A 115,343-nucleotide genomic window follows, 5' to 3' on the forward strand; every position below is an offset into this window, starting at 1 on the left:
ATAACGAGGGAGTTCATCATGAGTTTACTGAGAAAAGCATCCTGGAGTCCGTATGTGGCCGGTGCCTTGGTCGGAATTCTAGCCGTGCTGTCGGTCGTGGTCACAACGGTTGTCCTGGATAAGGGCAAATACCTTGGTGCATCCACGACATTTGTTCGCGCCTCTGGTCTGATCGAACAGGTCGTTGCCCCGCAGCATGTGGCGGAAAATGCCTATTTCCAAAGTAAAAAGGTCAAGGTCGATTGGCAAATGCTGTTTGTGATCGGCATCTTTGCAGGGGCCTTAGTTTCTTCACGCCTTGGCGGCAGCGCCAAACATGAAACCGTGCCGCCGATCTGGCGTGACCGGTTTGGCGACAGTGCCCTCAAGCGGGGCGTTGGTTCCTTTATCGGCGGTGCGATCCTGCTGTTCGGAGCGCGCATGGCCGGGGGCTGCCCCAGTGGTCACGGCATGTCCGGCAACATGCAGTTATCGGTCAGCAGCCTGCTTGCTCTGGTCTTTTTCATGGTCGGCGGCATTCTCACCGCGCGCCTGATTTACGGAAAAGGAGGCCAATGATGGAACTGATTATCGGATTGCTCACCGGATTTTTCTTCGGGTTCTTATTACAAAAAGGTCAGGTATTACGCTTTGAGCGCCAGGTCGGATTCATGTTGCTCAGGGATATGACCATCATCAAATTCATGGCCACGGCTGTTGTCGTCGGTATGGTCGGCATCTACGCCTGTCATGCGGCCGGACTGATCAGCCTGAGCCTGAAAGCAACCAATGTCGGTGCCATTATCATTGGTGGACTGATCTTTGGTGTGGGCTGGGCCATTGCCGGGTTCTGCCCCGGCACCTCGGTCGGTGCTCTGGCAGAGGGACGCTTTCACGCGCTGTGGGCTATTTTAGGCATGTTGGTCGGTGCAGCCGCTTACGCGGAGATCTACCCGAGCCTGCAAAGCAACATCCTCAGTTGGGGCAACTACGGTAAGATCACCCTTCCCCAAGTGCTCGGGGTATCCCCGTGGCTGGTTATCGCGGCGTGGATCATCGCGGTTGTGGCGTTCTTTACCTGGGCGGAAAAAAAGGGACTTTAAACGTCAACGGTCAACGCAAATCCTTGAAAAAGGGAACATGTCATCCGACATGTTCCCTCTGGCTGTTGACAAACAGGCTCCCCGAGCCCAAGGACGGGCGAGCCAAAAACAAGGAGAGGCTTAACTTCTTGTTTTTGTAAGTGAAGCAAAACCGCGTTTTTGCGAAACGGCCATGACAAAGTCCCTGGATGGACTTTGTCATCAAACTGAGGGAACATGTCATCGACATGTTCCCTTTTTTACGTCCAAAGCTTGACAGCGCCGTCACACCGCGCACACTGAAAAGAAACCCTTTTTTGGATCTGCGTATGCATGAGATTCGTACGGATAGCGACAGAAATTATTTGTATATTACCCTCAGTGGTGTGATTGACGCCGAGGATGCCCAAGCCATCAATAAAGAAGTGTTGGCAGCGCTTGAGCACTTGGAAGACGGCTTTCACGTGATTAACGATATGAGCCAGGCGGATTGTGGTTATATCAGTTGTCTTCCCCTGTTCCAGGAAGTGATGACGGCCCTTTCCACCCATCACGTCGGTCGGGTGATTCGCATCGTCAGTGACAGTGTTTTTCAGTGTCAGGTCAATGCAGCCAGCCAGCAGTTTGCCCGCTACACCATTGAAGAAGCGACATCCGTCAAAGAGGCGGAGGCTCTATTGGCAGCGACTGTTGCCTCAGATCCGACCTGACAGCGAAACAACATCATTTTTCTTCAAAACAGCAACCACGGCCTGCCAGGCGGTGTCGGACAACGCCGACTGCGGAATCATAATAAAGCTGTCCGGCCCATAATAGAGCAACAGCCCCGCTTTCACCTGACGATAGCGGGTGAAGTTGTGCCACGGTTGCACCATGCCCTGATCACCGCAACGTAATGTGACCTCTTCATCGTCAATGATCACTGTGACCATTTTTCCGAAAAACGGATGCCGCCGTGCCTGACCGATCCGCCGCAGGGCAAGAAGGTTGGTAGCGGACAGACCGATAAAACCGGTCACCAACAACAACATGGCACTGATACGGTTGGGATAAAATCCCGCGACACCGGCACACCCGGCCATGAGACACACCACACTGAGCACGGCGCGCCAGCGCACGCCGGGTTGGCTGGCATAGTGGGCACGGGCGAATTCCAGCCACACACTTTGATCAAACGAATAGTGACACTGAATCGGCAGGACCTGTTTCACGAAAAACTCCTTGCTACTCCAACCAACTCCCCGTCACCACATGATTTTTTTCATCCGACGGCTTAATTGGTCTTGTCGCCATGGGCGGTTGATGGCATAGTTCCCCGGTGTTGCCGGATGGCCACCTTAACATATCCTCCCCTCTGTGACACTTTGAGATGAAAGGCGTGATTATGGTTCCCGAATCTGTACAACGTGCCTGGCAGGCACTGGATGAAAAAAAGAAGCTCAAAATCAGCCGTGGTCTGGCCAAGCGCCAACCGCAAATTTTTGCCCACTGGGTCGAAGCAGCCGGACTGAGAAGCTTTCGTCAAGAGTCTTTGCTCAACCGCAAAGCAGGTACCGCATCACGCTTTGACGGCGCTCTGTTTAAAGCGGCCCAGGGTGCCCTTGCCGCGGACGTGCTGGTTGCCTACTTCACCGAACTGGATCCTGAAGTTAACGAAGAGTATTTGGCTATGCTTAAAGGGGCTGGCAACGAAGAAGAGGCCACCCGCATCGGCATTTATGTGCAACTGGCTACCGAATATAAAGAGTGGCCCCTTCTCGATCTGTACCTGGCCACGGCACTGTGGATGGGTGAAATCGATGAGAGCGAGCTCGACACCATTAAAAACCAGGCGACCGAAGCCTGATCTCTTTCTCCCGGCGGGGCACTTGTTTCGCCGGGAGTTCCTTGTTGCCGATCAATGACTGCTGACAACTGGCTGGTCTACATCATCCGCTGCCGCGACAACTCCCTGTACACCGGCATCACCACCGATCTAGAACGGCGCTTTGCCCAACACGCCAGCGGTCGCGGTGCACGCTATTTTCGCGGCCACGAACCGATTGAGGTCGTCTACCACGAATCCGGCCACAATCGTTCATCGGCCAGTCGCCGCGAAGCGGCTATCAAGAAATTGAAAACAGAAGACAAATGGCGCTTAGTTAGAAAAAAAACAACGTAGCCACCCTTCAATCAGTTTCTCCAGCTCCACATGTTTTGTCCTGAGCTCACCACAACACGCACAGAGAGAAACGCCTCCAACAAAGCCATTAGCAGGATGTTGAAAAAGTCCCGTCCGGGGATTTTTCAACGACGCAAGCCGAAAATGCGATTTTCGCCTTGCTCACAAAATCAAGGACTTGAAAACCTGTCCTTGATTTTGATCGCCCGTCCATGGGCTCCACAGTCTGTTTTTAAACAGCCTGTTAGGATCATTGAAGATTGCCTTGAGTTGATTCTTTGAGTTTTAAGCCTCAGATTGGCGGCTTGTGCGATTTTGCCCCTTAAAAATCAAAAAAAGAAGGCCACCTGTTTACACAGATGGCCTTCAGCTGTCGACGTACGTGGCGTCGGTTGTCAGGAGGTTTCAACAAGGGGGGCGAAAGGCTCCTACCGATACGCCGACAGATGGCGTGGCGGTTCGTCAACCGCCGATATTGGACATGGCAAAAGCGGTGTGATCGCACTGATCCACGCTGACGTTATGCATATCCGGTTTGAGTGTCACCACGGTGCGTAATGCTCCCTGCAGGGCCAGCTGATCTTCACTGTCGAGGATCGGCTTGAGATCGACCCCTTTTTCCGAAAACAGGCAACTGCGGGCTTTGCCGGTTGAGGTGACGCGAATACGGTTGCAACTTTTACAGAAATGACCGGTGATCGGCGTGATCACGCCGATGGTCCCCTTGGCTCCGGGGATACGGTATTCGCACGCTGGACCAGCCAGTTCATGGCGATCCACCGCATCAAGACGGTAGCGCTCGCCTAATCGCTCAAGGACTTCGTGTCCGGACAGCGACAACTTCTGCCAGCCCGGCTCTTTGAGGGCGGGCATGTATTCGATAAAGCGTACCGCCAGCGGCTTGTCACGGGTCAGCTCGGCAAAGCGCTCGATTTCATGATCATTGACACCGCGCATCACCACCATATTGAGCTTGACCGGCAGACCGACACGTTCAGCAGCCGCCAGACCAGCAAGAACTTTCACCAGGTTGGCACCACGGGTAACTTCGGCAAAGGTGTTGGCATTGAGGGAATCAAGACTGACATTGAGATGTTTAACACCGGCCTGCTTGAGGTCATAGGCCATCTCATCGAGCATCAGACCATTGGTGGTCAAAACCAGCTGCTTGAGGCCGTCAATACGCGACAGACGCTCCAGAAACGGTACAATGCCCTTACGTACAAGGGGTTCTCCACCGGTGACGCGGATCTTTTCGATGCCGGTTGTCACAGCCGCCTGAGAGATACGATAGAGCTCTTCATAGCTGAGCACATCGTCATGGGTGACTTTTTCCACACCGTGAGCCGGCATGCAATAGCGACAACGCATATTGCAGCGGTCAGTGACAGACAATCTGAGGTAGTTGATTTTTCGCCCGTAGCGATCGATCAGTTTCATAGCCCCCCTCCTTGTTCGGGTCAGGCGTTGTCCACTTCCGGTCCAAACTTTTTGAACACTTCAGCCACCCGGCTGATCGGAAGCTCTCCACGCATAGCGTGTTCCTGCACCGCAGCCACGTCAGGTGCAACATACACGCAATAAAACTTGTTCTCGGTGACATAGCTCTCTACCCAGGTCACCTGGTGATCCATGGCATCGACGATTTCGCACGCGCGATGGGCGATGCCTTCGAGTTGTTCGGCTGACAGCCAGCCGGCACCTTCGAGATCTCGTTCAACAACAAATGTTGGCATATCATCCTCCACATTATCTTGTTTGAAAGAGAGCCACCCGGAGGCCAGCATCGATGCGGTTGTACCCTTATCTTCGCTAAGGGCTATCACCGTTAACCAACAGATTGTCAAAGCCCTACCGGGACTTTTTCAACAACCTGCTAAAGGGGTGTTTCGATACACTCCATATCCAGAAGGTCGATGGTAAACAGGCGATGGCGCAGGGGTTCCCCATGGTTCAATAAAATCTTGATCACCTCGGCCACTTGCACAGAGGCAATCAGGCTCGGGGTAAATGAGGGATTTCCTAACGATCCCTCAATCCCTTTCGGCCTCTGCTTCTGGCCGTAGAGGGTGTCTAAACTCTTGTCACCGGGCATCTGTGAGGTCACGTGGCCATACCAACCAGCGATGGCCCCATGAACCAGAGGCAGCTCCAGTGATTCGCAGACCTCGGACAGTTCGAGACGGGTATCAATGTTGTCGAGCCCGTCCACCACGACCTGAGCTCCGGCCAACAGGCCACAGCCGTTGGTGCGGGACAAAGCTTTGACAACCGGGGTGACGGTCACGGCCGGATTAATCTCCGCGACACGGTGTGCCGCCACAGCGACTTTGTCATGACCGAGATTTGCCGGTGTCGACAGAATCTGGCGATTGAGATTGTGCTCTTCAAAAAAGTCAGGATCAATCACGGTCAGGTGACCGACGCCAATGCGGGCCAGCTCTTCGATGATGTAGCCACCCAGGCCGCCGCAACCAACCACTGCGATATGGCTGCTGAACAACGCCAGCTGGTCGCGGCAATTGAGCATATTGCGATTACGCTGATAGCGCGCCGGAAGAATGCCGCGCTCTAACGCGACGGCTTCGATGTAGGCTACGCTGACACTGTATTGTCGGGCAATGGTCAGCTGATCACTCCAACTGAGCATACCGTCGCACACGCAGCATTCTACACTGGCGCGAACTTCGGACATGCTAACCGCCTCCAACCAGGGGGAAGATGGACACGGTATCACCGTCTTTGAGTTCCTGATCAAGATCGGCATGACGGCTGTTGACCATCAGCACGCCCAGTTCCTCCTCGGTGATGTAGAGTTCCTGCAACACCAGGCGGCATGGCGTGTTATTGGGATAGTTGCGTTGGGCTTCTTTGAAACGCCCGACGCGAAAGTTGGCAAACAGCTTGACTGTGATATTCATCATTCCTGCACCCGTAAAACCGTTTTCCAGAGAAAAAACCCGGGTGCGACCGGACAACAGGGGTTGGTCGCACCCGGCAAGGAGAGTCCACGACTCTAAAGTTGTTTAAAAGTTCCAGAATTCGTCGATCTCTTCGTCGCTGAAGTCCCAGATCGCGTTGTGCGGCGGAACCGGATCGGTCTTGAAGAACTCAGGCAGACGATCGTCCTTGTTGGTCATGCCGGCATCAAGATTGAACTGATGCTCCAGCTTGAGGACTTTCTTACCCAGCTCGGTGACGTCATCACCGGTCAGCTCACACCCGAAGCGGGCGTTGATCATGTCGATCAATGCCGGCAGACACTCGGGAATATCCAGCGCCGGGAAGGCAACAAAGATACACATACCGGTGGAATCGATGGCTGCGGTAGCAATCTGCAGATTGCGCGACAGCTCAACCTGACCGTCTTTGCTCAGCGGATCAACAAAACCGCCGACATTGAGAATGTTGGTCGCGATAGTGTAACCGGAAGTGTGGTCTGCGCCCATGGTGCTGGTGGCATAGGTGATGCCGATACCCTTAACACTGCGCGGATCGTAAGCCGGAATACCCTGGTTCTTGACAACAGGAACACGGGTCACGCCGTAGGTACGACCGACATTGCCGGCACCACCACCGAGGATACGACCCAGAGGGGTGCCTTTGCCGATCTCTTCGCGCAGCATGCGCAGAATCCCTTTGCCGTCACCGAACGGCAGGATGCCTGCTTCCATGGCCACACCGAACATAACGACGGTTTCGATGGAATCAACACCGATATCATCCATGATGTTGTCGGCTTCAGCGATCTCGTCGAGGTTTTCAACACAGCAGTTGGCTCCCATGCCCCAGATGGTCTCGTACTCGAAACCGGAGGTGACATAGTTGCCGTCTTTGTCGTTGTATACCTGGGAGCACTGGATGATGCAGCCCTTATGGCAACCGTGCTTGGGGCTACCGCCACGCTCAACGATGGTGTCGTGCATGGTCTCACCACTGATGTTGTCGTGGGCGTCAAACTGGCCATAGGTGAAGTTACGGGTCGGCAGGCCACCGGCTTCGTTGAGGATATTGACCAGAACGTTGGTGCCGTAGGTGGGCAGACCTTCGCCGCTGACCGGGTGGTCGAGCATCGCCTTAGCAAACACGCGGGCGGCTTTTTTGAAGGTGTCGGGGTCCGCGATGGGCACCGCACCGGCACCTTCGGAATCCACGGTCATGAACTTGATTTTTTTCGAACCCATAACAGCACCCATACCGCCACGGCCGTGGCTGCGGATTTTGCCGTCGGGATCTTTAACTGAAATGTTGGCAGACGCCATCTTCAATTCGCCGGGCAGGCCGATGGTCATGACACCGATTTTCTTGTCATATTTTTCCACCATGGCATCGATGACAGCAAAGTTGCCGCTACCGAGCAGCTCGGACTCTTCGGCGATGGTCACGCCGTCTTTGGTGATGTGCAGGCTGTAGAACTTGTCCTCTTTGGGCATGCCCTCAATGATCATCGCCTTGATGCCCATGCGGGCGAATTGCTGGGCGGTGGTGCCGCCGGCATTACTCTCTTTGATGCCGCCGGTCAGCGGACTTTTAGCGCCGCAGGACATACGACCGGATTGGGCCGCAGCGGTACCACTAAGCAGGCCAGGGGCAAAAACGAGTTTGTTTTTTTCTCCCAGAGGATGGCATTCAGGATCAACCTCGGTAGCTACGATGGTTGAGGTCAGGGCACGACCACCGAGACCAGCCCATTCAGCCGGGACGTCTTCAACGGTGGTGGTCAGGTCGGTCATGTTAACGCGGAAAATCTTATCCATGTGTGTCAGGCTCCTTTGCAGTGTCTTAACGTTAAGCGCATGGTAAGAATCTCCTTTCCAAGACTGGGAGGCCACACCGTTTCCAATGCAACCCTGAGGCCTGTCCCCTTAAAGGCAACCTCCGTAGGGGGGGCAGGCTCGGAGATCTTGATAGTACTTAATTGAGAAAATAGGGAGAGGCCGAAGCCTCTCCCATGCTGGTCGTTTCCGACGATAGTCCGTCAGATCAGCCCGTGAGGGCCGGGTGTTACATTGCTGCCTTGTAGATGTCGATCACTTGCTCCAACTTCGCTTTGAGGGGGTTGGTCAGCATGCAGGCATCTTTCTGAGCGTTCTCTGCCATGATCTTCAGATCTTCTTCTTTAACACCCAGCTCGGTCAGACCGGCAGGGATACCAACGTCTGCGGACAGACGACGGATGGCTGCGATGGCAACTTCAGCGGCTTCAACGTCAGACAGGCCGTCGATGTTCTCGCCCATGGCAACAGCGATGTCAGCGAAACGCTTCACGTTGGCAATGGAGTTGAATTCGCAAACAACCGGCAGCAGGACAGCGTTGCAGACACCGTGAGGCAGGTTGTAGAAGCCACCCAGTTGGTGAGCCATGGCGTGAACGTAACCGAGGCTGGCGTTGTTGAATGCCATACCGGCCAGGTACTCAGCGTAAGCCATCTTGTCGCGGGCTTCCATGTTCTCGCCGTTGGCAACAGCTTGACGCAGGTACTCAGCGACCAGCTCGATCGCTTTGATCGCGCAAGCGTCAGTGATCGGAGTAGCGATGGTGGAAACATAAGCCTCAACAGCGTGAGTCAGTGCATCCATACCGGTCGCAGCAGTCAGAGGAGCCGGCTTGCCAACCATCAGAACAGGATCATTGATCGCGATGTTCGGCGTGCAGCGCCAGTCAACAATGGCCATTTTAACGTGGGTGTCCGTGTTGGTGATGATGCAGAAACGGGTCATTTCAGACGCGGTACCTGCAGTGGTGTTGATGGCCAGGAACGGAGGCATGGATTTGGTGGACTGGTTCACACCTTCGAAATCACGAATCTGGCCGCCGTTACCAACAACCAGGCCTACACCTTTACCGCAGTCGTGGGAGCTACCACCACCCAGGGTGATGATGCCGTCACACTTGTTGTCTTCGTAGACTTTAACGCCATCGGCAACGTTCTTATCTGTCGGGTTAGGCTCAGCGCCGTCAAAGATAACAGCTTCCAGACCGGCAGCTTCAACATAACCTTTGATGGTGTCGGCAACGCCCATGGCAGCCAGGCCAGCGTCGGTAACGATGAGCAGCTTGGTAGCGCCCAGTGCTTTTGCTTGATCGCCGGCTTCCTTGGCACAACCTACCCCCATCAAAGATACTGTCGGGATGAAGAAACCGTAAGTTTGATCTGCTAATGCCATTAGTTCTCTCCTTTGTTGCTGTTGTGAATGAGACATAACGTCCGCATGACAGTCTCTCAAATCCGCCCGGCTCCTCCATCGATAGTGATGTGAAATAGATCCGGTAGAATCCCTGCACCAGAACACCTGATTCAGGTACGGACAACGCTACCTCCCCTTAGAGCAACTTGGATGCCACTTTTAAATATTTTTCTAAAAACCTCCGTAATTCAATAGAGTTACATAGTGGAACACCACGTTGTTGTCTACAGAATCGGCAAGTTACGACTTGTCGTCAACGCGACGATTTGATCCAGTTTGGAACACAATGCAACAGCTCGTCACACACGGATCACCAGAATGGAACACCCCACAAATCCTTTTTCATGTGACAAACCCGGAATATCCGGCCTGCCCCGACCGCACCAACCGTTCCCAATTGGCACAGAGCCAGCTCAAGTTCGTGACAATGCGTGCCACTTTGTTACACTTTTATTGCGTTCGTCCTGACACTGAAAAAAGAGGTCCACGGCTCTGGTACAGATTGGAACAGTTGACCTCGACTTGCACAACAACCTGTAAAACAAGGAGGTTACATCGACAATCCCCCGTAAAAACAGCTCAAGTTCCACCCGCATAGCCTTTTTTAATGGCTCACCCTCCAAGATTGTGCACGAGACTTGCACGTATACAGGCTGCCATAAAAAAGAGCTGTCGGTTGCCCAAAGCACCGACACGAAAATAGTTACAACTCCGAGTCTGTTCACCTACCGGCACATCCCAAGGTGGCAGGCCTATGGGTTCTTCGGGAAACTGGCGAGCCTCCCACTCTTGGAAAGGAGCTGACGGACATTAATCATCAAGGTGACTGGTGCCGTTTTTTGTCTTTCCCGGCGATGGAGGGTCATTTTATTTCAACCCCTTTGTTTGAAGGAAAAATTGTTATGAAACAACTGCGAATGGTACTCTTTTCATTGATGATCGTCCTGCTGCTGGCTGGGGCCGCCTTGGCTCAGGAGCACCTGAAGCTGGCCACGACCACATCGACGGAAAACTCCGGTCTGCTCAGTGCTCTGCTGCCGACCTTTGAAGCGCAGAACAACTGCAAGGTCGACGTGATTGCCGTGGGTACCGGCAAGGCAATCAAGCTGGGTATGGCTGGCGATGTGGATGTCATCCTGGTCCACGCCCGTGCCAAGGAAGATGCATTTGTCGACGGCGGCTACGGCGTTGATCGTCAGGATGTGATGTACAATGATTTTGTCGTCGTCGGTCCGCCAGCAGACCCGGCAGGCATTAAAGGCACCAGTGACGTGGCTGCGGCTCTGGCGAAAATTGCCCACAGCAAAGCGACCTTCGTCTCACGTGGTGATGAGTCTGGCACCCACTTTAAAGAGTTGGCACTGTGGAAAGCTGCGGATTTAAAACCAGCCGGCGACTGGTATCTCGAAGCGGGGCGCGGCATGGGGGAAGTTCTCACCATGGCCGATGAGCGCCAGGGCTATGCTCTGACCGACCGCGGCACCTACATTGCCTATCAGGGCAAAATCGACCTGCAGGTTGTTGTTGAAGGCGACAAGCGGTTGTTTAACCCGTATGGCGTCATTCCGGTGAATCCAGCCAAGCATCCGCATGCAAAGTATGAACTGGCCACGGCGTTTGCCAATTTTCTCACCGGTGAAACCGGGCAGAAGATGATTGACGGCTACCGGAAAAACAACCAACAACTGTTTTTCACCTACGAGAAATAAGGATCGCCGGTGAGCTTTATTGTTGAATCATTGCGCACAGCGTTTGCGCTGATTCTGTCTTTCGACGGGGAGGTGTTCAATACAGTGAACACCTCCCTGACGATCTCGAGTGTAGCCATTGTCATCGCCACACTGATCAGTGTGCCCATCGGCATCGTCATTGCCCTCAACCAGTTCACCGGCAAAACCATTTGCCTGACACTGCTGAACACGTTGATGGCTTTGCCGACGGTGGTAGTCGGCTTGGTGGTGTACGGTTTCCTCAGCCGTCAGGGGCCTCTGGGTCAGTTCGGTTTGCTGTTTACTCCAGGCGCCATGATTATCGGTCAGACGATTCTGGCCACGCCCATCGTCACCAATTACACCCTGGCGGCGGTGGTCGGATCGGATCCACGCATTTTGCCGACAGCCCAAACATTGGGAGCCGGCCCTCTGACCAGTGTACTGGTTCTGGTTAAAGAGATCCGTTTCGGCATTATGGCCGCCCTGATTGCCGGTTTTGGCCGCATCATTGCCGAAGTGGGCGTGGCCATGATGCTCGGCGGCAACATTCGCGGCTATACCCGCACCATGACCACGGCGATTGCTCTGGAAACCAGCAAAGGGGAATTCGCTTTTGGTCTGGCCCTGGGCATCATTTTGTTGTCCGTGGCCCTGGCGATTAATATTTTTCTCAATCTTCTGCAACAGAGGTCCCGATGAGTGAACTGTACCGTCTTGAACAGATCCGCTACCGCTATGCCAATGAGCAGCGCTGCGCCCTGGACATCGCGTCTTTGTCATTCGCAACCGGACACCTCTACGCACTGCATGGCGCCAACGGCTCCGGCAAGAGTACCTTGCTCAATTGCCTGGCGCTGCTTATTAACCCGCAAAGCGGGTCACTCTATTTCAGGCAACGCCGTGTCCAGAGGGGCTGGTTCTCCCTGCCACGGTTACGCCGTCAGATCACGTTGGTCCACCAGACGCCTTATCTGTTTGACGGCACGGTCAACGACAATCTGCGCGTGGCCCTGCGGCTCGGTGGCATCTGCTCCAATCAGGCACAGCAGGCAGTTGATGACGCACTGGACAGTGTCGGCCTGGCAGATTTTCACAACCGCAGCGCACGTGAACTCTCGGGCGGAGAACAAAAAAGGGTCGCCATTGCCCGCGCTCTGGCCTTACGTCCCAAAGTTCTGCTCCTTGATGAGCCAACAGCCAATATGGACAAATACAGTGTCGAGCGACTCGAACAACTGATCTCCACCCTGCCCGATCAGGGCATCACCGTGATTATCGCCAGTCATGACCAGGCTCAGGCCCAGCGTCTCGGCAGTCAGGTGATCGAACTTCAGGGGGGGCAGGTGGTTACGTCGGACGACATGATGATAAAGGAAAAATCCTATGCTTAGTTTCCAACAGGCCCGCCAAACCATTCTCGACCATGTCACACCTCTCGGTGTTGAACGGGTCGGCCTTCTTGATGCCAGTGAGCGTATTGTTGCCGAAGATATCATTGCACCGTGGAGTCTGCCGGTGTGGGACAACTCGGCCATGGATGGCTTTGCCGTCCGCCATGACGATTGTTCAAATGACGGCACTCTGACCATCAGCGGCTACATTCCCGCCGGTGGTTATAGCAATGACCCGGTACAACCCGGTACAGCCGTGCGCATCATGACCGGCGCGCCGATTCCACCGGGTGCCGACACCGTCGTGCCGTTCGAGGAGACCAGTGAAAAGGGTGATCAATTGACCATTCGCGGTTCCGTCACCGTCGGAGACCATATCCGCGTTAAAGGCGAGGATATCACCGACGGCGAGAACATTCTTACTGCCGGTTCTCTGCTACGCCCTGCGGAGATCGGGCTGCTGGCAACATTTAATAAAGTGATCGTCCCGGTGTACCGGAGACCCCGTGTCGCCATTTTGGCGACCGGAGATGAGCTGATCGAACCGGGCACACCACCCAACAACCATCAGATTGTCAATTGCAACAGTTTTGCCGTGGCCGCAGCCCTCAAAGAGATTGGCGCTGAACCGATCCTGCTCGGCATCGCCCGCGACAACCGCGAAAGCCACCTGCAGAAGATCAAGGAAGGGCTTAAAGCGGACGCGTTGATCACTTCTGCCGGTGTTTCCGCCGGTGATCGTGACCTGGTGCGTGACATCCTTGAAGAACTTGACGTCAAATCAGTATTTTGGAAGATCGACATTAAACCGGGACGCCCGACGGCCTTTGCCATGTATGGCGACAAGCCGGTGTTCTCCCTGCCCGGCAACCCAGTGTCGACCATGATCACGTTTGAGGAGTTCGTCAAACCGGCGTTGTTGAAGATGATGGGCCACCGCCGCGTCTTTCATCCTACGGTGCGGGCGATCCTCAAAGATGATGTGAAAAAGAAATCGGGACGCACCCAGTTTATGCGGGTGTTTGTCACCATGCAGAACGGCCAGTATCTTGCCAGCACTTCGGGCGATCAGAATACCGGCATTCTCAAGACCATGATTCGCGCCAACGGCCTGGCGATCCTTCCGGCAGCGCCCGACCACATCGGCTCCGGAGCCCAGGTTGACGTGCAATTGATCGGCGGAGACTATGTTTAGGATTGGAGTGTACAATGAATATCAGTAAGTTTGTCATGCCGGAGGTGATCTTCGGCCGCGGCAGTCTCAGCCAGATCGGCGACAGCGCCCTGCGTATCGGCGCCTCGAAAGTGTTTGTCGTCAGTGATGAAGATGTGATCAATGCCGGCTGGGTCGATAAAGCCAAGCATTACCTCCATGCCAGCGGCCTTGAAACGGTCACCTACGCAGCGCTGACCACCAATCCCAAGGACTACGAAGTGGATGAAGGCCTGCTGCGCTACCTCGAATCCGGTTGCGACGCCATTGTCGTGGTCGGCGGCGGCAGCCCGACAGACGTTGCCAAGGCGATTGCCATCCTGGCCACCAACGGCGGTGTGCTGCGCGACTACGAAGGGATCAACAAAGTCACCCGGCCGTTGCCACCAATGGTGATCGCTCCCAGTACCGCTGGGGCTGGTTCCGAAGTCACCCAGTTTGCCATCATCGTCGATTCCAAACGGCAGCTGAAAATGTCGATCATCTCCAAATCACTGGTGCCGGATATCGCCATCGTCGACCCGGAGTTACTGCGCACCAAGGATTCCGCTCTGGCCGCCGCCACCGGCATCGATGCCTTTACCCACGGTATTGAAACCTATGTGTCGCTGGCGGCAACACCGATGACCGAGATCCATTCACTCAAATGCATTGAACTGGCATCACAGTATCTGCGCAAGGCGGTCAACGACCGCAGTGACATGGATGCCAACACCAATATGTCGATGGCCAGTCTCACCGGGGGCCTGGCACTGTCCAACGCCATTCTCGGTGCCACCCATGCCATGACCCATCAGGTGGACGGCCTGCTTGATAAACATCATGGTGAGTCCAATGCGGCAATCCTGCCCCATGTTATGGAATTCAACCTGCCCGCCTGTCCGGAGAAATTCCGCGACATCGCTATTGCCATGGGAGAGCAGGTACGCGGCATGACCGTAGAAGAAGCCGCCCGACAATCCATTGTCGCCGTCAACAATCTGCTGTCCGATATCGGACTTCATCAGGGCTTGGGCGAAATCGGTTTGCCGCTCGATGCCATTGACCGCCTGAGTCACAACGCGTTGAACGATGCCTGTCTGGTCACCAACCCGCGGCCGGCCAGTTACGAGCAGATCGCGGAAATTTTCCACAAAGCCATGTAGCAACAACACGGCTGAGGAGGAACGATGGGCAACAAGGAACATCTGTTACAGCAACTGACCGGCGTGGATTCTTCCAAGCTCAACTACTATGTTGAGCTGAAGAAGAAAAACGAGGAGATTCTCAAGCAGAACACACTGCTGGAGATTCTCCATCAGTTGACCCGTGACATCAATATCCATATGACGATTGAGGATATTCTTGATCGGACGTTTCTCAAGCTGCCTCAGGCGATCCCCTGCGACTTCCTCAGCGTCGCCACCCTGTCCATGGAACGCCTCAGCCTTAAGGCTGCCGTACCCAGTGACTTCTGCACCATGGACGAACTGCCCAAAGACTCTTACAGCTGGCAGGTAATCCGCAGCAAAAAAGCCACCAGCTTTGATCCGGCCACCAGTTATCTGGCCCAAATGCACCGCAAAGATATCTACCCGATTGAGCTGAAATCTCTGGCGATCGCGCCGATGTTTGTGCGTTCCGAGGTGATCGGCGTGCTGCTGGTGGCCAGTTTCAACCATGATGCGTATCAGGAGGCGGAGCTGTCCGCCATTCAACATCTGGCCGACCATTTGTCGATCAGTATCCAGAATTCCCGCCTGTACACCCAGGTTTCACGGGCAAAACAGGAGTGGGAGCAGACCTTCCGCGCCGTGACCGACCCCATTGTGCTGGTCGACCTCGATTACAATGTGATCCTGCATAACGGCCACTTGCCGGAACAGATGCGCAAAACCTGGGAACAGTCGAACAGCAACAAATGTTATGCCTGTCTGCATGGCCTTCTCGAACCCTGTCCGGACTGCCCGATGGAGGAGATGCAGAAAACGCTGCAGCCACAGCATATCCGAATTCATGACGAATCGGGCCTGACTCTGGACCGTTCCCACTATCCCGTCCTCACCGACAAAGGACAGATGGTGGCCATGACCATCATCCTCAAGGACGTGACGGAAAAGGTCAAAATGGAAGCCCAGTTGGTACAGTCGGCCAAGCTGGCCGCCATTGGCGAGATGGCTGCCGGTGTCGCCCATGAGCTGAACAGCCCGATGACCGTCATTATCGGCACCGCACAACTGCTGGCACGTGAACTGGCGGAACAAAACGTCTCTGAAGAGATTGACGATATCATCAACTGCGGGCTGCGCTGTAAGCGCATTATCCAGAACCTGCTGACATTCTCACGCCAGGATCAGATTGCCGTCAGCTCCACAGATCTCAACAGTGAGGTGGAACGGGTTCTGAGCCTGATTCAATACCAGATCAACCGCAACCAGATCCGGATCATTGCCGATCTCGATCCGAAGCTGCCGACCATGACCGCCAACGGTCCGCAGATTCAACAGGTGCTGACCAACCTGCTGGTCAATGCCCGTGATGCTCTTGACAGCCTTAACGATGAAGAAAAAGTGATCCATGTTCGCACCCATGTGCGGGAAAAAGACGGCAAGCGCTGGGCGATTATCAGTGTCGAGGATAACGGCTGCGGCATTGAAGAGAAGGATCTGCAAAAGATCTTTACACCGTTTTTCACCAGCAAGGATGCCACCAAAGGCACCGGGCTGGGTTTGTCGGTGAGCCTGGGCATTGCCCAGGGACATAACGGCACCATCGAAGTGAAGAGCACACCGGGACAAGGCAGCACCTTTTCACTGGTCTTGCCGGAAACCGAAGAATAATTTAAGCCGTTCACGCGCCCCCAACGACGGCGACAAACAGCCTGCGAGGAATCGTTTGCAAACCGGGAGAGCACCTTTGGCCACAATCAATATACTGATTATCGATGACGAAACGGATGTCTGTAATTTTTTCCGTCGCCTGCTCAAGTACAAAGGCTATGAGGTCACCACCGCGACCAATGAGCCGCAGGCGATCCAGGCGCTGGAGGACAACAATTTCCAGGTCGCACTGGTCGATCTCAAACTGCCGGACACCGACGGTTTGACTTTGCTATCTCTGATCAAGAGCCGTCAGCCGGAGTGTGAAGTGATCATCATGACCGGTTACAGCACCATCAAAACAGCGGTCAGTGCCATGCAGCAGGGCGCTTATGAGTACGTGGAAAAACCCTTTGAAGAGATCAGCGAAATTGAAGAGTTGATTGACCGCGCCGTGGCCTACGGCACCAGCCGGCAGCAGGGCAACCAGTCCGAAGAGGAATGGGCGGAGGTCGCCGATTCAGTGGGGTTCAAGGTGGGCAACTCCCTGTCCATGCGCCGTACCGTATCGCTGGCCTATAAGATTGCCAAGAAAAACATCAACGTGTTGATCCAGGGCAAGACCGGTACCGGCAAGGAGGTGATGGCGCGCTTTATTCACGCGGCATCCAACCGGGCGGATCAGTCGTTTATTGCCGTCAACTGTGGCGCCTTGCCGGAAAACCTGCTCGACAGTGAGCTGTTCGGCCATGAAAAAGGCGCGTTTACCGGCGGTCATCGCACCCGGCGAGGGATTTTTGAGCTGGCCAACCACGGCACCCTGCTCCTCGATGAGATCGGTGATGCCAGCCCGTTGATTCAGGTCAAACTGCTGCGGGTCCTGGAAACCGGCGAGTTCATGCGGGTCGGCGGCGAAACACCGATCAAGACCAATGTGCGGGTTATCGCCGCAACCAATGTCGATCTGGAAAAAGCCATTGATGAAAAAACCTTCCGCGAGGATCTCTACTATCGGCTCAATGTGGTTAAGGTGGAGATCCCATCGTTGGAAGAGCGTCGTGAAGATATCAGCCAGTTGGCCGAATTCTTTGCCAAACAGCTCAACCCCAACCTGTCGCTCGCTCCAGCGACCCTCGAACGACTCAACGGTTATAGCTGGCCGGGCAATATCCGCGAGCTGGCCAACTGTATGCGTCGCGCCATTGTACTGTGTAACGACGATGTGATCCAGCCTAACCACCTCGGCGAGCGGCTCGGCAGTCGCAACGAAGAGAGCAGCCTGTCCGCCGCCCCTGACGATGTCGCTCAACTGCCTGAAAATCCACCACAATCGCTGGAAAACTTCTGGGAAAAATACGGCAATGAAGAGGTCCTTGAAGCGATGAGTCCCGGGGAGCTGCATCAGATGTGGCACTCGCTACGCGGCCTGGAAAAAACCCTCACCTCCATCATGGCGCGTAAAAATATGCTGCCGCCGAGTCATCAGGGGCTCAAGGACAGTGAAAAGGAAACCATTCAGGAAGCACTGGAACAGCACCGCTGGAACATTACTGAAACCGCCAAGAGCCTCGGCATTGCCCGCAACACGTTGCACCGGAAAATTAAAAAATATAATCTACGTTTTAAGGAGTCCTGATCCGTCATCGGAGATTCACCTCCCGACGCGGATCGTTAAATCGAAACGACCATGACACCTGTAATCCCGACAATTGCCGAGCCGTTGCCGTCACCGGCACTGCGCCCGTTGCCCAGCAAGCTGTTTGTTGAAACCACCACCTTTTGTAATTTGTCCTGCCCGATGTGCGTCAAACACGCCGAAGGCAGTACCATTGAGGAGGGTCACCTCACCCAGGCGACTTTCGACGCCCTGAAACCGGCTTTTTCCCATTTAGAGGCCCTGTTTCTCAACGGCATCGGCGAACCGCTTCTCCATCCACAACTGGCCTCGTTTATCGCTCAGGCCCGTGCGGAGATGGCCACAGACGCCTGGATCGGTTTTCAATCCAACGGCCTGCTGTTCACCCCGGAAAATGCCCAGCAGATTCTCGATGCCGGTGCTAACCGCATCTGCTTGTCTATTGACTCGCTCAGTCCGGCCCTGTTCAAAAAGATCCGTCAGGGCGGTCAGGTCGGAGCAGTCCAACGCGCCTTCGCTACGCTCAATGAGGCACGCCGTCACACCACCACAGCGAATGTCAAACTCGGCATGGAGTTGGTGGTGGTTCAGGAAAACGTCCAAGAACTGCCGGAGCTGATCCGCTGGGCCGCCAAACAGGGGGTGGACTTCGCCCTGGTCACCCAGATGTTGCCCTATGATGCCCGCTACTGCGACAACGTTGCTTATGACATCAACACCGATGCTGCCATCGCCATTTTTGAGCGCGGCTGTCAGACTGCCCGCCAACAGGGCATTGACTTGGTGGCCTGGCTGCACAATACCTGGACCCGACAGAAACCCGGCGATGACTTTGTCCGCCAACTGATTCAGCAGATGAAAAGCCAGGCTCGCGACCAGGGGGTGTTTTTCAACCTCACCACCCTCACCACCCGCTCCCGAGAGCAGCAACATCAGGTGTCCGAACACTTTGAGCGCGCCCGGCAGACCGCCCAGGCCTGTGGTATTGAGCTGAGCCTACCGTCTTTGACGGCCACCCAGCAACGTCACTGTGCCTTTGTTGAGGATGGCGGTGCCTTCATCAGTTGGGACGGCAATCTGCACCCCTGCTACAACCTGTGGCACAATTACCGCTGCTTTCTCAACGGCTGGGAAAACCGCATTGCCACCCGTCAATTCGGCAATGTGACGCAACAGGGGCTCGAAGCGCTGTGGAATCGTCCCGACTTTGTCCAGTTCCGCCGCAACGTGCTCGATTACGACTATCCATTTTGCAGTTGTTGCACGGTCGCCCCGTGCGACTACATTGACAATGAGGCGTTCGAAGAGGACTGTTATCTGCGCAGCGAGCCTTGTGGCACCTGCCTGTGGGCGATGGGCCTGCTGCAATGCCTCCAGTAATGCGCCTTTTGTAACAACATCTCAACAACGTCCTTTGAAGGACATTGTCATCACACGATAACAGCAAGACTCAAGGAGATTCCTGATGGCTGACCAACTGATTTGCCCGCATTGCGGCAAACCTGTCAAAGAATACCGCAACCCGTTTCCCACCGTGGATATCATCATCCGTCAGGGTGACAGCATTGTCCTGATTGAGCGCAAAAATGAACCCCTCGGTTGGGCACTGCCCGGCGGCTTCGTCGACTACGGTGAAAGTTTTGAACACGCCGCAGCGCGTGAAGCCAAAGAGGAAACAAGCCTGACGGTGACAAACCTGGCGCAGTTCCGTGCCTATTCTGATCCGGATCGTGATCCACGCCAGCACAACATCTCTGTGGTGTTCACGGCTGAAGGCGAAGGAGTTTTGTGTGGTGGTGATGATGCGGCGAGCGCCAAATTGTTCCCCCTTGACAATCTGCCGGATCCACTGTGTTTTGATCACGCCACCATCATTGCCGATTATCTTAAGGCACGCGGCGAAGCCTGAATAGACAGCCTGTCAACGCCCTTCTGACGCGGTTTTCGGGACAAAAGTCTGGACGAAAACCATGAAGGACGATTATAATTGCCCCTCTGTATACAATTTGATCGGACACATTTCAGGAGGGATAACATGACACAGGCAGTTTGCGAATGCGGCACCATACGACAGAAGATCCTGGAGACACTGCGCTTTATCAAGCAGGTGCTCCTCGACCCGGCAACACAGTTTCGTCATATGCCCCGTCAGGGCGGTTTTATCGAACCCTTGATCGCCATTGCGGCGCTGGGCCTGTTGGCCGGTGTTGTACGCGTTCTCGTAACGTTTTATTACATGGTCAACGGTGCCGAAGTGGGCTTGTTCACAGCCTTGTCATCGATCATCACCACGCCGATCACCGTGGTGGCGTTTTGCTATATCGGTGCGTTTCTGCTCAGCGTCATCATGAAACTGCTCGGTGCCGACCCGTCCTTGGAGATCGCCTTTCGCGTCACCAGCTATCTGGCCATCGTCAGTCCAGCAGCGGTGATCCTGACCGCGATCCCCTACGTCGGCAATATCGCAGTTCTGGCGATTCTCGCCTATCTGCTGGTCATTGCCGCCATTGAGGTCTACCAGCTCAACAGCAACACCGCCTGGATGGTGTTCGGCACCGGGGCTGCCGCACTGGCACTGCTTTCCGCAGTTTCCGACTACCGCCAGCAACCGCAGCCGGAATCAGTTCAACCGGCCGCCGTTGACGTACACCACCGATAATCGCTTAAAACAGTCAGAAGAAGCCACGACGGCAGACTTTTCTTCCGACCGTTTTTCTGATACATGTATAGGCAGTGCAACGGTATAACCGTTTGCATTTATTAGCCTTACATGGCTCAACTTCTTTTATTGCTGCCTGGCAGCACAGCAAGGATGATCATGATTACCGTCCCCCTGAATCAGAATGCCTACCACACGGCGGATCACAGTGACGGCTGGCTGTCAGCACAATTGCCCACCGCCAGTTTTTATGCCCGGGCTTTTCCAATTGTTTTCAAGGCTGCGTGGATGGCTCGCCAGGATATCTACACCGACGGGGACTGGTCAACCAGCAGTCTGAACATCCTGCGCGCTCTGGAAAAATCCGGCGCCCGTTTGCATATTGAGGGGATGGAGCACGTTTGCGCCAGCCACGAGCCGTGTGTGTTCATCGGTAACCACATGAGTACGCTGGAAACCTTTATTCTACCTTCCCTGATCGCCCCGTATCGCCGGGTCACCTTTGTCGTCAAACAAAGCTTGGTCGACTACCCGGTCTTCAAGCATGTCATGCGTTCGCGCCAGCCGGTGGTGGTCAACCGCACGAACCCGCGTGAAGACCTCAAAGCGGTGCTCGAGCAGGGCTGCGAAAAGCTGGCACAAGGCACCAGCATTGTCGTGTTTCCCCAGACCACCCGCACCACGGAGTTTGATCCCGACCAGTTTAACTCCATCGGTATCAAGCTGGCCAAAAAGGCCAAGGTGCCCATCATCCCGCTGGCGCTGCGCACCGATGCATGGGAGAACGGAAAAAAACTTAAAGACTTTGGTGTGATCGATCCCCACCGGCCAATCCATTTCGAATTTGGTGCTCCCATGGACGCTCAGGGCAATGCCAAAGAGATTCATCAGGCCATGGTTCAGTTTATTCAGGATCGTCTCAAGCAGTGGTTCTAACAGGCTGTTAAAAAACAGACTGAGAACCCATGGACGGGCGACCAAAATCAAGGACAGGTTTTCTAGTCCTTGATTTTGTAAGCAAGAAACCAGCTTCATAAAACACAAAAAAAGGGTCGCATCTGTTGATGCGACCCTTTTTATCTTCCAACTCCAGCTGACAGCTTAGCCGCAGCTACCACCGCAGCTACCACCGCAGCCATCACCTTTTTTGGAGGTAATGCTGAAACCGTCCTGGACAAAATGGATCACCTGGTCTTCGCTGAAGCGGGCAACCTGGGGATCAAGAAGGACATCGATCTCATTGATATTCAGTTGCTTATCCTCGTCTGTTGACTCGTCCAGAGTCAATCCCAAAGAGGGACCACCTCAGCCAAAACCTGCCAGTGTCACACGCAGTGACTTACCGGGGTTTTGCTCAAGAATTGTCTTGAGCTCGTTACGAGCCTCATCAGTAATGGTTAACATGAAGTTGATCCTTTCCTGCATTTGTTGGATGCTGAACAGCATCCTGAAAAACGGCCTTACCCGTTGAGTAACGCCTCATACATCTCTTCGTTGAAACCGATCAGGTAAGCGTCGCCGACTTTAAAAGTGGGCGCACGAAGATTGCCTGACGGCCCCATAGCGGCCTTGAGAATCAGGACACGATTATCATCATTGACATCGAATTCTTTGCGTGACTTGCCTTTGGCGGCAAACACCCGTTGCGCACCGCGTAACAGTGCCCAGGCCGCCTGTTCATCCATTTTCTCTTTGCGGGCATCCACCTGCGTGCCCAGTTCAACCTGATTGTGCTCAAAAAACTTTTGAGCTTTCGTGCACGAGGTTCAACCCTTGCGAAAATAGATCCATTCAACGCGCTTCATCGATCCTCCGAACTGTGTAATCAAAAATTTCGATTGATCATACAAAGAGTCATATATAAAACCTATGGATAAAAATGTCAACGCTGGAAAGGTTTTGGCTGAGCTTGAAGAAACGTTACGCCACGGAAAATGGCGATTGGCGGGGGGAGCTAACGGACAGAGCAGCCTGTGGCGACCAAAACCAAAAACAGGTTTTCTAGTGCTTGATTCTGTAAGCAAGGCGGAAATCGCATTTTCAGCCTGCGCCACTGAAAAGTCCCAGAATGGGACTTTTTCAATATCCTGTTAAACCTCCCGGCCCCCACAGCGATGGGGAGCCGGGAGAAGTGGTTATTGGCGCACGCGCGTCACGCCACCGGGACCGCGAATGATCCGTACCCGGTCACCAACCGCGTAATAGTCATCAGCTTCCTGAACCACGGCAATCACTTCGCCGCTATCCAGCTCAACGGTCAGTTCCACACCGTTTTGACGGGTGGTGCCCTCCTCGACGGCCGAGCCGACCAGAGCGCCGCCAATGGCGCCAACTGCGGTGGCCAGAGCACGGCCATGACCACCACCAACGGTATTTCCGGCAATGCCGCCAACCACACCACCGGCAACGGTGCCCAGCCCGGTCTGGGTGCCTTCAATGGTCACGGTGTTAACCACTAACACGGTACCGTAATACACCGAAAGCTGTTGTTGGGCCTGGGAACGGCTATAAACATTGCCGGACTGACGTGGGGCACAGCCTGCCATTATCAGGACCAGAGCCATTAAAATTATGCTGAAAAATCTCATGATGTCCTCCTTGCTGTTTGGTCGGGTATAACCGATCAGACTTCGAGAACGGCTCCAACGGAGCCATAGAAAAACTGGCTTGGAAACAGGTTCCGCAATTGCGCGGCACGCGCCTGTCCGGTGCAATGGGAAACGCCGATTTTCTCAATATTGAACCCCTGCAGCGCCGCAACGGTCAACTCAAATTGCTCGCTGCTGACTGGGCCAAGGTGGGTTCCGCCAACCACGGCATAAAAATGTTCGCGCTGCATCACCTCGGCAATATAATTGAGGGTATTGATGATACCGGAATGGGCACAGCCGAGGATCACCACGAGCCCCTTGGGAGTATCGACAACAACGGCCATATCATCGGCAAACGGATCTGCGATATAGCCACCCTGGCCATCAGGCTGAACAAGGTTGCCGTCACCAACTTCAAAATCGCTGGTTCGGGGAATGGCACCGGTGACAAACACCTGCTCAGCGATCTGCTGAAACTGTGGTGTTTCATGGAATTGCGCCCCCAGGGTCTCGAGCAATTCACGGCGTTGGGGAATGCCGATGAATCGCAAGCTATGCGGCGTTCTGGAAAAGCGCGGTTCAAAAATATCCGGGTGGGCATAAACGGGAACCTCACCACGGACCCGCAGCACCGCCTCAAGACCTCCGGCATGATCATAGTGACCATGACTAAGCACGACACCATCGAACTGACTCAGATCTTTTTCAAGAACCCGGGCATTTTGAATAATGCCGAAGCCCTGCCCGGTATCGATGAGAAAACTACCGTCATCGGTCTCAAGCCAACAGGCAAAGCCATGTTCACCAATGGCGGGAATCGCCCGCCCCACCGTATTTTCACATAAAATTGTCAGTTTCATTGCCCCCTCCTTGCACTCATCACAGATTTTCATGCGGCGCGGCCTGCCACCGGCGCACCATCTCTTCATAGTATAATGACTGTCGTCAAAGGTACCAGTGACTTTATGGCGATGGGAGGGAAAAATGAAAGGCGCGCCACAAGGACGCGCCTTTAACCGGAGGCCGGCAAGTATGGGAGAAGGAGGGCCTCCGGTTTTTCTGTGCCGCTCTCAGCCGCATCTGCAATGGTTAAATGATGGGAAATCAGGCGATACCGATCATCACCTGACTGGGTGGAATGGTGGCACACAGGATGGCTCCCGGCTGCCATTGCTGACAGGGTACGGCATCCTGCGGCACCACAGCACTTAATTGCACCTGGTTGCCAAGATCAAGTTCGATCTCGATCAGGTCACCCTGCTGGCGCGACGATAATACCGTTCCGCACAGCGGATTGACAACCTGATCACAATCTGCGGCAACAAAGGTGAGACAGGGCGCCTTGACCATGGCAAACACCCGACTCTGTTCTGCCAGAGCAAGACCCTGAACACTATCCGTAGTGATTTGTGACAACAGTGGTTGGCCACAATCGAGCATCATCTCCACCGTGGTCAACAACCCTTCATTGTGCAAAGACACCACCCGTCCCTGCAGGGTATTGCGGGCACTGGTGCGCATGGCCAGGCGTTGCAACAAACTGTAGAGATGGGAATAATCTTCAAAATTTTCCGTGAGCAGCGTTAAGACGCGGGCATGTTCTTTTTCAATGGTGCGATACAGTTGCACCGCACGACTGCCAGCTTCGGTGAGACGGGTTCCCCCACCATCACGCCCTCCGGTGGAGGCTTCGGTCAGCGGCTGTTCCGCCAGGCTGTTCATCGCAGCCAGAGCATCCCAGGCACTTTTGTAGCTCATGCCGGACAATTTGGCAGCGCGACTGAGCGAACCGGTAGCCTCGATCTGTTCGAGCAGAGCAATCCGTTTGCTGCTCAAGTAGTTGTGGGTATCCTTGTTGAGCCACAATGAGCCCGACAGAGAATGGGGTGTCGACATAGCCGATCCTTTCCTTGTTAACGACATGCGTCGCGCATGCATTGTCGATTCAAGACAAACTTGCGAAAGCTGCGCCAATTTCGTTCTAACAGTCTGAAATCCCTCAACGTCCGTAAACGTAAACGTTTTTGGCCACCGGCCTGCAGCGAACCGTTTTTTTGCGCTGCTCCGAAGCGGAACAACCTGATCCAGCTTGGCACACCCAGCCGAGAAACGTCAGGTGAGAAAAAATTACATTGAGCTGAACGAGTCATCCACGTACCATGGAACAAGTTTAACATCTTACCGTCTGGAGTCTGCATGACGATACCGGCCGTTTCATTCATTGCCAAATCCGGAACCGGGAAAACCACCCTGGTTGAAAAAATCATCGCCGAGCTGAAACTGCGCCACTTTCGAGTCGGTGCCATCAAGCACGATGCCCACCGTTTTGACATCGATCACCCCGGAAAAGACAGCCACCGATTTACCGCAGCCGGAGCCGACACCATGCTGGTCTGCTCGTCGAGCAAGCTGGCGCTGGTGAAACAGCATCGCCAGGCACCGGAGATCAGCGACCTCATCACCACCTATTTCAGCGATGTTGATATTGTCCTGACCGAGGGCTTCAAGCAAAGCTCTATGCCAAAAATCGAAGTCTTTCGCCACCATTACAGCACGGAGCTGATCTGCCGTGGTGAAAAATCGGACCCGTCGTTGATCGCTGTAGCCAGTGATGCCCCGTTGGAGGTGGATGTTCCGATTTTTGATCTCGAAGAGATCCGCGCACTGACGGACTTTCTTATCACAACATTTTCGCTATCTAGATCAGCGGGTTAAAAGAATTGAGCGACGCTGTTTTTATTTGACACTGTATGACAAAATCAACTAAACTCTTTGCTCTGTTTTTACGTGGGCCTATAGCTCAGTTGGTCAGAGCCACCGGCTCATAACCGGTTTGTCCCAGGTTCGAGTCCTGGTGGGCCCACCACTTTATGCAGGTAAGTACATGGTACGAAGACGAACGCGACGACAGCTACTTTTGACAGTAAACGATCCAGGAGAGTGCAACGACAGCCGAGTTGCACTCTCTTTTTTTGGCGAGAGGAAATGATGGCAAAAACCTCCTGTGTACGCCTGCACGATCTGGTAGGCTGGCTCAACCGCAACTATCCGCAGAGCCTGGCGGAAGAGTGGGACAATGTCGGCCTGCAAGTCGGTGATTTAAATCAGGAAATCACTAAAGTCATGGTTGCACTCGAGCCCACGGAACAGACCATCAAACAGGCCATTGACCACCACTGTCAACTGCTCATTTCCCACCATCCCCTGCTCTTCAAACCACTGAAAAAAATTTCAAAAAACGACGAAACCGGTCGTATCCTTTTTGCTGCCATCCAGAACAATCTGGCGATTGTCAGCGCCCACACCAATCTTGATCATGCCGCCGACGGTCTCAATGACTGGCTGGCCGAGTGCCTCGACCTTGGCGCGACAACCCCTTTATTGCCACCGCGCAGTGGTGATCTGGTCAAGCTGGTGGTCTTTGTGCCTGAAGACGACACCGACCGGGTTGCCACAGCATTATTCAAGGCCGGAGCCGGTCATATCGGCGGTTACGACCACTGTTCCTTTCGCAATCGTGGAACCGGCACCTTCCGCCCCGGTACCGACACCCAGCCGTTTATCGGTCAAACCGGTCAGGACGAACGGGTGGATGAGGTCCGTCTGGAAACCATCGTGCCACGCCACCGGCTGGCCGCCACTCTCCAGCGCATGGAAAAAGCTCACCCTTACGAAGAGGTGGCGTACGATCTGATTCCACTGGAAAATCGCCGCCAGGATATCGGCCTGGGACGCATCGGTCGTCTCGCAGAGCCCCTCTCGCTGGAGGAACTGGCACACCGCTGCAAGGACAAACTTGATTGCGCCGCGCTCCGCATTGTGGCGGCGGAGCAACCCCGGCCGGTAAACAAAGTTGCCGTATGCGGCGGCAGTGGCGCATCGCTGATCCATGAAGCGGCCCGCCAGGGTGCCGATGTCCTGATTACCGGCGACATCAAATACCATGAAGCCATGGCCGCCCGCTCTCTAGGGCTGGCCCTCATTGATGCCGGCCATTTTGCCACAGAACACTTGATGGCTCCGGCGCTGGCCAGCCGACTTGACCACTACAGCCAGACACAGGGCTGGAACATGGCCATAACCACTGCACAGCATGAATGTGATCCGTTCACACATATATAGACCGCTATTCCAAGCACTACAGACCATGGAGGTAACAGGGTGAAAGAAGAAGTACAGCTACTTATCGATCTGCAGGAACTCGATCAGCACATTATCAGCGGGCGGAAAAAGCAGGAGAAACTCCGCGAAGAACAAAATGAGCTGACCGTCAACACCGACAAGCTCACGGCACTCATCGCCCAGCTGGATGGTGAAATCGCGACCATTGAAGCCGAGCGCAGTGAAATCAACCAGTCTTTGCTCAAAGAGCAGGATAACATCGAGAAATCGGAAGCTCACCTGCCCGAGATCAAAACCCAAAAAGAGTATCTGGCCATGCTCAAAGAGGTTGATGTGGCAAAAAAGCAGACCAAGGACCTCCAGGAGATTCTTCAGGATCGCGATGCGGCACTGGCCACCATTAAAGAGGACCGTGACGAGAAGCAACAAGAACTCGACAACCTCCAATCCACCTCTAACAGCCGGTGCAGCGAAATCAATGATCTGCTGACGGAGATTGATGAATCCCTGGTCTCGGAAGACACCAAGCGCGCCGCTCTGATCGAGCAGGTTCCCCCCCGGATCCGCCAACGCTACGAACTGTTACTCAAGCGCCGCAACGGTTCTGCACTGGTGGAAGCCCGCCGTGGCAACTGCCTGGGCTGCAACATGCACCTGCCGCCACAGTTCTTTAATAACATGCTGAAAAAGCAGGGAATCGACAGTTGTCCCCATTGCAACCGTCTGCTCTTCGTCATGCCTGAAGGCGAATAAACGCCTGACAGGACAATCAGAACTGGTCGAAGAAGGACAGACGGTCGCCGGTTTCGCAAGAAACGGGAGGAAAGTCCGGGCTCCGCAGAGCAGGATGGTTCCTAACGGGAACCGGGGGTGACCCCAGGGACAGTGCCACAGAGAGAAGACCGCCTGCTTTGGCAGGTAAGGGTGAAAGGGTGAGGTAAGAGCTCACCAGCTCTGGTGGTGACATCAGAGGCTCGGTAAACCCCATCTGGAGCAAGGCCAAATAGGGAAGCGTTTGAGAGCGGCTCGCTCGAAGCTTTCGGGTTGGCTGCTTGAGGCCGTCGGCAACGGCGGTCCTAGAGGAATGATCGTTGCCCGTCTCCGGGTAACCGGATTCGGGTACAGAACCCGGCTTACGGCCTTCTTCGACCACTTTTAATCAGGGATAGAGACTGCAATGGCCCCTTTGCCATCAGAAAACCATCAACGCTGGCAGCGGATTGTTTTAAGTGTTCGCAAAGAGATCATGGCGCTCAGCAGTGAAGAGCGGCAGTGGATTGACCAGCAGCTGAGCCTGATCGGCACTTTGCAGACCGAGATCCACGATCTGTTTCTTTCCGCCCAGGGAGCTGACGCGTGTGCGCAGTGTCAGGGCTCGTGTTGTGAGCTTGGCCACAACCATATGACCTTGGCCAACCTGCTCGCTGCGATTCTGCAGGATAAGCTGCCGGCCGCCCATTTTGACCGCACGTGTCCGTTTCTCGGCGACAACGGCTGCACGCTGGACATTGCTGTTCGGCCCTACAACTGCATCACGTTTATCTGTGAGGATGTTGAGCAGGCCCTGTCCGTAGAGGAGCAGAATCGCTTTTACCGCCTCGAGCAGCAACTGCGCAGTTTATATATTGCTTTTGATGAACGTTATCTCGGCTCGAGCCTTCAAGGACTTCTGATTCGCTCGCAAAGCATGGCCGGCAGCCTGTTTCTGGCTCGCCGCTGATTTTATGATGGAATGATACCTTTATGGACATCTCGTTTACCCGCTCCAACGGTCACATCGATGAACTGATCGACAATCTGCTTGAGGAGGTCGGTGTTCACCACCCCTACATCATCCGCGAAATGATCCTCAGTGCTCTCAAAGCCGGTCAGACCAGCGACTACCTGGCCGACCTGAAGCTGATGCGTACCACCATGAAAGAGATGCGCTACACCAACAAGGTGTTCAGCCCCTATCGGTCACGGCGTAAAGTCACTATCTTCGGTTCAGCCCGCACCCTGCCATCAGAGCCCATTTATCAAAAATGTGTGCGCTTTTCGCAATTGCTGGCGCAAAACAATTACATGGTGATCACGGGTGGTGGCGGTGGTATCATGCAGGCGGGAAATGAGGGCGCCGGCAAGGAGAACTCGTTTGCCGTCAACATTGAACTACCCTTTGAACAGGATACCAACCGGGTCATGAAACAAAGTGACCGGGTGCTGATGTACAAATACTTTTTCAACCGCAAAGTGGCGTTTCTCAAAGAGGCCGATGCGGTGGCCCTGTTTCCCGGCGGTTTCGGCACTCTGGATGAAGCGATGGAGACCTTGACCCTGGTTCAGACCGGCAAGAATCCGCCGATCCCCCTGGTGCTGATTGACGACAATAACGGCACCTACTGGGAAGACCTGTTCGAGTTTATGCGCGATGTTCTGCTGCCCAAGGGCTTGATATCCGGTGAAGACTTTGGCTTGTTTACCATCACCCGCAGTGCTGAAGAGGCGATGGAGGTCATCGACTCATTTTACAAAGTCTATCACTCCAGCCGCTATGTCGGAAAACTGCTGGTCATCCGCCTTAACAAGGCTTTGACACAGCAGCAGATCGAAACGCTGGAAAGTGAATTTTCAGAAATCCTGCTGCCCGATACCCGGATTAAGGCAGTCAGCGCATTTGACAAAGAGCGTGATGAGCCCGACCTGTGGGATCTGCCACGGCTGGCCATTCACTTCAACCGCCGCAGCTACGGGCTGTTGAACTCGTTTATTCGCCGAATCAACTCGTTTTAAGGTGCGGAGGTCATCGTGGGGTATGCCAACCTGCAAAGTTGTGTACGCGACCTGGAAAAACATGGTCAACTGATCCGTATCACGGACCCGGTGGATCCTTATCTCGAAGCTGGTGCCATTCAACGCCGGGTGTATGCCGCACAAGGCCCGGCGCTGCTGTTCACTAATGTCACCGGCAGTCGCTTCCCCATGCTCGGCAATCTGTTTGGCACACTGGAGCGCACCCGCTTTATTTTTCGCGACACCCTGACCACGGTCCAACGCCTGGTTGATGCCAAACTTGATCCCTCTGCGGTGTTTAAACGCCCGTGGGCGTTTGCTAAGGCCCCGGTCGGTGCCTGGCACCTGTTGCCGAAAAAGGTTAAGACCGGACCTATCCTCCAGCACCAGACCACCATCGACCAACTGCCGCAACTGGTCTCCTGGCCCGATGACGGCGGTGCTTTTATCACCCTGCCCCAGGTGTATTCCGAACATCCATCGCATCCGGGCATGCGTTCGTCGAACCTCGGCATGTACCGGGTACAACTGAGTGGCAATGCCTATCAGACTAACAAGGAAGTGGGCCTGCATTACCAGATCCACCGCGGCATCGGCGTTCACCATCGCAGTGCCAAAGATCGCAGTGAAAAACTCCCCGTCAATATTTTTGTCGGCGGTCCACCCAGTATGACCGTCGCCGCGGTGATGCCGCTCCCGGAAGGGATGCCGGAACTCTCTTTTGCCGGACTGCTCGGCGGTCAGCGCATCCAGATGGTTCAGCCGGGTGCACTGCCCTTCCCGGCCCAGGCCGATTTTGTGATTTGCGGTCATATCGACCCATCTCGCACTCGCCCCGAAGGCCCGTTCGGTGATCATTTCGGCTACTATAGCCTGACCCATGACTTTCCGGTGGTTGAGGTAAAAGCTGTGTATCACCGTCCGGACGCGATCTGGCCGTTCACCACGGTTGGCCGTCCGCCGCAAGAAGATACCAGTTTTGGTGCCTTTATTCATGAACTGACCGGCGATCTGATCCCCACGGTTTTGCCTGGTATTCACGCGGTTCATGCTGTGGATGCCGCCGGTGTGCACCCGCTGTTGCTCGCCATCGGCAGCGAACGCTATACACCGTACAGCACGGAACAGCGTCCTCAGGAGCTATTGACCCAGGCCAATGCCATTCTCGGCCAGGGACAGCTTTCACTGGCCAAATATCTGTTTATTACCAACCACGAGGATAACCCGCAGCTCGACATTCACGATATTGGCGGGTTTTTAAGCCACGCCCTGCAACGCTGTGACTGGCAACGCGACCTGCACTTTCAGACCTGCACCACCATGGACACCCTTGATTACAGTGGCCAGGGCCTGAATAGTGGATCTAAGGTGGTTGTTGCAGCCAGTGGTCCGGCCAGACGTTCTTTGACCAGTGAAATTCCGCCAGAGATCCATTTGCCTGACGGCTTTCGTGCACCTCATGTCGCTTTGCCGGGTGTTCTGGTCGTTCAAGGACCGGCCTGTCAACAGCCTCAGGATGCATCACAGTCCATGGAGCGGTTCTGTGCGTTTTACGATCAACAGGCCCCGATCAACGCCTTCCCATTGATTGTAATCAGTGATGACAGTGCGTTCAGCACCCAAACCCTGAATAACTTTTTGTGGACCACATTTACCCGTTCAGATCCCGCCAGCGACCTTTACGGGATTGACAGTTTCACGGCTGACAAGCACTGGGGCTGTCGTGGCGCTCTGGTGATCGACGCCCGGCGTAAGCCTCACCACGCACCACCTTTGATTGACGATCCGGCGGTTGAAAAACAGGTTGATGCTCTGGGGGCACCGGGGCAGGTGCTTCACGGCATTATTTAAACCACCACTATCTTTTAGCTTATTTTTGGATCCTATTATGTCGCCTCAACCATTCACATTGTCTGCTGCCATCGGCAACACGCCGTTGGTCAAAATCACCAAACTGAATCCGAATCCTGCCGTGCAGATTTTCGCCAAGCTGGAAGGGAGCAATCCCGGGGGTTCGGTCAAAGATCGTCCGGCCTGGTACATGATTAAAAAGGCCATTGAGGATGGATCACTGACACCGGACAAAACCATTCTCGAGCCGACATCCGGCAACACTGGTATTGCCCTGGCCATGATCGGCGCGTCTCTGGGCTATCACGTGAAACTTGTCATGCCCCCTTGTGTCAGTGTTGAGCGGCGTAGTGTTCTCGAAGCCTATGGAGCTGAGGTTGTTCTCTCTACTCAGGGCCAAGCGACAGACGGTGCGATCCTATTGGCTCATCAAATTGTTAAGGAATCGCCGGACCAGTATTTCATGCCCAACCAGTACAGTAACCCCAACAACCCGTTGGCCCACTACGAAACCACCGGTCCGGAGATCTACCGCCAGTGCAACGGCAACATCGACACCTTTATCGCCGGCATCGGCACCTCGGGCACCTTGATGGGCACCGGACGGGCACTGAAAGAGCGTGATCCCTCCATCCGGATTATCGGCGTGGAGCCAACCCTTGGCCATTCGGTTCAGGGGCTGAAAAACATGCAGGAAGCCATTGTTCCCGACATCTACCACGAGGAGAACCTTGACGACAAACTGGTGGTCGAGGATGACGAAGCCTTTAACTGTGCTCGGGATCTGGCCATTCACGAGGGATTATTTGTCGGTATGTCAAGTGGTGCGGCTGTTGCCGGGGCGCTCCGTGTTGCCGCAACCATGAAATCCGGCACCATTGTCACCCTGTTACCAGATCGTGGCGACCGCTACCTGAGTACGTCCCTGTTCCGCTCTACCTGCGCCTGCTGTCCCCCCTAGTCACTGGCGCGCGAGGATATAAACCGGTGTCGTCAGAGATGAATGCAATGCTGCCGACACCGTGTTGATTGTCGGTGAACCCGCTGTGTCAATCTGCTATACTCGTCATTTTTTAACCGATGTCTTTCTTCGTTCAGGAGTTCGCCATGAATCCACATTGTCGCATTCTTGCTACAGGCCATGCTGTTCCATCCCGTGTGTTGACCAACGCCGACCTTGAGTCGATGGTAGACACCAACGACACGTGGATTGTCGAGAGAACGGGAATTCGCCAGCGCCATATTGCCGAGCCCGGCAGTGCCCTCTCGGACCTCGCCGCAGACGCCGCCAATCAAGCCTTGGCAAAAGCGAAGGTGAAAGCCGAGGACATTGATCTGATCATTGTCGGCACGGTAACAGCGGATATGAAATTCCCCTCACTGGCCTGCCTGGTGCAGGAGAAAATCGGTGCGAACAACGCCGCAGCATTTGACCTGTCTGCTGCGTGCAGCGGCTTTCTCTATGGCCTGCATCTGGCGGACAGCCTCATTCAGACATCCGGCTACCAACATGTCCTGGTGATCGCAGCGGAGATGCTGTCGAGCATGGTCAACTGGCAGGATCGCAATACCTGCGTGCTGTTCGGTGATGGAGCCGGGGCTGCCGTGATCGGCGCGGCACAGGATGACAAAGGGATTCTCAGTACCTACATGAAGAGTGACGGTCGTCACCACGGCCTGCTCTACAACCCCGGCGGCAGTCAGCTGCCCCTGTCCCACGAATTGGTTGACAGCAATGAAGCAACCATTCACATGGAAGGACGTGAAGTGTTTCGCCACGCCGTGGTCTCGATGACCGATGCACTTCACGAAGCGCTGAAACGGGCTCAGATCGCACCGGAAGCCCTTGACCTTCTCATCCCCCATCAAGCCAACATTCGTATCATTGAGGGCATTGGCAAGCGCTTTAAAATTGATTCTGAAAAGGTCTATGTCAATGTGGATCGTTTCGGCAACACATCTGCGGCGAGTATCCCCATTGCCCTGAATGAGGCGCTGGAGAATGGTCGTATCCAGCCTGGCGATGTGGTGGGTTTGGTGACCTTCGGTGCCGGTCTGACCTGGTCCTCGTCAATTATCCGTTTCTAGCAGACTGTTGAAAACAACCTGGGGAGCCCATGAACGGGCGACCAACACCAAGGACAGGTTTTCAATTCCTTAATTTTGTGTGCACGGCGAAAATTGCATTTTCGGCTTCCATCGTCAATGAATCGACAGTGACATCAAGCCACTTACCGGCCTACCGGCAGCGTTCCTTTTAAACGGGCGATCTGCACCCATTGCAAGGCGATGAGAGTGGTTGCATTGGTGATGCTCCCCTCATCGAGCTGTGTTTCTATCTCACGCCACGGCACCACCAGCACACGAATATCCTCCCCTTCATGGGCAACTCCGCACAGTGTGTTATTGAGTCCTGTGCTGTCAATTTGGCCGTAATAGAGAGTGATTTTTTCCGAACTTCCGCCTGGAGATACGTAATACTCACCGATCTGCTGCAGATCTACCGGCAGCCTGCCGACCTCTTCACAACACTCCCGTTGCGCCACCTCCATCGGCTGTTCACCCGCTTCAATCATACCGGCAGGACATTCGATGAGCCACGCACTGTGGGGATCATCAACGGCACCAATCCGAAACTGTTCCACCAGCACAACACTGTCGCGCTGCGCATCATGGAGCAACACCGCCGCTGCCCGAGCACGGTCAATCCGTTCGCGCACCAGGGGTGCCGATTGTGATCCGTCAAAACATTCATGGCGAACGACAAAACGATTCAGAGAAAAAAACCCATCATAGACACACTCCTGTGAAACAATGTCAATTTTCATCATGTTCCCGCTCAAAACGATCTGCCTTTGTCATCTCTGCGCTGTATTGCCGTGTTATCTGATCATAACGGTAATAGCGCCCTTTACCGCTGCGTTTAGCTTCATACATCGCCTGATCGGCACAGGTGACCAGCCCCTTGCTCGTTTTGGCATGATCGGGATACAGGGCGATTCCGACACTGCCGCCCACCTGAGCGCGGCCATTGTTGAGCTCGACCGGCTGACTGAGCTGATCCACCACTTTTGACGCGATCATTTCAGCCACGTGCACCGAACTGATATTGGCGAGCAGAACGGCAAATTCATCGCCACCTAATCGCGCAACCGTGTCGCTTTTGCGCACCAGATCTTTCATCCGTTGCCCCAATGCGATCAGCAGTTCATCACCGGCATCGTGTCCCAGCGTATCATTGACGGCTTTAAAACCATCCAGGTCGCAAAAAAGCACGGCAAACTGGTGACTGCTACGTTCACTAGCCCATAACAACTGTTCAAGACGATCGCTAAACAACACGCGATTGGCCAAACCGGTCAGCGAATCGTAGTTTACCTTCATTTTAAGTTCATGATGCTTATGGATGATCTCGGCAACAAACAGCGAGACGATCCAGGCTGGCACAATCGCCAGAAGCAGCAAGATCATGGCCATGTTGAACTGATGCTCAAGTGACGCCATCTTGGCGCGAGAAATCGTTGCATCTGACAGATAACTGACCACAAACCAATGGGGCGCATTAAGGACCGATTCAGGCAGTTGCGGATGAAGCGAACGGAAGCAGAAAACGCCCTGCGGCGTGACAACCTGTCCGGCGCTGTCATCCAGATGCGGCCATGCTAGAGGAAATCTGGTCGAAAACCGCTTGTCGTGTCGCTGCGGAAGAACAAATCCCCATTCATCGTCAGGATTGAGCCCACGCAGCCAGTAGCCGTCTTTGTTGACCAACAGTAAGGTATCTTGGGCAATGTTCTGCATTCGCTCAAGCAGATCAAGCAGATGCGCACCATTGTAGTTCAATACCACGACACCACACGGACAGGTTTCATTGTCTGCATAGACCGGGGTGGCACAGCGCAATGTCGGTTGATAGGGAACAACAACCTGCCCATGCTCAACGTTCAGATCAAAACGGGAGAAATAGACGTTGCGATTTTCAAGCTGAATCCCCTGCTGGAAATAATCGCGCTGCGATTTATTCTGGAGGTGTTTTTCGTCCACTTTATATGCATGACCGGACTCACTATCAATGCGCACCACTTCACGCCCTTGTGCATTGAGAAAACGGAGTTGTAGGTAATACGGTTTGGAGTGGGCAAAAAGGAGAAATTCGTTCGCGATTTTATCGAGCAGTTGCGTATCACCGGTCGCAATATAGTCGTTCAGTTCATTGAGCTGACTGAGAATCCTGATATCAGCGACCATCATATCGAACTGGTGCTCAATCTCCTGGCTGACCTGAGTGACCACATGGTTTTCATGGGTGGTTATTCGTGACAGGTAGGTGCGATTATAACGGCGATAGGATTGCGAAAAAATAGCGGTGAGTATCGCCACCATGGAGACACACAGGATCAGAAAAATGCGCGCTGTCAGCGGGTATCTTTGATGCTCCTTGATGATGCGGATCAGCTTTCGCATACCCTGTCCCCCATTGTCAGGCAAAAGACGTCTGCCCCTCCCACCAGATATCTCATTAAGAAGACATCAGTATATCAGAAATGATTTATGCTGTGCAGAGATAAAAAAAGGCGCTCCCGAAGGGGAGCGCCTTAAACAAGCTTGGTTGCAGGTAAAATTACTTACCAGCCAGTTCCATAACTTGAGCGGTGAAGGGGTTGGCGAACAGAATGATCATCGCTACAACGAAAACGTAGATAGCGAGGGACTCGATCATCGCCAGACCGATCATCATGGTGGTGAGGATTTTACCACTTGCGCTCGGGTTGCGAGCAACACCTTCAACGGCAGATTTGATAGCCAGACCTTGGCCCAGACCAGTACCGAAAGAACCAATAGCCATACCGAAACCAGCTGCGATCATGCACCATGCGAAAAACGTCATCTCTTTTCTCCTTCAAACAAAAAATGTGGGTTATTTTTCCTATATGATATAGGACCGATCAAAACGTGAATCACGTTGTGATTATTTAGTGTGCTTCTTCCAGAGCCCCGGCAATGTAGATCATCGCCAGCAGGGTGAAAACAAATGCCTGGATAAATGCGACCAGGATACCCATCATCATCATGGGAATCGGCAGGAACAGCGGAACCAGAGCAAAGAAGATCATCAGCACGATCTCATGGCCGTACATATTACCGAAAAGACGCAGAGACAGGGACAACGGACGGGCCAGGTGACCGATGATCTCAATGATAAAGATCAGCGGCGCCAGCGCCAGAATCGGGCCCATGAAGTGCTTGAGATAGGCAATACCGTGCTCTTTAACACCAATGATGTGCGTCATGGCAAACACGGTCAGCGCCAGAGCGGCGTTGGTGTTCAGGTTTGCGGTCGGCGGATAGAAACCCGGAACCAAGGCAACCAGGTTGGACACCAGAATAAACAGAGCAAATGTCGCGATCAGCGGGAAATAGGTTTTCCCTTTGGGACCCATAGTCTCTGTAATCAGGTTCTCAATGCCGCCGACAACACTTTCCATCAGATTCTGCCAGCCACTGGGAACCATTTTGATTCCACGGGAAATAACAAAGGCCAGAGCGATCAACAGCAGCATGACAAACCAGGTGTATGTCACATGCTCGCCGAGGTGCGTGTGCAACTGCTGCTCGACCCATTGCAGAAATAAAAAGGGATGTGTCATTTAAGTCGTGCCTCCTTACTTGATAGCGCGCTTTATGGTGGTCCACATAATATTGATGACCACGACTGAAAGTCCAATAACCAGGCCGATGGGGTCCACTTTGACCACGGCAATCAGCAGCAGCAACATTACCGCCAAGGCAGCCAGCCTGAACACATAGCTCAGTTGAAACCCCCGGACCGCCGGTGCGCCCCCTTCACAGAGCGCTTTCACCAGCGAACGGTGCAACCATTGATAGCCGCACACGGCAATCAGACCGCCACTGGCCACACCAAGAGTCAGGTCAAGATCCTGAAACAAGCCACTTAACGCGACCAGCACAGCCAGAATGATCCAGTTGCGTCGGGCAAGTTGTCCGAGCAGTTGATCATCACTCACCGTCGTCCTGACTCTCCTGTTTCTGACGTCGCAGTTCACGATTGGTCAGAATAAAAATATTCCTGAATCCCGAGACAATACCAAATCCGAGGAAAATCAACAACATCCATGGCTTGGTTCCAAGCCACTGATCAAGATAGTAGCCCATGGCCATGCCGATAAGGATCGACGCAACCATGCAGATGCCGACACTGGACAAGAAACCAAGAGATTTATAGAGTTCACGCCGATTTTCGGCCATGCGAATCTTCTTTCATTCTTTTGTCGTGTCATACAAACGCGGTTTTGTACCACAGCTGCCCGCAACTGTCAATTCGTTTATCGGAGAACAGCCGCCATCTGGGTGTTTTTATACCATTTTACGATCAAATAACAATGGATTATCCTCGTTGTTGATAAATGACCCTTTTTCGCCTCCGGGCAATCTGCTACACTCCAGGCCACTTTTGCTTTCTGGACCTGATTTAACCATGCTCAACGACACCTTTATTATCGATATTGACGACGCTCTACGCCGCCGTGACAACGGTGCCCTGTTTGTCGACGTCCGCAGCCCGGATGAATTTACCGACGGCACCATTCCCGGTGCGGTCAATGTTCCCATTCTGACCAACGAACAACGCGTCGAGATCGGTACGCTGTTCAAACAGAAGGGCCCGGATGCCGCACGTCACCGCGGCATGCACCTGGTTGCCCCCCATATTCCGCGCATGATTGAGGATATCCTCTCCCACCGCCAGTCACACCGTCAACCGATCGTTATTTTCTGCTGGCGTGGTGGACTGCGCAGTCGGGCAATGACTGCGTTTCTTCAGTTAGCCGGTTATCCGGCGTTTCAATTGCGTGGAGGCCATAAAGCGTTTCGTCGCACGGTTCTGGATTTCTTTGAACAGGGCAGTTGGGCCCGCATGTTGGTGCTGCGCGGCCTGACGGGTGTCGGCAAAACCCGCATCCTGCAACAGGTTGAACAGCAAGGCTGGCCGGTGATTGATCTGGAAGGCCTGGCCAATCATCGCGGCAGTGCATTCGGCGGCGTCGGGCTCGGTAACCAGCCGTCACAAAAGACCTTCGAGGCCCTGCTGTGGGATAAGTTACGGCAGTTGGAATCAGGCGGTTGGGCACTCACTGAAGGGGAGAGCCGTCACATCGGCCGTTTGTTGCTGCCGTTGCGCTTTTACCAGAGCCTGCAGACGGAAACCACCTTGTGGCTGGAGACCTCCATGGAAAACCGGGTGCGTATCATCCTTGAAGACTATCAGGTCGATCAGTTGCCCATGGATGCGTTTATCCCACCCATTGAATCGATTAAATGTCGTCTGGGTAGCAAAGAAACCGAGCAGATGCTGGAACTGTTGCACCACAAGCAGTGGCAGCAGTTGGTTTCGGAGCTGATGGTCAAGTATTACGATCCGCTCTATCGTCACACCCGTCCGGATGATCGCGTTGAGTTGACCATTGATCCGTTTGCCGAACAACAGCCCGAACTGAAACAGGCCATTGACAGGATACTTGCAACACCCAATAATGGATAACAGCTGTTGCCTTCAAGGAGTCTGCTGTGGCCTCGACGTCGTCTTTTGAGCAATTCAATCCGCTGTGTGAAAAATGCGTGCGCTCCTGCCGCCAGCCGTTAGGAACCAAGCTGGTGGAATGTCCGCGTTTTTCACCGCGTCCGTTTAAACTCACCCCACCGCCGCGTAAGCAGCTTGATCTGTTTTAGTCGTTCCTTTATTCCTCAATAGATCAATATCAAAACCGCTGGGCCTCGACCTATTTCCAGTGTGGCACCGATCAAACGGGTGGGCAGTGCCACCCTCCATGGTTTGTTATTTAACAGCCAAGTTCCCCTGTTCAGCAGCGCCGAACGCAGTGAAAGTCACCGCGATGATCGTCGGCAACCTGTCTGAGGACTGATGCAGACTGGGCGAGTTTTGCCGACATCGCGATGTAAGAGAATGGAGAGAGGGAACCCGTAGGGCGCAATGATCAGGGGTCGATTTTGCCTCCCTTTTGTCGACGCAAAAGGGAGCCGACGGGCGGGCGCGGAAGCCCGCGTCATGTGGGTACCATCATTGTGAACGGATGACGTTCGCCAGAGCGATCAGTTCTGAATTGCGAACTGCTGAAGATCAAAGTCAAGGTCAAGACCGCCGGGTCTCGTCCCGGCAGCCGACACACTTTTGGCTGGCCGCCCAAAAGTATGCAAAAGCCAGCTTGAACACCTCCTGAACCTGGATTCACCTGCAATAGGTCTGCTTCCGTGATGCTTCACAGATTCGGCTCGCCGCCCTTTAGGTCGACGAATCCTGCAACTCATCACCTCTGGCATAAAACGTTGATAACGGTTTGACGCCTTACTCTATTTTTTTCGTGGCACCGATAAAACGGGTGGGCAATGCCCACCCTTCTTCAGAGTGTTATTTAGCAGCCAAGCTCTCCCGTTCAGCAGCACCGAACGCAATGAACGTCAGCGCGATGGTTGTCGGGAATCTGTTTGAGGACTGATGCAGACTGGGCGAGTTTTGCCGATATCGCGATGTAAGAGAATGGAGTGAGGGAACCTGCAGGGTGCAATGACGGGAGCCGACTGGCGGGCGCGGAAGCCCGCGTCACGTGGGTACCACCATTGCGAACGGATGACGTTCGCCTGTGCGATTCGTTCCAAATAATGAACCACCGAAGAGCAAGATCAAAGACAAGCTCGAGTTACGGACTCTATACCTCAAGCTGACGAAGAAACTCCACCACATAAGGCGTAAATTTCTCCGGCTCAACCAAGAACGAGTCATGACCGTAATCGGAGTCAATCAGGTGGTAGGTCACCGGCTTATTGGCTTTCTGAAGCACATCCACCACCTCTTCGGTCTGCTCCGGCCGATACAACCAATCCGAGGTAAAGGCAAACCACAGCGACGGGCAGTCCAGACGCTCCAGCGCCTCTTCCATGCCGGAAAAGTTCCACGACACATCATAGAGGTCGAGCGCCTTGGCCAGATAGAGAAAGGAATTGCAATCGAAACGGGCAGGAAAACTGTTGCCGTTGTACTCCAGATAACGCTCCACCTCGAACTGGCCGAAGAAATCAAACAAACCGTCTCGCGCTGAAAAACGGCGACCGAATTTCATGGCCATGGATTCTTCGGATAAAAATGAAATATGGCCAACGGCGCGCGCCAAGGCAAAACCGCTTGCTGGCTGGTGTTCCGGTTTGTAATTGCCTTTCTTCCACAACGGATCGTTATAAATTGCCTGACGGGCCAGAGCGTTGAGGGCGATGGCCATGGGCGAGGTTCGTCCGGTTCCGGCAATGGGAATGATTGAGCGCACCATATCCGGATAGTGGATGCCCCATTCCAGCGCCTGCATGGCGCCCATACTGCCACCAATGACCGTAACCAACGAGGAGATGCCCAGGGCATCGAGCATCAGCTTCTGGGCACGCACCATGTCGCGCACCATAACAATGGGGAATTTGAGTCGGTAAGGTCGGCCGGTCTGCGGATTGGTGCTGGTGGGTCCGGTAGAGCCTTTGCAGGAGCCGATGACATTGGAACAGATGACATAATACTTGTCGGTATCCAGCACACGCCCGGGCCCGATCATATTATCCCACCAGCCCGGCTTGCGGTCTTCTTCACTGTGCCTGCCGGCGGCATGGGCGTCGCCAGTCCAGGCATGGGTCACCAGGATGGCGTTGCTGGCGGTATCATTGAGCGTCCCGTAGGTCTCATAAGCCAACGTCAACGGCCCGAGCAGACGCCCACTCTCCAGGCGCAACTCCTGATCGATCTCTATGGTCTGGGTTGTTACCAGTTGAACGTCGTTGGTCAAATTTCTCTCCACGCAAAAAGGCCCCATCCAGAGAGAATGGGGCCTTGTGGATACGTGGAACAGGAAGAAACGTCCTGTGGTGGATCAAGTATCCAAAGACGCCGTCTCATCTGTCCCCTTGCGGGGGTGGAATTAGCACCTGTCATCCTGAACGTCAGGACCGGTTGCTGTGGTTTCAAAGGGCCATTCCCTCCACCACTCGTGATAACACGGTTGTCAATGTGCTTTTCAATCTAAATGAACGCCGGAGGGTTGTCAACGTTTTAGCCGTCAACCCGTTACCAGCTCTTCGACCAGGCCGGGTGGCTGCAGTCAGCATCCAGGGTCGAAATCCGTCGTTGTCCGCTGCCATCGGCACGCATGACATAGATGGCCTTTTTACCGGAAATATCGTTGGAATAGACAATAAAGCGACCATCCGGACTCCAGCGCGGATGTTCCTTGTTACCGGCACCGAAAGTCAACTGCCGTTCCTCCTTGCCATCGACACCAATGCTGAACAAGTTGAAGGCACCACCCTCGAGACGACTGAACACAATCCGCTTGCCGTCCGGACTCCAGGCCGGAGTGGCATTGTATTTGCCGTTATAGGTCAAACGCCGCACTTGGCCGTCGATCAGATCGGCAACAAACAGATTGGGATTGCCCTGGCGGTTAGAGACAAACACCAGTTGATCGCCAATCGGGCTCCAGCTCGGATCGACATCAATGGCCCACGAGTTGGTCACCCGCTTGTGCAGCTGACCGGAAAGGCTCTCCAGATAAATTTCCGCATTGCCATCACGGGACAGGGTCAAGGCCAGTTCACGACCATCGTGTCGGTAGCGTCCGGAGATATTGAGTCCCTTATAGCGAGAGATGCGCGCTTCTTTGCCAGTGTAAATCTCTTTGCGGTACAGGTCGGGATTGCCCTGACGGTAGGAGGTAAAAATCACCTCACGCCCCAGCGGCGAAAAATCGGGATTGAGCACCAGGCTACGGTGGTTGGTGATCCGTTTCGGATCGTAACCATCCGATTCCATCAGATACAGTTCCTTGTGACCGGACTGATTACTGATAAAGGCAATACGGGTATTAAACGCTCCGCTCTTGCCGGTGAGAGCTTCGAGGATCAGGTCGGCAAAACTGTGTGCCATGCGCCGCACATCCGACACCTGACCACGGTAATTGTGGCCCACCAACAGCCGCCGCGAGATCACATCAAACAGGCGCAGGTTCAGTTCCACCTGGCTGCCGTTGAGCCGATAGCCGCCTTTAAACAACACCTGAGCACCAAGCAGGCGCCACTGGGTAAAGTTAACCTCGGTGCTGGTCAACCCCATACGCCCGGCGTCATCGAGAAAGGCCTGTGGATCGACAAATTCAAACAGACCACTGAGGTCGAGATCTGCGCTGAGAACCTTATCAACGGTCTCTTCAAGAACCGTATCACGTTGCTGAAACGGCAAGATCCGGGTCAAGCTCATGGGGATGGCCTGTTTACCCGGAGTGGTAATAACAATCTCTTTGGCCGTCGTCATACCGGCAGCGCCCAAAACGCTTACCAGCAGCACAAGGGCCATTATCAGTGTTTTTTTCATCGCATCAACATCTCTTTCGGATCAAAAGTCACGATCAGTTCGAGAGGACGGGCCGGTTTGGAGGGCAGTTGGGTCAACTGCTGCACCGCCCGCTTGACACTGGCATCGAAAAAACTGTCGCCCGATGGGGAGAGCATTTCGTAATGGGCCAGCCTTCCGGAGGTATTGAACTGCAGAACCATTTTGGCCTTCAAGCCGCGCTCCCAATAATGACGGGGCAGTGCCCAGGCCTGGGACAAATATTCCTTGATCCAACTGTCGAACCCGACCCCGACTTCATCGCCCTGCCCGCCCACTTCACCGACGGGTGCATCAATGGTATCAGTGGTTGGTATATCGCGTGTGGCCAAGGCGTTCAGCTCCTGTTTTAACGCATTGATCCGTTGCTTACGTTTGAGCCGTTCAATGGCATCAAGGGTTTCTTCCTGGTAGTTTTTCTCCACCGTCTTGGTGGGAACGTCAGCCGGTTGTTTGACCACCGGTGTTTTCTGTGTGGCCTTGGGTTGGGTTTTGACAACTTCGGCAGGGGCTTTTTTAACGGTAACCGGTTTTTTCTTCACCGGCGGTTTGGTGACAGCCGGAGCCTTTTTAATCACCGGTTTCTTTTTCTTCGGCGCTTTCTTCTTTGCCGGTGCATCAGGACGACCCGCCCGGGGCTTGGCAACCGGCTTGTTCAGCAGGTCGACGTAGTACACCGGCTTTTGCGGTTTTTCAAAGCGGGGCACCAGATAGCCTCCCATCAGGGCAAACAGCAGCACATGCAGGATGAAGGACAACACCAACATCCTGCCGATACCGGCATTGCTGCGATGGGAGAGATCTCGACGCGGAGTCACGGGTTCCGACATAGCCGTCCTTTGACCTAGTTGGTTTCCGGTTCCAGAGCGACCATACCGAGGCGGGTGACACCAGCACGGCGAATCGCCGCCAGCACGCGTACCACACGTTCGTAGGGGACAACTTTGTCCGCTTCGAGGTAAACCTCCTTGCTGTCACGGCTGGCCAACACCTGTTGCAGAACCGCCACCAGCTTATCTGGGCTGTCCACAGCCTGTTTGCCGATAAAGATCCGCCCACGGCTGTCAATGCTGACAATCAGCGACTGTTTTGCCGCTTCAAGGTTGGGCGCCTGGCTGACTTCGGGAAGGTTGACATCGACCCCTTTTTCCATCATCGGCGCCGTGACCATAAAGATAATCAGCAGCACCAGCATGACATCGACAAACGGGGTGACATTGATTTGCGACAGTGAGCTGCGTCGCTGAGGACGAGGGCTGATTTCCATCAGGACCTCCGCGTCATATGCTCAATGATGTTGAGAAATTCCTGGCTGAAATTGTCCATCTCTCCGATCAAGACATTGACCTTGTTGAGAAAATGGTTGTAGCCGACCACGGCCGGAATCGCCGCCATCAGGCCGATAGCCGTAGCGACCAGAGCTTCAGAGATACCCGGAGCAACAACCGCCAGCGAGGCACTGCCGGTCTGACCGATGCCGTGAAATGAATCCATGATTCCCCACACGGTTCCGAACAGTCCGATAAACGGTGCGGTCGAACCGGTTGTGGCCAAAAAGGTCAGGTATTTTTCCAGCCGGTGGGTTTCCTGGGTACTGGCGCGCCGCAAAGCTCGGGCGATGTTCTCGCCGCCCATATCGGCAAAGCCGCGACTGTCATCACCCTTCTCAATCCGTTGTACTTTGAGCAGTTCCTGATACCCTTCGCGGAACAGGGAGCTCAGCGGTGAATGGCTGTATTGCTTAATCTCCTGGGCGACGGCATCAAGACGTTTTTTGTTCCAGAAGAAATCGATAAATTGGCTTGATTCACGGGTAGCGCGCTGAATCGTGCGGAATTTATAGAAGATGATGGTCCACGACACCACGGAAAAATAGACCAGAACCAGCAACACCAATTTTACCACCGGACCGGCATTCCAGATCAAATCGAGCACGTGAGTCTCCTATCGGTTTTTTCACTCATTTTAAGTTACGGTTTCCCTGCAAACAGCGCAGTGCATAGCGGGAGCAGCCGTTATCGGCATGACGTTGCGCATAGCGCCGCAGGCTGCCAACATCGTCAATATCTTCCCAAGGCGGCAGCAGATGATAGCGAAGCTGACACGATACCAGCCGTGTGCGGGTCTGTTCAAGCACCCGTTCGCTGCTCCAGTCTATCTGCTCGAAAACAGTCGGATAATAATCGCTCGCCCCGGCCAACACATAACCGCCATCCTCGGCAGGAACGACAACAAAGTCATTGTCCTCAAGCGCTTTAAACGCCTGGAGGACCCGTTCACGCGGCAGATCCGGGCTGTCCGTTCCCACCACACACACCCGCTGCCAACCACATTGGATGGCGTGATGAAACATCCGTTTCAGCCGTTGCCCAAGATCCCCCTGTCCCTGACAGACCAGCTGACACTGTGGATATCGCTCGGCAAAATAGCTGCGCTCGCCGCTGTAACAGATCACCACATCGTAGTCATCATCACGGCTCAGTGCAGCGATCGTTTGACGCAGACTGAACGCATAGAGGGTTGCCGCCTGGCATGGTGTCAGGTCGGGCGTCAGGCGTGTTTTCACTTGACCGGCTAACGGCTGCTTGGCAAAGATCAGTAAAACGGATGCGTTACGCACAGTCGCACCTGTGGATAACTTGGTGGAATCTTCAGAGTTATCCACAGCTAGTCACTCCGGCGTGGATATTCCAGTGTGGCATAGGCGGAGTGGTTGTGAATCGATTCATAGTTCTCACATTCCACGCAGAACCACTCGATGGAAGAGACACTTTTTAGTTTTTCCGTCACCGCCCGGACGATATCTTCGACAAACATGGGATTTTCGTAAGCCTGCTCCGTCACGGCTTTTTCATCTTCCCGTTTGAGCAACGAGTACACCGGAGCGCTGCCACAGCTCTCCACCCAATTGATCAGATCTTCGATCCAGATCATTTTTTTACTGCGGATGGCCACCGTGACGCTACTGCGTTGATTGTGGGCACCATAACGACTGATATCGCGTGAACACGGACACAGAGAGGTCACAGGCACTCGCACCTCCAGCACAAAGTCCTTTTTTTCACGCAGGGTGCCGATAAAGCGACACTCATATTCCATCAACCCCTTGGCTTGGGATACCGGTGCCTGCTTTTCGATAAAGTAGGGAAAGGTCAGTTCAATGTGGGCGCAGTCCGACTCCAGCCGTTCCTTCATCGCCTGTAGCAACCCTTCCATGTCATTGAGGGTCACCTGTTCACCGCGATACTGGTTGAGAATCTCCAGAAAGCGGCTCATGTGTGTGCCCTTGAACTGATGGGGCAATTCCACATACATATTGATGCTAGCTACGGTCTGTTGTCGGCTGGTATTCTTATCCTCAACAACAATGGGGTAGCGCACATCCTTGATTCCCACCTTATCGATGGCAATATTGCGGGTATCCTGCGATTTCTGCAGGTCAGGCATGGAGGAAGGTGTCATCTCATTTCTCTACGTAAGGGACCGGATCGGTCTGACCGGCCTGGGCAAAACCATTGAGTCGCAGTACGCAGGAATCGCAGCGACCGCAGGCGCGTCCATCCGGTGCAGGATCATAGCAGGAATGGGTCAGAGCATAATCAACACCAAGGTCGGTTCCCATGCGAATAATATCGGCTTTGCTCAGATGGAGCAGCGGCGTATGAATCTGGTACTGTCCCGAACCTTCGACGGCAGCTTTGGTCGCCAGATTGGCCATGTTCTGATACGCCTCGATGAATTCGGGACGACAGTCGGGATAACCGGAATAATCCAGGGCATTCACGCCGATAACGATATCAAACGCTCCAAGCGCTTCCGCCCATGCCAACCCGTACGAGAGAAAAATCGTGTTGCGTGCCGGAACATAGGTCACCGGGATCGCTTCATCAATCTGCCGATCCTTGGGAACCTCGATGTCTGCGGTTAAAGCGCTGCCGCCGATCTTACGCAGATCAATGTCCACGATGAGATGCTGCTCGGCACCCATCTGCGGGGCAAAGGATTCGGCTTTTTCCAATTCAATGCTGTGGCGTTGACCATAGCGAAAACTCAGGGCGTATGGTGTCATCCCCTGGGCTTTGGCCCAGGCCAGGCATGTGGTTGAATCCAGCCCGCCGCTATAGAGTACAATGGCTTTTTTTGACATGATCTGCTTCCCGGATAAAGGCTTATAAGACCGTAAGTCTTTTTCTGCATTTCATCGACACCATACACAAACCGGACATAAAAGAAAAGCTGCTGCACCCGTTCTTGGCGATCTGTGTGTTCACTCACAGTTCCAGGGTGTGCGGACCCACAACCGGCAAAGGTTTAACACCCTGATTTCATCTTGCCTCGGCATGAACGGTGGCGGTATAGTCCCTGTCATGTCTTTTGCCCTGAACATTGAACATTTGAATAAATCGTTCGGCAGCCATGCCGCGGTTAAAGATCTGTCGTTGTCGGTTGAACGTGGTGAGATTTTTGGCTTACTCGGTCCAAATGGTGCCGGCAAAAGTACCACCATCAACATGATCTGTGGTGTTTCACGTATTGATTCGGGAACTGTATCCGTTTTTGGTCATGACAGCCAGAAACACTGCCAGCATGCTCGTCGCCTGACGGGCGTTATGCATCAGGAGGTAGTGACCGATGCTTTTTTCACCATTGACAAAGCCCTGAAAATGCATCCCGGTTTTTTCGGTGTTAAATCCGATCCGGACTGGCGACAGCTTCTCATTGAACGTCTTGATCTCTCTGAACATCTCCACAAGCCGATGAACTATCTTTCCGGTGGTATGAAGCGTCGTTTCATGTTGGCCAAAGCGTTGATTCATAAACCGCGCTTATTGATCCTCGACGAACCGACCGCCGGTGTTGACATTGAACTGCGCCATACCATCTGGTCGTTTATCCGTGAGATCAATCAGCATGATACAACCATCCTGCTGACCACCCATTACCTCGAAGAGGCTGAGCAGATGTGCCGGCGTATCGCCATTATGAACTCCGGACAACTGATCGCCCTCGACACCACTCAGGCCCTTCTCAACCATCTTGATACCCGACAGATCACGTTGATCCTCGATCAACCGCTGAACACAGTGCCGCACTGGCTGAGCGTGCGTTCTGCCACCCTGTCACCCGATGGACGCCAGATCACCGTAGCGCTTACAGCCGATGAGACCGTATGCGCCTTTCTTCAACAGTGCCATACTCATGCCCTGCCGGTTCTTGATCTTGAGACCACCTCCCCCAACCTTGAAGAGGTCTTTCTTCATCTGACCCGAGGCGACAACTCTGGCGAGGTGCTCTCATGACCCCGTTGCACCGTGATGATCAGGGCTACTGTTCGTGGCTGCCTTTTGTCTCTTTGCTAAAAAAAGAGATTCACCGTTTTTGTCGAGTTTATACCCAGACACTGATCACACCAGTGATCATTGCGTCACTTTATCTGTTTGTTTTCGGCGCCACCTTGGGTAATCGCATCTCTGTTATTGACGGCTTCAGTTATGCACAATTCGTCATTCCGGGTCTGATTCTGATGGGTGTTATCAACAACACCTTTGCCAACAGTTCGTCATCCCTGTTCATGTCGCGCCATCTCGGCCATATTGTCGATCTGCTGGTGATGCCCCTTTCGTCGCTACAGATCGTTGCTGTTTATACCCTTGCCGCCATGGTCCGCGGCCTGGTTGTCGGCTCCGTGGTATGCGTTATCTCAACTTTTTTTGCCAAACTGCCCTGGGCGCATCCATTTCATGCCCTGGCCATGATCGTGTTGTGCAGTTTTCTGTTTGCGCAGCTCGGCATCATTGCCGGCCTGTTTTCAGACAGCTTTGACGGCCTCGCCATGTACATCAATTTTCTGCTCTTACCGTTGATCTTTCTCGGTGGTGTGTTTTATCCGATCTCTATTCTGCCGCCTTTCTGGCGCCAGGTATCCCACATTAATCCGTTATTTTATATTCTCGACGGTTTTCGTCATTCCCTGCTCGGCGTCGGTGACTTGCCACTGATGGGATCGTTCCTTTTCACCACCCTGCTCAGTCTTATCCTGTTTGTTGCTTCGGTGATGCTGATTCAACGCAGCTCCCGTTTTCGTACATAAAAAAAACCCACCATACGGTGGGTTTTTATCAGCATTTTGTCGGCAGATTTTATTCGGTCATGCTCTGCAACAACACCTGTCCGCCATAAGCGGCATTTTTTCGCACCAGACGGTCGGCAGTATCGCCGTCGTGGCTTTCGAAGGCATCAATAATTTTTTCGTGCTCCTGGACCGAAATTTCCATCCGGCCCGGCAAAGACAGGGAGGCGATCCGCAATCTGTCAAATTTTTTCAACAACTGCTGAATCAGCTCCAGAAGCTTTTCATTACCGGACGCCCGGATAAACTGCTCGTGAAACTCATTGTGCACACGAAAAAATGTTTTCACATCTCCGGCGCTGGCCAGTTTCGCCAACCGGGTATTAATCGTTTTCAGCCGGTCGATATCCTTATCGGTAAGTTTTTCCGCTGCCAGCCGCGCTGCATACCCTTCGAGAATACTCTTGATGGAGTAAAACTCCTCGACATCGCGCTCGGTCAGGGCAGTGACAACAGCACCCTTACGCGGAACTACGGTTAAATAGCCCTCAGATTCCAGTTGACGAAACGCTTCGCGAATTGGTGTACGACTGATTCCGTAACGTTCTGCAAGGTCCGGCTCAGAAACGCGCTCACCGGCTTTGAGGCTTCCTTTCAAAATGGCATCGCGAATATTTTCCAGAATCTTTTCACGCAGAGTCTGGTGTCTTTCTATGGGTTTTTTCTTCATTGTGTCCTCATCTACACATCCACAGCGAACTGACAATGACGCCTTTGTCCCTTGATACAGTTCACTTATCCAGCTTTCTAGACTACTAGCGGATGACAGTATATATGTATACTGTATACAGCACAAGCACTAGTTATCTCTCATTATTTTTATTTCCCAGTGTCTTGTGTTTCCGCTAAGCCAAAGGTATTCTTGGCCAAGATGGAGTGGCTATGAATTCAATTCGTAACGTTATTGTTTCCCTGACCGCGCTGGTGACCATTCTCATCATTGGCACTATCGGCTATCGCCATATTCAAGGCTGGTCACTGATAGATTCGTTTTATATGACGGTCATCACAGTCGCGACTGTTGGGTTTCGTGAGGTTCACGAACTCAGTAATCAGGGGCAACTTTTTACTATTTTCATTATTATCTGTGGTACAGGCCTTGTCGCCTATGCCGCGGCCAGCGTTATTCAGCTGATGGTTGAAGGTCAGTTGCGCCAGATCTTGGGGAGGAAAAAATTGCTACAACAGATTTCCAAGCTGGAAAATCACTACATTGTTTGCGGCTATGGACGCATCGGGAATTTTATCTGCCGTGAACTTGCCGCCAAACCGGTTGCGTTTGTCGTTGTTGAAAGCGATAACGAGTTATGCGGCAAGATGAATGAGGAGGGAACGCTGCACGTCAACGGTGATGCCACTGATGACGAGGTCTTGATCAATGCCGGGATTACCCGTGCAAAAGGGTTGATCACCGCGGTAACATCCGATACGGCCAATGTCTATATCACCCTCACCGCTCGCGGCCTGAATCCCGACCTTTTCATCCTGGCCCGTTCCGGAGAGAAATCAACCGAGAAAAAGCTGCTACGCGCCGGAGCGAGCAAAGTGATATCACCCTATACCATTGGTGCCAACCGCATGGCTCAAGCTGTTTTACGTCCCTCTGTGATGGATTTTATTGAGATAGCGACCGCGCATCAAAACCTTGAGTTACAGATCGAAGAGATCCGCATTAATACCGGATCCGATCTGGTTAATCGTACCTTGATGAGCTCAGATATCCGCAAGCAGCTTGGCATTATTATCGTCGCCATTAAAAAGCGTCACCATGAGCAGATGCTGTTCAATCCACCGTCCGATGCTCTGATGGAAGAAGGTGATATTCTCATCACACTTGGTGAACCGGTCTCGATTCAGCATCTTGAACGCCGCGCTTCAGGAAGCGCGGTTTAATCATCATATTAACCCGATTTTTTCCAGCCGTGGCTTACCAACAAAAAAAGGCAGCCTTAAAGGCTGCCTTTTTAATGTTACATGATTGATCCGGTTAACGTGCTTTGCGCGCCGCAACCTGGATACGGATCATAGCGCGCTCAAGCGCGGCTTCCATAATCCGGAATTGTTTATCTTCGGGATCAAGCTTTTTCAGTGCATCTTCTGCACGACCCAAAGCAGCTTTAGCACGAGCCAGATCAATCTCATCAGCCGGCTCGGCAGTTTCAGCTAAAATTGTTACCTTACCCTCCTCAACTTCCACGTAGCCCCAGTTGACTGCCACGTGAAACGCTGCACCGCCCTTACGATAGGTCAGTTCCCCAACCTTCAGGGTGGTCAGCAACGGGGTATGGCCAGGCAGAATGCCCAGCTCACCAAGGGCGCCGGGAGCAATAATCTCGTCGACTTCCTCGGAGAGAACCCGCTTGTAAGGAGTGACCATCTCCAGTTTTAATATATCTGCCATGTGCAACTTCCTTTATCGTTGCGGGCGGCCTGGGCCGCCCTCAAACTCAAATGATTAAGCTGCCATTGATTTGGCTTTTTCCAAAACCTCTTCGATGGTACCAACGAGGTAGAAAGCCTGCTCAGGAACATCATCATGCTTGCCGTCAAGGATTTCCTGGAAGCCTTTAATGGTGTCTTTCAGCTCAACGTATTTACCGGGGGAACCGGTGAAGACCTCAGCAACGTGGAACGGCTGAGACAGGAAGCGCTGAATCTTACGGGCACGGGCAACAACCTGCTTATCATCTTCAGACAGCTCGTCCATACCGAGGATAGCAATGATGTCCTGAAGGTCTTTGTAGCGTTGCAGAACAAACTGCACATCACGAGCCAGCTTGTAGTGTTCTTCACCAACAACCTGAGGATCGAGAATACGGCTGGAGGAGTCCAGCGGGTCAACCGCAGGGTAGATGCCGAGCTCGGCAATCTGACGAGAAAGAACCGTGGTGGCGTCCAAGTGAGCAAACGCCGTTGCGGGAGCCGGGTCAGTCAAGTCATCCGCAGGAACGTAGATGGCCTGTACCGAGGTGATGGAACCTTTATCGGTGGTGGTGATACGCTCTTGCAGCTCACCCATTTCCGTACTCAGAGTCGGTTGGTAACCTACCGCTGAAGGAATACGGCCGAGAAGTGCGGATACCTCGGAGCCTGCCTGGGTAAAGCGGAAAATATTATCAACAAACAGCAGAACGTCCTGACCTTCCTCATCACGGAAGTACTCAGCAACCGTCAGAGCCGACAGAGCAACACGGGCACGCGCTCCGGGAGGCTCATTCATCTGACCGTAAACCAGAGCGGCTTTATCGAGAACGCCGGACTCTTTCATCTCTTCCCAAAGGTCATTACCTTCACGGGTCCGCTCACCAACACCGGCGAATACAGAGAAACCACCGTGTTGCTGGGCAATATTATTGATCAGCTCCATGATCAGTACGGTTTTACCAACACCCGCACCGCCGAACAGACCGATTTTACCACCACGTGCATAAGGTGCCAGCAGGTCAATAACCTTGATGCCGGTTTCGAATGACTCAACTTTGGTGGATTGGTTAACAAACTCAGGTGCCGGGCGGTGGATGCCCCACTGCAGGTCGGCTTCAACAGGGCCTGCTTCGTCAACCGGCTCACCAACAACATTCAGGATGCGACCGAGGGTCTTACGACCAACCGGCATAACGATCTGATCACCTGTCGCCAGAACTTCCTGACCGCGAACCAGACCTTCGGTTGAGTCCATGGCGATAGCACGTACGGTGTTTTCGCCCAGGTGCTGAGCAACCTCAACAACCAGATTCAACTCACCCTCACCCAGCGCCGGGTTGGTAATTTTCAGGGCGTGATAAATTTCAGGAAGCTTACCCGCTTCAAACTGAACGTCTACGACAGGACCGATGACCTGTACAATCTTACCTTTATCCATGAGAAAAACTCCTTTAATTCCCCACATCGTGGAGAGACACGTTACTTAATTGATTCAGCACCAGAAATAATTTCCATCAGTTCTGTCGTAATGGCAGCCTGACGTGCACGGTTGTACTGCAATGTCAGTTTGTTGATCATTTCGGACGCATTCTTGCTTGCGCTGTCCATGCTGCTCATACGTGCCCCATGCTCTGAAGCAACTGATTCGAGCATGGCCCGGAACAGTTGTACTTCAATATGCTTGGGCAGAATGGAGCTGAGCACCTCTACACTGCTCGGCTCATAGATGTAATCGGCAACATAGCTCGGCTCTTCATCCTCGGAAATTTCCGGAACAATGGGCAACAACTGTGTTGTGGTTACTTCCTGGCTAATTGCACTGATGAATCGGTTGTACATCATGAATACGCCGTCATACTTGTCCTCAAGGTAGTCGTCAACGATTTCGCTGCCGATCAATGAAGCCGTGGCGTAAGTGATGTTACCGGTCAGATTCTCATACACTTTATCGATTACGAGGCCGGGACGACGCTTAAGACCTTCGTTCCCTTTACGACCGATAATTCGTAACGTGTATTCTTCATATCCTTCAGCCTGGTTCCGTATAAACGCTTCTGCGGCCTTGACAATGCTGCTGTTGAATCCACCACACAGACCGCGGTCGGCGGTCATGATCACAATCAAAGCACGCTTTTTTTCACGTTCTTCGAGCAATGGGTGGGAAGCCTCCGCATTACGCTGAGCCATGCTGGACAAAACATCCTGCATTTTATCAGCGTAAGGACGGGCAGCCACAACGGCATCCTGAGCGCGGCGAAGCTTGGCAGCAGAAACCATTTTCATGGCTTTGGTGATCTGCTGTGTATTTTTTACGGATCCAATCCGTTTTTTTATGTCCTTCAGACTCGCCATTTTTTAATCCTCAGGTTGATAGTCTAGGCTACGAACTGACCTTTGAACTCTTCGAGAGCTGCTTTGAGGCGACCTTCAAGATCCGCATCAATAGCTTTTTTATTGGTCAGGTCATTGATGAGATCAGCGTGCTTACTGTCAATGAACGCCAGCAGCTCCGACTCGTAACGGCCGACAGCCGTTGCCGGGTAATCATCAACGTAACCGTTGTTAGCCGCGTAGATCGCAACAACCTGCTTAGCAACCGGCAGAGGCTGATACTGGCCCTGCTTGAGGATTTCTACCAAGCGCTCACCACGTTGCAGCTGCTTCTGGGTAGCAGCATCAAGGTCGGAACCGAACTGAGCAAACGCGGCCATCTCACGATACTGAGCCAGTGCCAGACGCAGGGTACCGGCAACTTGTTTCATCGCTTTAACCTGGGCGCTACCACCAACACGGGATACCGACAGACCAACGTTGATCGCCGGGCGAACACCGGAGTAGAACAGGTCGGTTTCGAGGAAGATCTGACCGTCAGTAATCGAAATGACGTTGGTCGGGATGTACGCGGAAACGTCACCAGCTTGTGTTTCGATGATCGGCAGCGCAGTCAGAGAACCAGCACCGAGGTCATCATTGACTTTTGCCGCACGCTCGAGCAACCGGCTGTGCAGGTAGAAAACGTCACCGGGGAATGCCTCACGTCCCGGCGGACGACGCAGCAGCAGGGAGAGCTGACGATAAGCAACGGCTTGCTTGGACAGATCATCATAAATAATCAGAGCGTGCTTACCGTTGTCACGGAAGTACTCACCCATGGTAACACCGGTGTACGGTGCAATAAACTGCAGGGGTGCCGGGTCAGATGCCGTTGCCGCAACGACGATGGTATAATCCATGGCACCGTGCTGCTTCAGTTTGTCAACAACCTGGGCAACCGTGGAACGTTTCTGACCGATTGCGACGTAGATACAGACAACGTCCTGGCCTTTTTGGTTGATGATGGTATCAACCGCAACAGCTGTTTTACCGGTTTGGCGGTCACCGATGATCAGCTCGCGCTGGCCACGACCGATGGGAACCATGGAGTCGATCGCTTTGAGACCGGTCTGCATCGGCTCGTGCACTGATTTACGAGCAACAATACCCGGAGCTTTTACTTCCACTTGGCCATAGTTGTCGGATTTGATCTCGCCTTGACCGTCGATGGCAATACCGATACCGTTAACGACACGGCCAATCAGAGACTCGCCAACAGGGACACGTACGATCTGCTCAGTACGCTTAACCGTGTCACCCTCTTTGATATGCTCAGAGTCGCCCAGAATCGCAGCACCAACGTTATCTTCCTCAAGGTTCAATATCATACCCATGGTGCCGCCAGGGAACTCAAGAAGCTCACCGGACATGGCTTTATCCAGACCATGAATACGTGCAATACCGTCACCGACGGAGATAATGCTGCCAGTCTCACTAACCTCTACTTCGCGACCAAAGTTTTCAATTTGCTTTTTAATGATCGCACTGATTTCTTCTGCTTTGATTTCCATGAGTACTTCCTACCCCTTCTTTAAGGTATCTTCAATCCGCTGTAATTGGGTCTTAATGCTTCCGTCAAAAACTTTGCCTCCAACCTCGGCCTTGAGTCCACCAAGCAAGGTTGAATCCACCTTGGTCTGGAGATCGATCTTTTTACCGCTCTGAGCTTCGAGACCTTTCTGAATATTATCGGCCTGTGCCTTGGTCAGCTTGGTTGCTGAGGTCACGCTGGCACGCAGAACTCCAGAAATCTCATCGGCATATGCGGTATAATCTGTGTGGATCTGGCCGACATACTGGATACGATCCTTGACCGTCAGCAATCCAACAAATTTTTTGATCCCTTCCGAAAGCTCCATTTTGTTGACAATATCAGCCATGATGGCCGTTTTCTTATCAACATCCAGTGTGGGGCTTTCCATCAACAAACGAAGAGCATCCTCACGAGCAAGAACAGCGCTGACTTCTCCCAGTTCTGCACCATACTGCTCGACCAGTTTTTGTTCGGTCGCCAACTCTACCAGAGCTGTTGCGTACCGTTTTGAAATCGCGCTGCTACTCAATGCAGTTCTCCTACTTTCGTTTTATATTCTTCAACTAAACGGGCCTGATCCTCTTTATTGACTGCCTTTTTAAGAATATCTTCGGCGATACCAACAGCCATGGTTACAGCTTCCTGCTGCAGAGTCAGACGTGCCTTTGCGACTTCATTGTCAGCTGATTTTTGCGCTTCAGCCTTGATCTTTTCCGCCATCTCTTTGGCTTCGGAAATGATCCGTTGTTTTTCGCTTTCCGCCTCTTCTTTAATCGCCAGCTGAATGTCGGCAATTTCTGATTCCGCCTGAGTCAGCTTGCTATCGTATTCCGCATATTTCGACTCAGCTGATTCAGCCGCTTCTTGTGAGGCTTTCAACGCCTGTTCTATACCTTCACGTCGGCCAGCCAGGGCATTCTTCAACGGCTTGGCCACAAAGTAGACCAGGATGCCGACAGTGACGCTAAAGTTGAAGACACGGTACAGGAAATCCTTGAGAAGCACACCACTGTCAACATGATGTGCAGCCTCATGTCCTTCACCTGAAGCAAATGCGATTCCAGCGCCGGCAATAACCAGTGCTGCCCCTGCGGCTACAGTTAGGGTCCGTTTTGTCAGAAACTTATCAACAAACATTATTTCACGTCCCTTCCCAGAACCTTTGAAGCGATGGCATTCGCCAGATTCTTAGTTTCTTCTCCCAAAGTCTTGCGTGCCTCTTCCGCTTCTCCGGCGACTTTGTTTTTCATTTCGGCTAAACTTTTGTCTGCCTCACCACGTGCCTCACCAAGTATGGCGGACTCCTCTTTAACTGCTTCAGCACGAAGCGACGCTGCTTCCTGGCTGCCTTCCAGTTTCGCTTGCTGGAGCTTACTCTCGTAGCTTTCCATCTTTTCATTGATAGAAGCTTCCAGTTCGCTCGCCTTTTGGTGACCGCCGTCAATGGCTTCCTGACGTTGCGTCATAATATTACGCAAAGGACGATATAACAGGATGTTAAGTACCGCCATAAGGATCAGGAAATTGACAAACTGCACCAGGATGGTCCAATCAATGCTTATCACCGCGTAACCTCTTTCTTCCTTTTGAATTCAACTCGATTGTGAATGACTAGAAGATCACTAGACAGATAACAGAAAGCCCTGCTGGGCAGAGCAGGGCATTCCTATCACAGAGACATGAGAAATGTCAAGGGTTTTGTCCTCATTACGGTCTTCAAAAACCCGTAGTGTTGACTATTTATACAACATTCATATAGTCCAATATCCGTTGAAGTTCAGTATTATCATAAAAACTGATTTCGATCCTGCCACCTTTCCCTTTGGTTTTAATCTTCACCTGGGTTCCAAGGTTCTTCTTCAGGATATCTTCTAAATGATTTAATTCCGGGTCAATTTTAACCTGTTTCTCTTTTTCACTGGGTGCTATCACAGTCTTTATTTTTTTCACCAGTGATTCCGTTGCCCGCACTGACAGACCCTTTTTCACGACCTGATCTCGGGCCTCAACCATGTCCTCATCACTCTCCAACGACAGAAGACAACGGGCATGTCCCATACTCAATTTCTGTTCCAACACATCCTGTCTAATGGCTTCCGGTAAACGCAATAAACGCAGGGAATTGGTAACTGCGGAACGACTTTTCCCAACACGTTTTGCAACATCATCCTGAGCCAGATCAAAATTTTCAATCAGGTGTTTATACGCTTCAGCTTCCTCAATGGCGTTAAGATCTTCACGCTGGATATTCTCAATCAGAGCGATTTCCAGAGCCCAATCTTCGGAAACATCCTGAATCGTGACCGGAACTTCTGTTAATCCCGCTTTCTGGGCCGCACGCCAGCGCCTCTCACCGGCGATGATCTGATAAAAATCATCGACACGTCGCACAACCAGAGGCTGAATAACCCCCTTCTCTTTTATGGAGGCAACAAGCTCCTCCATCTTTTCATCATTGAAGGTTTTTCTCGGCTGGCTGTGATGCGGTTTAAGATCCTCAATGCCACAGAGAAAATATTTACCGTTGGACGCCGGTGTCGCTGCGCTGAGCAGAGCCCCCATCCCTTTACCTAAAGCAGGTCGTTTTGCCATCATGATTCCCTTGTTTTAATCACTTCCTGGGCTAAATCCAAATAGGCTGTAGCACCACGCGATGAGACATCATAAAGGAGCACTGGTGCACCATGACTGGGAGCTTCCGACAACCGGACATTTCTCGGTATCACCGATTTAAAAACTTTTTCCTGAAAATGCTCCCGCACTTCCTCACTCACCTGATGTGACAAATTGTTCCGACGGTCAAACATAGTCAGGACGATGCCACGCAAAGACAATCTAGTATTCAGACCTTGCTGCACTAGGCCAATGGTTTTCATCAACTGGCTCAAGCCCTCCATAGCATAATACTCGCACTGAAGAGGAACGATAACCGAACCAGCGGCAGTCAATGAATTGATGGTCAACAATCCCAACGATGGAGGACAATCGATAATAATATAATCATAATCCGCAGCAACTTGATTGATCACGTTACTCAGACGATATTCACGACGATCTGCGGCAACCAGTTCGAGCTCGGCACCAATCAAATCGGTTGTCGAGGGCAAAACATTAAGAAAATCCAATTGCGTTTTAACAATCCCCTCTTTTACAAGCAGCGGGTCATGCAGCGTATCATAGACTGTGACTTCAAGTTCCTCTGTCACGACACCAACACCACTACAGGCATTGCCCTGAGGATCCATATCGACAAGTAAGGTTTTTTTCTCAGCAACAGCCAATGATGCAGAAAGGTTAACAGCGGTTGTCGTTTTACCAACGCCACCTTTCTGATTCGCAATGGCAATAATTTCGGCCATATCAACTCCTATATCCGAGAATAGTGCATAATATCACACTCATGACTGTGCTTAAACTGCAATTAGCATACAGCGACCTGTTTACCTTTATTCAGGACAATAAAAGCCCTTTTTTCATCTAAGGGTTGAAGGATTCGCTCATGAATCGTAACTATTTCGAGGTCCAGCTCTGACAAGATATCCGTTGCCTCTTCAATTTCTCTTTTATAATCAGCACCCTTCATTGCAATCAAAACGCCATTATCAGCTAAATAATGATGGCTGAGTTGGCAGAACTGAGCCAAAGAACTAAAGGCTCGTGATGTAATGTATGGGTAGCGTTGCTGAGACTGACCATTAAGATGTTCAATTCGAGTAGACAGTGCTTGATAGTGTGTCAAGTGCAACTTTCTAACGCAATGTTTTTGAAATTGAATTTTTTTACTAACCGTATCAACTGAGGTTACCGACAACTGTGGATAAAATATCTTCAGTGGAATTGACGGCAACCCTGCCCCCGAGCCGATATCAAGCAAACAGGAGTCAGGGTCAATAAACTCACCCAGCATCAGAGAATCAATAATATGTTTTTGCCAACATATATTTTTCTGGCGAATTGCTGTCAAATTTATTTTACGATTCCACACCAACAACTCATCAAGATATTGATCTATCAGTTCATATTGTTCAGAGGATAACTGTAGCATGGGGGGCAAACAGCGATTAACCTCTTCAATGATCATTTCTACCTCGAAGTAAAACGGAGAGGATTGTTATCGCAGCAGGAGTCACTCCAGGAATACGCGAAGCCTGACCAAGATTTTCAGGACGGATTTTACACAATTTTTCAATCACTTCAGCAGACAGGCTTTGAACTTTTGTATAATCAAACGTCTCAGGTATTTTTACCAATTCGTTTTTCTTAAATTTTTCAACCTGATCATTTTGACGTTTAATATATCCGTCATATTTGACGGCAATTTCAACCTGAAGCAATACCTCATCTGAATAGGCATCTAGACCATCAACGACACCTTTGAGTTGCGCAATTGTGATATTTGGACGCTTGAGCAGGTCCTTCGCCGATTGACCATTACTTATTTTTTCAACATTCAAAGCAGCTATTTTATCTTTGTCTTTCGCTGTAATCCGTTCATCAACAAGTAGCTTTAACGCCTCATCAATATGTTTTTTCTTAGTTGAATAGTGTTTCCACCTTTGTTCATCAACCAGACCGACCTGATAACCCAATTCAGTCAACCGTTCATCCGCGTTATCTTCACGCAGCAACAATCGGTATTCAGCTCGCGATGTAAACATACGATACGGTTCTTTCGATCCGAGATTAATAAGATCATCGATAAGAACACCAATATAAGCCTGATCACGTCGTAAAATTACTGGTGGTTTCCCTTCAATTTTCCTGACTGCATTAATACCTGCCATCAACCCCTGGGCAGCTGCTTCCTCATAGCCCGAAGTGCCATTAACCTGCCCGGCATGAAAAAGTCCGTCTATCAACTTTGTTTCTAAACTGGGTTTCAGTTGAATAGGATCTACATAGTCGTACTCTATAGCGTAACCCACGCGCATTATTTCGACATTTTCAAGACCAGGTATCGTTCTCAAAAATTTCAACTGCACATCTGCAGGTAACGATGTTGGCAATCCATTTGGATATATTTCTGATGAATTCAATCCTTCTGGCTCAAGAAAAACTTGATGGGTTGTTTTTTCAGGAAAACGAACAACCTTATCCTCAATCGAAGGACAATAGCGTGGTCCTACCCCCTCAATAACTCCGCTGTATAAAGGAGAACGGTCCAGCCCTGATCGAATAATCTCATGGGTTTGTTCATTGGTTGCCGTAATATAACACGACACCTGTTGCTGGTTTACCTGTTCACTCACATAAGAGAAGGGTCTAAATGTATCGTCCCCAGGTTGCTCTTCAGTTTTGGAAAAATCAATACTGCCTCGATATAGCCTGGGAGGCGTACCTGTTTTTAATCGACCGACATCAAAACCCAATTTTTTCAATTGGTCTGACAACCCTAACGATGGCGGTTCACCTGAACGACCACCAGGATAATGATTCATACCGACATGAATCAACCCCCGCATAAATGTCCCAGTCGTCAAAACAACACACTGACAATTAAAACGCCACCCCTCTTTAATTTCAACCGCAACAATTCGATTTTCTTCAACAACAAGATGACTCACAGTGCCTTGCTTCAAATCAAGTTTTTCTTGATTTTCAACCACCAATTTCATTGACTGTGAATACAAAAATCTGTCCGCCTGAGCTCGTGAAGCTTGAACAGCCGGTCCCTTTTTTGTATTTAAAACTCGAAACTGAATGCCAGTTTTATCGATATTCTTTGCCATCTGACCGCCGAGAGCATCAATTTCTCTCACAAGATGCCCTTTTGCCAACCCACCAATTGCTGGATTACATGACATCTGAGCAACGGCGTCTAGGTTCATATTCAACAACAGCGTTTCATGGCCCATACGAGCAGCAGCTAAAGCCGCTTCACATCCAGCATGTCCAGCACCAACAACGACCACTTCGTATTTTTTATCGTAGACAATCATTTTATTCACCACTGTTTCACGTGAAACATTTTATTTACCGATACAAAACCGGCCAAAAATATCGTTCAAAATATCATCTGGAGTTGTTTCACCAGTTATTTCACCCAACGCTTGTAACGCTTCACGTAAATGCAAAGCCAAAAACTCATCAGAATGGCCAGACTCAAAGGCCTCTATAAAATCTTTCAGAAAAGCATGACAACGAACAAGAATATCTTTATGACGCCGATCTGACAATACAACAGATTCATCGTGGTGACGACTATTGAGATTGAGCTTATCAAGAATACCGTTTATCAATTGCTCGACACCCGTATTCTCTTTAACAGAGATAGAAAAATTTATAAAATTAGAAATCTGTGATTCTTGGAAATCAAAGTCTGGTTTATCGCACTTATTAACAACAAAAATGAAACGGTCAGCTGGCAAGAGCTTAATATCTTGCACTATTGAAATATCAAACGGTTGCGAACCATCAACCATATATAAAATAACATCTGCAGACCCTATCTGATTTTTCGCTCTCGATACTCCATCCTGTTCAATTGGGTCATCAGAATCACGAATTCCGGCAGTATCAATAACTGTAATAGGATAACCATGAAGAGTAATAGTTTCCTGAATAATATCTCTTGTTGTGCCTGGGATATTGGTAACAATAGCTCTATCCTCACCAACAAGTAAATTTAAAAGGGAACTTTTCCCAACATTCGGTTTTCCAAGAATTAACAGAGAAAAACCCTCTCTGAGTATTTTCCCTTCGTCATAACCTGAAAGGGTTTCTTCAACTTTTGATAAAAGAAGTTCACAATCTCTTTGAATGGATAAAGCGTGATGTTTATCGATATCTTCTTCAGGAAAATCGATATAAGCTTCAATCAAAGCCAACATAGACAATATTGTATCTTTAAACTCATAAACACGTCCAGACAGAGCACCCTTCATCTGTCTTAATGCTAACTGGCTGGCCATAGTTGATTTAGCTGCAATTAGATCCGCTATAGCTTCAGCATGAGAAAGATCAATACGACCATTTTTAAAAGCCCTATAAGTAAATTCACCCGGCTCAGCTATCCGGACTCCAGATCGGACAAAAATATCAATAATATTTCGAACAACTGCAACACTGGAATGACAATGAATTTCAACAACATCTTCACGCGTATAAGATTTAGGTGATGCCATGTAAACAACCATAACCTCATCGATAGACACACCCTCATCACAAATAAAACCATAATAAAAATAATGTGAAAGTAAGGACCTAAACCTATTAAAAGATTTATTGAAAAAATGAGTTAAAACAAGGTCTAAAGATTTAGAACCAGAAAGTCGTAAAATAGTAACAGCACCATGACCTGGCGCTGTTAACGGAGCAATAATTGTATCATCTTCTGAGAACAACATACCATTCTCCAACTAAAAGACCGATTTGAAAAAAAACAAATCGGTCTTTTAGATAATATATTGAAAAGAAAAATCAAGCAGGTTTTTTATAAATTAAATATTGCTGGAAAATAGTCAAAAGGTTATTCACCAACCAATAAACAACAAGCCCTGCAGGAAAGTTTAGAAATAGAAATGTGAAAACGACAGGCATCGCCAACATCATTTTTGCCTGCATAGGATCCATTGTATTTGGAGTCAATTTTTGCTGAATAAACATCGTTAGGCCCATTACCAATGGTGTGATGTAATAAGGGTCTTTTACAGACAAATCAGTGATCCAAAAAATAAATGGTGCATGACGCAACTCTATTGTTCCAAGCAAAACCTTATATAACGCAAAAAAGACCGGAATCTGCACCAGCATCGGCAGACACCCTCCGAGTGGATTTACACGATGCTCTCGATACAGCTCCATCATCTTACGATTGAGAGACTCACGGTCATTACCATATTTTTCTCTAAGCTTTTTCATCTCAGGCTGGATTTTCTGCATCGCCTTCATTGAGACATAACTCTTTTGAGTTAATGGCCAAAAGAGCATTTTTATGATGACAGTCAGTAAAATAATTGAAAACCCATAATTACCAATGTATCCATAAAAGAAATTGAGAACCGTGTGTAAAGGCTTAGCTAAAATTTTGAAAAAACCATAATCTACAACACGGACTAAATTGTCATCAACTCCTTTAAGTATTTGAACATCTTTGGGGCCATAAAAAACTTTTGTTTTAAAATCTAACTGCTGACCGTTTGAGATAGTAAGATCGGTCGAAATAAGATTTGTTTGAACATAATTATTTTGATGCTTTACTAATAAGTTTGAAAATTTATCATTACCTATAAGTGCAGAGAAAAAGTATTTGTTTTCAAAACCAGACCATGCAATATTTGAATAAACATCATTATTAATATCTTCGACATCAATTGTATTCAATTCATCATCTGAAAAATAAACAGGCCCAACAAACTCAAGTCTATTACCTTTTATATCTTCTGACCAAAAATTGGATAAAGATAAAACAACATTTCCATTACGTGAATCAGAAGAAATATTTTTCAAAGAATAAACGATATCAAAATCATATTTATTTTTATAAAAAATGTATCTTTTATTTATTTCAAAATTATCAACAGTTGAATAGAAATCAACCTGCAAACTATCCTGAGAAACGAATACATGATCATCAGTTATTTTAGTATTGAATAAAGCATTAGATAACTGACTAAAATCATTATTTCCATAATAAACAAGAGATTTTATATCATCACTTTTATCTAACAATGATACTAAATCGGAATCATTATCGATATCCCTCTTATAGTCTTTGAGCTTCAAATCAACTAAAGTAGATGTAGAAACAGAAATAGTCGCTTCAAAAACATCATTTTCAAAAGTTATAAAACGGTCTGAGGTCTTTACATTTGAAATATTATTTTGAATATCAACAACAGTCTGAGCATCAACACTTATATCCTGCTTCAAAGATTTATCTTCCGCCTTTGCAGTAACCTCAGAATCAGGAGATTGATTTTCAGAAGGAGGAAATAAGAACGTAAAACCCGTCCAGACAATGAGCATTAAAATCAAAGCGACCAGTGTGTTTTTGTTTTCCATAAAAGCCTCTATTTAACAGGATCATACCCACCTTTAAAAAGTGGATTACATCTCAAAATTCTTAATACAGATTTAAATACGCCGACAAAAAAACCATATTTTTTTATCGATAAAATTGCGTATTCAGAACAGGTGGGAATAAAACGACAAGAAGGCGGTGTTAGGGGGGAAATTATGCGCTGATAAATATTGATAAGGAAAAGTGACATATTTACCAAAGGATTGGTATTCATGGCATTAACTGAGGTAAAAGATCATCAGCGAGTTCAGCATATTTTTTTTTATTAAATAATGCGGCCCGGCGTTTAGCGACTATAACCACATCATAAAGAAGATCATCAGAATAATTGTTTCTGACAAACTCTCTCAATAGACGCTTGATGCGATTTCGAACAACAGCCCCGCCTATTTTTTTACTTACTGTAAAACCAAACCTGGCGGGGCTGTTTGTAGCAATGAAAAACAAGATGAAATACCGGGTATGCTTTTTAATACCCGACTGATAACACTGGGTATAATCCGTCTTGTTTTTAATAAACAAAATAAAGAACTACTTAGAAGATATTGTCGCAGCCAATACTTTTCTGCCACGATTTCGGCGACGCTTGATCACATTGCGACCGTTGCTGGTAGACATCCTCTTACGGAAACCATGAGTACGTTTACGGCTAACACGGCTAGGCTGATAAGTTCTTTTCATTATGTAAGTCCTCCAAAAATTATTATTGACAAGAACTGGCGATTATATGCCCGAAAAACAACACTTGTCAATATATTTGTTTAAACTCTCTATCTCTAAAAAAAAACTATACAACAGGCAGTTCGGTAGGATATTTTGAGATATAAAAAAATGCACTATATAAAACATAAGATACTGAAAATACATCATTTATTTACTTTTCAACAATGTTTATAAACTGTTGAAAACGCGAGGACAAATGTCAGAAAATTTTTGGCAAGATCTAAAAAAAATACTACAGAAAAAATTAAACAAACAACATTATTCCACCTGGATTGAACCAATAAAGTTTGATGAGATAGAAGGCAACACAATAAATATTTCTGTATCAAATAAATTTATAAAAGATTGGATTGAAAAAAACTATAAAGATTTAATTTTAATAGAAGCTAAGAAAATAAGCAGGGATATTGATGGAATCAATATAAAAACAGATAAAACAATAAAAAAAACATTCAAAAAAGATAAAGAAGAAGTAAAAAAAGAAGAAAACAATAATTTTAAAAATACAAATTTAAATATAAATCCTGAATACACATTTTCAAAATTTATTTCAGGATCATCTAATCAATTTGCTGCAGCAGCAGCTATGGCCGTTGCAAACAATCCAGCAACTATATATAACCCATTATTTATATATGGTGGTGTTGGGCTTGGTAAAACTCATCTTATTAATGCAATAGGTAATGAGATCATAAAGAATAACAAAAAAATAAAAGTAAGTTATTATTCATCTGAAAAATTCACAAACGAATTAATAAATTCGATCAGATATGGAAAAATGGATGAATTTAGAAATAAATTTAGATCAATAGATGTTCTACTTATAGATGATGTACAATTTATTGCAGGAAAAGAGAGGACTCAAGAAGAGTTTTTCCACACATTTAATTCTCTTTATGAATCACATAAGCAAATTGTTGTTACTTCAGATAAATTTCCTAAAGAAATACCAGGTTTAGAAGAACGATTAAGATCACGTTTTGAATGGGGATTAATTGCTGACATACAACCACCAGATATTGAGACAAAACAGGCAATTCTCGAAGCAAAAGCTGAACAAAATAATATTATTTTACCTCAAGAAGTAGCATTATTTTTATCAAACTCGGTGATAAGTAATATACGAGAATTGGAAGGATATCTTGTAAGAATTGGTGCATATTCAAGTTTAACATCAACGCCAATATCTATTGAAATGGCAAAAAATATTTTAAAAGATATAATAATAGAATCAAACAAAGAATTAACAATTGAAGATATACAAAAAAAAGTATCAAATCATTTCAATATAAAAATTTCAGAAATCAAATCCTCTAAAAGAGTTAAAAACCTAGTTATACCAAGACAAATAGCAATGTATTTATGCCGACAATTAACATCATGCTCATACCCAGAAATCGGTGATCATTTTGGTGGAAAGGATCACTCAACAGTTATACACGCTATAAAAAAGATAGAAAAAAACATCGAAAATGACAGCTATCTGAGATCAACAATCAAAACAATAAAAAATACACTACTGCCTTCATAAGTCTGTTTAAAAGTGGATTAAAACTGTGGATAAATAAACACCGTTGAGTTTTCCACAGAAAAAAATTATCATCAACAGCTCTATGAACAGGTTGATCAACGAAAAAAAAACAGTAAAACAGTGAGATAGCATATTTCAACATATCCACAGCACTTACTATCTACGGCTATAAAACCTTTAAAAACTAATAAAAACAAAGGGTGTCGATATGAAAATAACCACCAAAAAAAATGATCTGTTAAAAGGTCTTACTTTGGTTCAAGGCGTCGTCGAGAAAAAGAAAACACTTCCTATTCTTTCTAACGTCCTTTTAGAAACGGACAAGGAAACTTCACAACTAATTTTAACTGCAACAGATTTAGAAATTGGAATAAAAACACACATAAAGGCAGAAATCATCAGTGATGGCAAAATAACAATATCTGCAAAAAAACTATATGAAATCGTAAAAGAACTCGCAGACGCGGAAATAACACTTAAAGTAAAAGAAAACAATTGGGTAGAAATAATAAACGGAAAAGCAAAATTCAATATCGTAGGGTTATCATCGGAAGAATTTCCACTTATTACTGATAAACAAACAGATAATAACTTAAGTATTGATGGAATAACTTTAAAAAATATTATAGATAAAACTTTTTATGCTATATCAAATGATGAAAGTAAATTCAATTTAAATGGTATATATTTACATAGTGAATCTATTGATAATAAAAACTATATAAAATTCGTTTCTACTGATGGTCATAGATTATCTTTAATGCAAATTGAATCAGATACAAAGATACTTGACCAAAAAGGAGTTATTTTTCCTAAAAAAGGTTTAGCAGAATTAAGAAAAATAATTGATCAAGAAAATCAAGATATCAAGATATCAATTCTAGACAATAATGCAGTAATAAATATTAAAGAAACTACACTCGTAATGAGATTAATTGATGGAGATTTTCCTGATTACAAACGGGTTATTCCAGAAATGAGTGATAATTATTGTCAAATTAATGGTGAAATTTTATTACATACATTACGTCGAATATCATTATTAGCAAATGAGAAATCTAAAGGTATAAATATTGAGTTTCTACAAAATGAAATAAATGTTACATCATCCAATCCGGAGTATGGTGATGCTAGCGAAACCATTAAAACAATATATGAAGGCAATAATGTTAAAATTGGATTTAATTCAAAGTACCTGATTGATGTTATATCTAATGTTGTAGATAAAGATATTCGAATCTATATCAAAGATAATATGTCTCCATGCCTTATTTTGCCTGAGGATACAAATAACTATTTAGCTGTTATTATGCCTATGCGTATCTGATGATAGAAAAAATAAAACTTCAAAATTTCAGATGTTTTAAAGAATTAGAAATAAATTTAAATAAAAAAAACATCATATATGGTCTTAACGGAAGTGGTAAAACTAGTCTGGTAGAATCATTATATTTATGTAGTAATTACAGAACATTATCTCCGAAAACAAAAAATAATGATCTGATTAAATTTAACTCTGAAAATGCAGAAATATTTATAAATACGAAAAATAAATTAAGATTATCAATTTCAAAGAATAAAAAAATATACCTTGATGGGTTCGAATCAGATGTTTTATCTTTCGTAAAATCAATAAAATGTGTTTTTTTTCTATCAGATGAAATTTTTATATTTTTTAGTAAGCCCTCTTCAAGAAGAAAATACTTTGATCAATTAATATTTAATTTGGATTCAGATTATTTATTATTGGTCCAAAAATATATTAAAATTTTGAGAAATAGAAATATACAATGTAAGAAAAATAAAGTTCTAGAATTAGATATATGGACTGAATATCTCAAAGATATAAATAATAGAATTTCAGAAAAAAAAAAAATATATGTTGAGAATCTTACAAAGGAATTTAAAAAAGTATCAAACGATTTATTAGGTAAAAAAGTTGAATTTTCAATAGAAATAGATAAAAAAGAATATTTTCCTGGGATAGAAAATAAAGAAATAGAAAATGGAAGAACATTATTTGGACATCATTTAGAGGATTATAGTCTATATATTGATGGTGTTAATTTGAATAGTTATTCTTCTAATGGACAAAAAAAACTATTTCTTTTCTTAATAAAATTATCACATTTAAGTTTGTCGGAATTTTATTCTTACAACCAGGCATTAATCATCGATGATTTGGAGAGTGAATTAGATAATATCACTATCAACAGTATTTTAGATTATCTTTCTAAAATAAATAAGCAAGTGATTATAACTAATATTGATAAATTAAACATAAGTGGTTTCAATATTATTAATCTTAATAACTATAATTAAACTAGGTGACGAATGGAAAATAATTACAGTGCTGAAAATATAAAGGTTTTAGAAGGTCTGACAGCTGTACGAAAAAGACCGGCAATGTATATTGGTTCTACAAGTAGCCAAGGATTACACCATCTCGTCTATGAGGTTGTGGATAATTCAATTGATGAGGCACTTGCAGGATTTTGTGATTCGGTTTACGTCACTTTGAATGTCGATGGATCAGTTACAGTAGAGGATAATGGACGTGGAATTCCTGTAGATTGGCATGCCACGGAAAATAAATCTGCAGCTGAAGTTGTTATGACTGTCCTTCATGCTGGAGGTAAATTTGATAGTGACACTTATAAAGTCTCTGGTGGATTACACGGAGTTGGTGTTTCAGTTGTCAATGCTTTGTCGAGTAAGCTTGAATTAGAAATTCGTAGAAATGGTAAAATATATGAGCAAACTTACGAGACAGGTATTCCTAAAACTGATTTGAAGGAAGTTTCTGACACAATTAAAAAAGGCACAAAAATAACTTTTTGGCCTGATGCAAGTATATTTGAAACTGTGGAATATTCGTACGAAGTTTTGTCTAAAAGATTGAGAGAGCTTGCATTTTTAAATGCGGGAGTACGAGTTACTATTACAGATGATAGAACAGAAAAGGTTCAGGAATTTTATTATGAAGGTGGTATTTCATCATTTGTAGAATATTTAAACAGGGCAAAAAATCCACTACATAATAATATTATATTTTTTAATGGCGAAAAAGAAGGTGTACAAATAGAAATAGCCTTTCAATATAACGACGGCTATGACGAAAAAATATATACTTTTGCAAATAATATTAATACACATGAAGGTGGAACGCATCTTGTTGGATTTAAAGCAGCATTAACACGTACTATGAATGCTTATGCAACAGCCAATAACCTTCTTAAAAATATTAAAGCATCAGTATCCGGTGATGATCTTCGTGAGGGTATGGCTGCTGTTATTTCAGTAAAAGTTCCAGATCCACAGTTTGAAGGTCAGACTAAAACAAAATTAGGCAATTCGGAGATCAAAGGTTATGTCGAGACCTTGATCAATGAAAAATTGGCTGTCTATCTTGAAGAAAACCCGCAAGTTGCCAAGAAAATTCTTGAGAAGGGGATTGAGGCGGCAAGAGCTCGAGAGGCTGCACGTAAGGCACGTGATTTAACGCGTCGTAAAGGAGCACTTGATGGCTTATCATTACCAGGTAAGCTTGCAGATTGTCAGGAAAAAGATCCGGCTCTCAGTGAAATCTATATCGTCGAGGGCGATTCCGCGGGTGGAAGTGCCAAACAGGGCCGAGATCGATCGAACCAGGCTATCTTGCCATTGAAAGGTAAGATCCTTAATGTTGAAAAATCGCGTTTTGATAAAATGCTGACCTCAAATGAGATTCGCACTTTGATTACAGCGATGGGGGCCGGTATTGGTAAAGATGATTTCGATATTGCTAAAATTCGATATCATCGAATTATTATTATGACTGATGCTGATGTTGACGGTTCGCACATTCGTACTTTGCTATTGACGTTCTTCTTTCGACAAATGCCTGAAATTATTGAGCGTGGTTATCTTTATATTGCTCAACCTCCACTTTATAAGCTTAAAAAAGGCAAAAAAGAGATATATCTCAAAGATGAAGAAACTTTGTTAGATTATTTATTGTCTATTGGTGTTGAAAATTGTTCAATTGATATGAATAATGGCGATAAGATTATTCGTGGTAAACAGATAATACCAACACTTAAAAATATAATTGACTATGATAATCTTTTTGAAAAACTAATCCATAAAGGCATTAAAAGAGAACTTCTGAAAATATTTGTAGAAAATAAAATACAATTTAATTTTGAAGATCTCGTAGATCTTAATCCTCTTGTAAATACTTTGCAACAAGCTGCATCTCACGCTGAGTTTACGTTACTGGAAAATCCTGCTCGGATTTTATTTACATTAGGTAACGTAAGAGCTCGTATTGATCAAAAGAGTCTAGATATTCTTTCCAGTCATGAGTATAAGCTGTTGCTCCAATCGTTTAAACAACTTATTACAATTACAAAAGAAGATGTTGTTGTTATACAACAAGAAGAAAAAGAACCCGTTTCGGTTAATGATCGAGAAGAGCTTCTTGATTTCTTTTTGAGCCGTGCCAAGAAAGGTCAGTATATCCAGCGCTATAAAGGTCTTGGAGAAATGAACCCGGAGCAGCTTTGGGAAACAACGATGGATCCGGAAAAACGGGTATTGTTACAGGTTAAAATTGAAGATGCTGTGGCAACAGATAATATCTTTACCGTTTTAATGGGTGATCAGGTTGAGCCACGTCGCGAATTTATAGAAAATAATGCACTGAATGTGTCAAATCTTGATATTTAACCAATATTGCAGAGGATATTTACATGCTCTCTCAGCAAAATAAAGTCAGCGTCAATATAGAAAATGAAATGCGTAAGTCCTATATGGACTACGCAATGAGTGTCATTATCGGTCGAGCATTACCCGATATTCGCGATGGTCTTAAGCCTGTTCACCGTCGCGTCTTGTTCGCGATGCATGAACTCGGCAATGAGTATAATAAACCGTATAAAAAATCAGCACGTGTTGTTGGTGATGTTATTGGTAAATACCATCCCCATGGTGACAGTGCTGTCTATGACACTATCGTCCGTATGGCGCAAAGTTTTTCCATGAGGAATCCTCTGGTTGATGGTCAGGGAAACTTTGGTTCTATTGATGGTGATTCAGCGGCTGCTATGCGTTATACGGAAGTTCGGATGGCAAAACTGTCACACGAACTTTTAGCTGACATTGAAAAGGAAACGGTTGATTTCGGTCCTAACTACGATGATTCTCTTTCCGAACCTATTGTTTTACCCTGTAAATTTCCAAATCTTTTGGTTAATGGTTCTGAAGGTATTGCCGTCGGCATGGCAACAAAGATTCCTCCCCATAACCTTGGTGAGGTGATCAATGGCCTGGTTTCTATTATCGATGATCCAACTCTTACTTTTGAGGATCTAATTCAGATTATTCCTGGACCGGATTTTCCTACTGCCGGATTTATTCTAGGGCACGAAGATGTTCAGGAAGCCTATCGAACGGGGCGTGGCATCATTCAGATGCGGGCTAAGGCGATGGTTGAAATCGATCGCCGTACCAGTCGGGAAAGCATTGTCATCAATGAAATTCCTTACCAGGTCAATAAAGCTAAATTGATCGAAAAGATCGCTAACCTGATTAAAGAGAAAAAAATAGAAGGTATCTCTGACCTGCGCGACGAGTCAGATCGTGATGGCATGCGGATTGTTATCGATCTGAAAAGGGAAGCAGTGGCCGGCGTTGTTCTCAATCAGCTCTATAAAATGACGGCGATGCAGAGTTCTTTCGGTATCATTATGTTGGCGATTGTCGGAGGACAACCGAAGATTCTGACGCTTCGAGAGGTTCTCGATCAATTTATCGACCATCGTAAGGAGATTGTCACCCGCCGTTGTGTTTTTGAACTGAAAAAGGCCGAAGCGCGTGCGCATATTCTTGAAGGTCTTAAAATTGCGCTGGAAAATCTGGACGAATTGATCCAGATCATCAAAACATCGGCCAATTCTCAAGAAGCCAAAGCGCGATTAATTGAACGATTTACTTTCAGTGATATTCAGGCTCAGGCGATCCTGGATATGCGGTTGCATCGTTTGACCGGTCTGGAGCGGGATAAAATCATCAACGAGTACAATGAGGTGCTCGCTCAAATTGCCCGTCTTAAAGAGATTCTCGGCAGTGAAGTAGAGATTTTGAAAATTATCCGTGCCGAATTGATCGAAGTTAAGGAAAATTATGACGATCCTCGCCGTACAGAAATTATCGCTAAAACCAAAGATCTGTCCATTGAAGATCTGATTGTTGAAGAGGATATGGTGGTCACGGTTTCCCACTCCGGTTATATCAAACGGAATGCCGTGTCACTCTACCGCTCGCAACGACGTGGCGGAAAAGGGAAAACCGGGATGCGACCCAAAGAGGAGGATTTTGTTGAGAAACTCTTCATCGCCTCGACCCATTCCTATATTCTCGTTTTCACTGATCAAGGAAAAGTCTACTGGTTAAAAGTCCATGAGATTCCGCAAGGCGGTCGCGCTGCACGAGGTAAAGCGATTGTCAACCTGCTGCAACTGGCTCCGGAAGAGCGGGTCATGACCATTTTGCCGGTGAAGGAATTTGTCGAAGATAAATATATTATCGCTGCAACGAAAAACGGTGTGGTCAAGAAAACAGAGCTAATGGCCTATGCTAATCCCCGCCAAGGCGGCATCATCTCCATGACGATTGACGAAGGTGATTCACTGGTTGCCACCCGGATTACCGACGGAAGCATGGATGTTCTTCTTGCCAGCCACCATGGTAAATCGATCCGCTTTGCCGAAACGGATGTACGTCCTATGGGACGTACGGCACGAGGTGTTCGTGGTATGCAGTTGGAAGGTGATGACACGATTATCGGTATGGAGGTGGTCAATGACAATACCTCTGCATCACTGGTCAGTGTGACTGAAAACGGTTATGGTAAACGCACTAACCTCAGTGAATACCGCGTACAAAGCCGTAGTGGTAAAGGTATCATCACCATTAAAACATCCGATCGAAATGGTTACGTTGTCGATATTAAACTGGTAACCGATGAAGAAGATCTGATGTTCATTACCGACCGGGGCAAGATTCTGCGCACCCGTGTTGGCTCACTGTCGATTATCGGGCGCAATACTCAGGGGGTCCGATTGATGGTTTTGGAAGATGATGAACGGATCGTAGCTGTTGCAAAATTAGCGGAAAAAGAGGAAGAGTTACCTCAAGAATTGATTGAGAACGACTCTGAGGAAGAACCCGCTGCTGATCAAGAGGACGAATAACAGTGGTTAAGCAGATTAGTGTCATCGGTGCTGGAAGTTGGGGGACCAGCTTAGCTAACCTGTTGGCAAAAAAGGGTCATCAGGTCACTTTGTGGGCCTATGAAGCAGACCTTGTCGCCCGGATGCAGCAGACGCATATTAATGATCTGTATCTTCCGGAGATAAAACTGTCGAATAATCTCTCTTTCACCAATGAGATTGGCTTGGCTGCAGAAAAAGAGGTTGTCCTGTTTGTGCCGCCATCACAGGCCATGCGGGTCGTTTTATCCTCATGTGTGGATCATTTGTCGTCTGAGGCACTGATCATTTCAGCATCCAAAGGGATTGAAAACAAGACACTGTGTCCCATGTCCGACATTTTTGATGAATTGCTGCCAGACGGTTTGAAAAATCGCACGGCCTACCTGTCTGGACCCACTTTTGCTAAAGAGGTGGCTCTTGAGCAACCCTCTGCCGTTGTCGCTGCGGCACATGACCAGTCGATTGCTCAGCTGGCGCAGATCGTGTTTAACACGGATTATTTTCGGGTCTATACCAACGATGATGTCATTGGTGTTGAACTCGGCGGGGCGATTAAAAATGTGATCGCTTTGGCCGCAGGTGTTTGTGACGGACTTAACTACGGTTATAATACCCGCGCTGCACTGATTACCAGAGGCTTGGCTGAAATGAAACGGCTTGGTCTGGCCATGGGGGCCAAAGCCGAAACCTTTGCCGGTCTGGCAGGTATGGGTGATCTGGTGTTGACCTGTACCGGAGATCTCTCCCGAAACCGCACGGTTGGTGTGGAATTGGGTAAAGGGCGTAAACTCAACGAAATTCTGTCTGAAATGACGATGATTGCTGAGGGGGTTAAAACAACTCTGTCGACCTTTGAACTGGCGAAAAAAATCAAAGTGGAAGTTCCCATTGTCGAACAGATGTATGCCATTCTCTATGAAGAAAAAGATCCGCGCCAGGCTGTGGTTGAACTGATGCAGCGTGAACTTAAATCGGAGTATGTGTGATGATGTTATCTATCCAAAAAATTGTTTTCATAGCGCTGGCAGTATTGATTCCGACAGTGTGTATGGCCGGACCTCAGGTAAAGATGACAACCAATTACGGACCGATTGTCATCGAACTGGATGACACGCATGCGCCAGTATCTACCAACAATTTCCTGCGTTATACTGACGGCGGCTTTTATAACGGGACGATTTTTCATCGTGTTATTCCCGGCTTTATGATTCAAGGTGGAGGCTTTACCCAAAAAATGGATCGTAAGGTCACCCGCCAACCCATTACCAATGAAGCGACCAATGGCTTGAAAAATATGCGTGGAACCATTGCCATGGCGCGAACAGGTCGTGTTGATAGCGCGACAAGCCAGTTTTTTATCAATCTGGTCGACAATGCTTTTCTCGATCATAAAACAAAAACAGCCCGTGGTTACGGCTATGCTGTTTTCGGAAAAGTGATCGAAGGAATGGATGTTGTTGATAAAATTGCTAAGGTGAAAACAGGCCGAAAAAAAGGGATGGCGGATGTTCCATCTCAAAGTGTGATTATCGAATCAGTTGAGCGGATAGCAGCACCATAAACAGCTCAACGCGGAATAAGGGGCCATTATGACCACTATCCGCATCATCTCTTACAACCTGCAGGGCTGCCACGACAGTGGAGCTGTTTTCCAATTGATAGATCATTATCATGCGGATTATGTCGCCCTGCAGAATATTCAGGATCTCCCTCACGGTCAGACTCTTGAGGCGTTGGCAGCGTTTTGCGGTATGGATATTGCCAGCCAGGGGGAAACTCGAAACCTGGCATTGCTCAGTCGCCGACCGGTTAAAATGATCCAGACTTACGATCTCGGCTATGGCGCGGGATGTATGCGTGCTGAATTAATTGCCGATGATAAACGCTGCCTGCTGTATAACGTGTGTTTACATGGTGGAGTATATAAGCGCTGGGTGCAGATACGCCGTCTCCACGGCCCCGATCTTCTTAACCACCACCAATTGAGTTTACCAACCATCGTCCTCGGTGATTTCCTTGATGTGATCTGGATGGTAGGTTCACTTCGGTTTCACAAACAGATGACCCCACTTTCTCCCCCATTCTATCAGGGAACCTACCCTGCCTTCTTCCCTCTATTTGCTCGTGACAAAGCCTATGGAAAAAATGGAATCGTTGTTGAGAACAGTTTTGTTGATCGCAGTGAAAGAGCGCGTAGTGGCAGTCGACATCTGCCGCTGATTATGGACGTGATGATCGTGGATAACCGCATTGCCTTAAAGAATAAAAAAATGTCCAAAGCCGCACCTGCTGGGGTTTTCAGTGGTTAAAATGTTTGTGGATAACATTGTTGATAATGTGGAAAAGAGAGAGACAGGGGCAGATTTGTGACAAAAAAAGAGAAGAAAAAATGGTTTGAAACCATCATTACTATTCTGGATCAACACTATCCCGAAGCCCAGTGTTCACTGAATTTCTCCAATCCCCTTGAACTGGTAATTGCCACGCTACTTTCCGCTCAGACAACCGATATACGTGTCAATTTAGTTACCCGAAAACTGTTTGAACGTTATCGTGATGTTCACGCGTATGCTCAAGCCGACATTCACGAAGTGGAAGAGATTATCCGCAGCATTGGGTGTTATCGGGTTAAAGCAAAACATATCGTGGCCGCTGCTCAATTACTATGTCAGAAATTTTCCGGTCAGGTCCCGGATCAATTGGACGATCTGATTCAGTTACCCGGGGTTGGCCGCAAGACCGCCAATGTTGTGCTGAGTAATGCTTTTGATAAGCCGGGATTTCCCGTAGATACGCATGTTAAACGGGTTGCGCGTCGGTTAGGATGGACCCGACAGAGCGACCCGGTTAAAATTGAGAGCGAACTGTGTCGCTATGTGGAACCCCCATTATGGGGACATACGTCCCATCTGTTGATCTATCACGGCCGTGAGATCTGCAAAGCGCGGTCACCACAGTGTGAACGATGTCCGGTTGAAAACCAGTGTAAAAAGGTTTTTTAAAGCCTGAAAATACCCTTTAAAACAAAAAGCGATGTGCAGAATGATATGCACATCGCTTTTTGTTTTTGAGTTGCTTAGAATTGAAATTTGGAGGTTTAATCCAAGCGAAAGAAATCACGGGCCTGCGGTTTCTTTTCATCCAGCGCGTAGCGGGTCGGCGCGGTACCGGGGGCAAACATCTCAATGACAGATGTCGGACTGTCTTCCGGTTCCAACAAACCGGTTTTCGGGTCCACCGGATGGAATTCCATGGTATCAGGGACCGTAAAGTTTTTTGCCGGCATCCCGGCCAGAGTCTGCTTCATAAAATCAACCCAGGCTGGTGCGGCTGCTTTAGAACCGGTTTCATTTTTACCGAGCGGTTTTTCCTGATCATATCCCACCCATGAAATGGTCACCAGTTGTGGAACATAGCCGACAAACCAGGCATCCTTCAGGTTATTGGTCGTGCCGGTTTTGCCGGCAACCGGGCGATTGAGAGCTTTGGCCCGCCACCCCGTACCCCGTTGAACGACGCTCTCAAGCATATTGGTGATCAGACAAGCTGTCTCTTGAGAAATCACCCGTTGACGCTCGAGACGAATCAGTTTCTGATCCGCGTCAAGGCCGTTGGGAAAATCGGCGGGATCAATGGATTCGAGTATGCGACCGTTGCGATCAGTAATTTTGGTGATATAGGTCGGTGCGGTTTTGATTCCGCCGCTAGCGAAGACCGAATAGGCACTGGCTAACTCGAGAGGTGTCAAAGCGCTGGAACCAAGCGACATGGTCAAGTCACGATTCAGTGGCGAGGTGATCCCCAACTTATGCAGATAACGCGCGGTGTAATTGATGCCGATATTATTGAGCAATTTGATGGTGATAATGTTGTACGAATGGGTTAGAGCTGTTCGCAACGAGGTTGGGCCATAAAATTTATTGCCGTAATTTTTCGGTTTCCACTCCTTCTCTTCGCCCTTATTATCGGTTTCTTTGTAAATCAACGGCGTATCGAGAATAACCGATGCCGGGGTATAGCCTTTATCAAACGCAGCAGCATAAATAAGCGGTTTAATCGCAGAACCCGGCAGTCGTGACGACTGCAGCACCCGATTAAACTGACTCTTGGCAAAGTCATAGCCACCCACCATGGCTTTGACCGCACCATCCTGAGGATCAAGGGCCAACAGGGCGCCTTGGGCTAGTGGGTACTGAAACAGGTCAATATCCGTTGGGTGACTCTGTTTAACGCTACGAATTTTCACCTGGATGACTGAACCTATTGGTAACAATGTCTTCTCGTTATTGTTCTTTTGATCCTGATCCAGAGCGGCAAAAACCTCATACGGGATAACGTCGAACGGTTCAGCCCATTTAAGTTTCTGGCGGGGTAAAACGGCTTCATAAGCACCGATGCGGACCACCAGTTGCTGATCGCTTGAATCGACCAGTAAGGCTTCAATCACCTGGCCAGGTTCTAACGGGTTTTCGTTAAGCTCAGCAGTTTGCTGATCAACAAATGCCAGTGCATCCTGCTGGTTGAGAACCCGCACCGGACCGCGATAACCCTGACGTCGATCATGACGCTGAAGATTGTCACGCACCGCTTTCTGAGCCACCTGCTGCATGGACAGGTTCATGGTGGTATAAACCTGTAGCCCGCCGCTATAGAGCAGGTCTCGGCCATAATTTTTTTCAATATAACGGCGCACCTGCTCACTGAAATAGCCGGTTCCGGCCGCAGAGTTATCACCGCGTGGATGGACCACAAGAGGATCGGTATATGCCTTGTGCGCCTGGTCTGAGGTGATGTAGCCGTTGGCAATCATCCGTTCGAGAACATAAAGCTGACGATCCTTGGCGCGATTATAGTGGCGATACGGGGAATAACGGCTGGGTGCCTGCGGCAAACCGGCAAGAACCGTGCACTCGGCCAGATTGAGGTCTTCAACGTTCTTGTCAAAGTAATTTTCCGCAGCGGCCTGAACTCCATACGCACCGTGGCCAAGGTAGATCTGGTTAAGGTAGAGATAAAGAATTTCACGTTTGGAAAAGCGCTGTTCCATACGCCAGGCAAGGATCGCTTCTTTAAATTTACGGGAAAACTTCCTTTCCGGCGTTAATAGAAGACTTTTAGCCACCTGCTGGGTAATGGTACTGCCGCCCTGAACAATGCCGCCGGCTTTGATGTTTTTTAACGCCGCGCGGAAAATGGAAACCAGATCAATGCCCTGATGATCGAAAAAATTGGCATCCTCAGCAGCGACAAAGGCTTGGATTAACGGTTTGGGCATACGGGTCACGGGTACCACGATGCGTCTTTCGCGGTAAAATTCGGCAATGGTTTGCCCATCTTCACTGTACGCACGGGTGATCGCCGGCGGCTGATAATCTTCGAGGGTATCGAATTCAGGCAGGGAGCTGTTAACGTAAAAATAGGCACCGGCGAGGCCGAAAAAAGCCACAATCCCCAGTGACAAACCCAACAAAAAAACAATTTTAAATATTTTTTTAAATAGAGGCATCTTAATAAAAAAGCCGGATGAATCATCCGGCCCCTTGGTTATTCCACGGTGACACTTTTCGCCAGATTTCGTGGTTGATCCACATCTGTGCCTTTAAACACGGCGATGTGATACGAGAGCAGTTGTAAGGGAACCGAGGTGATCACCGGCATCAGATCATCACTGATCGTTGGAACGGCAAAAACAGCGTCTGAAGCACTGTGCAAATCCGAAGAATCACAGTCACTGATTGAGATTATCTGCCCTCCCCGTGCCCGAACCTCTTCCATATTGGACACCACTTTTTCATAGGTGTCATTTTTAGGCACCACGACCACCACCGGCAGGTTCTCATCGATCAGGGCAATGGGCCCGTGTTTCATCTCACCGGCAGGATAGCCTTCGGCGTGAATATAGGAGATCTCCTTGAGTTTCAGAGCCCCCTCCAGAGCAATAGGATACTGATTGCCACGACCGAGATACAGAAAATCGGATGCGTGCATAAACTGGCGAGCGACAGATTCGATCTGCTCATCAAGTTCCAGCGCCTGTTCCAGTTTGCGGGGCAATGTCAACAGGGCCTGAATCTGTTCACGGAGTTGTTCACTCGACAACATTGTGCGGACACGGCCCAGGTGCAAGGCAAACAGAAATAACGCCACCAGTTGCGTGGTAAACGCTTTGGTTGAAGCGACACCGATCTCCGGTCCGGCATGGGTATAGATGACACCATCACTTTCCCGGGCAATCGACGATTCAACCACATTACAAATGGCAACGACTTTACCGCCGCGTTCATGGGACTCACGCAATGCGGCCAGGGTGTCAGCCGTCTCACCACTCTGGCTGATCACCAGGGTCAAGGTACGCTCATTGACCAATGGCTGGCGGTAACGGAACTCACTGGCAATATCCACCTCAACACTTAACCGGGCCAGTTTTTCGATGAGAAATTTACCCACCAGACCGGCATGCCACGAGGTGCCGCAGGCAACAATATACAGCCGGTCAAACTGGGCGAGTTGGTCATCGGACAGGTTGAGATCATGCAGCAGAACCCTGTCCTTATCTTCGTTAATGCGCCCGGCAATGGTATCGGCGATGGCGCGCGGTTGTTCATGAATCTCTTTGAGCATAAAATGGCGATAACCGCCCTTTTCCGCCATCATCGGATTCCAGGTGATGGTTTTCGATTGTTTATCGACCGGCTGGCCATCGAGGGTGGTGATGGTCATGGCCTCGCGACTGAACACAACCATCTCACCGTCGTTGAGAAAAATCATCTCGCGAGTATGAGACAACATGGCCGGAATATCGGAAGCAACGAAGTATTCCCCGACACCCTGGCCGATCACCAGCGGGGAACCGGCCTTGGCGGCAATAAGTTGATCCGGATGAGACTGGCAAATGACCGCAATGGCAAAAGCACCACGCAGTTCATGCAGCGCCTGACGAACGGCGGCTTCGAAGTTTTGACTGGCACGATAATGGTGCTCAATCAGGTGGGCGATAATCTCGCTGTCGGTTTGTGAATTGAAAACATGGCCCTGGTCGGCAAGGCGTTGCTTAAGGACCAAATAGTTTTCAATGATACCGTTGTGGACAACGACAAAATCTCCGGAGCGATGGGGGTGAGCATTTTCCTCCGACGGTTTGCCGTGGGTGGCCCAGCGGGTATGGCCGATGCCGAGAGAACCCGTCAAAGGGGTGGACTTGAGTTTTTGTTCCAGGTTGGTCAGTTTGCCTTCAGCACGCGAGGTATTCAGTTGACCGTGATCCAGAGTGGCGATGCCTGCAGAGTCATAACCGCGATATTCAAGACGACGCAGACCTTCCAGAACAATCTCCACGGCGGGGTTCTGACCGATATAACCGACGATTCCGCACATAAACAGGAATTCTCCTTAACAAAATAGTGTCACATCCCACTGACGGGATGAATCCATAACGCTGGCTGAAAACAAGATGTGCGTCTTATTGATACAATAAAACGCACATCAATCTCGTAAAAATCGTTCCTAGTCTTATTTTTTTCGTTTGCGCCAGCCTTTGATCACTTTTTGTTCGCTGCGCGACAGAGCCAAAGAATCCTCCGGCACATCTTTGGTAATTGTTGAGCCGGCGCCGATCAGGCAGTTGCGACCCAAGGTGACGGGTGCGATCAGCTGGCAGTCGCTGCCGACAAACACACCATCCTCAATCACGGTTTTATGTTTGTTGACGCCATCGTAATTGCAGGTGATGGTACCACAGCCGAGGTTGATATCGCTGCCCAGTTCCGCATCACCGATATAGGTCAAATGACTGGCTTGCGAGCGTGGACCCAGAACCGCTTTTTTGGTTTCGACAAAATTACCCAGTTTATTGTGGCCGTGAAGAACAGTGCCGGGGCGCAGATGGGCCATAGGACCAATGGCACACTGCTCGCCAATCTGCGACTGCTCAACAACAGATCCCGCTTTGATGCGGGTTGACGAACCGATCTGGCAATCGTCGATAACGCTGCCGGTTTCCACATGGCAAAAAGCCCCGATATGGCTGGCACCACGCACATGGCAGTTGGCTTCAATCACCGTATCGGCCTCAATTGTAACGGTATTGTCGATATAGGTTGTTGCAGGGTTTTGCAGGGTAACGCCGTTAACCATATGCTGGTGGTTGATGCGCTGTCGCAAAATTTCTCCGGCTTCGGCCAACTGCACCCGGTCATTGATGCCCATGCACTCGCGTGGATCTTGGAGCACGCAGGCTGCAGCTTTTAAACCCGAGCTCTGGGCCAGAGAGATAATATCGGTAAGATAGTATTCCCCCTGGGCATTGTCGTTGCCGATACGATGCAGCAATTCGTAGACCAGTGGTGCTTCAAAAGCATAGATTCCGGTGTTGATCTCGGTGATGTTTTTCTGTTCGCTGGTCGCATCTTTTTCTTCGACAATTTTTTCAATTTGACCTGAGTTGCGAATGATTCTACCGTAGCCGTAGGGATTCTCCATATGGGTCGTCAATACGGTAACAGCAGCCTCGGAGGTCCGGTGTGCGTCAATGAGTTGTTTTAATGTCTCTTCACGCAGCAGCGGAACATCGCCACACAGCAAAAGTAATGTGCCATTGAACGATTGTAGGGCAGATTCGGTGACCATCAGAGCATGCCCGGTGCCCAGTTGTTGCTCCTGAACGACAAAGTTTACCGGGTACGGTGCAAAGGTTTCTTTGACACGATCAGCCTGATGGCCGACAACCATGACGGTTTTGCAACATCCCAGAGACTGGCACCACTGGACGGGAAACAAGGCAAGGGGCTGACCGGCAATCTGGTGAAGGACTTTAGGCTGTTGGGATTTCATTCGTGTGCCCTTGCCGGCGGCAAGGATGACGGCTGCGAGATTCTGTGTAGGCATATAGAATATCCTCTTAGAATATGTTAAAACTCTTCTAGCCGAATTGACCGGCAGAGTCAAGTGTGATCCCCACAGTCAGTTGGGAAAAATAAGGAGGCTGACGTTGGCCAAAGTTCTTGATGATCGGAAACAAATCAATCAACATCTGTCAGATATTGAGCTGAAGCTGAAAGATCTGCGCATCCGCTATGAGCAATATTTTGCCGGTGTTGAAAAACGTGCCCCGGTCCGTGAACGTGAAGCCCTTGAACGCGTCATCCGCCGCCTCAATCAACGCCGCATTATGCAAACCGACCTACGATATCGTTTTCAGAACCTCAGTGGAAGTTTTTATTCCTATCAGAATATGTGGGACCGGATTCAGCGGGAAATGGATGAAGGTCGCTACCATCGTCATAAAACCAGCAGTATAGACAGTTCCGCGCCGCAGCAAAGAGAGATCGATCGCGTTTATCACGATTACCAGGCAATCTGTCGTGAATGTCAGCGCAATGTGCCTCCCAAAGAACAACTCGAATCGTTTATTGAAAAGCAAAAAGAGAGTATCCGGCAGAAATACGGTAATGTCGAATGCAATTTTCGCGTTGTCAACGATCAGGGTAAACCGAAAATTACCGTCAATCTCAAGCGTTGAAATCGATGCCCGAATCCATAGCTTTTGTTACGCTCCATGTGCGGCCTTGCGCCCAGGCGGTACCTCTCGGATCGGCCTCGGTGGCCGCTTCTTTGCCAGATGATATAAAAAACCGCACCGTCCAGGTAGAATTATTTCTCGATCAGGATCTTGGCCAGATGGTTGCTGCGGTCATGCGTACCGGGGCCTCGCTTGTGGCGTTGAGTATCTATGTGTGGAGCCATCGACCGATGGTCGCTTTGGCTGCTGAATTGAGGAAGCGCTGCCCGGAGTTGATTGTCGTGGCCGGTGGTCCGGAAGTGACAGCGGCCCCGCAGACGTTCAGAGACACCGGCCTGTTCGATACACTGGTGTGTGGTGAAGGGGAAGAGGTGATCCTCCAGATCGTCGATGCCGCCGATCGGCACAATGCGCTGGAGCCGCTGTACCGCAATAGCGGACCAATCGATCTGTTGCACCAGGTTTCGCCATGGTTGGATGGTTCTCTGGTGCCGGGTGAAGGTGTGCTTTGGGAAGTGTCGCGGGGCTGTCCGTTTCGCTGCTCGTTTTGCTTTGATGCGCGCGGAGACCATGGCGTACGTACCATGGCGTTTTCCCGTCTCGAGCAGGAGTTAGCCCTGTTTGTCAAGCATCGGGTCTCCCAGGTGTGGGTGCTCGATTCCACGTTTAATTATCCCGCTGAGCGAGGCAAGAAATTGCTGCGTCTGATCAAACGGGTTGCTCCACATCTCCATTTTCACCTTGAAGCAAAAATCGAGTTTATTGACGAGGAACTGGCTCAACTGCTGTCGGAAATCCACTGTTCGGTACAGATTGGTCTGCAATCGGCTAACCCCGATGTTGTTCGCCATGTCCATCGCCATTTTGATGCCGAACTGTTTCAGGAAAAGATTGCTCTGCTGCATTTTGCCGAGGTGACCTACGGCATTGATCTGATGTATGGACTTCCCGGCGACGATGAGGCGGGAATGCGCCACAGCCTGGAATTTGTCCTGCAACTGCAGCCCAATCATATCGATCTGTTTCCGTTGGCCGTCTTGCCCGGCACAGAGCTCTATCATCAACACAGTCAATACGGACTCCATGCCGAGTCTGAACCGCCCTATCGACTGCTGTGCAGTGACAGTATGACTGAAGACGCCATGAAGCATTGTCGTGACCTGGCCGTGTGGACCGATGTTTTTTATAACACCGGTCGTGCCATGGGCTATTTTCTCGACGTGTGTCAGGCCGTCAACCAGAGTGGTGTGGCCATGATTGAGGCGTTTGGCCACTGGTTGCTGGCAACGCGAGGTATGACAACGGAGGTTTTGGCGGATGATACTTTGGCCAGCGATCAGGTGGTTGCGTGGCAAAAGGCATTTTTCCACACCTGGCTGGCGGAAAATGGTCATGAAAATTTGGCAGGAGCCATTGACGATCTGATCAGTTTTCACGCCTGTTGGGCTCAGGCTCAGCTTGAGGAAGATGTGCCGCAGCCAGATTGTACTGATCTCAGTGAAAAAGTTTTAGTGGAACAGCAATCCTGGCGGTGGGTGGACCAGGTAAGGATTCAGCGGTTTCATTACAACATCAATGATTGGCTTCTGATTGACGGGGATCTGGTTGAACAGGCTGAGTACGGCGAACAGAGCGGCAGTATGGCGGTGTTTTTCCGCAGCGACAATCAGGCTCAATGCGTCACAATCGATGGTATTGATGCCAGTCGTTTTCCCACAGGTGCCGACGTGCCGTCCTATGATGCGTTGCTGCTGCTTGGCGCTGTGGTGGATGGGGATGACTACCTTCACTGGCTTGACCAGGCGGTAGACTATGGCCTGCTCAGCGCCGCCGTGCCGGAGGCGCGCTGAGGTCTTCATAGAGTAATTTGAGGACCCGTTTGATCCTGGCGGACAAGCGGATCGCATTGACCGGCTTGGCGATAAAATCGATAAAGCCCATATCGAGCAGTTGAGCTTCCTCTTTGGCGGTTGCCCGCCCTGATAAAGCGATGACCGGAATCGATGCGGTCTGGGGATTTTTTTTCAGTGAATTAAACAGATCCATGCCACTTATTTTTGGCATATTGGCTTCGGTGATGATCAGATGTGGGTGGGTTTTAACCGCCACAGGCACAGCTTCAATAGCATTACCGCACTGAATAATATCAAACCCCTCCTGGCTGAGCGCCGAGATCGAGGCTGCCAATGCCGGTAGTTGTGTGTCCACCAGCATAATGCGCCACCACTTCCCTTCCGCAGGAACCTGAATCGACTTCATGTAGTGCCTGTTGATGGCGGCATGGATTTCCTGGGTGGTGGTTAGATAGGGAACAATACGCAGACCGGTGCCGAATGACAGGGTGTCGAGGGTTTCCATATCCAACGGATTGACCATCGCCAGGTACAGGGTCTTCTCTTCCACTTTCAGGGGGAAAATCAGTTTCTGCAGAGCTTTTTCACTGTCAACGAGGTCGAGAATTTTATCAGGGAAGTTGTGATCGGCAATGTTTTTGACGGTTTTCAATCCGAACTGACGGGCCAGAACCAGCGCAATGTCGCGTTCAGAAATGACCTGTTGTTCTTCGAGAATCTGTCCTAAGCGTTTGCCGGTGCCTGCTTGTTGAGACAACGCACGCTGCAGGATATTCTCATCGATAACACCTTCATCAACAAGGACTTCACCAAATTTTTTCCGTTTTGCCATGATATCCACCTGTGCCTATACGAAATTGCATTGTATAAAAGAGTCGATGTCTAACTTTAATGTCCTGCTAACCTATCAGTTCTGATAGGAAAATCAAGTGTAAGCTATAAGTGGTCCTAATGTTTGGTTGGTTTCTATGGCGCAGAGTTTCGTGCTTGAGTGATATGGCTGAGTTCAGCGGGCGTAAACTGATAGCTGGTCTTACAATATTCACAGGTGATCTCGGTGTCTTCCGCCCGTTGGCTCAAGGCTTCCAGCTCCTCGCCCGGTAAACCGGCCAGCATGGCCAGAACATGGCGACGGCTGCAATTGCATTTAAACTCAAGATCAATGCTGTCCTGCAGTTTGAAATGACTGTCGTTAAGCACCTGCTGGGCTAACTCAATGGGGGCTAACCCCTCGCGGATCAGCGAGGAGATGGGGGGCAGATTAGCCAGATGGTTGTCCAAGGACTCGAGAACTTTTTCATCACAATCGGGCATGGCCTGGATAAAGTAGCCACCACTGGCACAAACTTGTGCCGAACGGTCGAGAAGAACCCCTAGAGCGATGGACGTCGGGGTTTGCTCCGACGTGGAAAAATAGTGGGCGATATCCTCGGCAATTTCACTGGTGATCAATTGCACCATGCCTTGATAGGGTTCTTTCATACCGAGATCTTTGGTGACGTGAAGAAAACCGGCTTTGCCGATAGCTCCAGACACATCAAAGTGGCCATCAACGGGGGGCAAATGGCATTGAGGAACCTTGATGGTCGCCCGGACAACGCCGTGGGCATCCGTTTCCGCCTGCAGTTTTTTTAACGGCCCGTTGCCCTCAATAGTCAGGCCGAGCCGCTGGTCGCCTTTGAGTAGTGAGCCCATCAAAGCCGCCGCTGTGGTCAGGCGACCCAGGGCCACACTGGCAGTAGGGTCGGTCTGCTGGAGCAGGCAGATCTCTTTGGTTAATTCCGTGGTAACGGCAAACGAAGCACGAATTTGTTTGTCGTGACTTAACACCCGAATCAGTTGATCAGACATGCCCTCTCCTCGTTATTGCCAACTTTTCAGACGCTCCTGAGCCTTGTCAGCTTCCGGAGTCTGAGGATAGTTATCCACCACCTTTTGAAGAATAATCTTTGCATTACGCACATCGCCCAAGGCGTAAAAAGCCAGCCCCTGTTTCATCAGGGCGGCAGGCATTTTGGGGTGGTTGGGGTACTTTTGAATCACATCCTGAAATTGCAGAATCGCACTTTCATACTGTTTGTCGCCGTAGAGGGTCTCGCCAATCCAGTACATGGCATTCACCGCCAGATCGTGTTGCGGGTAGCTCTGGATAAACTGCCGGAACAGATCACGTGACTTGGTGAAGTCCGATCCCTGTTGAACCAGTTGCAAGGCTTGATGGTACAGTGCGTCAGGCTGATCTTGTGTCGCTGACGCAGCCGTCGGCTTTTCATCGCGCTGATTTAGTTGTACCGCAGGTGCAACCGGTTGCGCGTCAGGCTGCTCAATTACGCCAGGTTGCTCGCCGGTCACGGGCTGCCGGGGTGTTGCCGTTGCAGGAGTCTGGCTTTTGGCTTCTTCGAGGGCGGCAACCCGCAGGCTCAGATCATTTTGCGACAGAGTCAGTTCTTCGCGCAATTGCATGATGCTGTGCTGTTGGTCTTCCAGGCGTCCGGTTAGACTTTGCAGGTCGACGCGTAATGTATCGAGTTCTGCTTTCAGGTTGGCCTGTTGGCGGGCAATATTGCGCAATTGAGCCGCGTCTGTTGATGGGGGTTGGCTGATGCTGCGCTGTTCCAGTGCGGTCAGACGCTGTTTCAGGGCATTGATCTGGGCACCCTGGTTGGATGTCGTCTGCTGCAGAGGAACACAGCCGGAAAGCAGCACAAGGCCGATGACAGTGAGATAAGAACAGGGGCGCATAACGTCTCCTCAGACAAAAAGGGGACTGTACCCTTTTTAGGCACAGTCCCCCCTGGTTGTTGCAGTCAAACGGGAAGAATTAAGGTTTGGGTACAAACTCGGCGCGACGGTTTTTGGCCCACGCCTCTTCCGTGCTGGCCATATCAACGGGTTTTTCCTCACCGTAGGAGATGGTGGAAAGACGGTCCGTTGCAACGCCCATGGAGGTCAGGTACTGCTGGGCAGCCACGGCACGACGCTCACCAAGAGCCAGATTGTATTCATCCGAGCCACGCTCGTCACAATGGCCTTCAATCACCAGAGTTGTTCCGGGGTTGGCCTGCAGGTAGCGCATATTTTCTGCCAGAGTGTCGCGTGCTTCAGCGGACAGAGTGTATTGGTCAAACTCAAAATAAACCGTACCGAGAACCGGAGCGGCAACAGGCTCAACAGCAGGAGTGGTTTCGGTTACAGCTGAATCCGTGTAACTGGGAACGGGTTCGGTTGTGGGAGCCACTTCGGTTACTTCACAGGCTTCTTCTGTGCCCGTGTCTTCAGTGACCGGTTTGGCACAGCCAGCTGCGAGAATCAGGATCAACGCAAAAAGGCACAGTAACTTAAACGTTTTCATTTTAATTCATCTCCTTGATATGAACTCAATTGCGATAACGAGCTCTTTCCAGATTCTTAAAAAACAGTTGTCAGTATACAGAGAGTCACAGAAAAAACAAGAATTTGTCTCGCAACACTACCACAGTTGCTGCGGAAGCGTGAGTCTTAAATAATTTTTTAAAAACGTTAGAATTTAATGTGTTGCAGAGGCCTATTCATGGATTAAGGGCTGTTCCTTATGGGCGTTGCGGACGAGATTGAGGCTCTTTTTCTATGTCAGCGGGCAGAGCGGTTGATTTCGTTCAAACAATTTTTCGCCTGCCGTGTTGAGCCGACTCGAAAAAATATAAAACTCATCTCAGTACGAATGTTCCCTAAATCCTTAAAAAATGCGAGGAATTAACGGCTTGGAATCGTTTGACAGGGGGGATTGTTTTCCTTTACTATGCGCAAAAATGAAAGGAACTGCGACTGCATATGACTGAACAACAGATCAAACAAGAGATTCTCAAGCTGGCCAAGGAGCACGATGCACTCATTCTTGCCCATAATTACCAGCGTGATGAAATCCAGGATATTGCCGATGTCACTGGTGATTCTCTGGCACTCTCTATTGCGGCATCAAAAACGGATAAAAAGGTGATCGTTTTTTGCGGCGTCCATTTTATGGCGGAAAGCGCAGCCGTTTTAGCTCCGGATAAAATTGTTCTTTTGCCGGATCAGGGTGCCGGTTGCCCGATGGCCGATATGGTCACTCCGGAAGCACTTCAGGCCATGCGCGAGGAATACCCTGATGCGCCGGTGGTTGCCTACGTCAACACAAGTGCAGAGACCAAAGCGCTGAGTGACATCTGCTGCACCAGCGCCAACGCCGTCAAAGTGGTCAACTCTTTGCCGGATAAGGAAGTGATTCTGATTCCCGACCGCAACCTGGGCAACTATATCGCCTCCCATGTTGATAAAACCTGTCACCTGTGGCCCGGATTCTGTCCGGTTCACGATCAGTTGCATCTTAAACAGATTCAGGCGTGTCGCGAAGAACACCCCGACGCCGTTTGCCTGGCACATCCGGAATGTCCGCCTGAAGTTCTCGAGGTTGTCGATCATATTTTATCGACCGGGGGCATGTTGGAGTATGTGCGTAACAGCTCGGAAAAGAAATTTATTATTGCCACGGAACGGGGCATTCTCTGTCAATTACGCAAGGACAACCCGGATAAGGAGTTTTTCTTTCCTGAATACGAGTTTATCTGCGAAGATATGAAAAAAATTACCCTTGAGCAGTTGCTAACCTGTCTGCAGACCATGCAGCCTCAAATCACCGTTCCCGAAGAGATCAGCACGGCCGCCCGTCGCTCCCTTGAGCGGATGCTGGCCATTCCTCGCGACTGATGTAATTTTATACACAGCTTACCTGGGGCGTGTTTCGACACGCCCTTTGTTTTTTGGGGAGAGACCATGGCCAATGAAGAACAGGCCCATACCACCCGACATGCTTTTGTTCAGACGGTGAACGGATTGGCGGGGCGTGCCGAAGTTCTTGGATTACACGGTTGCGCTGCTGCACGATTTCTTGCCGGGCTGCTGACTCCGACCGGACCGGCGCTCCTGGTGGTGGTTGCCGATCTTGACCAAGCCAGGCAGTTGACGGCAGAGCTTGCTTTTTTCAGTGCTCGCCCCGAGAAAATCCGTCTGTTTCCCCACTGGGAAATGGCCCCGTTTGAACCGCTGGTTCCCCACAGTGAAATCGAAGCCACGCGTTTGGCCACCTTGTACGGAGTGTTGCAGGGCGAGGTTGAAGCCGTCGTGACGACCCCGGCGGCTCTGCAGCAACGGGTGATTCCCCGTCAGGCCCTGCACACCCTGTGTGAAGAACTGATCCTCGAAGAAGAATATGATCGCCATCAATTGCAGCAGCGGCTGCACGATCTAGGTTATCGCTCTGTTCCTCTGGTAGAGGATCGCGGGACCTACTCCTTTCGCGGTGATATTCTCGACCTGTTTCCGCCAACGCTCGAACAGCCGGTGCGCATCGATTTTTTTGGCGATTACATTGAGCGGATGCGCGTTTATGATGCCCTGACCCAACGTAGTGGTGACCAACAGCTCGATCGGCTGACTCTGCTACCGTCGCGGGAGATGGTGCTGACCGGTAGTTATCTCGACCAGTTCAGTCAGCAGCTCAAGCAACGCTGTGATGCCTTGGAGTTGCCCCGCACCAAACGTGAAGCCATTCTCGAAGAGGTCCGCGAAGGCTTGCTCTCTCCCGGACGATCCTTTTTACTGCCGCTCAATTACGGTCAACTGGACAGCCTGTTCGATTATCTCGCCACGGACACTGTGGTCACGGTGGATGCTCCGGCCGTTGAACAAACCCTTGATCAATTCAGTCGCAGCATTGAACAGGGTGTGGCCCACATGGTCGCCGGTGAAGAGCCCTATGTGGAACCCCACCAGCTTTATCTCGCACCCCAGGAACTTGAGCAGCAACTCAGGGTGAAACGGCAGATTCATCTGGCGGATCTGCATATTTACGATCTTGATCATGACAAAAGCGTGCTGCGGGTCGAAAGTTGCGGGAATGGTGAATTTCTTCAACAGGCAGAGCCGCAACGCATCCGCCATCTGGCAGAGCGTTTAACCGCATGGGCAGATCAGCAGTGGTCTATTCTGCTGGTCTGTCGGCGTTCCGGGCAGGCGCAGCGTCTCAACGATCTGCTCAAGCCTTACGAACTTGATCCCCAGCCCTTGACCACCCTGCCGTGGAATGAACAGCGCGGAACGTTGCACTGGGTGTGCGCTGATATCAGTCGCGGTTTTCAACTGCCGGATGAAAAGCTGGTGGTGGTTACCGAAGAAGAGGTGTTCGGACAGCGGGTCAAACGGCGTCGCCGCAATGAACTCCGTGCTAAAGCCGCACTGTCCTCCCTGGCGGAACTTAAAGAGCGCGATTATGTGGTCCATGCTGATCACGGCATCGGTCTTTATTTAGGACTTGAACAGCTTTCCAGCAGCGGCATGAGCGGTGATTTTCTCAAACTGGAATATGCCGGTGGCGATATGCTTTATCTGCCGGTGGAGCGAATTGAGAAAGTTCAGAAATACGCGGCCGGTGATCTGCAGTCGGTGCGTCTCGATAAAATGGGAGGTACCGCCTGGGCCAAAACCTGTCAAAAAGCCCGCGCAGCAGTGGAGGAGATGGCGCGGGAACTGCTGACCATTTATGCCCGCCGCGAAATGGCCGAAGCGTTCACCTTCTCACCGCCTGACGATGTGTTTCGCTCCTTTGAAGCGGCCTTTCCGTATGAGGAAACAGCAGATCAGATGGCGGCTATCCAGGATGTGCTGGAGGATATGCAGTCCGGACGCCCCATGGATCGGTTGATCTGTGGTGATGTCGGTTATGGTAAAACCGAAGTGGCCATTCGCGCCGCATTTAAGGCTGCTCTGGACAGCAAGCAGGTCGCCGTAGTGGTCCCGACCACGATTCTCGCCCGTCAGCACTATGCGACCTTTCTCGAGCGGTTTCACGGTTATCCTGTCCATGTCGAAATGATTTCCCGTTTTCGCAGTGCCGCTGATCAGAAACGGGTACTCAAAGAGCTGGCCGAAGGCCAGGTCGATGTGGTGATCGGTACTCACCGTCTGTTACAGCGCGATGTTCATTTTAAAGATCTGGGTATGGTAGTGATCGACGAAGAGCAGCGTTTCGGTGTCTCGCACAAGGAACGCCTGAAGAAGATGCGCGCCCAGGTCGCCATGCTGACGTTGAGTGCCACACCCATTCCTCGCACATTAAATATGGGCATGATCGGTATGCGAGATCTGTCGATTATCGATACACCTCCTGTTGACAGGTTGGCGATCCGCACCTATGTCACCCGCTTTGATGACGATCTGATCCGTAATGCCATTCTGCGTGAACTGCAGCGTGGCGGCCAGGTCTATTTTGTTCATAACCGGGTCCAGTCCATTGGCGCCATGGCTGAATTTCTCGCGACCCTGGTTCCCGAAGCTAAAATTGCCGTTGGTCACGGTCAGATGGCTGAAAAAGAGTTGGAAAAGGTGATGCTGGGTTTCATTGAGGGCGAGACAAATGTGCTGGTGGCCAGCACCATCATTGAAAACGGCCTCGATATCCCGCGCGCCAACACCATTATTGTCAACCGGGCTGACTGTTTTGGCCTGTCGCAACTCTACCAGTTGCGTGGCCGGGTGGGTCGCAGCAAAAATCGAGGTTACGCCTATTTACTGATCCCCGGCGAAGCAACCCTGACCAAAGATGCCCGTGCCCGTTTGCAAGTCCTTCAGGATCTGACCGAACTGGGCGCCGGTTTCCGTGTGGCCAGCCATGACCTTGAACTGCGTGGCGCCGGTGATCTGCTCGGTGGCCGTCAGGCTGGTCAAATTGCCGCCATCGGCTTCGAGATGTATACCGAGCTGCTCGAAGAGACCATTCAAGAGCTCAAAGGGATGGAGAGCGAAGGGCGTATTGATCCGGAGATCCGTCTTGGGCTACATGCCTTTCTGCCCGACAATTATGTGGTTGATCCCAACCAGCGCCTGGTGTTCTACAAAAAGATGGCTGCGGCTGAAGACGATGCCACGCTTTACGATATTGTCGATGAACTGCAGGATCGCTATGGTGAAATCCCGCAACCGGGCCTGGTTCTGCTTGAGATGATGAAGTTGCGTGTTGAGTTGAAACGACTCCGCATTGATCTGGCCGAATTCGACGGCCGTCGTCTGGTGTTTGGCTTTCACCCGACCACCACCGTGTCTCCAGATGCCTTGCTGGCGTTGATTCAGGAAGATCCGCAACGCTACAGCCTGTCACCAGATTTCCGCATTGCCGTGCGTCTCAACGAGCGCGGCAGCGATATTGAGCTGATTGAGGAAGCCAAAAAGCAATTGCAGGCATTTTGCGGACCGTGATAACGTGCAGCAATTCACCATTCTGTTAACTTTCCACTTTGAGGTTTAACGCCCTATGTTGAAAAAAATTGTCTTTACCGCACTGTTGTTCAGCCTGATTATCCCATCGGTGTGGGCCGAGCAACTCAGTAAAATTGCCGCGGTTGTCAATGATGAGATCATTACCACCCGTCAACTGGAGCAGCGCCTGGTCAGTCGCGGCGAACGCTCGGCGACGGACGCCCAAAAGCGTCAGGAACTGGACAACATGATTAACGAACGGCTCATGGAACAACGCAGTCGTGAGATTGGTCTCGAGGTGTCGGACGACGATATCGAGACGGCGATCAACGATGTTCAGCAGCAGAACAACATCAGTCGCGAGCAGCTCGAACAGGCGTTGATCGCCCAGGGGCTGTCCATGTCCGGCTACCGTGAGCAGTTGCGCGGACAGATTTTGCGCTACAAATTGATGGGCTATGAAGTTAAAAGTAAAGTGGATATCACCCGCCAGGAGGTGCGTAACTACTATCAGGAGCACCTCGATCAGTATCGTCAGTCGCCGCGTGTCCGACTCAGCCGCCTGACTTTCCCTCTGGGCGATGATCCGACTGCGGCGCGGGAAAATGCTACAATCGCTTTGCGTAAACTCGACGATGGCGAAAGTGTTGATGAGGTTCTGGTCAATATGTCGCCACGCACCCGCATTGAAGGCGGTGAGATGGGCAGTTTTGTTGCCGGTGAGCTGTCCGAAACGTTTGAGCAGGCCATTGCCGATCTTGACAGTGGTGACCATACCCCGCTTATTCCCTTGGGAGATGCCTTGCATATCCTGAAAGTGGAGGAACGGATCCCAGGGAGTGTGGCTGATATTTCGACGGTTGAAGAGCAGATCCGCGGCGAATTAAGCCAGCAGAAAATGGATCAGAAGCTACAGGAATGGCGTGAAAATCTGCGTTCCGAATCCTACGTGGATGTTCGCCTGTAATTCATCCGTTCTCGACGTTTTTTGACCTCTGGTACACCACCCCGCCGCGATTTTTTTTGCGACGGGGTGTTTTTTTTCGACAAAAAAGTCGACAAAACCCGGCAAAAATGTCGACAATAGAGAGGTTTATCTCCTAAAACAACCTATTTGGGTGGCTTGGAATGGCTCTTGCTGTTTATACCTGTATCATCCGTATCTTTAAAACATGGTGGCGATCTACCCCGATTCTGGCAGCAATGCTGCTGGTTTTGAGCAGTCTGCTCCCGCAACATTGCCTGGCATTGGGCGGTCGCGTCGATCTGTCGTGCGGTTATGACGACAATGTGGCAGCCAGTACCGACAAACAGGGGTCGCCTTTCATGCGCTACCAGGTGCAGTTGTATCAACCGCTTGTCGATCGACCGGCTCTGTATGTTGAAGGCTATGGTTGGGCGTCATACGATGCGTTTACCCGGCTGGAGGACCGCCGGGAATTCTTACTTGGAGCCTCCTGCCTTAGACGGTGGCAAGACGGCCTCTGGCACAGCCTGTTTTATGTTGAAGGGCGCTCTTACCGCGACGATCTGGTTGGCGAAGACGAGTTCGATGCCCTTGAGGTGGGGTGTCAGGTTGAACGGTTTATTAATGAACAGATCAGCCTGGGGGTGAGCGGCTACTGTCGTTATGCTGACTACCGTCAGGGGTATAACTGGGTGTCGACGGTTTACGAAGAGACTGAAACTTCAGGCGGCCAGGGCAATGGCAATGGTAGCAATGGACAAACGACAACGCAGGAAACTCTGGTTGAGATCAACGAATCGCGTCATGACCGTGAATTCGGGATCATCGGTCAGGGGGAATACCGTTTTACGGCGGATCTGTTTTGTGATGTGAAAGTGTTTTATCAGGATAACGACTCCACCCTGTCCTGGGAATCGTACCAGGGTTATGGTGTTGAACATGGCTGGCAGATGTTCTTCACCTCCAGCGTGAGCGGCGAATTGTGGGGCAGTTGGCTGGCACGTGATTATGACAAGAGCGACGACCGTCAATGGACGGCGGCGGTTCGGCTCGACTGGCAATGGCAAAAAAATCTGAGCGCTTATGTGCAGATGCAACAGGTCTGGCAAAACTCTGATTTCTCAGATGGTGATTATACGAAAAAGGTGGCGATATGCGGATTATATTGGTTGTTCTGATCCTGATGGGCGGGGTGATCTCGGCACAGGCCGGGGAGATCCACGGGCGTGTGATGGATGTGGATCGCCAGAAGGGATCTGTGACGCTTGAAGTGGTGGATGAAAATGAAACCACCCGCGAAGTGACCGTCAAGGCCAAAAGCATCCCTGCCGATATCCGCCTGGGCGAAACGCTTCAGGTGAAAACCGACTCCGGCAACCTCAGATCAGCGGTCGTTTCCGGCAGCGTTAAAAAGAATCTCGGACGCGGTGCCGCCGACAACGATAAGACCGGTGTCCGTTCCCGGCTGCGTAAAGCCCAGAACGGCAAGAGCCATCGCGGTGGTCTGGGCGCAGGTCGAGGCCAAGGGCATGGTCAAGGACAGGGTCAAGGCCGGGGGCACCATTGAGCCCCAGAGATATCAAAGAGCAGGGCCGCTTTGTCTTGTGGCAGGCCAATCTGATCGTTTTTGCTGTGCTGGTTGCCATGGTTCTCGGCTATTTCTCCTGGCAGATGGCACAGACACGCCATGCGTTTGAAGAACATGTCAATGAACATGCGCAACTGGTGGCTGAAATCGTTGCCACCAATGTCAAAGCGGCCAGTCGCTCCCAGGAAGTTGTTGAACAGATCGTCAGTGACTTTCTCGTCAATATCGCCCGGTTTATCGCCTACCTTGATGAGGTGGAGCCGTTCAATGCCCGTGAGCTTGCAGCCTATGCCCAAGAGAACGGGCTCGAGGGGATCTGGATCAAGCGAACCGGTGAAGAAGCGGTGATGTCGCCGCCTGTCTGGTTTGAACAGCCGCTGTTCGATGTCAGCCACCAGAAGCACCTGCTGATTCACCGTGAGCAACGCCACGAATATATCCTGTTGTGGAAGGTTCCCGATAGTGCTCGACTGATTGCCGTCGGGCTACCGGCCCGTTCTCTGGAGCAACTTCAGGAGCAGATGGGGGTCAAGCAACTTTTGGCCGCCTTAAGTCGTCTTGCCGGTATTGACAGTCTGCGTCTTGAGCCGACGGCAAAAATCACCCGCCAGAATGAGTTGTACAGTCTGAGATCTTCAGCGACACAACGTCAGATTATCCTGGGCCAGCAAACCCTGCTGCTGGAGGTGGAATCGACCAGCCTCAATGAGCGTATCTCTGTGCTGTGGCGGGAATTCTTTATTTTCAGCGGCTTTCTATTTGCCGCAGGTCTGCTGTTGTCCTGGCAACTGTACCGTTATCAGAACCGCCATGTTGAAGATCTGTGGCAACTGCACCAGCAGTTGGCTGTCCAGCGTGAAGACGCCTCTCTGGGGCGGGCAGCGGCCACTATTAGCCATGAAATTCGCAATCCGCTCAATGCCATCAGCATGGGCTTGCAACGTCTGCAGATGGAATCCAGTGGTCTCGAAGGGGAGCACGAAGAGCTGCTGGTGGCGATGAGTGATGCTGTGAAGCGGACCAACGAGATTGTCCATGGGCTGCAGCGCTACGCTTTACCGCTGAAGCCGGAGATGAAAAGCGTCGCGTTTCATGAGTTGATTGAGCGTATTGTCAATCTCTATCGGCCCCAATTTGATGCCCATCACATCCGTGTCAACAGCCAGCTGCAACCCATCGAATTTGAGGCCGATGGCGATTTGCTTGGCCAGCTTGTCGAAAATTTGCTGAAGAATGCTCTGGAGGCGCAACCGCGTGGTGGCTTTGTCAGTGTCAGTCTGCTGATCGAACAGGGGCAGGCCAAACTGAGCATTGAGAACCGCACCCATGACGTCAGTGATGACATCAACAATCTGCTTGAACCCTATTTTACAACCAAGGACCGGCAAACCGGACTCGGTTTGACCCTGGTGCGCAAGATTGCCGTAGCGCACGGTGGTCAGATTACGTTGTCGATTGTCGAAAATGACTGTTTCCGGGCGCTGGTCCAACTCCCCCTGAAGAGAAATGTATGACCATCCTTGTCGTTGATGATGAACAAGTGCAACGGGAGATGTTGCAGGGCTTTTTAAATAAGCGCGGCTATAAAGTCCTCACCGCCTCCAACGGCGAAGAGGCTCTGGAACTGTGTGCCCGCTACCCCATCAGTCTGGTGTTGATGGACCTGTGTATGCCCGGTCTGAACGGGGATGAAGTGCTGGAAAAGTTGCGCGAATCAAATCCGTTGTTGCGGGTGATTCTCATCACTGCCTTTGGTTCCGTGGAAACCGCAGTCAAGGTGATGAAGCTGGGGGCCAGTGACTTTCTCGAAAAGCCCGTGGATCTTACCGAGTTGGCCCAACGCATTGAACGTTGTGAACAGCAACAGCTTATCGAACAGGATCTGAGCGAAATGGAGCAGGATCTTGAAGATGATGAGCTGCCGTTACCGGTAGCGGCGAGCAGTGAAGCTATGCAGCACCTGTTGTCATTGGTGCGCCGGGTGGCTCGCAGTCCTTGGACCGTGCTGATCCATGGCGAAACCGGCACTGGTAAAGAGCGTATTGCCCGCCTGTTGCACCAGCTCAGTGAACGCAGCAACGGACCGTTTGTCGAAGTCAACTGTGCCGCCCTGCCCGATAATCTATTTGAGTCTGAGCTGTTCGGTCATGAAAAAGGCGCCTTCACCGGCGCGACGTCGCGTCGCAGCGGACGTTTTGAAGCGGCTCAGGGGGGCACGTTGTTTCTCGATGAGATCGGCGAGCTGCCTCTGGGATTGCAGGCCAAGTTGTTACGTGCCCTGCAGGAAAAACGCATTTGCCCGGTTGGCGCTGAACTGGAACGGGAGGTCGATGCCCGGGTGCTGGTCGCGACCAACTGCGATCTGCCGAAAATGGTCCAGGAGGGTCGTTTTCGCGAAGACCTCTATTACCGATTGAATGTGTTTGAAATGCAGATCCCGCCGTTGCGTCAGCGGCGGGAAGATATTCCCATGCTGGTGGAGAACTTTCTTGAGCAATATGCGCTGCGACCTATTCAGATCGAACCCGCTGCCATGGATGCTCTGATCAAATACGACTATCCCGGCAATGTTCGTGAACTGGAACATCTGATTCAGCGTCTGGCCACCCTGGTGCGCGGCCCGGTGATTCGCCGGGTTGATCTGCCTGCTCCCCTGTTGCAGCCGCCGCAACCGGAAAACAACTCCGGGCTGTTGACCGAGCGGGTGGAGGCTGTGGAACGGCAGATGTTGCTCGATACGCTGCGCCAATATCACGGGGTACAGACACGTGCTGCCGAAGCCCTTGGTATCAGCGAGCGGGTACTGCGTTATAAAATGTCCAAATACAATTTGAATAAAGAGGATCTGAAATAACTGTGGCAGGCAATGGCCTGTTGACGGATGTCACGTCCTAAAATACGTTGACAGTTTATTCCTAAGCCACCTCCCCCATGGAGGTGGCTTTTTTGTGTACTTCTTCCGGTGTTTTCATATTCAAGCTAAGGTGCGGCCGTAGGCGGTTGTAAATAGCGACCGATTCGCGAACCAAGTCCTTCAGTTCCTGCAAATCACGACACTTAAACAACAAAAACTCTTGCTTCAGAATTCCGTTCACCCTCTCAGCCAAAGCATTTTGATAACAATCGTAACCATCTGTCATGGATGGCGTTATGTCATGACGCTTCAGCTCTTCCTGATAGATTGATGAGCAATACTGTAATCCTCTATCGGAATGGTGTAACAACGGTTTACCTGTCTGGCGTTGTCTGGCTGCTTGACGTAATGCCTTGACAACACTTTCTGCGCGTAGATTGTCACTGACCTCATACCCCATGATTTTACGGCTATAAGCATCAGTAACCAGCGATAGATAATGAACCCCTTCATCTGTTTCAACGTACGTGATGTCACTGACAAAGACCTGTTCAGCCCGATTGATATCCTGACTCGCGATAAGATTCGGATATTTTTTCATCCAGTGCCTGCTCTGCGTTGTCTTGATGAATCGTTTGACCGGTGGAACTAACAGCCGATGCTCTCGTAAATAATCAAAAAATCCATCCCGACCTAATTTGATGCCCTGAGCATCAAATTTCGGTTTCAGCAGTGAGTACAGCTTGCGACCGCCCAACCTCGGCATGAATCGTCGCAACTCCATCACCATCCCTTCGACGGGAGCCAGCTCTATGTTGCGTTGCTGGGTGCGCCTTTCTCTTTGATAAACGGCCTGCCGACTGATGCCAAGAAGCTTGCAAGCGCGGCTCAAACTTAGCCCTTTGTGTTTTTGAATGCGTCTCGCTCCTTGGCAATATACTTTTTTCTCAAGCTCATTCCGTGCTCAGAATCCAGGATATCAACAACTTCATTCAAGAGCAGATTACGAAGACGTTCATCTTCAAGTTCGCGCTCAAGTCGCTTTATCTTTTGTGCAGGGGTTTCTTTGGCTTTGGGAGTTTTGGGCATAGCGAGCCTCACTGGCTGGGTCCAATCCAACTTTCCGTGCTTTCTTAACCATGTTAGCACGGTTGAGCGACCCTGGATGCCATAGATCTTCTGGGCCTGCTTGTAGGTCATATCGCCTTTTTCTACGGCATCAACAACCTGCAATTTAAAGCCCATTGTGTAATCTCGTTGAGTCCGCCGACTCCGCTTGCTTTCTACTCTGTCCATAAATAAGTCTCCAAGGTGTAAACTTATTTCAGGACGGGACAAGATGATAAAAAAGGGCCGATGACGTATGTCACCGGCCCTTTCCGGTTCTCAGGAGGATCTCCTTACGGTGGCTGTTGTTGCCAATCATAATTTACGAATCAAATCGGTACTCCAGACTGCCCGCCGCAAACAGGGTGGTATCCTTGTCATCCCCTGATTCACGGCTGTACTCTCCCAGTATTACCAGACTCCAGTGCTGGGCAAAGCTGTAGCGGATCACCGCCTGCCCCTGATTGAGCAGCGATTGCTCGTCATCGGAGTATTCGAGCTGATATTCAAGTTGCAGATCGAGGCTCTGGGCGATTCTCTGACGGTAGTTGAGGGTCAGGTTGACCAGGGTGTCCTGTTCTTCGGTGTAATAACCGACCCCCAGAGAGGCGCGTAGTGGCGTGAACCAGGCAGGTTGATGGGTCACCTGGCCGGTGTAGTTGAACTGGTCCGGACGATCAGAGCCATAACTTTCATAGTAGATACCTGCCGAGGTTTCCCATTGTGGTGTCCACACCCAACCAAAAGTGGTGCCGGTCAGGGCCTGAGCAGTAATATCGAGTTCAACGCGGTCACTGGCGGCATCGTAGATCGGTTCCGGATCGCGCTCGCGGGCATAGCTGACATTCACCCACCACTGTTGATTGAGATAACTGACCACGGCATAGCCGGTCCACAACTCCTCGTCATCGCCCACTTGGTAAAAACCGGAATTGCCGTCGTCGCTGAATTGCTCGTAGCGTAGTCGGGTGCGGGTAAGCAGATGGGGCGACCACTGATAGTCAAAGCTTGCAAAGGGAGCTTTGCGGGTCAGGGCAAAATCGGTGTCGTTAAACAGCTCATTTTCCTGCTTGATGGTGCCGTCGATATAGCCGAGTCCGAACCGGGATTTGCCGAGAGCTTTGTCCACCTGAACCATCAGGTTACGCTCTTTCCAGCGATAGATATCATCGTCAATTTCTTCGAGATATTCGGTCTCATCCAGCCACATATAGGTGATGCGTGCCGAGACACCATGGACCCAACTGGTCTCCGGTGATTGTTGCACGGCTTCGGGCCAGTTAGTTTCTGTGGAGTCTGCCAGGCACAGTGTCGGTAACAGGACGACACATAGTACGAGACAAATACGTGTGGTCAGCTTCATAGGGGGCTCTTTCGATTTGGGGGTGAAAAGAAGCCGTTCCTCTCCCGTCGGAGAGGAACGGCTGTGCGATTAACGGCCGGATTGGGTCCGCAGACGGATCCGCTCCTGGGTTTGAAGCTGCAGAGCATCTTCAGGAACACCCGAGCCGTCGAGCAGTTGCTGACCACCTGCTGCATAGGTGTCGCACACACCATCACCATCAGCATCGACAAAATTGGTTGCGTTGGCACCCATGCCGGTACCGGGCTCGGGACGGGTATCGCCGATACCGTCACCATCGGTATCCACCAAGTAGAGGCCGGTTCCGGCACTTTCGCCGCGGAAGCGGGAGCTGGCATCAGCGGTATAGGGCAGAGAGGTGATTGCCATCATCAGTACGACAGCAGAAACGATTTTTACAGAATTCATCACAGTCATTGCTATGTCCTTTCACGTTAGAGGTTGGGGTTTCAGCGCTGTACCCTCAGACATGAGCAACCGGTGTGCCAACTTGAAAAAAAAGATAAAAATACTGTTTTTTCAGATGGTTATAAATATCAATGACGTGTCGGTTTAGCGGGGTTCTTCGACGAAACTTGTTGGTTTCGACAAAGATGTCGTTATCTGCATGGGGAATGGTGATGGTCTGAAATGAGGTTCAGACCATCACCCGTGGAACGGAAGGTGAAGAGCGGATAGCAGCACTTATTGGCGAGCGACTTGCCGCGCTGGCAACTCTGCGGGGCGGGTTGCGATTGCGGTTGGTGACGGTTGGCGCTGTGGAACGCCGACGATCCGTTGGCGCAGCGACAGGATCGCTGTTTCAACATACGCCTCAACCTGATGGCTCATTCTGGTGACCCGAGACGCTTGCTCTGCAGCAAGATCTTTGCTTGATGATGGCTGGCTGCCAAGCTGATAACGATAAAGGCGCGGCTTCTCTTTCGGTGCGATCTGCAGCAGATAATTATCCTCGATCAGGGCAACCCGCTCCTCGCCACCCGACGGTTTGATCATGGCAAAACCACCATCACCTGCGGGCAGAGCGAAGAGGTTGCGACCCCAGCTCTGATGCCGCGTGTTTTTAGAGAGCAGGCCAAGGATGCTGGGAACGATATCAACCTGACTGGCGACCGTGGTTCGTGTTTGCGGAGCCAACATGGATGGCGCGTAAAACAACAGTGGCACATGAAAACGCGACAGATTCATGCTGGTGACCATCGGTGAGCTGGCAAAGCCGTGGTCGCCGGTGATGACAAACAGAGTGTTGTCGAAATACGCCTCCTGACGGGCCAGGCGAAAAAATTCTCCCAGGCTCCAGTCGGCAAAACGCATGGCGTTATAGCGCCCTTCCTGGCCTGCCGGGGCGTCAACCGCTGTGAAAGGCAGAGGATCAGGCAGGTTGAACGGAGAATGATTCGACAGGGTCAGAATGGTGGCGCAGAACGGCCCCTTCTTGGCCCGCTCACGGAACTCCGCGTTGGCGCGACGAAACACATCAATATCGGAAACACCCCACACCGGGTCGACAAAATAGGGATTGACATAATCATCCCGGCCGATGAACTCCTCCATACCGTGCTGGCGGAAAAATCCTTCCTTATTGTCCCAGGAAAATTCACCATTATAGAGAAACAAAGTCTGGTAGCCCCGTCGCTTGAGCAGTTCCGGAAGACAGGACATGGCCTGGTTGGCTTCCATCATCTTCATCAGGTACTCATAACCGGGCAGGTTAGGCCATGATGCCATGCTGGCGTAAACCCCCTGATGGGTGTGGGTTCCGTTGGAAAACGCGCGGGTGAATAGCACACCCTGTTTGGCCAACTGGTCAAAGTCCGGCGTGATCGGCGCGGCTTGGCCGAGAGCCCCGACCATCCGCCCGGCAAAACTTTCCATCAGGATAACCACAACATTGGGGGGGCGATCAGAGATCGGCTGTAATGGCGCAGGGTTTTGCGACTGACGCAGCAGGGGAAAAATATCGGGCTGCTGCAGGGTGTCGCGCTGGGTCAGGACCAGTTGACGGGTGGCCTTGAGAGCCTCTTCATCCTTCATGGCCGCAGTCCAGGATTCCTGAGTGCTGTAGATCTGGTCCCAGGCCGTGCGCCCCAGAGTGAACATGCCATTGAGAGCCAGATGATTGGCAAAAGGTTGTTCGGAAAAGAACGCGTCTCCCCAACGCAGCGGCTCATGCTGGAATCCGCCGCGCATGGCAAACACCATCAAGACGATGAACAGAGTGTTGCCCATGGTGCGCCCGAGGCGATCACGAATCGCCAGCGGCGGTGCAGGTGTTTGACGCAGTGAGCGCAGAATGCGGCGATGAATAGGCCATAAGGTGCCAAAAACCAAGGCTGCAACCAGCAGATGGCGTACGACCGGATAGCCGTCCCATACCATGCCGCCGACGGTAAAAGGATGGCTGAGGTATTCGAACACCAGGCTGTTGTAACGACTTTCAAATTCACGATAAAAGTTTAACTCGGCAATCCCGCCGATAATGAGGATTGCCAGCAACAACGGCATCAGCCAGCTGAGCATGCGTCGGCTGCGATGGCTGAACACCAGTAACAGAAATAACGGTGCCAGCAGATAGGTCGCTGTCGCCAGATCAAATCGCAACCCAACCACAAAACTGTTGAGCAATGTTGTGGTATCGACACCTTTTGTCAGCGAATGGTTGTAGGCCAATAGAGCTGCTCGCTGCAAGCCAAACACGCCTAACAGCACCAGATACCACTTGAGGATAAAGCGGCTCTCGTGGGAAATAAACTGACGGGTCAGGCGCTTGCCGCGCACTTTGAGTTTAAGGCAACGGTTCATCGTTTTTCCTAATGTTTCGTGGGCAGAGGATGTTCAGCGGGGTTTATCACCAGCGGGGCGAACAGAACGGCAATCGTCCAGCACAGGATCAGTGTGGCAATGCTGTGTGAAATAAAATGAGCGCCACGGACCAGCTGGCCGAATGTGAACAGAAGTCCAAGAATCATGCTGAAGGACAGTCCGGCCATGGCGAACGACCGCGAATGGCGCTGGCCGATAAAATACAGGCCGATGAGGGAAAAAGCGCCGGAGGCGTGTCCGGCTGGAAAACAACGTCCGGGACCGCCTTTGGTTGTCGCCTGCCGTTTGTTGTTCAGTGCCAGAATGGGCTGGTACGGAATTGTGCCGCCATAGCGCTGGTAGTGCTTGGGGCAGTGGCGGTGGGTGATTTTTTTACCGATAGCGGTCAAACCCGTTCCCAGCGCGATACACAACAACAGGTAGCCACTGACGCGGCGCGCCTGACGCCAATGCGAATGGTGGGAAAACGACAACGCAAAAAGAAGCAGGTCGGTTGCGGCAATGACCACGATCAGATGACGGCCACCGTCGTGAAGTAATTCATTGGCCCACCAACTGTGTTTATACGGCCAAAGACCTTGAGCGCTATCAAAGAAGAGATCACTGCACAGCAGGTCCCAACCCCGTCCATCAAACAGGTAAAACAGACCGAAAAGCAGGGGCAGAGGGATCGCGAGATGGCGAAAATAAAAACGAAGCATCGCCATTACGGACTGTGACGTTTAAACACCGCCAGATGCAGGGAGTGCACCAGCGGCAGTTGCGCCAGGTCGTTGATCAGGGTGAAGCCGTTGGCGGAAAAGTGTTTTTTCAGCTCCGACAAGGGGGTGATGTTCTGTACCGATTTGCGACCTGTCAGCCGACAACGCAAAGCCCGTTTGACGCTGGTTGGCGACCAGGGACTCAGATAGGAGATCAGCACAGTATCTTTGGTGACCCGGCACAGCTCGTCGATAATCTCGCGGCGGTGCTGCGGTGTGGGCAGATGGTGGATGAGACGAAAGCACAGCAGCCCGTCAAACTGATGGTCAGAGTAAGGCAGGTCAAGCAGATCCGCTTTCTCTATCCGCGCATTCAGGTCCTGACGCTCCACGGCCTGTTGTGCTACATGCAGCGCGCCTTCGCCCAGATCGACGCCGGTGACGTCGAGTCCACGATGTGCCAGCAAAATGGTGGCCCGGCCAACACCGCACGGGGCATCGAGCCAGGTGCGCGGCAGCGGGGAAAGGTGGTCGACGGCTCGCGAGATCAGGGCCATTTCAGCCGCGTGTTTGTGCAGCTTCCGGGAAGAGTATTTTTCAGCTTTGTCGAGACTGTGTTTGATGCGTTGGCGATGATTCTGCTCAGTTTTGACCTTTGCAACATGGGGGGCGGTCGAAGCCAATTCATGCATGTGGAATTCCTTTGCAAAAATAAGGTGAATCATGAGACGTACCCGATGACTACATCGCTCTATTTTGCAAAGAGTTTGCCGTTTTGTAAGTGGCTGTAAAATAAGGGAAAGATGTTCTTTTGGCGGGCATCTTGTACAAAGATTTGTACAAGATGCCCGTTCTGGTTCTTCAATAGACAAAAATTTTTACAGCGTCCGGTGCGGTCAGACGAGATGGTATTTTTTCAGCTTGTACTGCAGGTTACTGCGACTGATCCCGAGCAGTTCCGCCGCTTTGGCCTGGACGCCGCGCGCATCAATGAGGGCGGCCTGGATCAGTTTCTGTTCAATGGTTTCCAGATGCTCGGGAAGTGGTTGCTGCAGCGGCATTGCTGCTGTTTCTGAGCAACCGTTGTGGTGTGGTGCTTGGCTGTGGAATTGTTGCGGCAGGTGGTTTTGTTCAAGAGTGGGGCCGTCACAGAACAGCAGACCGCGTTCGAGAATGTTCTGCAGTTCGCGGACATTGCCGGGCCACTCGTAGTGATACAGGTCGTGCTGCGCCTGCGACGACAGTTGTGGCAGCGGGCAGCCCATGTCGCGGGAAAGACGTTCGAGAAACAACTGGGAAAGTAACGGGATATCCTCGCGGCGATGACGCAGTGGCGGCAGATGCAGTGACACCACATTGAGGCGGTAGTACAAGTCTTCGCGAAATGTCCCCTCTGTGATCATCTGTTCCAGGTTGCGATGCGTGGCGGCGATGATGCGGATATCGCTGCTGATCTCGGCTGTGCCACCGACCCGACGGAAGGTTTTCTCCTGCAGAACACGGAGTAATTTCGGTTGCAGATTAAGGGGGAATTCGCCGATCTCATCCAGAAACAGTGTGCCGCCGTCTGAGACTTCCATCAACCCTTTCTTCCGTTCCAGAGCCCCGGTAAAGGCGCCGCGTTCGTGGCCGAACAGTTCGCTCTCCAACAGGTTTTCTGCAAAGGCAGCGCAGTTGATGGAGACCAGCGCCTTGTTGCTGCGCGGGCTGAGTCGGTGCAATGCCTGGGCGACCAGCTCCTTGCCTGTGCCGCTCTCTCCGGTGATAAGAATCGACGTTTTGGCCGGCGCCACCTGGGCGATCTGGTTGCGTAGCGATTCCATGGCCGGACTGTTGCCGACCAGGGTGCGATCGCGGTTTTGCTCCAGTTCACGGCGCAGCAGCCAGTTTTCATTCTGCAGTTTTGAATAATCCAGCGCCTTGTCCACCGTCAACAGCATCTCTTCGTTATCAAAGGGCTTGAGCAGATAGTCAAACGCACCGATCTTCATGGCTTGCAGGGCGGTCTGAACCGTGGCATAGGCAGTCAGCATGATAAAGGGCACCGGTCCGATCTCGTCGTTGACATGACGCAGAAAGTCGATGCCGCTCATGCGCGGCATCTTCAGATCGGAAATGATCAGATCAATCTGTTCGCCCGACAGGATGTCGAGCGCCGCATAAGGGTTGTCGGCGCGGGTCACATGATGGCCGACACTTTCCAATAACTGGCCGAGAACGATGCGGTAGTTTTTTTCGTCATCGACGATCAGGATGTGGGCCATCAGTGGGTCTCCAGAGGCAAGGTGACAACGAAACGACTGCCGTGGCCGGGCTGGCTGGTGACATGAATATCACCGCCGTGACTCTGGGCAATGTTATGGGCCGTGGCCAGGCCGAGGCCGGTGCCGCCGTCTTTGGTGGTGAAAAAAGGGTTGAAAATTGTCGGCAGGACCTCTTTGGCAATCCCTTCGCCATTGTCCGTGACAATGATGTGCGCCTGGTTGTCCTTTTTGAGCGCATGAATTACCACATTGCCCTGTTCTGAACAGGCCTCAATGGCGTTGAGCAACAGGTTGAGCAGCAGTTGTTGAATCATATCGGCATCGACATAGACCGTGGTTGTCGGATGGGCGGGTGAAAACGTCAGTGCCACCTGATGCTGTTCGGCAACGGGGCGCAGTTGTTCCACGGTTTTGTCAATCAGGTTTTCCAGTTGGTACGACTTGAGCTGTGGCTCGCCCGGTCTGCCGAAACGGAGAAATGTTGTCACCAGATCATTGAGGCGGGTGCTCTCCTCACGAATGACATCAAGCAGATCCAGCTGGCCGGAGTCGGTTGGGTTGATGTGGTTTTGCAGCAGTTGCGCTGACGAGGCGATGATGCCCAACGGATTACGGATTTCGTGCGCCAGACCGGCGGACATTTCGCCCAGCGCTGCCAGACGGTCGGTGCGGCGCAGGTTCTCTTCGGCCTCTTCCAGTTTGCGTAGCGAATTTTGTAACGCATTGCGGTTGTCGAGCAGCAGATCATTGAGGTGCTTTTGTTGTTTCAGTTGGCGACGGTGCTGTTCGGAAAACCCATGCATGAGGATCCCGACGATGAAAAAAGTGGTACAGGAGATGAGAAATTCCGGCAGATCTTCAGCGCGATTAACCGGATCACTCCAGATGGCATTGGGGATCAGCGCCAGGTAAAACAGCGAGGAGAACAGGCAGGTGGCCAAGGTGTGTAACAGCGTCAGATTGGTGCCGGCGACGACGATGGGTAGAAAATAGATGATCCAGTAGTGGCTCTCTTCGTGACCGGTTGTCGCCCAGATCAGCAGAGTGCACAGCAGCAGATAGATGGCCAGATGCAGCGTCATCAGCCCGGAATCCGACAGTTGTTCAGCGCTGAAACGTTGGTCCGTCGCCAGATGGTAGGTGGCGATCAGAATAAACGACAGACTGCCGTAGAGCAGGCTGGGCCCTTTGAAGTAGGCCAGCAACAAGGCAAACAGGCACAACAGCAGGCCGTTTTTGATGATTTGCAGCGAGGTATTCATAACCGCTTCAGTATGAAACCTGTTGAACAGCAAGGCAAGAGAAACCTCTCAGCACGCCGTGGGCAGGGCACCTCAGGCGGTTTGCGCCGGCGTTGGTTTCTGGGCCAGATAAACGGCGAACAGTTCAGCCAGCTGCTCAATGGCTTGCAGGTCACGTACCGAGTACCCCTCGTCATTGTTGGCTAACGCGACCTGTCCGACGATGCGCTCGCCATCGTCTACCGGCACCGCCATAAAATGGCGCAGCGGTTTTTGAATCCCCCCAGCCAAATGCGCAACATTGAGACGTTCCAGTCCGTTGAAGTAGACACCGGTTTTACGATTATATACCGCGTGCAACAGGGAGCCGCGTCCCGCTGCTGCTGCCGGAATGGTGGCGCTGCCGTTGCCGCAAAATTCCTCAAACAGTGAGGTGTAGTCCCACAATAATTGGCTGCCGCCGGGATTGATTGCGGCGATAAAACCATGGCGGCTGTCGGTGAGATTGCGGGCATGACTGAGCAGTTGTCGGGCGATTTCATGCTGGTCGGCATGTTGTTGAACAATGGCGTGCGACAGACTGGCCAGACGACTGTTGAGGGAGACTTCCCACTGCAACGCCTGTTCATCACGCTTATGGTGGGTAATGTCGACAAAGCATTCAATGCCGCCGATCACCTCGCCCTGGTTGTCACGCAGCAGATTGGCATTTTTGCTGATGGTGAGCAGGGTGCCGTTTTTATGACGAATGGTACATTCACGCCCCATCACCGGCTTATCGATCTGTTGATTAAACAGTCCGCACTGACGAAGACAGGGAGACAGAGCAAAGCGGTAACAGGAGTTGCCGATCATTTCATCAGCACGGTAGCCGGTGAGTTGTTCCGCCCGATCGTTCCAGCTGGTGATGACACGACGGTGGTCGACGGTGAAGATTGCACACGGAACCACTTGTTTAAGCAAGTCGGATCTGACTTGGGTATGGATCTGACTTTGGCGGCATTCGTCGAGGTCATCAAACAGTCCGTTGATCTCCCGGGTCAGCTCTGCGGTAACCAGATGTTCGGACAGCGGCTTCGGCTGATGGTGTTGACGGCGTTGGCGGACCTGATCGGCCAGATCTGAGAGTGGTTGTTGTGCCCGGCGCGAAAACACCCACGCCGTTACAAGGGTGATGGCGCTCAGCAGAAGGCTGATCATGAATAGCGCTGCCAGAGACGTGGCGTGAGACGCCATATAGGCCTGACGAGGGACGTTGACCCGGATCAGTGCAATTGGGGTTTTGCCGATGTCAAAAAGCAGCGTTTTTGCTTCGATAACCGTGTTATTGATGGTCAACTGCGGGGCCTGAGCCTGCTTGATGAGCGTGACGAATTGTTGCGGGTCGTCGTGGGTTATCTGTGCCAGATCGGTCAGATCAATGTCGAGGTGCAGCCGACGTGACCAGTCAGCGATCACCTCCGGGGTGAGGCGACGGCACAGGATCACAGTGTCATCACCATGGTCGGGGTGGTCCGTGCTCATGGTGTGGGTTGCCACCAGACTGATGCCCTGTTCGCTGTGCAACAGGCCGCTGATGGCGGAGCGGGCGCTGAGCTGGGTGAGATTGAATGCCGCGCGGTACAGTTCGGTGTCATGGTCGCGCTGCTGGGCATTGCTTCGGCTAAACAGCAACGTGCCCCGCTTGTCAAGGACGACCACTTCATCAAGACCGTGGTGATGCAGCATCTCCTGGGTCAGACGATGGGACCACGACAACTCGGCAGGAGGTGTTTCAGCCTGGGTGGCGTCGACACTGGTGTAATCCTTGGCCAGGGCACTCAGTGCATCCAGCTCGACACCGACAAGGGTTTGAACCTGTTCGCAATGATGAAAGGCCACTTCTTGTTCCAGATGGCTAAGTTGCGGAAGGATACCGAATCCGTAGGTGATATACACCAGCGTGGCCATGCAGGCCAACGTTGCAATGCCAATTAGAACCGGGCGAAATTTTTTTGGGGTGGCGGCAAACATGATCAGTCCTTTCAGTAGGTTATAAGGCATAAGGCGCTTTTCACCGTTACTGGCATGCTCAATTGTCAGCCGATAAAAGAGGGATAATCAGTTAAACAGCAAAAAAGGTACCAATTGCTTTTGACGGGTGAAATCCCCCCCGGTGGGCTGCTGAAGTTACCCGTGTTCCCCTTTGAACTGCCATATCTTGAGACGCTGGTGTGCGAAATTGGGACGCTCTGTCACGGCGTGAATATTTCCCTTGGAGACCTTCTACAGGACGATTTTTGCGGGGCGGGTTCTAACATATTGAAAATATATGAACAATTCTTGTTTTGTTCCGGTTGGAGAAATCAGGCGTCTTTATTGCAATTCCTTTGTTTAGGCACACCTCCTGTGCTGTTGGTAGCACAGTGAGGGGCACAATCCATTCAAGGGAGAATGACCTATGGTTCAACAGGTGACTACGGACGAACAGCGAGGTGCGGTGGAGCAGTTCCTGGCACGGTTCGATCTGGACTATGAGCCGGAACATGATGATTTGCTGGGCGTCTGGGATGCCGGTGGGCAGCTTGTGGCGTGTGGTGCCCGTCAGCAGGCATTGCTGAAGATGATCGCCATTGATCCTGCCGAGCAGGACAGTCCGATGTTCGGCCAGCTTGTTGGCACTCTGGTGAAAAAAGGCTTTGAGGCCGGTGTGGAAACCTTCTTTGTCGTCACCCGACCACAACACACCCTGAGTTTTGAAGCGGTCAATTTTCGTTTGCTGTGTCTGACCGACCAGGTGGCGCTTTTGGAATACGGCCCGGGACTGAGCGCCTATATTGAGCGTCATCACAACGTACGCCATCATGGCAACAACGGTGCCGTGGTGGTTAACGCCAATCCGTTTACCCTTGGTCATCGCTATCTGATTGAGACGGCCGCGCAGCAAGTGGATCGGCTTTATGTGTTTGTGGTCGAAGAGGAGAGCTCCAGCTTCCCCTTTGCCGTGCGTTATGACCTGGTCTGCCAAGGGGTTGCCGATCTCGACAATGTCGAGGTTTTGCCCAGCGGTCCTTACGCGGTCAGCGCCATTACTTTTCCCGGTTATTTCCTGCGTGACAGTGCTTTGGTCGAAGCGCAGCAACATCAGCTTGATGCGGTGTTGTTTGCTCGTCAGTTGGCACCTCGATTTACCATTTGCCGTCGTTTTATCGGTAGTGAGCCCTATTGTGCCGTGACCCGACGTTACAACGAGGCATTGAAGAAAATTCTGCCCACATTGGGGATTGATGTTGTCGAGGTGCCGCGTGCGACCACCAACGGTGGAGCGATCAGTGCTTCAACCGTGCGCGAACTGCTGCAACAGCGTGCGATCAACACACTGGAGAAGCTGGTGCCGTCGACCACGTTGAATTACCTCGAGTCTGCCGCATTTAACGGGCTTAGCCCGGTGGCCGGGAGGCACTGATGAACGTGTGTTGTAAAGCCCAGGCTGGCACCATGCAGTCGAGTGACCTGATGGTGTTTGTTGAACCGGCGGACACTTTGATCATTGAGATCGAATCGACGGTTCTCAAGCAATTTGAACACCTGATCCGGCAACGGATTGAGGATAAATTAGAGGAACTTGGTGTGATGCAGGTCAAGGTGCGGGTCAGTGATCGCGGCGCACTGGATTACGCTATTGATGCTCGTATCGAAGCAGCGATCCGCCGGGCGCAGGGAGAAAAGTAATGGAAAATGTGTGGTTTAAGGAGTGTTCCGGTGGGCGTCGCTTTCTGGTCAAGATCTCTCAAGGCGAATGGCTGGTGGAATCTCTGTGCCGTTTTGCTGCCGAAGCGGGTGTACGCAGTGCGGTGATCCTTTCTGCGGTCGGCTCGGTCACCCGGGTGACTTTTCGTGGCATCAAAGCCGGAGCCAAGTTGCCGATCACTGAAGCGCGGATGACGGTCCATGATGTTGAAGGTCCGCTGGAGTTGCTGGGCTTGGAAGGCAATATGGTGCCCAATGATCAGGGGCAGTGTGATTGTCACCTGCATATTCTCATGTCGCGCTCATCCGGTGAAGTGATCGGTGGTCACCTGTTTGATGCGCGGGTGTTTGCCAGTTGCGAAATCATCCTCAGTGAATTTCACGGGGCTGGTGTGGAACGCCATATGTCGCAAAGTGGCGGGATTTCGACCATCTATCTGGAGGATTAAGCCATGAAGGATGAGCTTTCCCTGCGGCGCTCTTTGCTCTATGTGCCGGGCAATATGCCGTCGATGTTGCAGAACGTGCCGTTGTTCCTCTGTGATGCGGTGTTTGTCGATCTTGAAGACGCGGTGCCACTCAACGAAAAAGACGCCGCGCGTATTCTTGTCAGCCGTTTTGTTGCCTCCTATGTCGATCGCAATAAAGAGGTGTTTGTGCGTATCAATGCGCTGGATACTCCGTGGGGGCATGACGACTTGCGTCAGGTGCTGCCTTCACGGCCAGACGGGATTCGCCTGCCCAAGGCCGACACGCCTGAGATTGTCGAGCGGCTTGATACCCTGCTCACCGAGATGGAAGAGGAGCTCGGGGTTGCCATCGGCACGTTTAAGGTCATTCCCTCGATTGAAAGCGCCCTGGGCGTCATCAATGCCATCAAAATCGCCCGCTGTTCGTCGCGGGTGATTGCCCTGGCGTTTGGCGCCGAGGATTACACCGCCAGTATGGAGATCGAGCGCACCAAAGGGGGCGAAGAGTTGTTCCATGCCCGGGCCCGGGTGTTGTGGGCCGCCAAAGCCGCCGGCATTCAGGCTATCGATACTATTTTTGCCGATGTTGGCGATATGGACAGCTTTCGCCATGAAGTGCAATTGATCAAGAATCTCGGTTTTACCGGCAAATCTTTGGTCAATCCCCGCCAGATTGCGGTGGTGCATGAGGTGTTTGCACCGAAGCAGGGGGAGATTGATTACGCCCTGCAGGTGATTGAAGCGATTATCCGGGCGCGGGAAATGGGCACAGGAGTGATCTCCCTTGATGGAAAAATGGTCGATGCCCCGGTGGTCAAGCGGGCGGCGCGGATGATCAAGACCGCCGTTTCACAGGGGTTATTGGAGTATGAACTCGATGATGAGGTGATTTATGGCGCGCACTAGTCTGGGACGCTGGATTCCGGAGTCGTTTCACGGCCGGATTTGTCAGCCCTATCAGGACCCGTTTTCACGGCAACCCGACCAGCAACGGGCCAGTCGTCCGTTGCGACGAATCAATCCTGGCCACAACAAGGTCATCGCGTCACTGACCGAGGCTATTGAAGCTGCCGGACTCCAGAACGGCATGTGTATTGCCACCCACCACCATTTGCGTAACGGCGATGCTCTGCTCGGTATGGTGGTGCGTGCCATTCACGCTTTGGGCTTGCGGGATATTGTCATCGCTTCCAGCTCAATCCATCCGGTGCATGCCGAATTGCTGCCCTACCTTCACGACGGCACCATTGCTGCGTTTGAATGTGGCGTTAATGGTTTAATCGGTGAGCTGGCCAGCAAAGGGGAGATTACCTGCCCCATCACGGTACGTACCCATGGTGGCCGGGCACGTGCCCTGATGAGTGGCGAAGTGCAGGTGGATGTGGCGTTTATTGCCGCACCCTGTTGCGACTGTTACGGCAATATCAATGGTTTTTCCGGGCCGTCGGCTTGTGGTTCTCTCGGCTATGCCAAGGTGGATGCTGACTATGCTCAAACCGTGATTGCCGTGACCGACAATCTGCAGCCCTACCCGGTCGCGCCGATCTCCATTGCCCAGACCCAGGTGGACTATGTAGTTGAGGTGGAACGCCTTGGTGATCCACAGAAAATCGTCTCCACGACGACCCGCACCACCACCGATCCCATCGGGCTGATGATTGCCGGTTATGCGGCCGAGGTGATTGAAGCGTCGGGCCTACTCAAAGATGGTTTTTCCTTTCAGACCGGCAGTGGTGGCACCAGCCTCGCGGTGGCCGAGCGGGTGCGCGACAAGATGCTGGCCGGGAAGATCAAAGGCAGCTTTGGCAGTGGTGGCATTACCGGCTATTTTGTCGACATGCTCGAACACGAATTGTTCCGCAGTTTGTTTGATGTGCAGTGCTTTGATTTGCAGGCCGTGCAGTCCATTGGCCGTCATCCCGGTCATGTCGAGATCGATGCTGACATGTACGCCAACCCGTTCAATCGGGGGGCGGTGGTTAACCAGCTCGATG

Annotated in this window: 111 protein-coding genes, 1 tRNA gene, 1 other RNA gene, 1 pseudogene and 3 riboswitches (1 of these 117 running past the window's edge); of the genes and pseudogenes, 54 read left to right on the top strand and 60 right to left on the bottom strand. The window is 50.8% G+C overall.

All coding sequences use genetic code 11. From position 1 onward, the window contains the following. The first annotated feature begins 18 nt into the window (after positions 1-18). The 3 genes from DACE_RS08755 to DACE_RS08765 all read left to right on the top strand — a co-directional run bounded on the left by DACE_RS08755 (position 19) and on the right by DACE_RS08765 (position 1,771). Positions 19-558, top strand: coding sequence for a YeeE/YedE thiosulfate transporter family protein (locus tag DACE_RS08755; protein WP_006000410.1), 540 nt, complete (start codon positions 19-21; stop codon positions 556-558). Beyond that, positions 555-1,082, top strand: coding sequence for a DUF6691 family protein (locus tag DACE_RS08760; protein ID WP_040366724.1), 528 nt, complete (start codon positions 555-557; stop codon positions 1,080-1,082). The genes DACE_RS08755 and DACE_RS08760 overlap by 4 nt, the downstream gene beginning before the upstream one ends. Positions 1,083-1,390: 308 nt before the next feature. Continuing rightward, positions 1,391-1,771, top strand: a complete 381-nt coding sequence (locus DACE_RS08765) for a hypothetical protein (RefSeq protein ID WP_155809064.1) — start codon at positions 1,391-1,393, stop codon at positions 1,769-1,771. Here DACE_RS08765 and DACE_RS08770 read toward each other — a convergent pair. After that, positions 1,757-2,272, bottom strand: a complete 516-nt coding sequence (locus DACE_RS08770) for a YcxB family protein (RefSeq protein WP_006000415.1) — start codon at positions 2,270-2,272, stop codon at positions 1,757-1,759. The two genes, DACE_RS08765 and DACE_RS08770, sit on opposite strands and share 15 nt — an antisense overlap. 173 nt (positions 2,273-2,445) lie before the next feature. Between DACE_RS08770 and DACE_RS08775 the strand changes: the two genes are divergently transcribed. Next, a complete protein-coding gene (locus DACE_RS08775; protein ID WP_155809066.1) occupies positions 2,446-2,907 on the top strand; it encodes a hypothetical protein in 462 nt (153 codons plus the stop codon). 54 nt (positions 2,908-2,961) lie between these two features. Continuing rightward, entirely contained in the window at positions 2,962-3,222 is a 261-nt protein-coding gene (locus DACE_RS08780) for a GIY-YIG nuclease family protein (protein ID WP_006000419.1), read from the top strand. A gap of 462 nt (positions 3,223-3,684) precedes the next feature. On the opposite strand, the gene moaA is transcribed toward DACE_RS08780, so the two are convergent. From moaA to DACE_RS08810, 6 genes are all read right to left on the bottom strand, one after another. After that, a complete protein-coding gene (gene moaA, locus DACE_RS08785) occupies positions 3,685-4,662 on the bottom strand; it encodes a GTP 3',8-cyclase MoaA (RefSeq protein ID WP_006000423.1) in 978 nt (325 codons plus the stop codon). Positions 4,663-4,682: 20 nt separating this feature from the next. Beyond that, positions 4,683-4,958, bottom strand: a complete 276-nt coding sequence (locus tag DACE_RS08790; RefSeq protein ID WP_050770000.1) for a DUF4242 domain-containing protein — start codon at positions 4,956-4,958, stop codon at positions 4,683-4,685. A gap of 140 nt (positions 4,959-5,098) precedes the next feature. Then, positions 5,099-5,917: a HesA/MoeB/ThiF family protein gene (locus DACE_RS08795; RefSeq protein ID WP_006000427.1), complete on the bottom strand. Its 819-nt coding sequence runs from the start codon at positions 5,915-5,917 to the stop codon at positions 5,099-5,101. Position 5,918: 1 nt separating this feature from the next. After that, on the bottom strand, positions 5,919-6,146 hold the full coding sequence (locus DACE_RS08800; RefSeq protein WP_006000429.1) for a MoaD/ThiS family protein: 228 nt from the start codon (positions 6,144-6,146) through the stop codon (positions 5,919-5,921). 102 nt (positions 6,147-6,248) lie between these two features. Next, on the bottom strand, positions 6,249-7,979 hold the full coding sequence (locus DACE_RS08805) for an aldehyde ferredoxin oxidoreductase family protein (RefSeq protein WP_006000431.1): 1,731 nt from the start codon (positions 7,977-7,979) through the stop codon (positions 6,249-6,251). A 34-nt stretch (positions 7,980-8,013) separates the two neighbouring features. Next, positions 8,014-8,135, bottom strand: a riboswitch (molybdenum cofactor riboswitch). A gap of 91 nt (positions 8,136-8,226) precedes the next feature. After that, complete coding sequence (locus DACE_RS08810) at positions 8,227-9,390, bottom strand: iron-containing alcohol dehydrogenase (RefSeq protein WP_006000433.1); 1,164 nt, start codon at positions 9,388-9,390, stop codon at positions 8,227-8,229. 718 nt (positions 9,391-10,108) lie between these two features. Continuing rightward, positions 10,109-10,227: riboswitch (molybdenum cofactor riboswitch) on the top strand. Positions 10,228-10,313: 86 nt separating this feature from the next. On the opposite strand from DACE_RS08810, the gene DACE_RS08815 reads away from it, so the two are divergent. From DACE_RS08815 to DACE_RS08865, 11 genes are all read left to right on the top strand, one after another. Next, positions 10,314-11,120: an ABC transporter substrate-binding protein gene (locus DACE_RS08815; RefSeq protein ID WP_006000435.1), complete on the top strand. Its 807-nt coding sequence runs from the start codon at positions 10,314-10,316 to the stop codon at positions 11,118-11,120. 9 nt (positions 11,121-11,129) lie between these two features. Beyond that, positions 11,130-11,822: an ABC transporter permease gene (locus tag DACE_RS08820; protein ID WP_006000437.1), complete on the top strand. Its 693-nt coding sequence runs from the start codon at positions 11,130-11,132 to the stop codon at positions 11,820-11,822. Continuing rightward, the gene (locus DACE_RS08825) at positions 11,819-12,514 is read left to right on the top strand and encodes an ABC transporter ATP-binding protein (protein WP_006000439.1); all 696 of its coding nucleotides are present in this window, start codon (positions 11,819-11,821) and stop codon (positions 12,512-12,514) included. The genes DACE_RS08820 and DACE_RS08825 overlap by 4 nt, the downstream gene beginning before the upstream one ends. Further along, positions 12,507-13,709 (top strand): molybdopterin molybdotransferase MoeA, encoded by a 1,203-nt coding sequence (locus tag DACE_RS08830; protein ID WP_006000440.1) that lies wholly within the window; start codon positions 12,507-12,509, stop codon positions 13,707-13,709. The genes DACE_RS08825 and DACE_RS08830 overlap by 8 nt, the downstream gene beginning before the upstream one ends. Positions 13,710-13,723: 14 nt before the next feature. Next, positions 13,724-14,872, top strand: coding sequence for an iron-containing alcohol dehydrogenase (locus DACE_RS08835; protein WP_006000441.1), 1,149 nt, complete (start codon positions 13,724-13,726; stop codon positions 14,870-14,872). A 24-nt stretch (positions 14,873-14,896) separates the two neighbouring features. Beyond that, positions 14,897-16,546 (top strand): sensor histidine kinase, encoded by a 1,650-nt coding sequence (locus tag DACE_RS08840; RefSeq protein WP_006000443.1) that lies wholly within the window; start codon positions 14,897-14,899, stop codon positions 16,544-16,546. A gap of 76 nt (positions 16,547-16,622) precedes the next feature. Beyond that, the gene (locus tag DACE_RS08845; RefSeq protein WP_006000446.1) at positions 16,623-18,161 is read left to right on the top strand and encodes a sigma-54-dependent transcriptional regulator; all 1,539 of its coding nucleotides are present in this window, start codon (positions 16,623-16,625) and stop codon (positions 18,159-18,161) included. A 51-nt stretch (positions 18,162-18,212) separates the two neighbouring features. Next, positions 18,213-19,541 (top strand): radical SAM/SPASM domain-containing protein, encoded by a 1,329-nt coding sequence (locus DACE_RS08850; RefSeq protein WP_006000448.1) that lies wholly within the window; start codon positions 18,213-18,215, stop codon positions 19,539-19,541. 85 nt (positions 19,542-19,626) lie between these two features. Beyond that, on the top strand, positions 19,627-20,070 hold the full coding sequence (locus tag DACE_RS08855; protein ID WP_006000450.1) for an NUDIX domain-containing protein: 444 nt from the start codon (positions 19,627-19,629) through the stop codon (positions 20,068-20,070). Positions 20,071-20,196: 126 nt separating this feature from the next. Next, a complete protein-coding gene (locus DACE_RS08860; RefSeq protein WP_006000452.1) occupies positions 20,197-20,820 on the top strand; it encodes a YIP1 family protein in 624 nt (207 codons plus the stop codon). A gap of 159 nt (positions 20,821-20,979) precedes the next feature. Next, positions 20,980-21,756 (top strand): lysophospholipid acyltransferase family protein, encoded by a 777-nt coding sequence (locus tag DACE_RS08865; RefSeq protein WP_006000454.1) that lies wholly within the window; start codon positions 20,980-20,982, stop codon positions 21,754-21,756. Positions 21,757-21,921: 165 nt separating this feature from the next. Here DACE_RS08865 and DACE_RS17250 read toward each other — a convergent pair whose 3' ends face one another. From DACE_RS17250 to DACE_RS08890, 6 genes and pseudogenes are all read right to left on the bottom strand, one after another. Then, on the bottom strand, positions 21,922-22,113 hold the full coding sequence (locus DACE_RS17250; protein ID WP_006000456.1) for a hypothetical protein: 192 nt from the start codon (positions 22,111-22,113) through the stop codon (positions 21,922-21,924). Between the two features lie 167 nt (positions 22,114-22,280). After that, positions 22,281-22,574, bottom strand: a pseudogene (locus DACE_RS08875) (ArsC family (seleno)protein); the annotation flags it as partial. A gap of 12 nt (positions 22,575-22,586) precedes the next feature. After that, positions 22,587-22,874, bottom strand: a complete 288-nt coding sequence (locus DACE_RS18160) for a hypothetical protein (RefSeq protein WP_155809070.1) — start codon at positions 22,872-22,874, stop codon at positions 22,587-22,589. An 81-nt stretch (positions 22,875-22,955) separates the two neighbouring features. Next, positions 22,956-23,408, bottom strand: coding sequence for an outer membrane lipoprotein (locus DACE_RS08880; RefSeq protein ID WP_006000460.1), 453 nt, complete (start codon positions 23,406-23,408; stop codon positions 22,956-22,958). A 35-nt stretch (positions 23,409-23,443) separates the two neighbouring features. Further along, complete coding sequence (locus DACE_RS08885; protein WP_006000462.1) at positions 23,444-24,271, bottom strand: MBL fold metallo-hydrolase; 828 nt, start codon at positions 24,269-24,271, stop codon at positions 23,444-23,446. A 244-nt stretch (positions 24,272-24,515) separates the two neighbouring features. Continuing rightward, positions 24,516-25,307 (bottom strand): TOBE domain-containing protein, encoded by a 792-nt coding sequence (locus DACE_RS08890; RefSeq protein ID WP_006000464.1) that lies wholly within the window; start codon positions 25,305-25,307, stop codon positions 24,516-24,518. 300 nt (positions 25,308-25,607) lie between these two features. Here DACE_RS08890 and mobB point away from each other — a divergent pair, with 300 nt between their 5' ends. From mobB to DACE_RS08935, 10 genes are all read left to right on the top strand, one after another. Continuing rightward, complete coding sequence (gene mobB / locus DACE_RS08895) at positions 25,608-26,126, top strand: molybdopterin-guanine dinucleotide biosynthesis protein B (RefSeq protein ID WP_006000466.1); 519 nt, start codon at positions 25,608-25,610, stop codon at positions 26,124-26,126. A 74-nt stretch (positions 26,127-26,200) separates the two neighbouring features. Then, positions 26,201-26,277: transfer RNA gene (locus DACE_RS08900), tRNA-Ile, on the top strand. Between the two features lie 119 nt (positions 26,278-26,396). Then, on the top strand, positions 26,397-27,533 hold the full coding sequence (locus DACE_RS08905) for a Nif3-like dinuclear metal center hexameric protein (protein ID WP_155809073.1): 1,137 nt from the start codon (positions 26,397-26,399) through the stop codon (positions 27,531-27,533). A 39-nt stretch (positions 27,534-27,572) separates the two neighbouring features. Next, positions 27,573-28,286, top strand: coding sequence for a zinc ribbon domain-containing protein (locus DACE_RS08910; RefSeq protein ID WP_006000470.1), 714 nt, complete (start codon positions 27,573-27,575; stop codon positions 28,284-28,286). A 28-nt stretch (positions 28,287-28,314) separates the two neighbouring features. Further along, positions 28,315-28,684: RNase P RNA component class A (gene rnpB, locus DACE_RS17300), an RNA gene on the top strand. A gap of 26 nt (positions 28,685-28,710) precedes the next feature. Further along, complete coding sequence (locus tag DACE_RS17255) at positions 28,711-29,253, top strand: hypothetical protein (RefSeq protein WP_050769990.1); 543 nt, start codon at positions 28,711-28,713, stop codon at positions 29,251-29,253. 23 nt (positions 29,254-29,276) lie between these two features. Beyond that, positions 29,277-30,305 carry an LOG family protein gene (locus DACE_RS08920; protein WP_006000476.1) on the top strand — a complete coding sequence of 343 codons (1,029 nt, stop codon included), beginning with the start codon at positions 29,277-29,279 and terminating at the stop codon, positions 30,303-30,305. Positions 30,306-30,320: 15 nt separating this feature from the next. Continuing rightward, entirely contained in the window at positions 30,321-32,156 is a 1,836-nt protein-coding gene (locus DACE_RS08925) for a UbiD family decarboxylase (RefSeq protein WP_006000478.1), read from the top strand. Between the two features lie 37 nt (positions 32,157-32,193). Then, positions 32,194-33,117 (top strand): PLP-dependent cysteine synthase family protein, encoded by a 924-nt coding sequence (locus DACE_RS08930; protein WP_006000480.1) that lies wholly within the window; start codon positions 32,194-32,196, stop codon positions 33,115-33,117. A gap of 146 nt (positions 33,118-33,263) precedes the next feature. After that, positions 33,264-34,244 (top strand): beta-ketoacyl-ACP synthase III, encoded by a 981-nt coding sequence (locus DACE_RS08935; RefSeq protein WP_006000482.1) that lies wholly within the window; start codon positions 33,264-33,266, stop codon positions 34,242-34,244. Positions 34,245-34,387: 143 nt separating this feature from the next. Here the strand turns inward: DACE_RS08935 and DACE_RS08940 are convergent, their stop codons facing one another. The 6 genes from DACE_RS08940 to DACE_RS08965 all read right to left on the bottom strand — a co-directional run bounded on the left by DACE_RS08940 (position 34,388) and on the right by DACE_RS08965 (position 38,423). Continuing rightward, the gene (locus tag DACE_RS08940) at positions 34,388-34,987 is read right to left on the bottom strand and encodes an NUDIX domain-containing protein (RefSeq protein ID WP_081449984.1); all 600 of its coding nucleotides are present in this window, start codon (positions 34,985-34,987) and stop codon (positions 34,388-34,390) included. Further along, positions 34,974-36,620 carry a sensor domain-containing diguanylate cyclase gene (locus tag DACE_RS08945; protein ID WP_006000486.1) on the bottom strand — a complete coding sequence of 549 codons (1,647 nt, stop codon included), beginning with the start codon at positions 36,618-36,620 and terminating at the stop codon, positions 34,974-34,976. Before DACE_RS08945 ends, DACE_RS08940 begins: the two co-directional genes overlap by 14 nt. Positions 36,621-36,777: 157 nt before the next feature. Next, positions 36,778-37,044 (bottom strand): ATP synthase F0 subunit C, encoded by a 267-nt coding sequence (gene atpE, locus DACE_RS08950; protein WP_006000488.1) that lies wholly within the window; start codon positions 37,042-37,044, stop codon positions 36,778-36,780. Between the two features lie 85 nt (positions 37,045-37,129). Then, the gene (gene atpB, locus DACE_RS08955) at positions 37,130-37,804 is read right to left on the bottom strand and encodes a F0F1 ATP synthase subunit A (RefSeq protein ID WP_006000490.1); all 675 of its coding nucleotides are present in this window, start codon (positions 37,802-37,804) and stop codon (positions 37,130-37,132) included. 15 nt (positions 37,805-37,819) lie between these two features. Further along, positions 37,820-38,182 (bottom strand): ATP synthase subunit I, encoded by a 363-nt coding sequence (locus DACE_RS08960; protein WP_006000492.1) that lies wholly within the window; start codon positions 38,180-38,182, stop codon positions 37,820-37,822. Then, the gene (locus DACE_RS08965; protein ID WP_006000495.1) at positions 38,175-38,423 is read right to left on the bottom strand and encodes an AtpZ/AtpI family protein; all 249 of its coding nucleotides are present in this window, start codon (positions 38,421-38,423) and stop codon (positions 38,175-38,177) included. Before DACE_RS08965 ends, DACE_RS08960 begins: the two co-directional genes overlap by 8 nt. A gap of 229 nt (positions 38,424-38,652) precedes the next feature. On the opposite strand from DACE_RS08965, the gene mnmH reads away from it, so the two are divergent. Both mnmH and DACE_RS18505 read left to right on the top strand, forming a co-directional pair. Beyond that, positions 38,653-39,714, top strand: coding sequence for a tRNA 2-selenouridine(34) synthase MnmH (gene mnmH, locus DACE_RS08970; protein ID WP_006000497.1), 1,062 nt, complete (start codon positions 38,653-38,655; stop codon positions 39,712-39,714). Positions 39,715-39,740: 26 nt separating this feature from the next. Further along, complete coding sequence (locus tag DACE_RS18505; RefSeq protein WP_176290223.1) at positions 39,741-39,902, top strand: hypothetical protein; 162 nt, start codon at positions 39,741-39,743, stop codon at positions 39,900-39,902. Between the two features lie 995 nt (positions 39,903-40,897). Here the strand turns inward: DACE_RS18505 and metX are convergent. The 8 genes from metX to queC form a co-directional block, all read right to left on the bottom strand. After that, positions 40,898-42,040: a homoserine O-acetyltransferase MetX gene (gene metX / locus DACE_RS08975; RefSeq protein ID WP_050769991.1), complete on the bottom strand. Its 1,143-nt coding sequence runs from the start codon at positions 42,038-42,040 to the stop codon at positions 40,898-40,900. 76 nt (positions 42,041-42,116) lie between these two features. Further along, positions 42,117-42,224: riboswitch (SAM riboswitch) on the bottom strand. Positions 42,225-42,291: 67 nt separating this feature from the next. Then, positions 42,292-43,593, bottom strand: a complete 1,302-nt coding sequence (tolB, locus tag DACE_RS08980) for a Tol-Pal system beta propeller repeat protein TolB (RefSeq protein WP_006000501.1) — start codon at positions 43,591-43,593, stop codon at positions 42,292-42,294. After that, positions 43,590-44,441: a TonB C-terminal domain-containing protein gene (locus DACE_RS08985; RefSeq protein ID WP_006000504.1), complete on the bottom strand. Its 852-nt coding sequence runs from the start codon at positions 44,439-44,441 to the stop codon at positions 43,590-43,592. The genes tolB and DACE_RS08985 overlap by 4 nt, the downstream gene beginning before the upstream one ends. Before the next feature lie 14 nt (positions 44,442-44,455). Then, the gene (gene tolR, locus DACE_RS08990) at positions 44,456-44,878 is read right to left on the bottom strand and encodes a protein TolR (protein WP_006000506.1); all 423 of its coding nucleotides are present in this window, start codon (positions 44,876-44,878) and stop codon (positions 44,456-44,458) included. After that, positions 44,878-45,546, bottom strand: a complete 669-nt coding sequence (gene tolQ / locus DACE_RS08995; protein ID WP_006000508.1) for a protein TolQ — start codon at positions 45,544-45,546, stop codon at positions 44,878-44,880. Before tolQ ends, tolR begins: the two co-directional genes overlap by 1 nt. A gap of 25 nt (positions 45,547-45,571) precedes the next feature. Further along, positions 45,572-46,276 carry a TIGR04282 family arsenosugar biosynthesis glycosyltransferase gene (locus DACE_RS09000; protein WP_050769993.1) on the bottom strand — a complete coding sequence of 235 codons (705 nt, stop codon included), beginning with the start codon at positions 46,274-46,276 and terminating at the stop codon, positions 45,572-45,574. A gap of 2 nt (positions 46,277-46,278) precedes the next feature. Beyond that, entirely contained in the window at positions 46,279-47,058 is a 780-nt protein-coding gene (gene folE2, locus DACE_RS09005; RefSeq protein WP_040366768.1) for a GTP cyclohydrolase FolE2, read from the bottom strand. A gap of 16 nt (positions 47,059-47,074) precedes the next feature. Then, positions 47,075-47,758 carry a 7-cyano-7-deazaguanine synthase QueC gene (gene queC / locus DACE_RS09010; RefSeq protein WP_006000514.1) on the bottom strand — a complete coding sequence of 228 codons (684 nt, stop codon included), beginning with the start codon at positions 47,756-47,758 and terminating at the stop codon, positions 47,075-47,077. Between the two features lie 220 nt (positions 47,759-47,978). On the opposite strand from queC, the gene DACE_RS09015 reads away from it, so the two are divergent. Both DACE_RS09015 and DACE_RS09020 read left to right on the top strand, forming a co-directional pair. Next, a complete protein-coding gene (locus tag DACE_RS09015) occupies positions 47,979-48,911 on the top strand; it encodes an ABC transporter ATP-binding protein (RefSeq protein WP_040366738.1) in 933 nt (310 codons plus the stop codon). Beyond that, entirely contained in the window at positions 48,908-49,702 is a 795-nt protein-coding gene (locus tag DACE_RS09020) for an ABC transporter permease (RefSeq protein ID WP_006000518.1), read from the top strand. The genes DACE_RS09015 and DACE_RS09020 overlap by 4 nt, the downstream gene beginning before the upstream one ends. A 49-nt stretch (positions 49,703-49,751) precedes the next feature. On the opposite strand, the gene DACE_RS09025 is transcribed toward DACE_RS09020, so the two are convergent. Then, entirely contained in the window at positions 49,752-50,411 is a 660-nt protein-coding gene (locus tag DACE_RS09025; RefSeq protein WP_006000520.1) for a GntR family transcriptional regulator, read from the bottom strand. Positions 50,412-50,623: 212 nt separating this feature from the next. Between DACE_RS09025 and DACE_RS09030 the strand changes: the two genes are divergently transcribed. Continuing rightward, entirely contained in the window at positions 50,624-51,634 is a 1,011-nt protein-coding gene (locus tag DACE_RS09030; RefSeq protein ID WP_006000522.1) for a potassium channel family protein, read from the top strand. 94 nt (positions 51,635-51,728) lie between these two features. Here the strand turns inward: DACE_RS09030 and DACE_RS09035 are convergent, their stop codons facing one another. The 16 genes from DACE_RS09035 to rpmH all read right to left on the bottom strand — a co-directional run bounded on the left by DACE_RS09035 (position 51,729) and on the right by rpmH (position 65,775). Continuing rightward, positions 51,729-52,142 carry a F0F1 ATP synthase subunit epsilon gene (locus DACE_RS09035; protein WP_006000524.1) on the bottom strand — a complete coding sequence of 138 codons (414 nt, stop codon included), beginning with the start codon at positions 52,140-52,142 and terminating at the stop codon, positions 51,729-51,731. A 54-nt stretch (positions 52,143-52,196) separates the two neighbouring features. After that, positions 52,197-53,603 carry a F0F1 ATP synthase subunit beta gene (gene atpD, locus DACE_RS09040; RefSeq protein ID WP_006000526.1) on the bottom strand — a complete coding sequence of 469 codons (1,407 nt, stop codon included), beginning with the start codon at positions 53,601-53,603 and terminating at the stop codon, positions 52,197-52,199. A gap of 41 nt (positions 53,604-53,644) precedes the next feature. Then, complete coding sequence (gene atpG / locus DACE_RS09045) at positions 53,645-54,517, bottom strand: ATP synthase F1 subunit gamma (RefSeq protein WP_006000527.1); 873 nt, start codon at positions 54,515-54,517, stop codon at positions 53,645-53,647. Between the two features lie 23 nt (positions 54,518-54,540). Further along, the gene (gene atpA, locus DACE_RS09050) at positions 54,541-56,049 is read right to left on the bottom strand and encodes a F0F1 ATP synthase subunit alpha (RefSeq protein ID WP_006000529.1); all 1,509 of its coding nucleotides are present in this window, start codon (positions 56,047-56,049) and stop codon (positions 54,541-54,543) included. A 9-nt stretch (positions 56,050-56,058) separates the two neighbouring features. Then, a complete protein-coding gene (gene atpH / locus DACE_RS09055) occupies positions 56,059-56,601 on the bottom strand; it encodes an ATP synthase F1 subunit delta (RefSeq protein ID WP_006000531.1) in 543 nt (180 codons plus the stop codon). Continuing rightward, positions 56,598-57,209: an ATP synthase F0 subunit B gene (locus DACE_RS09060; protein WP_006000532.1), complete on the bottom strand. Its 612-nt coding sequence runs from the start codon at positions 57,207-57,209 to the stop codon at positions 56,598-56,600. Before DACE_RS09060 ends, atpH begins: the two co-directional genes overlap by 4 nt. Then, complete coding sequence (locus DACE_RS09065; protein WP_006000535.1) at positions 57,209-57,637, bottom strand: ATP synthase F0 subunit B; 429 nt, start codon at positions 57,635-57,637, stop codon at positions 57,209-57,211. Before DACE_RS09065 ends, DACE_RS09060 begins: the two co-directional genes overlap by 1 nt. 175 nt (positions 57,638-57,812) lie before the next feature. Then, complete coding sequence (locus tag DACE_RS09070; RefSeq protein WP_006000537.1) at positions 57,813-58,664, bottom strand: ParB/RepB/Spo0J family partition protein; 852 nt, start codon at positions 58,662-58,664, stop codon at positions 57,813-57,815. Next, positions 58,664-59,431: a ParA family protein gene (locus DACE_RS09075; protein WP_006000539.1), complete on the bottom strand. Its 768-nt coding sequence runs from the start codon at positions 59,429-59,431 to the stop codon at positions 58,664-58,666. The genes DACE_RS09070 and DACE_RS09075 overlap by 1 nt, the downstream gene beginning before the upstream one ends. A 62-nt stretch (positions 59,432-59,493) precedes the next feature. Next, the gene (gene rsmG / locus DACE_RS09080) at positions 59,494-60,153 is read right to left on the bottom strand and encodes a 16S rRNA (guanine(527)-N(7))-methyltransferase RsmG (protein WP_006000541.1); all 660 of its coding nucleotides are present in this window, start codon (positions 60,151-60,153) and stop codon (positions 59,494-59,496) included. After that, positions 60,143-62,011 (bottom strand): tRNA uridine-5-carboxymethylaminomethyl(34) synthesis enzyme MnmG, encoded by a 1,869-nt coding sequence (gene mnmG, locus DACE_RS09085; protein ID WP_006000543.1) that lies wholly within the window; start codon positions 62,009-62,011, stop codon positions 60,143-60,145. The genes rsmG and mnmG overlap by 11 nt, the downstream gene beginning before the upstream one ends. Before the next feature lie 30 nt (positions 62,012-62,041). Next, the gene (gene mnmE / locus DACE_RS09090) at positions 62,042-63,418 is read right to left on the bottom strand and encodes a tRNA uridine-5-carboxymethylaminomethyl(34) synthesis GTPase MnmE (protein WP_006000545.1); all 1,377 of its coding nucleotides are present in this window, start codon (positions 63,416-63,418) and stop codon (positions 62,042-62,044) included. A gap of 73 nt (positions 63,419-63,491) precedes the next feature. Continuing rightward, entirely contained in the window at positions 63,492-65,075 is a 1,584-nt protein-coding gene (gene yidC, locus DACE_RS09095; protein ID WP_006000547.1) for a membrane protein insertase YidC, read from the bottom strand. A gap of 8 nt (positions 65,076-65,083) precedes the next feature. Beyond that, positions 65,084-65,308, bottom strand: coding sequence for a membrane protein insertion efficiency factor YidD (yidD, locus tag DACE_RS17885; RefSeq protein WP_006000548.1), 225 nt, complete (start codon positions 65,306-65,308; stop codon positions 65,084-65,086). Further along, the gene (gene rnpA / locus DACE_RS17890) at positions 65,305-65,616 is read right to left on the bottom strand and encodes a ribonuclease P protein component (protein ID WP_006000551.1); all 312 of its coding nucleotides are present in this window, start codon (positions 65,614-65,616) and stop codon (positions 65,305-65,307) included. Before rnpA ends, yidD begins: the two co-directional genes overlap by 4 nt. A 9-nt stretch (positions 65,617-65,625) precedes the next feature. Beyond that, positions 65,626-65,775 (bottom strand): 50S ribosomal protein L34, encoded by a 150-nt coding sequence (rpmH, locus tag DACE_RS17895; protein ID WP_006000552.1) that lies wholly within the window; start codon positions 65,773-65,775, stop codon positions 65,626-65,628. A gap of 238 nt (positions 65,776-66,013) precedes the next feature. On the opposite strand from rpmH, the gene dnaA reads away from it, so the two are divergent. The 9 genes from dnaA to nth all read left to right on the top strand — a co-directional run bounded on the left by dnaA (position 66,014) and on the right by nth (position 77,606). Continuing rightward, on the top strand, positions 66,014-67,348 hold the full coding sequence (gene dnaA, locus DACE_RS09100) for a chromosomal replication initiator protein DnaA (protein ID WP_006000556.1): 1,335 nt from the start codon (positions 66,014-66,016) through the stop codon (positions 67,346-67,348). Positions 67,349-67,556: 208 nt separating this feature from the next. Next, positions 67,557-68,675 carry a DNA polymerase III subunit beta gene (gene dnaN, locus DACE_RS09105; RefSeq protein WP_006000557.1) on the top strand — a complete coding sequence of 373 codons (1,119 nt, stop codon included), beginning with the start codon at positions 67,557-67,559 and terminating at the stop codon, positions 68,673-68,675. Beyond that, positions 68,675-69,670, top strand: a complete 996-nt coding sequence (gene recF / locus DACE_RS09110; RefSeq protein WP_006000559.1) for a DNA replication/repair protein RecF — start codon at positions 68,675-68,677, stop codon at positions 69,668-69,670. Before dnaN ends, recF begins: the two co-directional genes overlap by 1 nt. A 12-nt stretch (positions 69,671-69,682) precedes the next feature. Further along, positions 69,683-72,058: a DNA topoisomerase (ATP-hydrolyzing) subunit B gene (gyrB, locus tag DACE_RS09115; RefSeq protein WP_006000561.1), complete on the top strand. Its 2,376-nt coding sequence runs from the start codon at positions 69,683-69,685 to the stop codon at positions 72,056-72,058. A gap of 23 nt (positions 72,059-72,081) precedes the next feature. Beyond that, a complete protein-coding gene (gene gyrA / locus DACE_RS09120) occupies positions 72,082-74,583 on the top strand; it encodes a DNA gyrase subunit A (protein WP_006000563.1) in 2,502 nt (833 codons plus the stop codon). Positions 74,584-74,585: 2 nt separating this feature from the next. After that, complete coding sequence (locus DACE_RS09125; RefSeq protein WP_006000564.1) at positions 74,586-75,590, top strand: NAD(P)H-dependent glycerol-3-phosphate dehydrogenase; 1,005 nt, start codon at positions 74,586-74,588, stop codon at positions 75,588-75,590. Continuing rightward, positions 75,590-76,165: a peptidylprolyl isomerase gene (locus tag DACE_RS09130; protein WP_006000566.1), complete on the top strand. Its 576-nt coding sequence runs from the start codon at positions 75,590-75,592 to the stop codon at positions 76,163-76,165. Before DACE_RS09125 ends, DACE_RS09130 begins: the two co-directional genes overlap by 1 nt. A 28-nt stretch (positions 76,166-76,193) precedes the next feature. Next, entirely contained in the window at positions 76,194-76,913 is a 720-nt protein-coding gene (locus tag DACE_RS09135) for an endonuclease/exonuclease/phosphatase family protein (RefSeq protein WP_006000569.1), read from the top strand. A gap of 57 nt (positions 76,914-76,970) precedes the next feature. Continuing rightward, positions 76,971-77,606: an endonuclease III gene (gene nth / locus DACE_RS09140; protein WP_006000571.1), complete on the top strand. Its 636-nt coding sequence runs from the start codon at positions 76,971-76,973 to the stop codon at positions 77,604-77,606. Positions 77,607-77,701: 95 nt separating this feature from the next. Here nth and DACE_RS09145 read toward each other — a convergent pair whose 3' ends face one another. The 3 genes from DACE_RS09145 to glmU form a co-directional block, all read right to left on the bottom strand. Beyond that, positions 77,702-80,050 carry a penicillin-binding protein 1A gene (locus DACE_RS09145; RefSeq protein ID WP_238326410.1) on the bottom strand — a complete coding sequence of 783 codons (2,349 nt, stop codon included), beginning with the start codon at positions 80,048-80,050 and terminating at the stop codon, positions 77,702-77,704. 98 nt (positions 80,051-80,148) lie between these two features. Further along, positions 80,149-81,978 (bottom strand): glutamine--fructose-6-phosphate transaminase (isomerizing), encoded by a 1,830-nt coding sequence (glmS, locus tag DACE_RS09150; RefSeq protein WP_006000575.1) that lies wholly within the window; start codon positions 81,976-81,978, stop codon positions 80,149-80,151. 135 nt (positions 81,979-82,113) lie between these two features. Then, positions 82,114-83,487 (bottom strand): bifunctional UDP-N-acetylglucosamine diphosphorylase/glucosamine-1-phosphate N-acetyltransferase GlmU, encoded by a 1,374-nt coding sequence (glmU, locus tag DACE_RS09155; RefSeq protein ID WP_006000577.1) that lies wholly within the window; start codon positions 83,485-83,487, stop codon positions 82,114-82,116. A gap of 103 nt (positions 83,488-83,590) precedes the next feature. Between glmU and DACE_RS09160 the strand changes: the two genes are divergently transcribed. Then, on the top strand, positions 83,591-84,121 hold the full coding sequence (locus DACE_RS09160) for an MXAN_5187 C-terminal domain-containing protein (protein WP_006000579.1): 531 nt from the start codon (positions 83,591-83,593) through the stop codon (positions 84,119-84,121). A 5-nt stretch (positions 84,122-84,126) separates the two neighbouring features. Next, positions 84,127-85,971 (top strand): B12-binding domain-containing radical SAM protein, encoded by a 1,845-nt coding sequence (locus tag DACE_RS09165; RefSeq protein WP_006000581.1) that lies wholly within the window; start codon positions 84,127-84,129, stop codon positions 85,969-85,971. Here the strand turns inward: DACE_RS09165 and DACE_RS09170 are convergent. From DACE_RS09170 to pal, 4 genes are all read right to left on the bottom strand, one after another. Then, positions 85,943-86,806 (bottom strand): response regulator, encoded by an 864-nt coding sequence (locus tag DACE_RS09170; protein ID WP_006000583.1) that lies wholly within the window; start codon positions 86,804-86,806, stop codon positions 85,943-85,945. The two genes, DACE_RS09165 and DACE_RS09170, sit on opposite strands and share 29 nt — an antisense overlap. 134 nt (positions 86,807-86,940) lie before the next feature. Continuing rightward, positions 86,941-87,825 carry an Hsp33 family molecular chaperone HslO gene (gene hslO, locus DACE_RS09175; RefSeq protein ID WP_006000585.1) on the bottom strand — a complete coding sequence of 295 codons (885 nt, stop codon included), beginning with the start codon at positions 87,823-87,825 and terminating at the stop codon, positions 86,941-86,943. A 12-nt stretch (positions 87,826-87,837) separates the two neighbouring features. Continuing rightward, positions 87,838-88,716: a tol-pal system protein YbgF gene (gene ybgF / locus DACE_RS17260; protein WP_006000587.1), complete on the bottom strand. Its 879-nt coding sequence runs from the start codon at positions 88,714-88,716 to the stop codon at positions 87,838-87,840. A 79-nt stretch (positions 88,717-88,795) separates the two neighbouring features. Beyond that, positions 88,796-89,326: a peptidoglycan-associated lipoprotein Pal gene (gene pal / locus DACE_RS09185; protein ID WP_006000590.1), complete on the bottom strand. Its 531-nt coding sequence runs from the start codon at positions 89,324-89,326 to the stop codon at positions 88,796-88,798. A 458-nt stretch (positions 89,327-89,784) separates the two neighbouring features. On the opposite strand from pal, the gene nadA reads away from it, so the two are divergent. The 7 genes from nadA (at position 89,785) to DACE_RS09220 (ending at position 99,651) form a co-directional block, all read left to right on the top strand. Beyond that, positions 89,785-90,699, top strand: a complete 915-nt coding sequence (gene nadA / locus DACE_RS09190; protein ID WP_006000592.1) for a quinolinate synthase NadA — start codon at positions 89,785-89,787, stop codon at positions 90,697-90,699. A gap of 66 nt (positions 90,700-90,765) precedes the next feature. Continuing rightward, positions 90,766-94,242: a transcription-repair coupling factor gene (gene mfd / locus DACE_RS09195; protein WP_006000594.1), complete on the top strand. Its 3,477-nt coding sequence runs from the start codon at positions 90,766-90,768 to the stop codon at positions 94,240-94,242. A gap of 55 nt (positions 94,243-94,297) precedes the next feature. Continuing rightward, complete coding sequence (locus tag DACE_RS09200; protein WP_006000596.1) at positions 94,298-95,209, top strand: SurA N-terminal domain-containing protein; 912 nt, start codon at positions 94,298-94,300, stop codon at positions 95,207-95,209. 161 nt (positions 95,210-95,370) lie between these two features. Further along, a complete protein-coding gene (locus DACE_RS09205; RefSeq protein WP_006000598.1) occupies positions 95,371-96,387 on the top strand; it encodes a hypothetical protein in 1,017 nt (338 codons plus the stop codon). Beyond that, a complete protein-coding gene (locus tag DACE_RS09210) occupies positions 96,363-96,776 on the top strand; it encodes a hypothetical protein (RefSeq protein ID WP_006000600.1) in 414 nt (137 codons plus the stop codon). Before DACE_RS09205 ends, DACE_RS09210 begins: the two co-directional genes overlap by 25 nt. Next, on the top strand, positions 96,773-98,311 hold the full coding sequence (locus tag DACE_RS09215) for a sensor histidine kinase (protein WP_006000602.1): 1,539 nt from the start codon (positions 96,773-96,775) through the stop codon (positions 98,309-98,311). Before DACE_RS09210 ends, DACE_RS09215 begins: the two co-directional genes overlap by 4 nt. Next, the gene (locus DACE_RS09220) at positions 98,308-99,651 is read left to right on the top strand and encodes a sigma-54-dependent transcriptional regulator (protein WP_006000604.1); all 1,344 of its coding nucleotides are present in this window, start codon (positions 98,308-98,310) and stop codon (positions 99,649-99,651) included. The genes DACE_RS09215 and DACE_RS09220 overlap by 4 nt, the downstream gene beginning before the upstream one ends. Positions 99,652-99,712: 61 nt before the next feature. Here the strand turns inward: DACE_RS09220 and DACE_RS17900 are convergent. From DACE_RS17900 to DACE_RS09270, 9 genes are all read right to left on the bottom strand, one after another. After that, positions 99,713-100,947, bottom strand: a protein-coding gene (locus DACE_RS17900; protein WP_238326411.1) for an IS3 family transposase whose coding sequence is annotated in 2 segments (ribosomal slippage) — positions 99,713-100,576 and positions 100,579-100,947 — 1,233 coding nt in all. Because the reading frame shifts where the segments join, the coding sequence is not laid out codon by codon here. 133 nt (positions 100,948-101,080) lie between these two features. Continuing rightward, on the bottom strand, positions 101,081-102,121 hold the full coding sequence (locus tag DACE_RS09235; RefSeq protein ID WP_006000607.1) for a hypothetical protein: 1,041 nt from the start codon (positions 102,119-102,121) through the stop codon (positions 101,081-101,083). A 69-nt stretch (positions 102,122-102,190) separates the two neighbouring features. Next, entirely contained in the window at positions 102,191-102,538 is a 348-nt protein-coding gene (locus DACE_RS09240) for a hypothetical protein (RefSeq protein WP_006000609.1), read from the bottom strand. Between the two features lie 267 nt (positions 102,539-102,805). Further along, the gene (locus tag DACE_RS09245) at positions 102,806-104,923 is read right to left on the bottom strand and encodes an LTA synthase family protein (RefSeq protein ID WP_006000611.1); all 2,118 of its coding nucleotides are present in this window, start codon (positions 104,921-104,923) and stop codon (positions 102,806-102,808) included. 8 nt (positions 104,924-104,931) lie between these two features. Beyond that, positions 104,932-105,651: a phosphatase PAP2 family protein gene (locus DACE_RS09250; protein WP_006000613.1), complete on the bottom strand. Its 720-nt coding sequence runs from the start codon at positions 105,649-105,651 to the stop codon at positions 104,932-104,934. Further along, positions 105,651-106,337 (bottom strand): class I SAM-dependent methyltransferase, encoded by a 687-nt coding sequence (locus DACE_RS09255; protein ID WP_040366742.1) that lies wholly within the window; start codon positions 106,335-106,337, stop codon positions 105,651-105,653. The genes DACE_RS09250 and DACE_RS09255 overlap by 1 nt, the downstream gene beginning before the upstream one ends. 204 nt (positions 106,338-106,541) lie before the next feature. Further along, positions 106,542-107,909: a sigma-54-dependent transcriptional regulator gene (locus tag DACE_RS09260; protein ID WP_006000617.1), complete on the bottom strand. Its 1,368-nt coding sequence runs from the start codon at positions 107,907-107,909 to the stop codon at positions 106,542-106,544. Further along, positions 107,909-109,171: a sensor histidine kinase gene (locus tag DACE_RS17265; protein ID WP_050769995.1), complete on the bottom strand. Its 1,263-nt coding sequence runs from the start codon at positions 109,169-109,171 to the stop codon at positions 107,909-107,911. The genes DACE_RS09260 and DACE_RS17265 overlap by 1 nt, the downstream gene beginning before the upstream one ends. Before the next feature lie 72 nt (positions 109,172-109,243). Continuing rightward, complete coding sequence (locus tag DACE_RS09270) at positions 109,244-111,193, bottom strand: GAF domain-containing protein (protein ID WP_006000620.1); 1,950 nt, start codon at positions 111,191-111,193, stop codon at positions 109,244-109,246. 397 nt (positions 111,194-111,590) lie between these two features. On the opposite strand from DACE_RS09270, the gene citC reads away from it, so the two are divergent. The 5 genes in view from citC to citF are tightly spaced (at most 3 nt apart) and all read left to right on the top strand, a layout consistent with a single transcriptional unit that may run on beyond the window. Beyond that, entirely contained in the window at positions 111,591-112,595 is a 1,005-nt protein-coding gene (gene citC, locus DACE_RS09275) for a [citrate (pro-3S)-lyase] ligase (protein WP_006000623.1), read from the top strand. Continuing rightward, positions 112,595-112,861 (top strand): citrate lyase acyl carrier protein, encoded by a 267-nt coding sequence (gene citD, locus DACE_RS09280; RefSeq protein ID WP_006000625.1) that lies wholly within the window; start codon positions 112,595-112,597, stop codon positions 112,859-112,861. Before citC ends, citD begins: the two co-directional genes overlap by 1 nt. Continuing rightward, positions 112,861-113,328, top strand: a complete 468-nt coding sequence (locus DACE_RS09285; RefSeq protein WP_006000626.1) for a PPC domain-containing DNA-binding protein — start codon at positions 112,861-112,863, stop codon at positions 113,326-113,328. The genes citD and DACE_RS09285 overlap by 1 nt, the downstream gene beginning before the upstream one ends. A 3-nt stretch (positions 113,329-113,331) precedes the next feature. Continuing rightward, the gene (locus DACE_RS09290) at positions 113,332-114,255 is read left to right on the top strand and encodes an HpcH/HpaI aldolase/citrate lyase family protein (protein ID WP_006000627.1); all 924 of its coding nucleotides are present in this window, start codon (positions 113,332-113,334) and stop codon (positions 114,253-114,255) included. Next, positions 114,242-115,343 carry the 5' portion of a citrate lyase subunit alpha gene (citF, locus tag DACE_RS09295; RefSeq protein ID WP_006000628.1) on the top strand. Its footprint extends 437 nt past the window's final position, so the window shows 1,102 of its 1,539 coding nt (coding positions 1-1,102); the start codon lies at positions 114,242-114,244; its stop codon lies off the right edge, out of view. Before DACE_RS09290 ends, citF begins: the two co-directional genes overlap by 14 nt.

It is taken from the genome of Desulfuromonas acetoxidans DSM 684 (genome assembly GCF_000167355.1).
GTDB lineage: Bacteria > Desulfobacterota > Desulfuromonadia > Desulfuromonadales > Desulfuromonadaceae > Desulfuromonas > Desulfuromonas acetoxidans.

Coding starts and splice junctions, on each gene's coding strand:
- DACE_RS08755 (WP_006000410.1), top strand. CDS start 19: ATGAGTTTACTGAGAAAAGCATCCTGGAGTCCGTATGTGGCCGGTGCC.
- DACE_RS08760 (WP_040366724.1), top strand. CDS start 555: ATGATGGAACTGATTATCGGATTGCTCACCGGATTTTTCTTCGGGTTC.
- DACE_RS08765 (WP_155809064.1), top strand. CDS start 1,391: ATGCATGAGATTCGTACGGATAGCGACAGAAATTATTTGTATATTACC.
- DACE_RS08775 (WP_155809066.1), top strand. CDS start 2,446: ATGGTTCCCGAATCTGTACAACGTGCCTGGCAGGCACTGGATGAAAAA.
- DACE_RS08780 (WP_006000419.1), top strand. CDS start 2,962: ATGACTGCTGACAACTGGCTGGTCTACATCATCCGCTGCCGCGACAAC.
- moaA (WP_006000423.1), bottom strand. CDS start 4,662: ATGAAACTGATCGATCGCTACGGGCGAAAAATCAACTACCTCAGATTG.
- DACE_RS08790 (WP_050770000.1), bottom strand. CDS start 4,958: ATGCCAACATTTGTTGTTGAACGAGATCTCGAAGGTGCCGGCTGGCTG.
- DACE_RS08795 (WP_006000427.1), bottom strand. CDS start 5,917: ATGTCCGAAGTTCGCGCCAGTGTAGAATGCTGCGTGTGCGACGGTATG.
- DACE_RS08800 (WP_006000429.1), bottom strand. CDS start 6,146: ATGATGAATATCACAGTCAAGCTGTTTGCCAACTTTCGCGTCGGGCGT.
- DACE_RS08805 (WP_006000431.1), bottom strand. CDS start 7,979: ATGGATAAGATTTTCCGCGTTAACATGACCGACCTGACCACCACCGTT.
- DACE_RS08810 (WP_006000433.1), bottom strand. CDS start 9,390: ATGGCATTAGCAGATCAAACTTACGGTTTCTTCATCCCGACAGTATCT.
- DACE_RS08815 (WP_006000435.1), top strand. CDS start 10,314: ATGAAACAACTGCGAATGGTACTCTTTTCATTGATGATCGTCCTGCTG.
- DACE_RS08825 (WP_006000439.1), top strand. CDS start 11,819: ATGAGTGAACTGTACCGTCTTGAACAGATCCGCTACCGCTATGCCAAT.
- DACE_RS08830 (WP_006000440.1), top strand. CDS start 12,507: ATGCTTAGTTTCCAACAGGCCCGCCAAACCATTCTCGACCATGTCACA.
- DACE_RS08835 (WP_006000441.1), top strand. CDS start 13,724: ATGAATATCAGTAAGTTTGTCATGCCGGAGGTGATCTTCGGCCGCGGC.
- DACE_RS08840 (WP_006000443.1), top strand. CDS start 14,897: ATGGGCAACAAGGAACATCTGTTACAGCAACTGACCGGCGTGGATTCT.
- DACE_RS08850 (WP_006000448.1), top strand. CDS start 18,213: ATGACACCTGTAATCCCGACAATTGCCGAGCCGTTGCCGTCACCGGCA.
- DACE_RS08855 (WP_006000450.1), top strand. CDS start 19,627: ATGGCTGACCAACTGATTTGCCCGCATTGCGGCAAACCTGTCAAAGAA.
- DACE_RS08860 (WP_006000452.1), top strand. CDS start 20,197: ATGACACAGGCAGTTTGCGAATGCGGCACCATACGACAGAAGATCCTG.
- DACE_RS08865 (WP_006000454.1), top strand. CDS start 20,980: ATGATTACCGTCCCCCTGAATCAGAATGCCTACCACACGGCGGATCAC.
- DACE_RS08880 (WP_006000460.1), bottom strand. CDS start 23,408: ATGAGATTTTTCAGCATAATTTTAATGGCTCTGGTCCTGATAATGGCA.
- DACE_RS08885 (WP_006000462.1), bottom strand. CDS start 24,271: ATGAAACTGACAATTTTATGTGAAAATACGGTGGGGCGGGCGATTCCC.
- DACE_RS08890 (WP_006000464.1), bottom strand. CDS start 25,307: ATGTCGACACCCCATTCTCTGTCGGGCTCATTGTGGCTCAACAAGGAT.
- mobB (WP_006000466.1), top strand. CDS start 25,608: ATGACGATACCGGCCGTTTCATTCATTGCCAAATCCGGAACCGGGAAA.
- DACE_RS08905 (WP_155809073.1), top strand. CDS start 26,397: ATGATGGCAAAAACCTCCTGTGTACGCCTGCACGATCTGGTAGGCTGG.
- DACE_RS17255 (WP_050769990.1), top strand. CDS start 28,711: ATGGCCCCTTTGCCATCAGAAAACCATCAACGCTGGCAGCGGATTGTT.
- DACE_RS08920 (WP_006000476.1), top strand. CDS start 29,277: ATGGACATCTCGTTTACCCGCTCCAACGGTCACATCGATGAACTGATC.
- DACE_RS08930 (WP_006000480.1), top strand. CDS start 32,194: ATGTCGCCTCAACCATTCACATTGTCTGCTGCCATCGGCAACACGCCG.
- DACE_RS08935 (WP_006000482.1), top strand. CDS start 33,264: ATGAATCCACATTGTCGCATTCTTGCTACAGGCCATGCTGTTCCATCC.
- DACE_RS08940 (WP_081449984.1), bottom strand. CDS start 34,987: ATGATGAAAATTGACATTGTTTCACAGGAGTGTGTCTATGATGGGTTT.
- DACE_RS08945 (WP_006000486.1), bottom strand. CDS start 36,620: ATGCGAAAGCTGATCCGCATCATCAAGGAGCATCAAAGATACCCGCTG.
- atpE (WP_006000488.1), bottom strand. CDS start 37,044: ATGACGTTTTTCGCATGGTGCATGATCGCAGCTGGTTTCGGTATGGCT.
- atpB (WP_006000490.1), bottom strand. CDS start 37,804: ATGACACATCCCTTTTTATTTCTGCAATGGGTCGAGCAGCAGTTGCAC.
- DACE_RS08965 (WP_006000495.1), bottom strand. CDS start 38,423: ATGGCCGAAAATCGGCGTGAACTCTATAAATCTCTTGGTTTCTTGTCC.
- mnmH (WP_006000497.1), top strand. CDS start 38,653: ATGCTCAACGACACCTTTATTATCGATATTGACGACGCTCTACGCCGC.
- metX (WP_050769991.1), bottom strand. CDS start 42,040: ATGGGGCCTTTTTGCGTGGAGAGAAATTTGACCAACGACGTTCAACTG.
- tolB (WP_006000501.1), bottom strand. CDS start 43,593: ATGAAAAAAACACTGATAATGGCCCTTGTGCTGCTGGTAAGCGTTTTG.
- DACE_RS08985 (WP_006000504.1), bottom strand. CDS start 44,441: ATGTCGGAACCCGTGACTCCGCGTCGAGATCTCTCCCATCGCAGCAAT.
- tolR (WP_006000506.1), bottom strand. CDS start 44,878: ATGGAAATCAGCCCTCGTCCTCAGCGACGCAGCTCACTGTCGCAAATC.
- folE2 (WP_040366768.1), bottom strand. CDS start 47,058: ATGCCTGACCTGCAGAAATCGCAGGATACCCGCAATATTGCCATCGAT.
- queC (WP_006000514.1), bottom strand. CDS start 47,758: ATGTCAAAAAAAGCCATTGTACTCTATAGCGGCGGGCTGGATTCAACC.
- DACE_RS09015 (WP_040366738.1), top strand. CDS start 47,979: ATGTCTTTTGCCCTGAACATTGAACATTTGAATAAATCGTTCGGCAGC.
- DACE_RS09020 (WP_006000518.1), top strand. CDS start 48,908: ATGACCCCGTTGCACCGTGATGATCAGGGCTACTGTTCGTGGCTGCCT.
- DACE_RS09025 (WP_006000520.1), bottom strand. CDS start 50,411: ATGAAGAAAAAACCCATAGAAAGACACCAGACTCTGCGTGAAAAGATT.
- DACE_RS09030 (WP_006000522.1), top strand. CDS start 50,624: ATGAATTCAATTCGTAACGTTATTGTTTCCCTGACCGCGCTGGTGACC.
- DACE_RS09035 (WP_006000524.1), bottom strand. CDS start 52,142: ATGGCAGATATATTAAAACTGGAGATGGTCACTCCTTACAAGCGGGTT.
- atpD (WP_006000526.1), bottom strand. CDS start 53,603: ATGGATAAAGGTAAGATTGTACAGGTCATCGGTCCTGTCGTAGACGTT.
- atpG (WP_006000527.1), bottom strand. CDS start 54,517: ATGGCGAGTCTGAAGGACATAAAAAAACGGATTGGATCCGTAAAAAAT.
- atpA (WP_006000529.1), bottom strand. CDS start 56,049: ATGGAAATCAAAGCAGAAGAAATCAGTGCGATCATTAAAAAGCAAATT.
- DACE_RS09060 (WP_006000532.1), bottom strand. CDS start 57,209: ATGTTTGTTGATAAGTTTCTGACAAAACGGACCCTAACTGTAGCCGCA.
- DACE_RS09070 (WP_006000537.1), bottom strand. CDS start 58,664: ATGGCAAAACGACCTGCTTTAGGTAAAGGGATGGGGGCTCTGCTCAGC.
- DACE_RS09075 (WP_006000539.1), bottom strand. CDS start 59,431: ATGGCCGAAATTATTGCCATTGCGAATCAGAAAGGTGGCGTTGGTAAA.
- rsmG (WP_006000541.1), bottom strand. CDS start 60,153: ATGATCATTGAAGAGGTTAATCGCTGTTTGCCCCCCATGCTACAGTTA.
- mnmG (WP_006000543.1), bottom strand. CDS start 62,011: ATGATTGTCTACGATAAAAAATACGAAGTGGTCGTTGTTGGTGCTGGA.
- mnmE (WP_006000545.1), bottom strand. CDS start 63,418: ATGTTGTTCTCAGAAGATGATACAATTATTGCTCCGTTAACAGCGCCA.
- yidC (WP_006000547.1), bottom strand. CDS start 65,075: ATGGAAAACAAAAACACACTGGTCGCTTTGATTTTAATGCTCATTGTC.
- yidD (WP_006000548.1), bottom strand. CDS start 65,308: ATGAATACCAATCCTTTGGTAAATATGTCACTTTTCCTTATCAATATT.
- rpmH (WP_006000552.1), bottom strand. CDS start 65,775: ATGAAAAGAACTTATCAGCCTAGCCGTGTTAGCCGTAAACGTACTCAT.
- dnaA (WP_006000556.1), top strand. CDS start 66,014: ATGTCAGAAAATTTTTGGCAAGATCTAAAAAAAATACTACAGAAAAAA.
- dnaN (WP_006000557.1), top strand. CDS start 67,557: ATGAAAATAACCACCAAAAAAAATGATCTGTTAAAAGGTCTTACTTTG.
- recF (WP_006000559.1), top strand. CDS start 68,675: ATGATAGAAAAAATAAAACTTCAAAATTTCAGATGTTTTAAAGAATTA.
- gyrB (WP_006000561.1), top strand. CDS start 69,683: ATGGAAAATAATTACAGTGCTGAAAATATAAAGGTTTTAGAAGGTCTG.
- gyrA (WP_006000563.1), top strand. CDS start 72,082: ATGCTCTCTCAGCAAAATAAAGTCAGCGTCAATATAGAAAATGAAATG.
- DACE_RS09130 (WP_006000566.1), top strand. CDS start 75,590: ATGATGTTATCTATCCAAAAAATTGTTTTCATAGCGCTGGCAGTATTG.
- DACE_RS09135 (WP_006000569.1), top strand. CDS start 76,194: ATGACCACTATCCGCATCATCTCTTACAACCTGCAGGGCTGCCACGAC.
- glmS (WP_006000575.1), bottom strand. CDS start 81,978: ATGTGCGGAATCGTCGGTTATATCGGTCAGAACCCCGCCGTGGAGATT.
- glmU (WP_006000577.1), bottom strand. CDS start 83,487: ATGCCTACACAGAATCTCGCAGCCGTCATCCTTGCCGCCGGCAAGGGC.
- DACE_RS09165 (WP_006000581.1), top strand. CDS start 84,127: ATGCCCGAATCCATAGCTTTTGTTACGCTCCATGTGCGGCCTTGCGCC.
- DACE_RS09170 (WP_006000583.1), bottom strand. CDS start 86,806: ATGGCAAAACGGAAAAAATTTGGTGAAGTCCTTGTTGATGAAGGTGTT.
- hslO (WP_006000585.1), bottom strand. CDS start 87,825: ATGTCTGATCAACTGATTCGGGTGTTAAGTCACGACAAACAAATTCGT.
- ybgF (WP_006000587.1), bottom strand. CDS start 88,716: ATGCGCCCCTGTTCTTATCTCACTGTCATCGGCCTTGTGCTGCTTTCC.
- pal (WP_006000590.1), bottom strand. CDS start 89,326: ATGAAAACGTTTAAGTTACTGTGCCTTTTTGCGTTGATCCTGATTCTC.
- nadA (WP_006000592.1), top strand. CDS start 89,785: ATGACTGAACAACAGATCAAACAAGAGATTCTCAAGCTGGCCAAGGAG.
- mfd (WP_006000594.1), top strand. CDS start 90,766: ATGGCCAATGAAGAACAGGCCCATACCACCCGACATGCTTTTGTTCAG.
- DACE_RS09200 (WP_006000596.1), top strand. CDS start 94,298: ATGTTGAAAAAAATTGTCTTTACCGCACTGTTGTTCAGCCTGATTATC.
- DACE_RS09205 (WP_006000598.1), top strand. CDS start 95,371: ATGGCTCTTGCTGTTTATACCTGTATCATCCGTATCTTTAAAACATGG.
- DACE_RS09210 (WP_006000600.1), top strand. CDS start 96,363: ATGCGGATTATATTGGTTGTTCTGATCCTGATGGGCGGGGTGATCTCG.
- DACE_RS09220 (WP_006000604.1), top strand. CDS start 98,308: ATGACCATCCTTGTCGTTGATGATGAACAAGTGCAACGGGAGATGTTG.
- DACE_RS09235 (WP_006000607.1), bottom strand. CDS start 102,121: ATGAAGCTGACCACACGTATTTGTCTCGTACTATGTGTCGTCCTGTTA.
- DACE_RS09240 (WP_006000609.1), bottom strand. CDS start 102,538: ATGACTGTGATGAATTCTGTAAAAATCGTTTCTGCTGTCGTACTGATG.
- DACE_RS09245 (WP_006000611.1), bottom strand. CDS start 104,923: ATGAACCGTTGCCTTAAACTCAAAGTGCGCGGCAAGCGCCTGACCCGT.
- DACE_RS09250 (WP_006000613.1), bottom strand. CDS start 105,651: ATGGCGATGCTTCGTTTTTATTTTCGCCATCTCGCGATCCCTCTGCCC.
- DACE_RS09255 (WP_040366742.1), bottom strand. CDS start 106,337: ATGCATGAATTGGCTTCGACCGCCCCCCATGTTGCAAAGGTCAAAACT.
- DACE_RS09260 (WP_006000617.1), bottom strand. CDS start 107,909: ATGGCCCACATCCTGATCGTCGATGACGAAAAAAACTACCGCATCGTT.
- DACE_RS17265 (WP_050769995.1), bottom strand. CDS start 109,171: ATGAATACCTCGCTGCAAATCATCAAAAACGGCCTGCTGTTGTGCCTG.
- DACE_RS09270 (WP_006000620.1), bottom strand. CDS start 111,193: ATGCCTTATAACCTACTGAAAGGACTGATCATGTTTGCCGCCACCCCA.
- citC (WP_006000623.1), top strand. CDS start 111,591: ATGGTTCAACAGGTGACTACGGACGAACAGCGAGGTGCGGTGGAGCAG.
- citD (WP_006000625.1), top strand. CDS start 112,595: ATGAACGTGTGTTGTAAAGCCCAGGCTGGCACCATGCAGTCGAGTGAC.
- DACE_RS09285 (WP_006000626.1), top strand. CDS start 112,861: ATGGAAAATGTGTGGTTTAAGGAGTGTTCCGGTGGGCGTCGCTTTCTG.
- DACE_RS09290 (WP_006000627.1), top strand. CDS start 113,332: ATGAAGGATGAGCTTTCCCTGCGGCGCTCTTTGCTCTATGTGCCGGGC.